Annotated in this window: 102 protein-coding genes and 2 tRNA genes (2 of these 104 running past the window's edge); 53 read left to right on the top strand and 51 right to left on the bottom strand. The window is 34.2% G+C overall.

Annotation, left to right across the window (positions count from 1 at the left end; translation table 11 throughout):
• Nucleotides 1–155, top strand: partial view of a hypothetical protein gene (locus ACNQF8_RS07320; protein WP_417951765.1) — the 3' portion only. Its footprint begins 79 nt before the window's first position; 155 of the gene's 234 nt are visible here — the last part of the coding sequence; the start codon falls outside the window, past its left edge; it ends in the stop codon at nt 153–155.
• Between the two features lie 87 nt (nt 156–242).
• Here the strand turns inward: ACNQF8_RS07320 and ACNQF8_RS07325 are convergent, their stop codons facing one another.
• The gene (locus ACNQF8_RS07325) at nt 243–695 is read right to left on the bottom strand and encodes a DUF4442 domain-containing protein (RefSeq protein WP_417951766.1); all 453 of its coding nucleotides are present in this window, start codon (nt 693–695) and stop codon (nt 243–245) included.
• A gap of 153 nt (nt 696–848) precedes the next feature.
• On the opposite strand from ACNQF8_RS07325, the gene ACNQF8_RS07330 reads away from it, so the two are divergent.
• The 5 genes from ACNQF8_RS07330 to ACNQF8_RS07350 all read left to right on the top strand — a co-directional run bounded on the left by ACNQF8_RS07330 (nt 849) and on the right by ACNQF8_RS07350 (nt 5209).
• Nucleotides 849–1304, top strand: a complete 456-nt coding sequence (locus ACNQF8_RS07330; protein WP_417951767.1) for a DUF4870 domain-containing protein — start codon at nt 849–851, stop codon at nt 1302–1304.
• 145 nt (nt 1305–1449) lie between these two features.
• The gene (locus tag ACNQF8_RS07335) at nt 1450–1782 is read left to right on the top strand and encodes a PadR family transcriptional regulator (protein WP_099713267.1); all 333 of its coding nucleotides are present in this window, start codon (nt 1450–1452) and stop codon (nt 1780–1782) included.
• 2 nt (nt 1783–1784) lie between these two features.
• On the top strand, nt 1785–3545 hold the full coding sequence (locus ACNQF8_RS07340) for a PspC domain-containing protein (RefSeq protein WP_417951768.1): 1761 nt from the start codon (nt 1785–1787) through the stop codon (nt 3543–3545).
• Between the two features lie 4 nt (nt 3546–3549).
• Complete coding sequence (locus ACNQF8_RS07345) at nt 3550–4290, top strand: head GIN domain-containing protein (protein WP_417953154.1); 741 nt, start codon at nt 3550–3552, stop codon at nt 4288–4290.
• An 85-nt stretch (nt 4291–4375) separates the two neighbouring features.
• Complete coding sequence (locus ACNQF8_RS07350; protein ID WP_417951770.1) at nt 4376–5209, top strand: GIN domain-containing protein; 834 nt, start codon at nt 4376–4378, stop codon at nt 5207–5209.
• A gap of 128 nt (nt 5210–5337) precedes the next feature.
• Here the strand turns inward: ACNQF8_RS07350 and trxB are convergent, their stop codons facing one another.
• Together trxB and ACNQF8_RS07360 are read right to left on the bottom strand one after the other, a co-directional pair.
• On the bottom strand, nt 5338–6285 hold the full coding sequence (gene trxB, locus ACNQF8_RS07355) for a thioredoxin-disulfide reductase (protein WP_417951771.1): 948 nt from the start codon (nt 6283–6285) through the stop codon (nt 5338–5340).
• Between the two features lie 130 nt (nt 6286–6415).
• Nucleotides 6416–6490 (bottom strand) — tRNA-Pro (locus tag ACNQF8_RS07360).
• Nucleotides 6491–6911: 421 nt separating this feature from the next.
• Here ACNQF8_RS07360 and ACNQF8_RS07365 point away from each other — a divergent pair.
• The 6 genes from ACNQF8_RS07365 (at nt 6912) to ACNQF8_RS07390 (ending at nt 12276) form a co-directional block, all read left to right on the top strand.
• A complete protein-coding gene (locus ACNQF8_RS07365) occupies nt 6912–7679 on the top strand; it encodes a ParA family protein (protein ID WP_035667779.1) in 768 nt (255 codons plus the stop codon).
• A 4-nt stretch (nt 7680–7683) separates the two neighbouring features.
• Nucleotides 7684–8583: a ParB/RepB/Spo0J family partition protein gene (locus ACNQF8_RS07370; RefSeq protein WP_282717726.1), complete on the top strand. Its 900-nt coding sequence runs from the start codon at nt 7684–7686 to the stop codon at nt 8581–8583.
• Nucleotides 8583–9143: a DUF5683 domain-containing protein gene (locus tag ACNQF8_RS07375; protein ID WP_417951772.1), complete on the top strand. Its 561-nt coding sequence runs from the start codon at nt 8583–8585 to the stop codon at nt 9141–9143. Before ACNQF8_RS07370 ends, ACNQF8_RS07375 begins: the two co-directional genes overlap by 1 nt.
• Before the next feature lie 59 nt (nt 9144–9202).
• A complete protein-coding gene (dapB, locus tag ACNQF8_RS07380; protein ID WP_315208917.1) occupies nt 9203–9904 on the top strand; it encodes a 4-hydroxy-tetrahydrodipicolinate reductase in 702 nt (233 codons plus the stop codon).
• Between the two features lie 68 nt (nt 9905–9972).
• The gene (lepB, locus tag ACNQF8_RS07385; protein WP_417951773.1) at nt 9973–11559 is read left to right on the top strand and encodes a signal peptidase I; all 1587 of its coding nucleotides are present in this window, start codon (nt 9973–9975) and stop codon (nt 11557–11559) included.
• 90 nt (nt 11560–11649) lie between these two features.
• A complete protein-coding gene (locus ACNQF8_RS07390) occupies nt 11650–12276 on the top strand; it encodes a WbqC family protein (RefSeq protein WP_417951774.1) in 627 nt (208 codons plus the stop codon).
• Nucleotides 12277–12292: 16 nt separating this feature from the next.
• Here the strand turns inward: ACNQF8_RS07390 and ACNQF8_RS07395 are convergent, their stop codons facing one another.
• From ACNQF8_RS07395 to ACNQF8_RS07420, 6 genes are all read right to left on the bottom strand, one after another.
• Nucleotides 12293–13339 (bottom strand): endonuclease/exonuclease/phosphatase family protein, encoded by a 1047-nt coding sequence (locus ACNQF8_RS07395; RefSeq protein WP_417951775.1) that lies wholly within the window; start codon nt 13337–13339, stop codon nt 12293–12295.
• 46 nt (nt 13340–13385) lie between these two features.
• Nucleotides 13386–14255 carry a rhomboid family intramembrane serine protease gene (locus tag ACNQF8_RS07400; RefSeq protein ID WP_417951776.1) on the bottom strand — a complete coding sequence of 290 codons (870 nt, stop codon included), beginning with the start codon at nt 14253–14255 and terminating at the stop codon, nt 13386–13388.
• A 61-nt stretch (nt 14256–14316) separates the two neighbouring features.
• On the bottom strand, nt 14317–15063 hold the full coding sequence (locus tag ACNQF8_RS07405; protein ID WP_417951777.1) for a rhomboid family intramembrane serine protease: 747 nt from the start codon (nt 15061–15063) through the stop codon (nt 14317–14319).
• Complete coding sequence (gene mutL, locus ACNQF8_RS07410; protein WP_417953155.1) at nt 15060–16901, bottom strand: DNA mismatch repair endonuclease MutL; 1842 nt, start codon at nt 16899–16901, stop codon at nt 15060–15062. The genes ACNQF8_RS07405 and mutL overlap by 4 nt, the downstream gene beginning before the upstream one ends.
• Before the next feature lie 163 nt (nt 16902–17064).
• On the bottom strand, nt 17065–17640 hold the full coding sequence (ribH, locus tag ACNQF8_RS07415) for a 6,7-dimethyl-8-ribityllumazine synthase (protein WP_315208938.1): 576 nt from the start codon (nt 17638–17640) through the stop codon (nt 17065–17067).
• A gap of 107 nt (nt 17641–17747) precedes the next feature.
• The gene (locus tag ACNQF8_RS07420; RefSeq protein WP_417951781.1) at nt 17748–18521 is read right to left on the bottom strand and encodes a tetratricopeptide repeat protein; all 774 of its coding nucleotides are present in this window, start codon (nt 18519–18521) and stop codon (nt 17748–17750) included.
• 144 nt (nt 18522–18665) lie between these two features.
• On the opposite strand from ACNQF8_RS07420, the gene recF reads away from it, so the two are divergent.
• From recF to ACNQF8_RS07465, 9 genes are all read left to right on the top strand, one after another.
• Nucleotides 18666–19745, top strand: a complete 1080-nt coding sequence (gene recF / locus ACNQF8_RS07425; RefSeq protein WP_417951783.1) for a DNA replication/repair protein RecF — start codon at nt 18666–18668, stop codon at nt 19743–19745.
• A gap of 78 nt (nt 19746–19823) precedes the next feature.
• Nucleotides 19824–20522: a thioredoxin domain-containing protein gene (locus ACNQF8_RS07430; RefSeq protein WP_417951784.1), complete on the top strand. Its 699-nt coding sequence runs from the start codon at nt 19824–19826 to the stop codon at nt 20520–20522.
• A gap of 7 nt (nt 20523–20529) precedes the next feature.
• The gene (locus ACNQF8_RS07435) at nt 20530–21201 is read left to right on the top strand and encodes a DUF2461 domain-containing protein (protein ID WP_417951785.1); all 672 of its coding nucleotides are present in this window, start codon (nt 20530–20532) and stop codon (nt 21199–21201) included.
• 15 nt (nt 21202–21216) lie between these two features.
• Entirely contained in the window at nt 21217–22284 is a 1068-nt protein-coding gene (locus ACNQF8_RS07440; protein ID WP_417951786.1) for a glycosyltransferase, read from the top strand.
• Between the two features lie 2 nt (nt 22285–22286).
• Nucleotides 22287–24134 (top strand): asparagine synthase (glutamine-hydrolyzing), encoded by a 1848-nt coding sequence (asnB, locus tag ACNQF8_RS07445; protein ID WP_417951787.1) that lies wholly within the window; start codon nt 22287–22289, stop codon nt 24132–24134.
• 48 nt (nt 24135–24182) lie between these two features.
• Nucleotides 24183–25196, top strand: coding sequence for a UDP-N-acetylmuramate dehydrogenase (gene murB, locus ACNQF8_RS07450; RefSeq protein WP_417951788.1), 1014 nt, complete (start codon nt 24183–24185; stop codon nt 25194–25196).
• A 91-nt stretch (nt 25197–25287) separates the two neighbouring features.
• Nucleotides 25288–25902, top strand: a complete 615-nt coding sequence (locus ACNQF8_RS07455) for an FMN-binding negative transcriptional regulator (RefSeq protein WP_417951789.1) — start codon at nt 25288–25290, stop codon at nt 25900–25902.
• Nucleotides 25903–25988: 86 nt separating this feature from the next.
• Nucleotides 25989–27095: a glycosyltransferase gene (locus tag ACNQF8_RS07460; RefSeq protein WP_417951790.1), complete on the top strand. Its 1107-nt coding sequence runs from the start codon at nt 25989–25991 to the stop codon at nt 27093–27095.
• Complete coding sequence (locus ACNQF8_RS07465; RefSeq protein WP_099713290.1) at nt 27086–27637, top strand: RNA polymerase sigma factor; 552 nt, start codon at nt 27086–27088, stop codon at nt 27635–27637. The genes ACNQF8_RS07460 and ACNQF8_RS07465 overlap by 10 nt, the downstream gene beginning before the upstream one ends.
• Before the next feature lie 109 nt (nt 27638–27746).
• Here ACNQF8_RS07465 and ACNQF8_RS07470 read toward each other — a convergent pair whose 3' ends face one another.
• On the bottom strand, nt 27747–28499 hold the full coding sequence (locus tag ACNQF8_RS07470; RefSeq protein WP_417951791.1) for a glycerophosphodiester phosphodiesterase: 753 nt from the start codon (nt 28497–28499) through the stop codon (nt 27747–27749).
• Nucleotides 28500–28764: 265 nt separating this feature from the next.
• On the opposite strand from ACNQF8_RS07470, the gene ACNQF8_RS07475 reads away from it, so the two are divergent.
• The 5 genes from ACNQF8_RS07475 (at nt 28765) to ACNQF8_RS07495 (ending at nt 37434) form a co-directional block, all read left to right on the top strand.
• Nucleotides 28765–31941, top strand: coding sequence for a TonB-dependent receptor (locus tag ACNQF8_RS07475; protein WP_417951792.1), 3177 nt, complete (start codon nt 28765–28767; stop codon nt 31939–31941).
• A gap of 253 nt (nt 31942–32194) precedes the next feature.
• Nucleotides 32195–33016 (top strand): energy transducer TonB, encoded by an 822-nt coding sequence (locus tag ACNQF8_RS07480; RefSeq protein WP_417953156.1) that lies wholly within the window; start codon nt 32195–32197, stop codon nt 33014–33016.
• Nucleotides 33017–33301: 285 nt separating this feature from the next.
• Nucleotides 33302–34171, top strand: coding sequence for a lipoyl synthase (lipA, locus tag ACNQF8_RS07485; RefSeq protein WP_417951794.1), 870 nt, complete (start codon nt 33302–33304; stop codon nt 34169–34171).
• Nucleotides 34172–34238: 67 nt separating this feature from the next.
• On the top strand, nt 34239–35234 hold the full coding sequence (gene gap / locus ACNQF8_RS07490; protein ID WP_417951795.1) for a type I glyceraldehyde-3-phosphate dehydrogenase: 996 nt from the start codon (nt 34239–34241) through the stop codon (nt 35232–35234).
• Between the two features lie 28 nt (nt 35235–35262).
• On the top strand, nt 35263–37434 hold the full coding sequence (locus ACNQF8_RS07495) for a tetratricopeptide repeat-containing hybrid sensor histidine kinase/response regulator (RefSeq protein ID WP_417953157.1): 2172 nt from the start codon (nt 35263–35265) through the stop codon (nt 37432–37434).
• 2 nt (nt 37435–37436) lie between these two features.
• Here the strand turns inward: ACNQF8_RS07495 and ACNQF8_RS07500 are convergent, their stop codons facing one another.
• Nucleotides 37437–38249, bottom strand: coding sequence for a purine-nucleoside phosphorylase (locus tag ACNQF8_RS07500; RefSeq protein ID WP_417951797.1), 813 nt, complete (start codon nt 38247–38249; stop codon nt 37437–37439).
• Entirely contained in the window at nt 38221–39270 is a 1050-nt protein-coding gene (lpxK, locus tag ACNQF8_RS07505; protein ID WP_417953158.1) for a tetraacyldisaccharide 4'-kinase, read from the bottom strand. The genes ACNQF8_RS07500 and lpxK overlap by 29 nt, the downstream gene beginning before the upstream one ends.
• A 112-nt stretch (nt 39271–39382) precedes the next feature.
• Here lpxK and ACNQF8_RS07510 point away from each other — a divergent pair, with 112 nt between their 5' ends.
• The 4 genes from ACNQF8_RS07510 (at nt 39383) to rluF (ending at nt 43059) form a co-directional block, all read left to right on the top strand.
• A complete protein-coding gene (locus tag ACNQF8_RS07510; RefSeq protein ID WP_417953159.1) occupies nt 39383–40477 on the top strand; it encodes a Nif3-like dinuclear metal center hexameric protein in 1095 nt (364 codons plus the stop codon).
• A gap of 3 nt (nt 40478–40480) precedes the next feature.
• Nucleotides 40481–41260, top strand: coding sequence for a zinc ribbon domain-containing protein (locus tag ACNQF8_RS07515; RefSeq protein ID WP_315208982.1), 780 nt, complete (start codon nt 40481–40483; stop codon nt 41258–41260).
• 38 nt (nt 41261–41298) lie between these two features.
• On the top strand, nt 41299–42150 hold the full coding sequence (locus ACNQF8_RS07520; RefSeq protein WP_417951800.1) for an alpha/beta hydrolase: 852 nt from the start codon (nt 41299–41301) through the stop codon (nt 42148–42150).
• Nucleotides 42151–42246: 96 nt separating this feature from the next.
• A complete protein-coding gene (gene rluF / locus ACNQF8_RS07525) occupies nt 42247–43059 on the top strand; it encodes a 23S rRNA pseudouridine(2604) synthase RluF (protein ID WP_417951801.1) in 813 nt (270 codons plus the stop codon).
• Nucleotides 43060–43100: 41 nt separating this feature from the next.
• On the opposite strand, the gene ACNQF8_RS07530 is transcribed toward rluF, so the two are convergent.
• The 8 genes from ACNQF8_RS07530 to argS form a co-directional block, all read right to left on the bottom strand.
• Nucleotides 43101–44513 carry a DUF4153 domain-containing protein gene (locus ACNQF8_RS07530; protein WP_417953160.1) on the bottom strand — a complete coding sequence of 471 codons (1413 nt, stop codon included), beginning with the start codon at nt 44511–44513 and terminating at the stop codon, nt 43101–43103.
• 29 nt (nt 44514–44542) lie between these two features.
• Nucleotides 44543–44836: a winged helix-turn-helix domain-containing protein gene (locus ACNQF8_RS07535; RefSeq protein WP_417951803.1), complete on the bottom strand. Its 294-nt coding sequence runs from the start codon at nt 44834–44836 to the stop codon at nt 44543–44545.
• Between the two features lie 2 nt (nt 44837–44838).
• Nucleotides 44839–45453: a hypothetical protein gene (locus ACNQF8_RS07540; protein ID WP_417951804.1), complete on the bottom strand. Its 615-nt coding sequence runs from the start codon at nt 45451–45453 to the stop codon at nt 44839–44841.
• A gap of 146 nt (nt 45454–45599) precedes the next feature.
• On the bottom strand, nt 45600–45731 hold the full coding sequence (locus tag ACNQF8_RS07545; RefSeq protein ID WP_255409043.1) for a hypothetical protein: 132 nt from the start codon (nt 45729–45731) through the stop codon (nt 45600–45602).
• A gap of 84 nt (nt 45732–45815) precedes the next feature.
• Nucleotides 45816–46742 carry a magnesium transporter CorA family protein gene (locus ACNQF8_RS07550; protein ID WP_417951805.1) on the bottom strand — a complete coding sequence of 309 codons (927 nt, stop codon included), beginning with the start codon at nt 46740–46742 and terminating at the stop codon, nt 45816–45818.
• A gap of 224 nt (nt 46743–46966) precedes the next feature.
• Nucleotides 46967–47848, bottom strand: a complete 882-nt coding sequence (locus ACNQF8_RS07555) for a bifunctional 5,10-methylenetetrahydrofolate dehydrogenase/5,10-methenyltetrahydrofolate cyclohydrolase (RefSeq protein WP_417951806.1) — start codon at nt 47846–47848, stop codon at nt 46967–46969.
• A gap of 77 nt (nt 47849–47925) precedes the next feature.
• The gene (ffh, locus tag ACNQF8_RS07560) at nt 47926–49275 is read right to left on the bottom strand and encodes a signal recognition particle protein (RefSeq protein ID WP_113635207.1); all 1350 of its coding nucleotides are present in this window, start codon (nt 49273–49275) and stop codon (nt 47926–47928) included.
• 139 nt (nt 49276–49414) lie between these two features.
• Entirely contained in the window at nt 49415–51193 is a 1779-nt protein-coding gene (argS, locus tag ACNQF8_RS07565) for an arginine--tRNA ligase (RefSeq protein ID WP_417952080.1), read from the bottom strand.
• Nucleotides 51194–51485: 292 nt separating this feature from the next.
• Between argS and ACNQF8_RS07570 the strand changes: the two genes are divergently transcribed.
• Nucleotides 51486–53897, top strand: coding sequence for a TonB-dependent receptor (locus ACNQF8_RS07570; RefSeq protein ID WP_417953161.1), 2412 nt, complete (start codon nt 51486–51488; stop codon nt 53895–53897).
• Between the two features lie 108 nt (nt 53898–54005).
• Here ACNQF8_RS07570 and ACNQF8_RS07575 read toward each other — a convergent pair whose 3' ends face one another.
• The 13 genes from ACNQF8_RS07575 to ACNQF8_RS07635 all read right to left on the bottom strand — a co-directional run bounded on the left by ACNQF8_RS07575 (nt 54006) and on the right by ACNQF8_RS07635 (nt 76463).
• Nucleotides 54006–54677, bottom strand: a complete 672-nt coding sequence (locus ACNQF8_RS07575) for a copper homeostasis protein CutC (RefSeq protein ID WP_417951808.1) — start codon at nt 54675–54677, stop codon at nt 54006–54008.
• Nucleotides 54678–55673 (bottom strand): isoaspartyl peptidase/L-asparaginase family protein, encoded by a 996-nt coding sequence (locus tag ACNQF8_RS07580; RefSeq protein ID WP_417951809.1) that lies wholly within the window; start codon nt 55671–55673, stop codon nt 54678–54680. It abuts the gene before it with no gap.
• Nucleotides 55674–55727: 54 nt separating this feature from the next.
• The gene (locus ACNQF8_RS07585) at nt 55728–56630 is read right to left on the bottom strand and encodes an ROK family protein (RefSeq protein ID WP_417953162.1); all 903 of its coding nucleotides are present in this window, start codon (nt 56628–56630) and stop codon (nt 55728–55730) included.
• 81 nt (nt 56631–56711) lie between these two features.
• Nucleotides 56712–59006 carry a glycoside hydrolase family 20 protein gene (locus ACNQF8_RS07590; RefSeq protein ID WP_417951811.1) on the bottom strand — a complete coding sequence of 765 codons (2295 nt, stop codon included), beginning with the start codon at nt 59004–59006 and terminating at the stop codon, nt 56712–56714.
• A gap of 52 nt (nt 59007–59058) precedes the next feature.
• Entirely contained in the window at nt 59059–60147 is a 1089-nt protein-coding gene (locus tag ACNQF8_RS07595; RefSeq protein ID WP_417951812.1) for a glycoside hydrolase family 18 protein, read from the bottom strand.
• Between the two features lie 49 nt (nt 60148–60196).
• Nucleotides 60197–61657 (bottom strand): glycoside hydrolase family 125 protein, encoded by a 1461-nt coding sequence (locus ACNQF8_RS07600; protein WP_417953163.1) that lies wholly within the window; start codon nt 61655–61657, stop codon nt 60197–60199.
• 4 nt (nt 61658–61661) lie between these two features.
• Nucleotides 61662–63944 carry a GH92 family glycosyl hydrolase gene (locus ACNQF8_RS07605; protein ID WP_417953164.1) on the bottom strand — a complete coding sequence of 761 codons (2283 nt, stop codon included), beginning with the start codon at nt 63942–63944 and terminating at the stop codon, nt 61662–61664.
• A gap of 132 nt (nt 63945–64076) precedes the next feature.
• Nucleotides 64077–66353, bottom strand: a complete 2277-nt coding sequence (locus ACNQF8_RS07610; protein WP_417953165.1) for a GH92 family glycosyl hydrolase — start codon at nt 66351–66353, stop codon at nt 64077–64079.
• A gap of 83 nt (nt 66354–66436) precedes the next feature.
• A complete protein-coding gene (locus tag ACNQF8_RS07615) occupies nt 66437–68374 on the bottom strand; it encodes a beta-mannosidase (RefSeq protein WP_417983482.1) in 1938 nt (645 codons plus the stop codon).
• A 485-nt stretch (nt 68375–68859) separates the two neighbouring features.
• Complete coding sequence (locus tag ACNQF8_RS07620; protein WP_417953167.1) at nt 68860–70770, bottom strand: SusD/RagB family nutrient-binding outer membrane lipoprotein; 1911 nt, start codon at nt 70768–70770, stop codon at nt 68860–68862.
• Between the two features lie 20 nt (nt 70771–70790).
• Entirely contained in the window at nt 70791–73907 is a 3117-nt protein-coding gene (locus ACNQF8_RS07625; RefSeq protein ID WP_417953168.1) for a SusC/RagA family TonB-linked outer membrane protein, read from the bottom strand.
• Nucleotides 73908–74102: 195 nt separating this feature from the next.
• A complete protein-coding gene (locus ACNQF8_RS07630; protein WP_417953169.1) occupies nt 74103–75113 on the bottom strand; it encodes a LacI family DNA-binding transcriptional regulator in 1011 nt (336 codons plus the stop codon).
• Nucleotides 75114–75455: 342 nt separating this feature from the next.
• Complete coding sequence (locus ACNQF8_RS07635) at nt 75456–76463, bottom strand: 3-oxoacyl-ACP synthase III family protein (RefSeq protein WP_417951820.1); 1008 nt, start codon at nt 76461–76463, stop codon at nt 75456–75458.
• A gap of 292 nt (nt 76464–76755) precedes the next feature.
• Between ACNQF8_RS07635 and ACNQF8_RS07640 the strand changes: the two genes are divergently transcribed.
• Complete coding sequence (locus ACNQF8_RS07640) at nt 76756–79167, top strand: alpha/beta hydrolase family protein (RefSeq protein ID WP_417953170.1); 2412 nt, start codon at nt 76756–76758, stop codon at nt 79165–79167.
• Nucleotides 79168–79222: 55 nt separating this feature from the next.
• Here ACNQF8_RS07640 and ACNQF8_RS07645 read toward each other — a convergent pair whose 3' ends face one another.
• The 3 genes from ACNQF8_RS07645 to ACNQF8_RS07655 form a co-directional block, all read right to left on the bottom strand.
• Nucleotides 79223–80170: an ABC transporter ATP-binding protein gene (locus tag ACNQF8_RS07645; RefSeq protein WP_417953171.1), complete on the bottom strand. Its 948-nt coding sequence runs from the start codon at nt 80168–80170 to the stop codon at nt 79223–79225.
• 103 nt (nt 80171–80273) lie between these two features.
• Nucleotides 80274–80969, bottom strand: coding sequence for a YiaD family glycine zipper/OmpA-like lipoprotein (locus tag ACNQF8_RS07650; protein ID WP_417953172.1), 696 nt, complete (start codon nt 80967–80969; stop codon nt 80274–80276).
• 18 nt (nt 80970–80987) lie between these two features.
• Entirely contained in the window at nt 80988–81464 is a 477-nt protein-coding gene (locus tag ACNQF8_RS07655) for a lipocalin family protein (RefSeq protein WP_417953173.1), read from the bottom strand.
• A 179-nt stretch (nt 81465–81643) separates the two neighbouring features.
• On the opposite strand from ACNQF8_RS07655, the gene htpG reads away from it, so the two are divergent.
• From htpG to ACNQF8_RS07670, 3 genes are all read left to right on the top strand, one after another.
• Complete coding sequence (htpG, locus tag ACNQF8_RS07660; RefSeq protein WP_395380983.1) at nt 81644–83545, top strand: molecular chaperone HtpG; 1902 nt, start codon at nt 81644–81646, stop codon at nt 83543–83545.
• Between the two features lie 440 nt (nt 83546–83985).
• Entirely contained in the window at nt 83986–84390 is a 405-nt protein-coding gene (locus tag ACNQF8_RS07665) for a hypothetical protein (RefSeq protein ID WP_417953174.1), read from the top strand.
• Between the two features lie 233 nt (nt 84391–84623).
• Nucleotides 84624–85256 (top strand): DUF2971 domain-containing protein, encoded by a 633-nt coding sequence (locus ACNQF8_RS07670; RefSeq protein ID WP_417983484.1) that lies wholly within the window; start codon nt 84624–84626, stop codon nt 85254–85256.
• A gap of 250 nt (nt 85257–85506) precedes the next feature.
• Here the strand turns inward: ACNQF8_RS07670 and ACNQF8_RS07675 are convergent, their stop codons facing one another.
• The 6 genes from ACNQF8_RS07675 to ACNQF8_RS07700 form a co-directional block, all read right to left on the bottom strand.
• On the bottom strand, nt 85507–86472 hold the full coding sequence (locus ACNQF8_RS07675) for a sodium-dependent bicarbonate transport family permease (protein WP_417953176.1): 966 nt from the start codon (nt 86470–86472) through the stop codon (nt 85507–85509).
• A gap of 31 nt (nt 86473–86503) precedes the next feature.
• Nucleotides 86504–87856: a dihydroorotase gene (locus ACNQF8_RS07680; RefSeq protein WP_417953177.1), complete on the bottom strand. Its 1353-nt coding sequence runs from the start codon at nt 87854–87856 to the stop codon at nt 86504–86506.
• A 3-nt stretch (nt 87857–87859) separates the two neighbouring features.
• The gene (locus tag ACNQF8_RS07685) at nt 87860–88819 is read right to left on the bottom strand and encodes an L-threonylcarbamoyladenylate synthase (protein WP_417953178.1); all 960 of its coding nucleotides are present in this window, start codon (nt 88817–88819) and stop codon (nt 87860–87862) included.
• Nucleotides 88820–88822: 3 nt separating this feature from the next.
• The gene (locus ACNQF8_RS07690; RefSeq protein ID WP_417951838.1) at nt 88823–89608 is read right to left on the bottom strand and encodes a DUF6671 family protein; all 786 of its coding nucleotides are present in this window, start codon (nt 89606–89608) and stop codon (nt 88823–88825) included.
• Between the two features lie 54 nt (nt 89609–89662).
• Nucleotides 89663–89953 (bottom strand): hypothetical protein, encoded by a 291-nt coding sequence (locus tag ACNQF8_RS07695; RefSeq protein ID WP_417951839.1) that lies wholly within the window; start codon nt 89951–89953, stop codon nt 89663–89665.
• Nucleotides 89954–90133: 180 nt separating this feature from the next.
• Nucleotides 90134–90352, bottom strand: coding sequence for an isocitrate/isopropylmalate family dehydrogenase (locus ACNQF8_RS07700; protein WP_417951840.1), 219 nt, complete (start codon nt 90350–90352; stop codon nt 90134–90136).
• Between the two features lie 88 nt (nt 90353–90440).
• Between ACNQF8_RS07700 and ACNQF8_RS07705 the strand changes: the two genes are divergently transcribed.
• A complete protein-coding gene (locus tag ACNQF8_RS07705; RefSeq protein ID WP_417953179.1) occupies nt 90441–91382 on the top strand; it encodes a LysR family transcriptional regulator in 942 nt (313 codons plus the stop codon).
• A 155-nt stretch (nt 91383–91537) separates the two neighbouring features.
• Here ACNQF8_RS07705 and ACNQF8_RS07710 read toward each other — a convergent pair whose 3' ends face one another.
• Nucleotides 91538–93031 carry a DUF2254 family protein gene (locus tag ACNQF8_RS07710; RefSeq protein ID WP_417951842.1) on the bottom strand — a complete coding sequence of 498 codons (1494 nt, stop codon included), beginning with the start codon at nt 93029–93031 and terminating at the stop codon, nt 91538–91540.
• A gap of 602 nt (nt 93032–93633) precedes the next feature.
• On the opposite strand from ACNQF8_RS07710, the gene ACNQF8_RS07715 reads away from it, so the two are divergent.
• Both ACNQF8_RS07715 and ACNQF8_RS07720 read left to right on the top strand, forming a co-directional pair.
• Complete coding sequence (locus ACNQF8_RS07715) at nt 93634–94926, top strand: M20/M25/M40 family metallo-hydrolase (RefSeq protein ID WP_417953180.1); 1293 nt, start codon at nt 93634–93636, stop codon at nt 94924–94926.
• 186 nt (nt 94927–95112) lie between these two features.
• Nucleotides 95113–95505 carry a DUF2721 domain-containing protein gene (locus ACNQF8_RS07720; RefSeq protein ID WP_315209099.1) on the top strand — a complete coding sequence of 131 codons (393 nt, stop codon included), beginning with the start codon at nt 95113–95115 and terminating at the stop codon, nt 95503–95505.
• Nucleotides 95506–95573: 68 nt separating this feature from the next.
• On the opposite strand, the gene ACNQF8_RS07725 is transcribed toward ACNQF8_RS07720, so the two are convergent.
• The gene (locus ACNQF8_RS07725) at nt 95574–97691 is read right to left on the bottom strand and encodes a TonB-dependent receptor domain-containing protein (protein WP_417953181.1); all 2118 of its coding nucleotides are present in this window, start codon (nt 97689–97691) and stop codon (nt 95574–95576) included.
• Nucleotides 97692–97838: 147 nt separating this feature from the next.
• Between ACNQF8_RS07725 and ACNQF8_RS07730 the strand changes: the two genes are divergently transcribed.
• The 10 genes from ACNQF8_RS07730 (at nt 97839) to ACNQF8_RS07775 (ending at nt 106998) form a co-directional block, all read left to right on the top strand.
• Nucleotides 97839–99227 carry a DUF1800 domain-containing protein gene (locus ACNQF8_RS07730; RefSeq protein ID WP_417953182.1) on the top strand — a complete coding sequence of 463 codons (1389 nt, stop codon included), beginning with the start codon at nt 97839–97841 and terminating at the stop codon, nt 99225–99227.
• 10 nt (nt 99228–99237) lie between these two features.
• A complete protein-coding gene (locus ACNQF8_RS07735) occupies nt 99238–100407 on the top strand; it encodes a DUF1501 domain-containing protein (protein WP_417951848.1) in 1170 nt (389 codons plus the stop codon).
• 56 nt (nt 100408–100463) lie between these two features.
• Complete coding sequence (locus tag ACNQF8_RS07740; RefSeq protein WP_315209110.1) at nt 100464–101360, top strand: EamA family transporter; 897 nt, start codon at nt 100464–100466, stop codon at nt 101358–101360.
• Nucleotides 101361–101427: 67 nt separating this feature from the next.
• Nucleotides 101428–101781, top strand: a complete 354-nt coding sequence (locus ACNQF8_RS07745; RefSeq protein WP_417951849.1) for a DoxX family protein — start codon at nt 101428–101430, stop codon at nt 101779–101781.
• 4 nt (nt 101782–101785) lie between these two features.
• A complete protein-coding gene (locus tag ACNQF8_RS07750) occupies nt 101786–102394 on the top strand; it encodes an alpha-ketoglutarate-dependent dioxygenase AlkB family protein (RefSeq protein ID WP_417951850.1) in 609 nt (202 codons plus the stop codon).
• 44 nt (nt 102395–102438) lie between these two features.
• Nucleotides 102439–103266 (top strand): sterol desaturase family protein, encoded by an 828-nt coding sequence (locus ACNQF8_RS07755; RefSeq protein WP_315209120.1) that lies wholly within the window; start codon nt 102439–102441, stop codon nt 103264–103266.
• Nucleotides 103267–103384: 118 nt separating this feature from the next.
• On the top strand, nt 103385–103663 hold the full coding sequence (locus tag ACNQF8_RS07760) for a DUF2805 domain-containing protein (protein WP_035670363.1): 279 nt from the start codon (nt 103385–103387) through the stop codon (nt 103661–103663).
• 66 nt (nt 103664–103729) lie between these two features.
• On the top strand, nt 103730–104071 hold the full coding sequence (locus tag ACNQF8_RS07765) for a hypothetical protein (protein ID WP_417953183.1): 342 nt from the start codon (nt 103730–103732) through the stop codon (nt 104069–104071).
• Between the two features lie 120 nt (nt 104072–104191).
• Complete coding sequence (locus ACNQF8_RS07770; RefSeq protein WP_417953184.1) at nt 104192–106060, top strand: M61 family metallopeptidase; 1869 nt, start codon at nt 104192–104194, stop codon at nt 106058–106060.
• 227 nt (nt 106061–106287) lie between these two features.
• Complete coding sequence (locus ACNQF8_RS07775; RefSeq protein WP_417951854.1) at nt 106288–106998, top strand: DUF4369 domain-containing protein; 711 nt, start codon at nt 106288–106290, stop codon at nt 106996–106998.
• A gap of 213 nt (nt 106999–107211) precedes the next feature.
• Here ACNQF8_RS07775 and ACNQF8_RS07780 read toward each other — a convergent pair whose 3' ends face one another.
• From ACNQF8_RS07780 to idi, 7 genes are all read right to left on the bottom strand, one after another.
• On the bottom strand, nt 107212–107676 hold the full coding sequence (locus ACNQF8_RS07780; RefSeq protein WP_417951855.1) for a hypothetical protein: 465 nt from the start codon (nt 107674–107676) through the stop codon (nt 107212–107214).
• A 129-nt stretch (nt 107677–107805) separates the two neighbouring features.
• A tRNA-Thr gene (locus ACNQF8_RS07785) sits at nt 107806–107879 on the bottom strand.
• Between the two features lie 78 nt (nt 107880–107957).
• Complete coding sequence (locus tag ACNQF8_RS07790; protein WP_315209135.1) at nt 107958–108224, bottom strand: hypothetical protein; 267 nt, start codon at nt 108222–108224, stop codon at nt 107958–107960.
• A gap of 68 nt (nt 108225–108292) precedes the next feature.
• Nucleotides 108293–109255: a type I phosphomannose isomerase catalytic subunit gene (locus ACNQF8_RS07795; protein ID WP_417953185.1), complete on the bottom strand. Its 963-nt coding sequence runs from the start codon at nt 109253–109255 to the stop codon at nt 108293–108295.
• A 152-nt stretch (nt 109256–109407) separates the two neighbouring features.
• A complete protein-coding gene (locus tag ACNQF8_RS07800; RefSeq protein WP_417953186.1) occupies nt 109408–109863 on the bottom strand; it encodes a peroxiredoxin in 456 nt (151 codons plus the stop codon).
• The gene (locus ACNQF8_RS07805; protein ID WP_315209145.1) at nt 109863–110273 is read right to left on the bottom strand and encodes a 6-pyruvoyl trahydropterin synthase family protein; all 411 of its coding nucleotides are present in this window, start codon (nt 110271–110273) and stop codon (nt 109863–109865) included. The genes ACNQF8_RS07800 and ACNQF8_RS07805 overlap by 1 nt, the downstream gene beginning before the upstream one ends.
• A gap of 12 nt (nt 110274–110285) precedes the next feature.
• Nucleotides 110286–110834: an isopentenyl-diphosphate Delta-isomerase gene (idi, locus tag ACNQF8_RS07810; protein WP_165152690.1), complete on the bottom strand. Its 549-nt coding sequence runs from the start codon at nt 110832–110834 to the stop codon at nt 110286–110288.
• 168 nt (nt 110835–111002) lie between these two features.
• Between idi and ACNQF8_RS07815 the strand changes: the two genes are divergently transcribed.
• The 5 genes from ACNQF8_RS07815 to ACNQF8_RS07835 all read left to right on the top strand — a co-directional run.
• Nucleotides 111003–111464, top strand: a complete 462-nt coding sequence (locus ACNQF8_RS07815) for a GNAT family N-acetyltransferase (RefSeq protein ID WP_417951861.1) — start codon at nt 111003–111005, stop codon at nt 111462–111464.
• Nucleotides 111465–111613: 149 nt separating this feature from the next.
• A complete protein-coding gene (gene msrB / locus ACNQF8_RS07820; RefSeq protein ID WP_417951863.1) occupies nt 111614–112174 on the top strand; it encodes a peptide-methionine (R)-S-oxide reductase MsrB in 561 nt (186 codons plus the stop codon).
• A 17-nt stretch (nt 112175–112191) separates the two neighbouring features.
• Complete coding sequence (msrA, locus tag ACNQF8_RS07825; RefSeq protein WP_417951864.1) at nt 112192–112818, top strand: peptide-methionine (S)-S-oxide reductase MsrA; 627 nt, start codon at nt 112192–112194, stop codon at nt 112816–112818.
• 208 nt (nt 112819–113026) lie between these two features.
• Nucleotides 113027–114337, top strand: coding sequence for an amidohydrolase (locus ACNQF8_RS07830; protein ID WP_417953277.1), 1311 nt, complete (start codon nt 113027–113029; stop codon nt 114335–114337).
• Nucleotides 114338–114810: 473 nt separating this feature from the next.
• Nucleotides 114811–115343 carry the 5' portion of a CHAD domain-containing protein gene (locus ACNQF8_RS07835; RefSeq protein ID WP_417953187.1) on the top strand. It continues 253 nt past the right edge of the window, so 533 of the gene's 786 nt are visible here — the first part of the coding sequence; it begins with the start codon at nt 114811–114813; its stop codon lies beyond the right edge, outside the window.

Below are 115343 nucleotides of genomic sequence, written 5' to 3' on the forward strand. Positions count from 1 at the left end.
AAGAAAAAGTTAAAAAAGAATCCTGTTGCGCTAAAAAAGATTCCAAATCAAAAGCGATGAGTGCGGATGAAATAGAAAAATGTCAAGCAAAATGCAAAGCTGAAGGAAAAAAGTGTGATGCATCATCAGCAAAAGCAAGCGGAAAAAAGTGTTAATCTAAAAAATATAAATTTCTATTTCCTATAAAAAACGCCTCTAGATTTAGAGGCGTTTTTCTATTTTTATAAATAACTAAGTGTTTTTTATTTGACTTTTACACTCCATTCAAAGTCCATTTCAGAAACTTGAACTCCTTTTTCATCTGTTCCAATAGACTTCATCCAAAAGGTTTGTCCTTCTCCAGTAGCAATTGTTTTTTCAATTGCTTGTTCAATTAAATGACCATCGGCACAGGCAAAAGTGATTCTACCCGTTGCTTTTTTTGTGAAATTACCTTTATTGTTAGCAACAAGCATCGATATTTTCCTGCCACTTCTCTGAATTTGAAACATCACCAAAGCTCCTGTAGAAAGCTCCGCAGCCATCGCTTGCACTGCAAAATACATGGAATTAAACGGATTTTGATTAATCCAACTGTGTTTTACTGATACCACACATTTGTTTTCATCAATCTCTTTTACACGCACACCACAGATAAATGCCGACGGTAATTTAAATAAGAGAAAATTATTAAGTTTTGACGCTGTAAGTTTCATATATAGCTAGGTTTTTTGCTAAAATACAAAAAAATACTATGCGTACATATTAAATTAATTTGTTAATTTTATGTTAATATTTGGTACTATGCGAAACAAGATACTGTCTTTTAGATATATATTTGCATAAGAAATTACTATATACTTTTAATCATGGAAACAACAACCGAAAAAAACACCGCAACATTTACTCATTTGAGTGCATTGACTCAATATTTTATTCCTTTTGGAAATTATATTTTTCCAATAATACTTTGGACTTCAAAAAAAGAAAATTCTGAATTTGTGGATCATCACGGAAAACAAGTACTTAATTTTCAGTTAAGTTTATTATTGTATTCTTTAGTGCTTATCCTAATTGCAGTCCCAACATTTTTAATTACACTGTTTAGAAATATTCCTTTTGAAGCTGTAGTTAATGATCACGATTTTGTTTTTAGAAATTTTAATTTCGAAGGAAACATTGGAATGTTAACAGTAGGATTAGTTGCTGTTTTAATTTTTGGCCTTTTGAAAGTGGCTGAATTCTTTTTAATCATTTATGCTTCAATCAAAACATCAAATGGAGAAAAATACAAATATCCAATAACGATTCCGTTTATTAAATAGAAAAAATAAAATGGATTAAAAGAGAATAGATGTAATAAATAAAACGAAATAGCGAGGAGCGATTGCTTCGTTTCTCGCAAACACAAATCAATCATCAATCAAAAAATGAACCGTTTAATCAACACAAAATCAAAACAAAGAAATTATGAACATTGAAAACACAAAAGCCCAGATGCGTAAAGGTGTTCTCGAGTTTTGCATCTTATCAGTATTAAAAGAAAAAGATGCATACACATCGGAAATATTGGACACATTAAAAAACGCAAAATTATTAGTTGTAGAGGGAACTATTTACCCGCTGCTAACCCGATTGAAAAATGATGGATTGCTCAACTATCGTTGGGAAGAATCCACATCAGGACCACCAAGAAAATATTACGGTCTAACTGAAATAGGACAAACATTTTTAAAAGAACTTAGTGGCACTTGGACTGAATTATCCGATGCCGTAAACCTTATAACCAACCAAAAACAATAGTCATGAACAAAACTGTAAATATAAATCTAGGCGGAATGTTCTTTCATATAGATGAAGATGCATACCAAAAATTAACTCGATATTTTGATGCCATAAAACGTTCTTTATCTAATTCATCTGGACATGATGAAATCATAAAAGATATCGAAATGCGTGTTTCAGAATTATTGAATGAGAAACAAATAAGCGACAAACATGTTGTGGGTTTAAAGGATGTAGATGAGGTTATCGCAGTAATGGGACAACCGGAAGATTACATTATTGAAGATGAGTTGAAAGGTTCGCAAACCTTTAGTGACAGTTCAAACAGAAGAACAAAAAAATTATACCGCGATAAAGAAAAAGGTATGATTGGTGGTGTTGCAGCTGGATTAGGCCATTATTTTGGAATTGATGCCGTATGGATCAGAATAGTTCTAATACTATTAGTTTTTGCTGGATTTGGAACTGGAATTTTAGCGTATATCATTCTTTGGATTGTAACTCCTGAAGCCATTACCACATCAGAAAAACTTGAAATGACCGGGGAACCGGTAAATATTTCGAATATCGAAAAAAAAGTACGTGAAGAGTTTGAAAGCGTTTCCGGGAAAATAAAAAATGTAGATTACGACAAATATGGCAATCAAATTAAAACGGGTGCCGGGAAAATAGGAAGCTCTTTTGGAGATTTTATCATGACTATTTTCAAGATTTTTGCAAAGTTTTTAGGTGTTATTTTAATTATCACTGGAATTGCAACATTAGTTTCTTTACTTATTGCTGTTTTCACTTTAGGTTCCTCAGATTTTATTGATGTGCCATGGCAAAGTTTCATTGAAGCAGGAAATTTCACGGATTACCCAATATGGTCTTTTGGATTATTAATGTTCTTTGCTGTTGGAATTCCGTTCTTTTTCTTGACCCTTTTAGGTTTCAAATTATTATCTCCAACCATGAAATCAATTGGAAATATTGCTAAATACACATTATTGGCACTTTGGATAATTGCAATAGCAATACTAATTTCGATAGGAATAAAACAAGCATCAGAAGTGGCTTATGAAGGAAAAACTGTTCAGAAAGAAACGATTAATGTATTGCCAAATGATACTTTGTTTGTAAAATTCAGATACAATGAGTATTACACAAAAGACATTGACGACAGAGAAAGCTTCAAGTTTGTTCAGGATTCAGCTAACACGCAATTGATTTATTCCAATAATGTTAGTTTAGAAATTTTACGCACAGACGAAAAATTACCTTTCATTCAAATTGAAAAAATAGCTAGAGGCAAATCATTTCAAGATGCAAAACGAAGAGCTGAAAAAATAAAATACGCTATCAAAATTGAAGGAAATCAGCTGATTCTAGATAATTATTTATTGACCGAAGTAGCAAATAAATTCCGTGATCAGGAAGTAGAAATATTTTTATACCTACCAGAAGGGATTCTGTTGAAACCAGATACTTCAGTACAAAATTACGACAGATCTGACGATTCATTTTTCAACTTACACTACAGTTCAGACAATTACATTTACAAAGTAGAAAATTCTCAAATAAAATGTTTAAATTGTCCTGCTGATGAAAATGAATATAATGATGTTGATGAAAATGAAAATGGTGATAATGTAGAAGTAAACATTACTGGAAAAGTAACCGAAAATGATAGTATAACAACTACTACTGTAAAAGTAAACGGAGAAACGGTAACAGTGAATGAAGCTGGAACCAAAAAAGGCTTATCAATAAGCAAAAACGGTGTAATCATTAAAAATTAAAGCTATGTTAAAAATCATCACAATAATTACAAAATTTATTCTGGTTGCGTTAACTGCCTTACTATTTGCATCGTGTAACCATTCCATAAATTTGAAATCAATTGAAGGAAGCGGGAATGTCACCACCGAAAGAAGAAATGTGGAAGGTGATTTCAAAAGCATAGAAGTTAGCAATGCTATCGATCTTGTCATTGAACAATCAGACTTAACTGAAATAGTAGTTGAAGCTGATGATAATTTGCAAAAACACATCTTTACCAAAGTTGAAAATGGCACACTCGTTATTTCTTGTGATAAAAATTCTTTTATCAATACGAAATCTAAAAAAGTAACTGTAAAAATGCCAGTTATTGAACAATTAGAAGCTAATAGCAGCGCTTCAATAACTAGTAGAAACACTATAAAAGGAGAAAATATCACATTGAATACTTCTAGTGCTGGAACTATCGACCTGAATATAGAAGCAGATGATATTACTTGTGATTCCAGTAGCGGAAGCAGCATCACCATTAATGGAATGGGATTAAAAATGAAAGCAAATGCATCAAGTGGAAGCGGAATTGACGCCAAAAACTTATTAGCTAATGAAGTTAATGCCGAAGCTTCCAGTGGAGCCACCATCAACATTCATCCTATTGTGAGTCTGGATGCCGAAGCTTCTAGCGGAGGAAGTATAAGCTATAATAAAGTTCCAAAATCAATTCGAAAAGAAACCAATTCTGGAGGAAGTATTCATCAAGAATAACAAATCATTTTACTAAAAATCAAAAAATCATCCATCACAAGTGGATGATTTTTTTATATTTGTGTAGACTCTAATTCAATTGACTATGAAAAAATACGCTGCTATACTCCTACTCCTTTTATCAACTACATTGACCTTAGCACAGAAAAAGGAAAAAGTAAAAGGCTCAAAAACAGTAACTGTAGAACAAAGGGAAGTGGGTAATTTCGAATCGCTCACTGTTGAAGACAATCTCGAAGTATACTTGGAAAGAGGTGAAAAAACAGAACTAAAAATTGAAGCCGATGACAACTTACACGATATTATTTCGCTGGATTTAAGAGACAATATGCTTCGTATTTACACTACAAAACAAGCCACTAATTATAAAAAACTGATTGTTAGAGTAACATATACCAATGATTTAAATCTGGTTACGTCTAAAAATGAAACAACTGTAAATGCAATTCAGGAAATTTTATTGAATGATTTTACACTAAAAGCACACGATGCATCCAAACTGTTTTTGAATGTAAATGCTAAAAACTTCGTATTACAATCTGATGATAAATCAAAAACAGAACTCAATTTAAAATCAGAAAATACTACCATCGAATTAAGTAAAAACGCATCTCTAAAAGCCTTAGTTACCACAACTGATTTGAAAGTGGATATGTACCAAAAAGCAGATGCTAGTATCGAAGGAGATGCCACTAATGCCATCATTCGGTTGGATAATAACTCGAGTTTAACAGGAAATAAATTAACCATAAAAAACATTGATGTAACTACAGAAAGTTATTCCAATTGTAGTGTAAATGCGGTAACAACCGTTATCATAGACGCTGCTAACAAATCCGAAATCCAACTTGTGGGCGCTCCAAAAATAGAAATCAGAAAATTTATCGATGAAGCAAAATTGATAAAAAAGTTGAAATAATCCTCTCCCCGCCCTCTCCAAAGGAGAGGGAGAAAGAACAGAATTGATCGACATATTTCCTAAACAACAAAAAGTCCCACTTGCTAAGGCAAATGGGACTTTTTCATTTTGAAACTTCCAGATTCTGATTATTCTTTAGAAGCCAAATATCTTTCGGCATCAAGAGCAGCCATACAACCTGTTCCGGCTGCAGTTATCGCTTGACGATATACATGATCTGCTGCATCACCCGCTACGAAAACGCCTTCAACATTAGTTTTTGAGGTTCCAGGAGTATTAATAATATATCCAGTTTCGTCTAATGAGATATAATCTTTGAAAATATCAGTATTTGGTTTGTGACCAATAGCTACGAAGAAACCAGTTGCAGGAATATCAAAAACTTCATTTGTAGTTTTATTTAAAGCCTTTACCCCAGTAACTACTTGTTCATCTCCTAATACCTCAACAGTATCGTGATTCATTAATATGGTAATGTTCTCGGTTTTGCGAACGCGTTCTTCCATGATTTTAGAAGCTCTGAATTTTTCGCTACGCACCAACATGGTTACTTTTTTACAAAGTTTTGACAAATAGTGTGCTTCTTCACAAGCTGAATCTCCTGCCCCTACAATTACTACTTCTTGGTTTCTATAGAAAAAACCGTCACAAACAGCACATGCAGAAACTCCACCGCCCATTTTTAAATAGTGTTGTTCTGATGGCATACCTAAATATTTAGCTGATGCTCCAGTAGAAATAATTACTGTTTCGCAATGTAATTCTATAGTATCATTGATCCAAACTTTATGAATATCGCCCGAGAAATCAACTCTTGTAGCCCAACCATCACGCACATCAGTTCCAAAACGTTGTGCTTGTGCTTGTAATCCTACCATCATTTCCGGACCCGTAATTCCTTCAGGATTACCAGGCCAATTTTCTACTTCATTAGTAGTTGTTAGCTGTCCACCTGGCTGCATTCCTTGGTATAAAACAGGATTCATGTTTGCTCTGGCGGCATATATTGCTGCAGTATAACCTGCTGGACCAGAACCTATAATAAGACATTTAATTTTTTCGATTGTATCTGACATATTGATGTTTCTTTTGAATTTAACAGTGCAAAAATAGGATATTATTGCTGGAATACTGAACTAGAAGTATCAGTTTTAGTTATTCTGGAATAAAAAAATCCCTTCTGTGAGAACAGAAAGGATCAATTTGTCGGGGTGGCAGGATTCGAACCTGCGGCCTCCTGCTCCCAAAGCAGGCGCGATAACCGAGCTACGCTACACCCCGAAAGCGGGTGCAAATATAGTACTATTTTTGGCTTATGCAAAACTATTTCAGAAATAAGGATTAAATTTATTTGGCGCGAAAAATCAGTATGGAAATCTAAAATAAATTTGTTTTTTCAAAGTATAATCCAACAACAAGTTCCCTAGCCCAGATGGAAGTGAAAAGCTTCTCCGAGGTGCTCCCGATTTTTTCTTGACAGAAAAGAGCGACCAAAGGAAGCTCCTTTTATGGCTTTAGAAAAAACTGGGAGCAACTCAAGAACTTGTAACGCACAGCTGGAATAGCTCCTAAAAAATGAAATCCATTTTAAGAATAGGAATTGTCAAATAGCGACTAATCAAGCTTTAACAAATGTTAACAAAATAGATTTTTAGAAACCATAAATAATTGTATTTTTACGGTTCAAAATTTAGAAAAATAAATGGGCAAAATCATCGCGATTGCTAATCAAAAAGGTGGAGTTGGAAAGACTACAACGTCTGTAAATCTAGCTGCTTCACTGGGTGTTTTAGAAAAAAAAGTATTACTTATTGATGCTGATCCACAGGCAAATGCGTCTTCAGGATTAGGAATTGATGTTGAATCTGTAGAGATAGGTACGTATCAAATTCTGGAACATAGTCATACGCCAAAAGAGGCCATCATAAAATGTTCTGCTCCAAATGTGGACGTAATTCCATCACATATTGACCTTGTTGCAATTGAAATCGAATTAGTCGATAAAGAAAACAGGGAATATATGCTTAAAAAAGCATTGGAAAGTATCAAAGACGAGTACGATTATATCATTATCGATTGTGCACCATCTCTTGGATTACTTACGTTGAATGCTTTAACTGCTGCTGATTCTGTGATTATTCCTATTCAATGTGAGTATTTTGCACTGGAAGGTTTAGGGAAATTATTGAATACGATAAAAAGCATCCAAAAAATTCACAATCCAGATTTAGATATCGAAGGGTTATTATTAACCATGTTTGATTCGAGATTGCGTTTATCAAACCAAGTAGTTGAAGAGGTTCAAAAACATTTCAACGATATGGTTTTTGACACTATTATTCAAAGAAATGTAAAACTGAGCGAAGCGCCAAGCTTTGGAGAAAGTATAATAAACTACGATGCAACAAGCAAAGGAGCTACTAATTACTTGCATCTTGCTCAAGAAGTTATAAAGAAAAACAGTAAATAGTTTTATGGCAAAAGCAATAAAAAAACAAGCCTTAGGAAGAGGATTATCTGCACTATTGAAAGATCCGGAAAACGATATAAAATCCGTTGACGATAAAAATGCCGATAAAGTTGTAGGAAATATCATTGAGCTTGAAATTGAAGCAATTGAAATAAATCCGTTTCAGCCAAGAAGTAATTTCAATGAGGAATCGTTGAGAGAATTAGCGACTTCTATCAAAGAATTAGGCGTTATTCAGCCTATTACCGTACGTAAATTAGACTTCAATAAATACCAATTGATTTCGGGTGAGCGTCGTCTTCGTGCGTCGACACTTGTGGGATTGAAAACAGTTCCTGCTTACATTCGTATTGCAAATGACAACGAGTCATTGGTTATGGCATTGGTGGAAAACATCCAACGCCATGATTTAGATCCAATTGAGATTGCACTTTCGTACCAACGTTTGATTGATGAAATTCAATTGACTCAGGAACAAATGAGTGATCGTGTAGGAAAAAAACGTTCTACTATCGCTAATTATTTACGCCTTTTAAAACTAGACCCGATTATCCAAACCGGAATTCGTGATGGTTTCATCAGTATGGGTCATGGTCGTGCAATAATCAATATTGAAGACCAAGATATTCAAACTGATATTTATCAAAAAATCGTCAGTCAAAATCTATCCGTTCGCGATACCGAAGCTTTAGTAAAAAACTATCAGGAAAGTTTAAAGCCTAAACCTGCCGGTAAACCAAAAGCAGCTTCATTTGAAATTGCAGATTCCCATAAAAGTACTTTTACAAATTATTTTGGAACCAAAGTTGATGTGAAAGTAGCTGGAAACGGTAAAGGAAAAATCACTATTCCATTTCATTCTGAAGAAGACTTCAACAGAATTATTAAATTAATAAACGAGTAGTGCATAAAATCATTTTCATAGGTCTATTCCTTTTTATTGCAGGAAACACTATTGTTTTTGCCCAAACGGAAACAGAAGCAGTACTTGTCGCAAAAGATACTTTGAAATCAAATGACATTGATCCATTGACTCCTGCTAAAGCAGCTTTCTTTTCGGCAATTTTGCCGGGTTTAGGTCAGGCTTACAATAAAAAATACTGGAAAATACCGCTCGTTTACGGAGCATTAGGAACCAGTGTTTACTTTTATATTGACAACAACAGGAAATACCATCAATACAGAGATGCTTACAAAAGCAGACTGGAAGGATACACTACCGATGATTTGGCTTTCTTAGATAATAATCGATTGATTGCCGGGCAAAAATTTTATCAAAGAAATCGAGATTTATCAGCTTTGGTAACTTTAGCGTTTTATGCATTAAATATCATAGATGCTAATGTCGATGCTGCTTTAATACAATTCAATGTGGATGAAAACTTATCAGTAAGACCTGTTATTTATCCAAATGATGTAACATTCAAGACTAATTTAGGACTAACATTTAATTATAATTTTTAGATTGAAAACAGAATACTCCATTCATCTTTAAAATTTTAATTTATAAATATAAAAAACAAATGAAAATTGCGCTTTTAGGATACGGAAAAATGGGTCAGGTAATTGAAAGAATTGCACTGGAAAGAGGACATGAAATCGTTTTGAAAAAAGATGAAAACAATACTTTTGATGGTCTTTCAACTGCTGATGTAGCTATTGATTTCAGTGTTCCAACAGCTGCAGTCCCTAATATCTCCAGTTGTTTCCATGCTAATGTCCCTGTAATTTCAGGAACAACAGGCTGGTTAGAACATTATGATGAAATGGTGGCACTTTGTACAGCTAAGAACGGTGGTTTTATCTCCAGTTCTAACTTTAGTTTAGGTGTGAATATTTTCTTTGAACTCAACGAATATTTGGCAAAAATCATGTCAAAATTTGACAGTTATAAAGTAGAAATGGAAGAAATTCATCATACTCAAAAACTAGATGCACCAAGTGGCACAGCGATATCATTAGCCAAAGGAGTAATTGAAAATAGTTCGTACACCAACTGGACATTAGAAAAGCCTGAAGCCGACCAAATTCATATTGAAGCAAAAAGAATAGGAACTGTTCCGGGAACACACACCGTAACATACAATTCTGTTGTTGATGCTATCGAAATAAAACATACCGCACACAATCGTGAAGGTTTTGCTTTGGGTGCTGTGATTGCAGCAGAATGGATTATAGGAAAGCAAGGTGTTTTTACCATGAAAGATGTTTTAGACTTAAAATAAAATTATACTCGGTTTTAGGAAAATCGCTAACGAAACAACCTTAAACTTCAAACTTTAAACAAAAAACTATGTCAGTATATCAATGGTTTATATTTTTTCTTCTTGTACAAATAGTTCACTTTTTAGGAACATGGAAATTATATGAAAGCGCAGGAAGGAAAAGTTGGGAAGCAGCTATTCCAGTATACAATGCTATTGTTTTGATGAAAATAATAGGCCGCCCTACTTGGTGGACCATTTTACTTTTTATCCCAATTATTAATTTGATTATGTTTCCTGTAATCTGGGTAGAAACATTGAGAAGTTTTGGAAAACGATCTGGATTAGATACTTTTTTAGGAATTGTAACTCTTGGATTTTACATCTATTATGTTAATTATACTCAAAAATTAAATTACATAGCTGACAGAAGCTTAAGCCCCGAAAACAAAGCAGCTGATACCGTTAGCTCTTTACTTTTTGCTGTTATCGTAGCAACTTTAGTTCACACCTATTTAATTCAACCGTACACGATTCCTACCTCTTCCTTAGAAAAATCCTTATTGGTAGGTGACTTTTTATTTGTGAGTAAAATGAATTATGGTGCAAGAATCCCAATGACAACCGTAGCATTGCCAATGGTTCACGATTCTATCCCTTTACTTCAAAAAAAATCATACTTAACTTGGCCACAATTACCTTATTTAAGATTACCGGGAATTCAAAACATAAACAGAACGGATATCGTTGTATTTAACTGGCCGGTTGATACTGTATATAGGTTTTTTGACACTTCAAAAAGACGTGCTTTCAAACCTGTAGACAAGAAATCGAATTACGTAAAAAGATGTGTTGGAATCCCTGGAGACAACTTATCTATAATAGACGGTATGATTTATATTGATGGTAAACTATTGGAATTACCTGAAAGAGCAAAACCACAATTCTCCTACAAAGTATCATTAGACGGAAAAACGCCAATCGATTTTGAGCATTTACTTAAAGAGATGGACGTAACGGACCCTGTACTTGTTACAGATGAAACGCGAAGAGACACATTATTCTTTAGTGCTTTGACAGCTGCTGGAGCTGAAAGATTGAAAAATGTACCTGGTATTACTAGTGTTACAAGACAAATATCAAGAGATGTTGATCAAGCTAGTAATGGAAAAGGTGTTTTTCCGCATATCAATAAGTGGAACAGTGACAACTACGGCCCTATCTATGTACCAGAAAAAGGAAAAACTGTCGCTTTAACAACTGAATCATTGCCATTTTATAAAACCATAATTACTGATTATGAAACAAATGAAAATGGAGATAAAAACGACCTTAAAGTAACAGGAAACGAAATAAGACTAAACGGAAAAGTAGTTAAAGATTACACTTTCCAACAAAATTATTACTGGATGATGGGTGACAACCGTCATAACTCTGAAGACAGCCGTTATTGGGGATTTGTTCCTGAAAATCATATTGTAGGGAAACCTATTTTTATCTGGTTAAGTTGGGATACAAATGGTAAAGGGTTGAATAAAATACGTTGGGACAGAGTTTTTACAACTGTTAGCGGTGAAGGCCAACCTCAATCTTATTTAAAATATTTCCTATTCGCTTTAGCAGCATTTTTCATTGGAGAGTATTTTTGGAAAAAAAGAAAAGAGACAAAAAATTAGTCAAAAGTTTCAAAGTCAAAAGTCATAAAGTTTTTATTTAATCTAGCTTTATGACTTTTGACTTTATAACTTTAAAAATTTTAGACAAATATGAACATTCTCATCCATCCTACCTATTTCCCATCGATAAGCCATTTTTCAGCCATGGTACAATCGGAAAACATTACTTTTGAAATAGAAGATAATTTCCAGAAACAAACCAACCGCAACCGCACCTATATTTATAGTCCAAACGGAATTCAGTTATTAAACATTCCTGTAAAACATTCGAAAGAAAGTCATCAAAAAACAAAAAATATCAAAATTGAAACTAATTTTGATTGGCAAAAACAACATTTCAAATCATTAGAAGCAGGATACCGAAGTTCACCTTTTTTTGAGTTTTTCGAAGATGACATCAGACCAATTTTCGAAAAAAAATATACTTTTTTATTGGATTTAAATTTTGATGTTTTTGATATCCTATCAAAATGTTTCCGTATAAAACAGGATTACACGACAACAACCGAATACTTTCATGAAGTTGACACAACTATAATTACTGATTTCAGAGCTTTGGTAAACGGGAAAAAAGATCTTTCGGTATTCGAAAGTTACACTCAGGTTTTTGATGACAAATATGGTTTTATCAACAATCTTAGTGTTATAGATTTGCTGTTTAATGAAGGGAAATATGCAATGGATTATTTAAAAAAACAAGATCTGATTCTAAAATAAAATTCCAAATTAAATTTTATTCCAAAGACAATCTAGCCATAATAGGAAAATGATCTGAGTTAATAAATTTCGGAAAATTTTCAAACTTCTTTACTTTCATTTTTTCGTCAGCAAAAATATAATCAATTCTGGCTGGATAGTACCTGAATTTATAGGTCTCTCCAAAACCATTCCCTGCTTCTTCAAAGCTATCTTTCAACTTTCCTTTAATGCTTCGGTACACATAAGAAAACGCGCTATTGTTCATGTCTCCGCAAATGATAATTGGATACATACATTTCATTTTATGTTCCTTAAAAATCTCCGCTTGCTGTTGTTGTTGCTTGAACGCTTTACTGATTCTAATAAATAACATTTGTGATTTCTGCTGATTAATCGCATCGATATTTTCATCAATTTCATTGACATCAGGAGAAATTTTGATGGATTGAATGTGCATATTATACACTCTTATAATGTCTTTTCCTTTTTTTAAATCCGCAAAAACAACGTTATTACTTGAATTTGGAAAAATAATATTTCCTTGGTCAATAATCGGAAATTTAGAAAAAATCGCCTGTCCCGTTTTAATTTGGTTTCCATCAGTAAAAATATATCGGTGTGGATACACTTTCAAATCAATATCAGCTGAGGAAGAGTATTCCTGAATACACAATATATCAGGGTTTTTATCATTAATAAACATGAGAATATCCGAAGGAACATCGTCTCTGTCAATCCATTTAAAAACATTAAACAGACGAACATTATAACTCATTACGGTAAAATCTTTTTCTTCTATAGGAAACTCTGGTGAAGAAAATTTATAAAACTTATTTATAAAAGTAATTCCTATCAATAAAACCAAACCCGAAACTATCAATTGCTTTTTGAATTGCAAAGCCCAATACACAAAAAACAAGCCATTTAAGATAAAAAAAAGCGGCATGAATAGTGTCAAAACGGATAAAAGAGGAAAAGATTTCGGTGCTAAAAAAGGTAGAACATAGGCAATAAAAGTGACAATAGTGAGAACTATATTCAAAAGAAACATTCCTTTATTAAACCATGAAAGATTTTTCATTTTCTATATTTTTTAGTAAGACAATATCTAAAATCTTATTTGATACTTATTTCCCAACTTTGAACAAGAATTCTTTTTCTTCTTTTGTCAAACTATCATAACCTGACTGACTGATTTTATCTAAAATTTCATCTATCTGTTGCTGAGATTTATCTTTTGTAACTATTTTTGAAACGCTTTTTACCAAAGGCTTACTGTAATTTTTATGTACTTTCTTGAATGGTGTTGACGTATTTTTTTTGAACAAATTTGCAAAAAAATCTATAACACGAGTAACAACAGTACTTAAATCGGTTCCATTTTGAAGCAATTTAATAAAAATAAAACCAAAAAAAGCTCCAGAAAGATGAGAAATATGCCCACCCATATTTTCTGAACGTAGTTGCATTAAATCAACAATAATAATTACGGTAGTTATATGCCACAACTTGACATTTCCAATAATCAATAAACGGAGATCCATCAAAGGATGATAAGTAGTAGTTGCTACTAAAATAGCCATAATAGCGGCAGAAGCACCTACAATTGGAGCGTTAATATTTAAAACGTAAAATACCAAAATATAACAAATTCCTGCAAAAATGGCGCTCAATATGTACAAGCCCAGCAATTGCTTAGAAGTAAAATACGTCATAAATAATCTGCCCGAGAAGTTCATAACAATCATATTAAAAATAATATGCATGATTCCACTGTGAAAAAAAGCATACGAAAGTAACGACCAGGGTTTCCAAAGCAAATCTGCCGGATTAGATGACAAACTCACATAATGGATGTAATCAATATTGACACCCAACAAGGATAAAAGAGCAAAAAACAACCATGGTAGAACAAACAAAGCTACATTCCAAAAGATTAGCTGAGTCACTATTCCTCCCATCTTGTATTGTAATTTCAGGTCGTCAATAATATTCATAATTTAATTGGGATTTAAGAGCTGATATTTAGGCCGTACTACTTTAAAAGGGGTTAGATTTTTAATTCCAACGATTTTTATTGAACTGATTTTTCTTCCAATACCACATAATAATAAAACCAAATAAAGCACCTCCAACGTGTGCAAAATGGGCAATTCCACCGCCACCAAAAATTGATTTTCCAGAAATACCTAAATACAAATCAACCAATACTAAACCTGGCACAAAATATTTTGCCTTTATTGGCACAGGAATAAACATCAAAGCCAATTCAGCATTAGGAAACATGAAAGCAAATGCTACTATCGTTCCATAAATAGCTCCAGATGCGCCCACTGCTGTACCAACATAGGCACTTGTGAAATTTTGAAAATCAGAAACGGATATAAATTGTTGCCATCTTGTATCTATTTTACCCTCATTTAAAAGTTGCAAAATTTCTTGTTTAGGAAATCCGTTAGCTATAAGCGTATTCAAACTATCTTGAAAATAGTAATAATTAACTCCAGTATGCAATAAAGCAGCACCTAGTCCACAGGAAATATAGAAAAATAGGAACTTCTTACTTCCCCACATTTGCTCTAAAGCAGACCCAAAAGAATACAACGCAAACATATTGAAAAAAATATGCATAAAACCTCCATGCATGAACATGTGCGTCAGCGGTTGCCACAATTGAAAACTTGGGTTTTCCGGAAAATACAAAGCCAATATTTTATAGGCAGCATCACCTATTACCAGAGTACCTACAAAAAACAATACATTTATAATTATTAATTGTTTTACTGTCTCAGTTACGTTTCTCATAATGCAAATTTTTTATCTAAATCTTCCACACGCATCGTGATGAAAGTGGGTTTGTGAAATGGGGAAACATTTGGGTCTTTACAGGCAAAAAGTCCGTTGACCAAATTTTCCTGTTCTTTTTCTGTAAGATGCGTTCCTGTTTTTACCGCTAAACTTTTTGCCATAGATTTGGCAATCGTATCGTTCTGACTGAAACTGCTTTCAGGAATTCCGTCCTGCAAATCACTTAATAATTGTTCTAAAACCAGTGAAACTTCACTCTCCGTTACATTTACCGGTATTCCCGAAATAACAATATGATCTGTATTATTTTCTTCGAAGACAAATCCAGTGTTCATTAATGATAATTGTAATTCACCGATGAGATCCATTTCGCTCGACGAAAAAAACAAGTTCAAAGGAAACAACAACTGCTGGCTTGAAGCTTGATTAACGGTCATATTCACTAAAAACTGCTCATACAAAACACGTTGATGCGCGCGTTGCTGATCGACAATTACCATCCCTGATTTGATGGAGGAAACAATATATTTTTTATGTATTTGATACGTTTTATGTACAGAATGCTCAACTTCTTCGTCATTAAATAAAGAGGAAGTCACTTCTTCATTTTCGAAAGTCATCTGTCCTATTTCATCCGTATCTTGTTTTAAACCTACATATAGACTTTCCCAATTAGCCGTTGGTTCCGGTTTTCTGTAACTGGAAAATTGCTTGCTGGGTTTTTCTTCGGAAAACGGATTGAAGTTTCCATCAACTTGAATTGTAGGCGTTTCCCCCGTTAAATCTTTGTAATGATACGGCGTGTCTAAATTAGAATCACGGTCAAAATCCAAAACTGGAGCCACATTAAACTGACCCAAACTATGCTTTATGGAAGCTCTTAAAATAGCATATAATGCATGTTCGTCATCAAACTTAATTTCCGTTTTAGTGGGATGAATATTGATATCAATAGTATTAGGAGGCACCGATAAATATAAAAAATAACTGGGCTGTGCCCCATCTTTCAAAATTCCGTCATAGGCAGCCATAACCGCATGATGCAAATAACCACTTTTTATAAAACGATCATTCACAAAGAAAAACTGTTCTCCACGATTTTTTTTGGCAAATTCTGGTTTACTTACAAATCCCTGAATCGCAACAATCTCTGTTTCTTCTTGAACCGGCACTAATTTTTCATTGGTTTTACCCGAAAAAATATTGACAATTCTTTGGCGTAAAGTAGATGGAGGCAAATTGAACATTTCACTGCCATTGTGATAAAACGTAAAATGTATTTTTGGGTGAGCCAAAGCCACACGTTGAAATTCATCAATAATATGGCGGTATTCCACCGTATCCGATTTCAGGAAATTGCGTCGCGCCGGAATATTAAAAAATAAATTTTTGACTGCAAATGAAGTTCCTTTTGGTAAAACAGCAACATCTTGCGATACAAACTTACTGCCTTCAATGATAATGTGTGTTCCAAGTTCTTCTTGATCTTGCTTGGTTTTCATTTCTACATGGGCAATTGCCGCAATAGATGCTAGTGCTTCCCCACGAAACCCTTTGGTATGCAAAGAAAACAAATCTTCTGCCTGACGAATTTTGGAAGTGGCGTGACGTTCAAAACACAAACGCGCATCGGTAACAGTCATTCCTAAACCAGTATCAATCACTTGAACTAATGCCTTCCCAGCATCTTTAAGAATTAATTTGATATCTGTTGCTCTGGCATCTACCGCATTTTCCAGCAACTCTTTGACAACTGAAGCTGGTCTTTGAACGACTTCTCCAGCAGCAATTTGATTGGCAACATGATCAGGAAGTAATTGAATTATACTCGACATTAAAAAAATGTTGTTTAAAGTTTAAGGTTTAAATTTTTAAAACCAAGATGTACAAATTTAATGAATTTCTGTTGGGAATGGTAGCTTATTTAATCATAAAAAAAACAAAAAACCTATACTATTTATGAGACAGTATAGGTTTAATAATTAGTGTTTTTATTATTTATTCCTTCAACTCTAAAGGCGAACCTTCTTCTAGTTGAATAGCTCCAGCAGACAATAAATGCTGATTATCTATTTGGTGTGATAACGAAGCCTGCTGACGAATATACGCCATTTTGATAGCTGCGATAGCTGCTTCAGTACCTTTGTTACCGTGAATTCCTCCACTTCTATCAATGGATTGTTGCAGGGTATTATCAGTCAAAACACAAAAAATTACAGGAATATCCGTTTGAACATTCAGGTCTTTTATGCCTTGCGTTACTCCTTCACACACAAAATCAAAATGTTTGGTTTGCCCTTGAATTACACATCCAATAGCAATCACAGCATCAACATTTTGTGTTTGCAGCATTTTCTTTGAACCATATATAAGTTCAAAGCTTCCAGGAACATTCCAGCGAATAATATGCTGGGCTGGAACTTGATTTTCCAAAAGGGCTTCAATAGCACCTCTATAAAGTCCTTCAGTTATGGAATCATTCCATTCTGAAACAACAATCCCAAAGCGAAAATCTTTCGCGTTTGGGATTGAATTTTTATCGTAATCGGATAAGTTTTTATTTACGGTAGCCATTTTATTTTAAAATTTTGATTTTAGATTTTTGATTTCAGATATTAAAGGTAGCTTTTTGAAATCAAAAATCTACAATCTTAAACCACCAATCTTACTATCATTTTTTATTATTGTGCTAATCCTATCAAAACGTCAACTGAAGCAGCCTCTGGAGTTCCTTCAAAATTGTCTTTAATATCTGTAAAATATTTCAAAGCATCTGCTTTATTTCCTAATGCCAAAGCTGTTTTTCCTGCTTTTAACAAGAAACGTGGCGTAGTGAAATCATTTTTATTTGATTCAGCAGCTTTCACGTAATTTTCTAAAGCTTCTTTCGGTTGATTTTTTTGAGAATAAGCATCTCCAATTGCTCCTTTTGCCAAAGCTCCTAAAACAATATCATCTGATTTAAATTTACTTAAATAATCAATCGCTTCCGTATATTTTCCTGTATTCAAATAAGCAATTCCAGCATAATAATTAGCTAAATTTCCTGCATCAGTTCCTGAATATTCATCAGCAATTTTTAAGAATCCAAATTTACCTTCTGAACCATTCAAAGATAGTTTATATAATGAGTCACTTGCTACTCCATCAGTTGCTTTTTGGAAATTTTGTTGTGCTACAAACATTTCATTCGCTGCTTCCTCTTGTTGTGGTGCGGCAACGAATCTTTGGTATCCTAAATAACCAATAGTAAAAATAGCAGCAGCGGCAACTAAACCAATAATAACTTTTTGATTTTTAGCTACCCAATCCTCAGTTTTCGAAGCTGTTTCGTCTAATGTTGAAAAAACACCAGCTGTTGTGCTGTCTTTTTCATCAATTTGTACTGCTTCAACCGCGTCATTTACTTCTTTTTCTTTTGGTGCTTTATATCCTCTTTTATTGTAAGTAGCCATTTATTTTTAATTTAGTGAGTCGCAAAAATAAAATTTTTATTCAAATCTAAAAGCCATTTTTATCGATATTTTTCAATAATTTGCACCCACTTTGAAAAACCCGTTTAAAAACATCAAAGTTCTCAATACCAGCAAGCCTTACAGATGTATTTAAAAAAGATTTCATTATTCAATTATAAGAATTTTTCGGAAGCAAATTTCGATTTTGACAGCAAAATAAATTGTTTTGTAGGTAAGAATGGTATTGGAAAGACAAATGTGCTGGATGCAATCTACCATTTATCGTACGGAAAAAGCTATTTCAATCCCTTAGCGGTTCAGAATATTAAACACGGAGAAGAATTCTTTGTGATTGATGCTGAATTTGAAAAAAACGAAAGAAATGAACAAATTCTTTGCAGCCTTAAAAAAGGGCAAAAAAAGATATTGAAACGCAACGGAAAAGCCTACGAAAAATTCTCAGATCACATTGGTTTTATTCCTTTAGTTATCATTTCTCCTGCTGATAGGGATTTGATTGTGGAAGGCAGCGAAACCAGAAGAAAATTCATGGACAGCGTGATTTCCCAACTGGATTCCCATTATTTACAACAACTCATTCAATATCAGAAAGTAATGAGCCAACGCAATGCTTTGTTGAAATATTTTGCATTGAATCATGTTTTTGATACTGATACGCTCTCTATATATAATGAGCAACTCAACGGTTTTGGAGATTATATTTTCGAAAAAAGAAAAGAATTCATTGACCAGTTCATTCCTATTTTTAACACACACCATCAAGCCATAACTGGCTCGCAGGAAACTGTCCGTCTGCTTTATGAAAGTCATTTATTCGAAAAAGATTTATTGACTTTATTACAAGAAAATATCAATAAAGACCGTGCTTTACATTACACAAGTGTAGGAATTCACAAAGACGATTTAGCATTTGAAATTGACCAACATCCAATTAAAAAATTTGGTTCTCAAGGCCAGCAAAAATCGTTTCTGATTGCTTTAAAATTAGCTCAATTTGAATTTCTAAAAAAGCAAAGCGGTGTAAAACCCATTTTACTTTTTGATGACATCTTTGATAAATTGGACGAAAGTCGCGTAGCCAAAATCATCGAAATGGTCAACAGCGATACTTTTGGTCAACTTTTTATTTCAGACACACATCCGGAACGTACTGAAGCCATTGTAAAATCTACACATCAGACGTATAAAATTTTCAACTTATAACTTTTATTTAGTGATTTATAGGGTTCCAAAATTGAAAAATTACCTATTTTAGCGTATTCAATTTTAAACTCGATTACAATGAAATTTCATTTGATATTCCTGGCAATCATAGGATTTGTTGTTTTATCCTGCAACGGGCAAAATTCCAAAGAAATCAAAACTATTGATTCAAAAACCTTTTCTGAAAAGATGGCAGCGACTCCGAATCCACAAATTCTGGATGTAAGAACTCCTGAAGAATTTACTTCTGATCATATTGATAATGCTAAAAATATAAATTGGCTTGGAACTACTTTTGTTTCCGATGTAGAAAAATTAGACAAATCTCAACCCGTTTTTGTGTATTGCAAAAGTGGCGGAAGAAGTCAGAAAGCAGCTGAAAAACTAAATGAATTAGGTTTTAAAACTATTTATCAATTAGACGGAGGAATATTAAAATGGGATGCTGCAGGATACTCTAAACCAAGTGATAAAATCATAGGACTATCCGCTGCGGAATACAACAAACTATTAAATTCAGATAAAAAAGTATTGATTAATTTTTACGCTGAATGGTGCGCGCCCTGTAAAAAAATGGCTCCTTATGTTTTGCAAATGCAAAAAGATTTAGCAGATAAAGTAGTTATTATTCGATTGGATGCCGATAAAAATAAAACCTTAATTTCTGAAATGAAAATCCGCGAACTTCCTACACTTTTACTGTATGAAAATGCAACCGTAAAATGGAAACATTCTGGTTTTATAAGTGAAAATGATTTAAAAAAACAACTACAATAGCTTCAAGATGCTTTCAAAAAACACACTCCAATTTCTAGATGATTTAAAAGCCAACAACAATAGGGACTGGTTTTTGGAAAATAAAAAACGCTACGAAGCAGTCAAAAAAGAATACCAGCAATTAGTTGGTGATTTTCTTGACACCATGAAACCGCTTGATCCATCGCTAGAAATGCTTGAAGTGAAAAATTGTACTTTTAGAATCAATCGTGATATTCGGTTTTCTAAAGACAAAACTCCTTACAAATCGCATTTAGGCGTTTGGCTTTCTTCGGGAGCAAAAGGCATGAATCGATCTGGTTATTACATTCATTTAGAAAAAGGAGCCAGTTTTATTGCCGGTGGGTTGTATTGTCCCGAAGCGGTAGATTTGAAAAAAATGCGTAAGGAAATTGCTTATTTTCATGATGATTTAGAAGCTATTCTTAACGAAAAAGAGTTCAAAAGAGAGTTTAAAGATTTTGATCGAAATGAAAAAGATACGCTGAAAAATCCACCACGAGGGTACGAAAAAGAACATCCAGCTATTCAATTTTTGAAATTGAAAAGTTTCGAATGTTCTCAAAGAATTGATTTTTCAGAAGTAACAAAAAAAGATTTTGTTGCTACAATGAGTAAAAAACTGATTGCGCTTAAACCACTGAACGATTTTATAAATCGAGCTTTAACTTCTGAGTAATTATAATTTACACTGATGAAAAAAAAGAAAATACTTTTTCTGGGAGAATCCTACAGAGCCGATGCCATAACTTGGATGAATGGTTTAAAGGAATTTGGTGATTTTGAAATTATTACTTGGGAATTAAAAACGCCCAACAATTGCATTCATAACCGAATTTTAAGGGTTTTCGAATTTGAATTAGCCATTTTTAAAATCAGGAAAATAATAAAAGCACAAAGACCGGATATGGTAATTGCAGAAAGAACTACAAGTTATGGTTTTCTTGCTGCATTATCCGGTGTAAAACCTGTTGCAATTGCACAACAAGGCAAAACCGATTTATGGCCTAAAAAATCGATTACATTACCGTTAAAAAAACTCATTCAGAATTACGCTTTCAAAAAAGCAGATTTAATTCATGCTTGGGGACCCGTGATGACTATTTCAATGATAGAAGCCAATGTGGATATGAATAAGGTTTTGGTTTTACCAAAAGGAATTGATTTGAGCAAATTTGGAAATCAAAACAACGCCAATCCAGAAAAAATTTGTGCTATCGTCACTCGCTCTCTATTGCCGGAATACCGTCATGATATTATCTTAAAATCATTTGCCATTTTAAACCAAAAAGGAATAGACTTCGTACTTACCATTATAGGAGACGGAACACAACTTTCTAAATTAAAAGATTTAGCAGAAGATTTAGGCATTGAAAACAAAGTCAACTTTACGGGAAGAATCCCAAATACTGAATTACCAAAACTATTACAGCAATCTAATATTTACATTAGTATGCCAATAACCGAAGGTGTTTCGGCCTCATTATTTGAAGCTATGGCTACTAATTGCTACCCAATTGTAACCGATATTGAAGGAAATAAGAGTTGGATTAAACACCGCGAAAACGGACAATTAGTTACAGTTGATGATTACAAAATGCTGGCAGAAGAATTAATCTGGGCATTTGAAAACAATAAACACCGAAACGGAGCCGTTTTAAAAAATAGAATATTTTTAGAAAAAAATGCAGATTACAACATAAATATGAAAATCATTGCCAATAAATACCACGAATTAATTAACACAAATAGCCCCAATTAACTATGTGTGGAATTAATGGAATCTTGCATTTACAATCACAAAAAAAAATTGACGAACGCGTTCTTGTAAAAATGCGCGATTCGCTGGAACATCGAGGTCCTGATGACAAAGGATTGTTTATAGAAAACAATATTGGTTTTGGACACAGAAGACTTTCAATTCTGGATGTTTCTCTCGCCGGACACCAGCCTTTCCTGTCAGAAGACGGAAGATATGTGCTGGTTTATAATGGCGAAATCTACAATTTCAAAGAGTTTTATCCAGAATTAAAAAGCAATGGATTTGATATCAGAACTACTTCGGATACCGAGGTCTTGATGAAATTATTTCAATTGCATGGTTTAAAAATGCTCAACCGCCTCAACGGTATGTTTGCATTTGCTATTTGGGATAAATTAGAAAAAAAGTTAACTCTTGTTCGGGACAGAATGGGTGTTAAGCCTTTATATTATTCTTTTTATAACGAAACTTTATATTTTGCTTCTGAACAAAAAGCACTTTTCACGGCTGGAGTTCCACTCAAAATGGCACAGGATGGACTGGAGGAGTATATTTTTAACCGATTTGTTGCCGGAGAAAACACGCTATATCAAAACGTAAAAAAAGTATTGCCCGGACATATTATGACCATTTATGAAAGTGGAAAAACTACTGTCGAAAAATGGTGGAATTTAAAAAAGGAAATTCAAAACCAACCTGAAATAAAAAATCCAGTAGAATGGTTTCAAGAAACGTTTGATGATTCTGTAAAAATGCGAATGGTGAGCGACGTTCCTGTAGGTGTTATGCTAAGTGGCGGACTGGATTCCTCGTCTATTTTAGCTTCATTACACCATCAAAAATACAAAGACATACAAACCTTTAATATTGGTTTTAAAGAGAAAGAACACAACGAAGCACATTTGGCTAAAATGATGGCAAAGAAATTCGATTATGGATTTCAAACCATGCAATTAGAGGATAAGAATCTTTATGACCAATTAATAAATGCTACTTATTTTCAGGATGAGCCAATCATGCATTTAAGCGAACCGCACCTTTTAGCGGTTTCACAAATGGCAAAACCTTCCGTAAAAGTGTTGCTTTCCGGCGAAGGTGCAGATGAGTTGATGGGTGGCTATGTACGCTACAAGGCCTTACAATACCCATCCTTATTGAATTCTATAGCCACTATAGGAAATCTGGATGTTTTTACAAAACAGCCACGATACGAGAAATTAACCCGTTATGCCCAAATCATAAAAAAATCCGATTTAGTCCTGTATAATGGTTCCAATATTTATCCCAATGATATTGCGGAAACTTTCGGAATTAATACGCCTCCAAAAAACGAATACAGAAAGCAAATTTATAAAGAAGCGAAGTCATTGTATCCTGGTAATTTACGCCGACAAGCACTTTATTTTGACCAACACACCTACTTATGCTCGCTTTTGGACAGGAATGACCGTTGTACCATGGGCGCATCCATTGAATGTAGAGAACCATTTCTTGACCCGAGATTAATTGTTGGATTAGGATCATTAGAAGACAAATGGCTTTTTACAGGAAAAAAATGGAAATTCATTCTAAAAAAAGCAATGGAAGAACGTTTGCCAAATGAAATTCTAAAATTCAAAAAAGTTGGTTTGAGTGCGCCTTGGGGCGATTACATCACAAAAAGTCCTGCTTTCAAAGACGAATTAGATTCTTTCTCGAAAAGTGATTTATTTCAAATACCTTATTTTGAACACATAAACATTAAAAAATTAGTTCAGAATTTACAAAAAGGTGACGTTACGATGACTCCGTATATTATGCCATTGTTTATGATGCATATCTGGATGAAAACGTATGCAACTAAATTTTAATCCTTACTTTTGGTGCGGGATAAAACAATTCAAAAAGCACTTTCTTTTATGGAAATAGTACATAATTTCTCTTTAAAAAAACACAATACTTTTGGCATTGAAGCCAAAGCAAAACAGTTTGTTGCCGTACATTCTGTACAAGATTTGAAAACTATTTTACAAGAAAATAAAACGGAGCAAAAATTTATTTTAGGTGGCGGAAGCAATATGCTTTTGACAAAAGACATTGATGCGCTTGTCATTCATATCGATTTGAAAGGCAAGAAAATTATTGAAGAAAATGATGATTTTGTTTGGGTCGAAAGTCAAGCTGGTGAAAGTTGGCATGAATTTGTACTTTGGACCATCGACCAAAATTTTGGCGGTTTAGAAAACATGTCACTCATTCCAGGAAACGTTGGAACTACACCAGTCCAAAATATCGGAGCTTACGGAACCGAAATAAAGGACACTTTTGTTTCCTGTGAAGCAATGACTATAGAAAGTCAGGAAATGAAAACGTTCACAAAGGATGAATGCGATTTTGGATACCGAGAAAGCGTTTTTAAAAACGAAGCAAAAAACCAATATATTATTACATCGGTTGTTTTTAAATTAACAAAAACAAATCATAAAATCAATACTTCTTACGGAGATATTTCATCTGAATTAGCTAAATATAACATCACAAATCCTACTTTAAAGGACGTCAGTAATGCCGTAATTACCATTCGACAAAGCAAATTACCAGACCCGAAAGAATTAGGAAACAGTGGTAGTTTTTTTAAGAATCCAATTTTATTAAAATCAGATTTCGAAAAAATACATCAGCAATTTCCTGAAATGAAATATTTTGATATTTCAGAAACCGAAGTAAAAGTACCTGCTGGATGGTTAATCGAACAAGCTGGATTTAAAGGAAAACGTTTTGGTGATGCAGGAATCCATAAAAATCAAGCTTTAGTTTTAGTGAATTATGGCAATGCGACAGGTCAGGAAATTTTGAATGTTTCAAAAGATATCCAGGAAACTATATTTAAAACGTTTGGCATTCACATCGAAGCCGAAGTGAATGTGATTTAATAAAAAAATTGTTAGACACCTTATATTATTAGATAACTTATCAATTCGTCTTATCTTAAATTCTAATATCAAAAAACCTAAGTTACAAACTATGTACACTCCAGAAATCTACAAAAACGAGAATCAACAAGAAATCAAAAAGTTTCTGCAAGAGAACAGCTTTGGTATTCTAATTAATCAAAGTAATGGAAAATTGTGTGCCACACATATTCCTTTGGAACTAGAAACTAATAAAGAAGGCAACGATATTTTATGCGGACATATTTCTAAAGAAAACCCACAATGGAATGGTTTCATAGACAATGACCAAATTTTAGCAGTATTTCCAGGGCCTCATAGTTATATTTCTTCCTCTTGGTACGATCATGAAAATGTTCCAACATGGAACTACATTGCCGTTCATGTGTACGGAAAAATTAAAATAATTGAAGGAGAAGCCGTCATCGAATCCTTAAAAAGGCTAGTTGATAAGTACGAACAAAATTCAGAAAATCCAGTCCGTGTAGAAGATTTATCGAAAAAAACTATGATGCAAACTCGTGGTATTGTAGCGTTTGAAATTGAAATAACTGAAATCCAAGCCACGAGAAAATTGTCTCAAAACAGAGACGAAAAAAATCACCAAAACATCATTACTGAGTTAGAAAAAGCCAATACAAATCAGTCCATCGCTATTGCGAATGAGATGAAGAAATGCCCAATATAAATTCTTTCGAAATTCACAGATTGTATTTAACAATTCACAATTCTATTCATACCTTTGCGCTCGATTTAAAAACTCATTAAACTCAGATGCTTATACTAATTCTTTACTTTTTTATTTTTATTGTCGTTCTTCAAATTTCGTATTATTTAGGTGTTTTTGGAAAATTTGCTTTTGCTAAAGCGCAGAAAATAACACCAAAAAGAATCCCGATTTCGGTGATTGTTTGTGCCAAAAACGAAGAAGAAAATGTAGCTAATTTTATTCCTCTTCTTGCTGAACAAAACTATCCTGATTTTGAAATAGTTCTGATTGACGATGCATCAAGTGACGCTACTTTGGATATTTTTGAAGGTTTTGAAAAGGAATATCCTAATGTTCGTTTGGTAAAAGTAGAGAACAACGAAGCCTTTTGGGGAAACAAAAAATACGCATTGACTTTAGGAATAAAAGCTGCCAAAAAAGAATATTTATTATTCACCGATGCTGATTGCTACCCAACTTCAAAAGAATGGATAACGGCTATGAGTTCTCAATTTACAATGCAAAAAACTATTGTTTTGGGTTATGGTAAATATGAAAAAATCCCTAATTCATTTCTGAATAAAATAATTCGTTTTGAAACTTTATTGACCGCAATTCAATATTTTTCATGGGCCAAAATTGGACATCCATATATGGGAGTAGGAAGAAATTTAGCCTATAAAAAGGAGGAATTTTTCAATGTAAATGGATTCATCGAGCACATGCAGGTACGTTCTGGTGATGATGATTTATTTATAAACCAAGCTGCAAAAGCTAAAAATACAACTATCGCCTACACACCGGAAAGTTTTACACTTTCTAAACCAAAGACTACATACAAAGACTGGTTGATCCAAAAAAGAAGGCATATTGCCACGGCAAATTATTATAAACCTCTAGATAAATTACAATTAGGAGCATTCTATTGTTCGCAATTACTATTTATTTTATTACCCATTATATTATTAGCCTTCCAGTTTCAATGGATATTAGTTTTAAGTTTGATCGCATTACGTTATCTTGTGGCATGGATTGTGGTAGGATTTTCAGCAGGTAAGCTTAAAGAAAATGATATAAAGTTCTGGTTCCCTATCGTTGAGATAGTACTTATCTTAACACAAATCAATATCTTTATAACTAATATATTCTCAAAACCGGTACATTGGAAATAAACAAACAAATAGAAAAAGCAAAACAAGGCGATCAGGTTGCCTTTACTTTTCTATTGGATTATTATTGGAATGAAGTGTATGGCTTTATGCTGAAACGCACCGAAAACGAAACTAATGCCGAAGATATTACCATCGAAACGTTCTCGAAAGCATTCGATAAAATAGCCACTTACAACTCGGAATTTCAATTTAACACTTGGCTTATTGCTATTGCAAAAAACGTACACATCGATTTATTACGAAAAAAGAAATCGAGTCTTTTTGTCGAAATTACTGATGAACAAGATCAGCAAGCCTACAATATTGCTGACACTACTCCATCTGCAGAAGATGAATTGATTACGGAACAAAACCTTTCTCGATTGTTACAATTCATCAAAGAATTGAAACCGCATTATCAAGAAGTGATTCAGTTGCGCTATTTTCAAGAAATGAGTTATCAGGAAATTGCCAATAAAATTGATGAACCTTTGAGCAATGTTAAGATTAAATTGCTTCGCGCCAAAAAACTTCTGGCAGAAATCATTCAGAATAAAAGGTAGTTTTATTTTACAAAACAGCATCGATTGTTAATTCCTTAAAAACAAAAAGTGATCTAAATTAATTTTAGACCACTTCGTTTAATCAAAAGTAATTATAGATTTCTAAAAATTATCTTATAATTCTTTCCGGATAATCAGTGATAATTCCGTTCACTTTAAGTCCTCGTAGATTCTTAATATCGACAGGTTCATTCACAGTCCAAGGATAGATTTTAAAATCATTAGCTTTCATTACCGCTACATTTTCAGCTGTTAAGGTTTTATAATACGGATTTATTGCCTGAGCTTTAAGCTCTTTTCCCGTTTTAATAATAGTCTCAATAGGATCTTTATAGGTAAGCAACCCAATAGCTATTTCAGTACTTAAAGACCTCATTTTTTGCAATTCTCCTATTCGAAAACTGGATATAAAAAAATCTTTATTTCTCCACCCTTTTTTCTTGTATTCTTCTATAATTCTATACGTATCCGTTGCAGTGTTTGTCCCTTTCAATTCAATATTAAGCACTACTTTTTTATCAATAGTCTCAATAACTTCTTGCAAAGTTGGGATTTGATGTTTCCCTGCAACCAGAACTTTTCTCAATTCTTCGAAAGTATATTCTTCGATTTTTCCTTTTGCGTTTGTAATGCGATCCAAATCATCATCATGAAAAACAACCAATTCACCCGTTTTAATTTTGAAAACATCTATTTCTAACATATCGGCTTTTAATTCGATTCCTTTTTCTATTGATGCTAGAGTGTTTTCTGTCGCATGACCCATTGCACCTCTGTGCCCACAAACCACAAATTTATTTGAAGTACAATTTGAAAATAACATGGCTATTGATGAAGCCATTAATAGTGTAGTGAATTTCATAATTTTCATTTAAGTTTTGTCGTAAAAATAGATGAACCGCCAGAATCAAACATTAAGAAAGGATTAAATTAAGACTATTTTACCTAAAGAAATTTGATCCTTCTTGGTCTTATTTGGTTAACAATATCTTAAAAAAAGCAGCTTTAACACTCGGTTTTTAAGGTTTCATTAACACAAAAGTATTCTACAGTTATTGTTTAAATAACTGCCTTTTTTCAATTAGTCAATTCCTTTGTCGGCACTAAAAAACAAAAAAATAGTATTCATGAAACAACTCCAATTATTTTTATTAACGATGGTGCTGACCGTTTTTGTTGGCACTACAAATTTTGCCCAAACGACTCAGGCCTCAATTTCAGGTATCGTTTTAGGCAATAATTCAGAACCTATTAAAGATGCAACAGTCCTAATTCGAAATGAATCAACTGGATTTAAAACCAATTCATTGTCTAATTTCAAAGGAGTTTTCACTTTCAAAGAACTACCGTTAGGCGGGCCTTACACAATAAGTATTAAAGCTTTAGGTTTTGGAGAACAGCAGCGTTCCGGTTACACATTAAATCAAGGTGATTTAATAAACATTGAAATCCTAATGCAAAACGACATTCAAAATCTGGAAGTAGTTGAAGTTGTAGGACGAGGTTTAAAAAATAAAACAGGGAATTTAGGAGCTGCAACGGCAGTAACCGCAAAACTAATCAATGCCTTGCCAGTCAACGGAAGAAATTTCACCAGTTTAATGGATTTATCACCTTTGAGTAGAGGCGGGAACATTTCAGGACAATTAGCTTCCTCGACAAATTACACACTGGATGGAATGAATGCCAAAAACCCAACTTCGGCAGGATCTACAACCAGTCGAAGCGGTGCTCCTTATTCCATATCGATTGAAGCCGTAAGAGAATTCAAAGTGGTGACGAATCAATATGACGTAGGTTATGGTCGAAGTGGTGGCGGAACGGTAAGTGCTGTGACTAAATCAGGAACAAATGATTTTACAGGAAGTATGTTTGCTTATAACCGTGCAGATTGGCTGTCTAGCTCTTATGACATTAGAGGAAACAGACGTCAAAATGATTTTTCTACGTCACAATATGGTTTCACTTTTGGCGGACCAATCATTAAAGATAAATTACATTTTTTTGTGGCTTGGGACCACCAACAAGATTCGCGTCCATTAATTATAGCTGATGTTCAATCTGCCGAAGACGAATTGCGTTTTAATGTTACAAGAGCCACATTAGATAATTTTGTGACTATTGCCCGTAATAAATATGGCGTTTCAAACTCCCCACAATACGGAACATTTGATAAAAAACGTAATTCTGATGCAGCTTTCGCTCGTATTGACTGGCAAATTAACAGTAACAATTTATTGACGGTACGTAATAATTTCACCTATGACAATAATAAACTAGGATTACAAGATAATACGACCATCAATTTATATGAATCGTTTGGTGACGATTTAAATATTGACAACAGTATTTTGGCTTCTTTACGAACAAAAGTAAATGCAAGAGTAACGAATGAGTTGAAAGTACAGCATTTATATACTTTTCAAGACAGTAATCCGGGCGATCAATTGCCTTCTTACAATATCCCACGTGCTATTGTAGAAAATGTGGCTTCAACTATTAATGGAGCAGTAAGAACTACGAATATTCAAATTGGAGGTCATCGATTTGCCCAAGAAAAATTTACCAATAATGTTTTTCAAATTGTAGATAATTTATACTTCAATACGGATAAAGTTAAATATACTTTTGGATTTGATTTAATGCAAACTAATTCAGAATCTTTATATGGAAGCGAAGTAAACGGTCGTTTTCATTTTAACAGTGTTGCTAATTTTAACAACTTAACGCCTTATCGTTATTACAGAGAAGTGCCTTTAGTAGCTGATCCTACCGTGATTTCTAATATATTAAATGCTGGAATTTATGGTCAGTTGCAAACTAAAATTGGTGTGGGATTGGACCTGACTTTAGGTTTGCGATTTGATTATGCTAAATATCCAACAGCCACCTTCAATCAATTAGTTTTTGATGAATTAGGCATTCGTACGGATAATAAACTTCAGTCAGCTATCCTTCAACCAAGAGTACAATTGTCTTGGGATGTAAATGAAAATCACAAAGATTACATTCGTTTAGGAGCTGGAATTTTTGCATCCGATTTGAATAATTATGCGGTCATCAATAACTTATATTTTGATGGAAATCACACTGCCACAGTGGATGTAAGATCTCCAAATGTTCCTATGCCAAATTTCATTGATTATCGAAATAACTATGCTAGTATTCCAACTTTGGATGCGTTCCAATTACCTACTATTAATTTCACAGGAACAGATGCTAAAGTTCCGGTTGTCTATAAAGCCAATGTATCCTACTCTCATTTCTTCACTGATAGATTGAAAGCAGGGATTGCGGGTTATGCTACTTTAGGACGTAACAACTATGTTTATGTAGACCGCAACATGGTTGCGAATCCATTTTTTACTTTGGCAAATGAAGGCAATCGTGGCGTTTACGTTCCAGCAAGTTCAATGCCTGCAAATGGTGCTGGAGACTGGATGCAAGGGCGTATCAGCAATAAATTAGGACGTGTTTTAGAATTAAACAGCGAAGGTAAAGTCAATCAATTTGCAATGGTGGTAGATGCTACGTATCGTTATTTTAAAGATGGAGAAATATCTGCCAGTTATACCTTGAATGATACCAAAGACAATACTTCATTTAACGGAAACGTAGCCAATACAGCAACTTTAGTTTTACCGGTAGAAGATGATCCAAGAGACTTGAGCAAAATGAGTTATTCCGATAATCATTTCCGTCATAAAGTGGTGTTTTATGGAACATTGCCTACTTTTTATGGATTCAGTGTTGGTGTTCGTTATTCTGGTATTGGAGGTACACGCTACAGTTTATTGTCAGGAGGAAATACAAATGCCGATTTTGTCACTTCATCCAATGATTTAGCGTATATATTTGACATTAATAATCCTGCAGTTCCCCAAAATATAAAAACAGGATTACAAACCATACTTAATAATCCGGCTGCCAGCCAAAGTTTGAAAGACTATATCACTAAATATTCTGGTAAAATTGCCGAGAGAAACGGCGGAATAAATGACTTTTATGGTCTTGTTGATGTCCGAATCAGCAAAAAGATTGCGCTAGACAAAAAACAATTCTTGGAATTTACAGCAGATGTATTTAATGTTGCCAATTTATTAAACAAAGAATGGGGTGTAAATAAATCGTTGGGAAGTCAGTCTTTATATGCTTTAGGAACACCCGCATCAGGAACAACAGCTGCAGTTCCAGGATTTGACAGCACCAGACAACAATTTAATTACAGAGTAAACAATGCAGGACTTCCTTCGCTTTCAGGAAATCCATTTCAAATACAAATTGGATTTAAATATGCTTTTTAAATCCTACTAGAAAATAATTTAATACAAGAACAAAGCGCATTCAAATTAATGAATGCGCTTTTTTTACGAATACCTAGCCAAAAAATCAATAAAAACAATAATTAATCAACATAAAAGTTAAATAAATAAACATAAAACCAATTAAATAAAATATTTATTAAATTTATATACTAAAATTCTTAATTCTTACGTTCTGTAAAATAAACCTTCTTGCTTATGATTTAATTGTACTTAACCACTAAATCCATAAATTATGTCAAAACTAAGCATTTACGAGACCGGTTGGATCAACCTTGTTTTCCAAGACCGAAACAAAGAATATGGAGCATATCAATTGCGTCAGGAAAGTACTAAAACATCATTAACAGCACTTTTTATGGGTGTATTGTTTTTATCTAGTGTCTTAAGTATCCCAGTAATCATTACCTATTTGAACCCCAATAAAGGCATCACGATAGGTATTCCAGAACTGACAAATACCGTGGTCCAACTTACTGACATAATTCCGAATCAGCTTGAAGAAAAAAAGACGCTTCCTCAGATAAAAACTAAAAGTGTAGAAGTACCCGTTAAAAGTGCCCAACTTGTTAATCCTGTAATTGTGCAGGCTTCACAAGCAAATCAAGACATTGCAAAAACCACCGATAATACTTCTATAACAAATACAACTTCAGAGGGAACTGGAACTGTAGGTATAAATCCAACTTCTTCTTCAGGAACAGGAACTGAAATCGTAACGCCTGTTGATTTGGGAAACACTATTGTAAACAGCGTTGCTTTGGATAAACTACCTGAATTCCCCGGTGGAATCAATAAATTTTACACCTATGTGGGTAATAATTTTGAAAAACAAGAAATAGATGGTAGCGGTTCTATTAGGGTATATGTTTCTTTTGTAATTGAAAGAGACGGCAGTATGACTGATATTCAAGTCAAAAGAGATCCTGGTTATGGTTTGGGGAAAGAAGCTGTTCGCGTATTCAAATCCTTGAAAACAAAATGGTCGCCGGGAATGATTGCCGGAAAACCAGTGCGAACTGCGTATAACCTTCCCATTACGGTACAAATGAATTAAATATAAAAGAAAAGCTTCAAATAATTTTGAAGCTTTTCTTTTATATATCTTTTTATTTTTTTTTCATTTTATACTAAAACAAAAAAAAGTCCTAATCTAGCCCTGATTGCAGTGATATCCCATGCATTTTTTTTGCATGGATATAATGGAAAGCAGGACGACTATTCACTAAAAACAAGAAAATATTGTGCTCCTAAAGCATCCATTTCTCTTTATTCAAATAAACAAATAAAGGAATCCACAAATAAACTACATTCCTTATCTTTGTGCTCTGAAAATTGATATATGGAAACTGTTTTAGAAAATACTTTACCTGTAGGAAAACCGAAATGGCTAAAGGTAAAACTCCCAATAGGCCAAAAATACACTGAGCTTCGCGGCTTGGTTGATAAATATAGTTTAAACACGATTTGTACGTCTGGAAGCTGCCCAAATATGGGTGAATGCTGGGGCGAAGGAACGGCAACATTCATGATTTTAGGAAATGTATGTACTCGTTCTTGTGGTTTCTGTGGTGTAAAAACCGGAAGACCGGAAACTGTTGACTGGGATGAGCCTGAAAAAGTGGCGCGTTCTATCAAAATCATGAACATCAAACATGCCGTAATTACAAGCGTTGACAGAGATGACTTGAAGGATGGTGGTTCAATTATTTGGATTGAAACCGTAAAGGCTATTCGCAGGATGAACCCAAATACAACACTGGAAACTCTGATTCCAGATTTTCAAGGTATCGAAAGAAACATTGACAGAATCGTAGAAGCAAATCCTGAAGTGGTTTCTCATAATGTAGAAACGGTACGTAGATTAACTCGTGAAGTAAGAATTCAGGCAAAATATGACCGAAGTCTTGAAGTATTGTGTTATTTAAAAGAAAAAGGAATTAACAGAACTAAGTCGGGAATTATGCTTGGTCTTGGAGAACAAGAAGAAGAAGTTTACCAAACGATGCGAGATTTGCGTGAAGCCAATGTTGATATTGTTACCATCGGCCAATACTTACAGCCGAGCAAAAAACACTTGCCAGTAAAGGAATTTATAACGCCGGAACAATTTGCTAAATACGAGCAATTTGGTTTGGAATTAGGTTTCCGTCATATTGAAAGTGGACCATTGGTTCGTTCCTCGTATAAAGCACAAAAACATATTTTATAAATAGTTTATTCGTTTATTTGTTTAATCGGTTAACCAAATAAACGAATAAACGAATAAACAAATCCATTTGAAAACAAGAATTGCCATAAATGGTTTTGGAAGAATCGGCAGGAATTTATTCCGATTACTTTTGAACCATCCCTCAATAGAAGTTGTTGCCATAAATGACATTGCCGATAAAAAAACAATGGCGCATTTAGTGAAGTATGACAGTATCCACGGTGTTTTACCATTTGCGGTCAGCGATGACGAAAAAGGAATTCTCGTAGATGGAAATCATTTCTTATTTTTTCACGAAAAAAGTATTTCAAACCTGGATTGGAAAAGTTTAGACATTGATTACGTAGTCGAATCGACGGGTAAGTATAAGACTTTTGAAGAATTGAATTCCCATATTATCGCTGGTGCCAAAAAAGTGATTCTTTCTGCACCTTCGGAAGTTGACATTATAAAAACGGTAGTGCTCGGCGTAAATGATTTTATTCTTGACGGAACTGAAACCATAATTTCGAATGCCAGTTGCACAACGAATAATGCTGCACCAATGATTAAAGTGATCAATGAACTTTGCGGTATAGAACAAGCGTATATCACTACTATCCATTCCTACACGACTGACCAAAGCTTACACGATCAACCGCATAAAGATTTACGTCGTGCTCGCGGGGCAAGTCAGTCTATCGTACCTACAACAACCGGAGCGGCAAAAGCATTGACAAAAATATTTCCTGAGTTTGAAGGTAAAATTGGCGGTTGTGGTATACGAGTGCCCGTTCCTGATGGATCTTTGACTGATATTACTTTCAATGTAAAACGCGCGGTGACTATAGATGAGATTAACGCAGCTTTCAAAATTGCCGCACAAACCAATTTAAAAGGGATTTTGGATTATACCGAAGACCCTATTGTTTCTGTTGATGTGATTGGCAATAAAAATTCATGTATATTTGATGCTCAACTAACTTCTGTTATTGATAAAATGGTAAAAGTAGTAGGATGGTATGATAATGAAATAGGCTATTCGTCCAGAATTATTGATTTAATTCTTCTAACAAAAAAATAAAATAACCCCAGGAAAAATTCAGCTGTAAATGAAGTATTTTTTTGCTTTTATTGTTTTTTTTTACTCCTCAATGTACTCTCAGCTCTATGAGGAAGTAGACAGCATAGCATATTACAGCAGTTTGAGTAATTCCAATATTCAGACTAATAATTATAAAGAGGCATTATTGCATTCCCAAAAGGCAATTGATTACGCTAAAAAAAATAAAAACATTAAAGACCAAGCACAACAAACTTTTAATCTTGGAAAAATTTATTTTGACTTAAAAAAATACGATGATGCAATAGAAACATTACTAAAAAGCGCTTCATTATTTTCAAATTTCGAGCCAAGTTCAGAGCATTCTGCAACGTACTACCATATTGGCTTATGCTACATGCAAAAACAAGATTATGATAGAGCTTCCATATACTTTGAGAGAACAAGATCTATTAATGATAAATTAAGAATTCCTGACGTTGCCGAGTTATTAAACCTTCAAAAAGGTCTAATTTACAAATCAAAGAATAAATTAGATTTAGCATTATCTGCTTTTAAAATAATAATTGCAAAATCTGACAATGCCGCTTTGACAAATACTAAAGCTGAAGCAACTTATCAAATAGGAAAAATTGAAGCCAGCAGAAATAGGAATAACTTGGCTTTAAATTATCTGAATAAAGCATTAGAACTAAACAGTAAATCTGAAAATCTAGAACAGAAATCAAATATTTTACTGGCCTTAAGTGATGTTTATGAAAAAACGTTAGATAAAAATAATGCGTATTTTTATCTAAAACAACATCTTAATTTAAAAGAGAGCATCACAATTTTGAACAATGAAAGGCTTGGCATAGATGATTACAAAAAGTTCAAAGAGTCTGAAAAATTAAAAGAAATTGCACAAGCTAATTATGAAAATAAGGAGCAAGAAAAGGCTAATAAATTTTCTAAACTAATCAGTATTTTCGCCATTGCATTAATTTCAATTTTATCTTTATTAAGTCTATCCTTGTACAAAAATAATATCATTAGAAATCAGTCTAATTTATTATTGCAAGAAAAAAACAAAGAATTAGAGATTGCAAAAGATAAAGCAGAAAAAGCATCAAAAGCGAGATCCGAATTTTTATCCACTGTGAGCCATGAGCTCCGAACTCCCTTGAACGCCATCAATGGTATTACTCACTTATTATTGGAAGAGAACCCAAAAAAAAATCAATTGGACTACTTGTCTTCCTTAAAATTTTCAGGAGATTATTTGACAAAATTCATTAATGAAATTTTAGAGATTAATAAAATTGATTCTCAAAAATCAGAAATTGAATACACCAGTTTTAATCTAAAAAAATTATTAGAGGATATCAAACATTCTTTGAAAGAATTGGCTGTGGTGAATAACAATAATTTCAATCTTGAAGTTGATGCCGCAATTCCCGACTATTTGATTGGCGATCCCACAAAATTATCACAGATAATACTGAATTTAATCAACAACGCACTGAAATTCACAAAAAACGGAAACGTTACCGTTATAACCAATCTTAGCACATTAGAAGATAAAAAAGCCACTTTGTATTTTGAGATAACAGATACCGGAATAGGAATACCTGAAGATAAATTAGCAAGCGTTTTTGATAGTTTTTCGCAAGGTTCCATAGAAGTAAATCGCAAATATGGTGGTACCGGTTTAGGATTGACTATCGTAAAAAAATTAATTAAAATTCTTGGCGGACACATCAAACTTAAAAGTGTGGTAGGTGAAGGCTCTTCATTTTCATTTCAATTAGAATTCCAAATAAGTCCACAGCAGGAATCTCAAATGGAGAAAAAGCCAATGATAAAATACGATCCTACTAAATTAATAAACAAGAAAATACTATTGGTTGAGGACAATAAAATCAACCAAATGATTACCAAGAAAATGCTAGATAATAAAGGAATTATCTGCGAAATAATTGATAACGGTGAGGATGCAATTGATTTATTGAAAACTAATACATTCGACTTAGTTCTTATGGATGTACACTTACCCGGCATAAACGGAACAATTGCAACAGAAACAATACGAACATTTGACAGTACTACTCCTATCATTGCGCTTACCGCAATATCACTGCATGAAAATCGTGAGATGCTATTATCATTTGGCATGAACGATGTAATCACTAAACCGTTCATACCAGAAGAATTTTACACTACCATAGCTGAATATATTTAGATTTAATAATTCAGAATCAATTCCTTTATAAGGCTTCTCACTTTTGGTTCCGCCTCTTTAGCTGCTTCCAAAACTTCGTCATGAGAGATTGTTCCAATACTTTCTTCGTTACCCATATCGGTAATTACTGAAATACCAAATGTTTCCAAACCCATATGACGTGCCACAATCACTTCTGGAACGGTTGACATTCCTACACAATCTGCACCCAGAATTTTTACCATTTTGTATTCGGCCAAGGTTTCAAAAGTTGGACCTTGTAAACCCAGATAAATTCCTTCATGTACCTCAATATTTAATTCTTGAGCCAGTTCAGTGGCTTTCGTAATCATTTTTCTCGAATACGGTTCACTCATATTTACAAAACGAGGTCCAAAACGTTCGTCATTTTTTCCACGCAAAGGATGTTCTGGTGTCATATTGATATGATCCGTAATCATAACAATAGAACCTACTTTATAACTTGGATTAACACCACCAGAAGCATTTGAAACCACCAGTTTCTCGACGCCCAAAAATTTCATAACTCGCACCGGAAAAGTAACTTCTGTCATTGAATAGCCTTCGTAGAAATGAAATCTTCCCTGCATGGCAACGACTTTCTTATCTCCTATTGTTCCAAAAACTAATGCACCTTTATGACCTTGCACTGTAGACACTGGAAAATTTGGAATTTCATTGTACGGCAGCGTAAATTCTACTTTAATTTCATCCGTAAAACTCCCTAATCCTGAACCTAAAATCACACCGTATTCTGGAGCAAAATCAACTCTTTCCTTAATATAACTAACTGTTTCTTGTACTTGTTCCCACATAATCTAAAATTGTTTTATTAAAATTATCACTCCGTTCCGACGCCTCGGAATCGGGACCCGAAACAAAAGAACTTTGTATTGGCAAATAGAAAAGTTGTTCACTTGGTAAACTTCCCTTTAAACGTACGTAATCTTTTTCGGTAGTGATAATAATTTTGTTTTGAGCTAAATTTTTAATTTCTAAAATGTCTTTATCGGTAAAATTATGATGGTCTGGAAAAGACAAACAAACATCATTGGTATCTTGTAAATAGGCAAAAAACGGTTCCGGTTTCGCAATTCCAGCTACCAGTAATTTAGCAGTCGATTGAATTTCATTTACATTTATTTTTCGGTCCTCTCCATAAATAAATTCTTCGTAAGCTATAAAAGTAAAGTACAATTCCTGATTTACACCAACTTTTAACCTCTTTTTAATCATATTCTGTTCTTCAGGCGCGAGATTAAAAGGGCATTTGGTTACAATAATCACATTTGCTCTGTCTGCTCCGCTACGGCTTTCGCGTAAATTTCCAGTTGGCAACATCCAATCATCCGAATACAAATCACAATAAGAAGTCAATAAAATATAAAAACCCGCTTTTACTTTTCGATGTTGAAAAGCGTCATCAAGCAAAATCACTTCTGGTTTATCAGATTGAGAAAGTAGTTGTTCTATCCCATTTTTTCTATTGGCATCAACTGCAACTTGGATTGATGGAAATTTTTTATAAAACTGAAAAGGCTCGTCTCCAAGAAGGGCAGCATTTGAATTGGCATCAGCCAAAATAAAACCTTCAGATTGTCTTTTATATCCACGGCTTAACGTGGCAATTTTATATTTATCCGAAAGTAATCGAATCAGATATTCAATTTGGGGAGTTTTTCCGGTTCCGCCAACGCTAAGATTTCCGACAGCAATAACAGGCAAATCAAAAGAGTACGATTTTAAAATCCCTTTATCGAAAAGAAAATTCCGAATACTCGTTATCAGACCATATAAAATGGCAAACGGGAATAGCAATTTTCGCAGTAAATTCATTTTACGAAAGTAGAATAAATTATCTTTGATTTAAAATTTTGTTTCTTTTGTTTAATGTTTAAAGTTCATCAACCTTAAACTTTAAACCTCAGACTTTAAACTAAAAAAAAACATGATAATCAAAGAAATAATTTCCGTACTCGAAGAAATGGCACCACTTGCCTATGCTGAAGATTTTGACAATGTCGGATTATTGGTTGGAAACCAAGACGAAGAAGCCACTGGAATTTTGGTTTGTCATGATGCTTTAGAAAATATAATAGACGAAGCGATTGCAAAAAATTGTAATCTGGTGGTTTGTTTTCATCCGATATTATTTTCTGGTTTGAAAAAAATTACCGGTAAAAACTATGTGGAACGTGCAGTTATTAAAGCCATAAAAAATGACATTGCAATTTACGCCGTTCACACCGCTTTAGACAATCATCAAGCAGGCGTGAATAAAATATTCAGTGATGCATTAGGATTGATAAATACTAAAATCCTTATTCCGAAGCAAAATTTCATACGAAAATTAGTGACTTTTACCATTCCTGAAAACGCGGAAGAGGTTCGAAATACACTATTTGATGCTGGCGCGGGCACCATTGGCAACTATGAAAATTGCAGTTTTAATTCTAAAGGAATTGGAACTTATATGGGAAATGAGCACAGCAATCCACAGGTTGGAGAGCGATTTGAGTTTGTGCACGGAGATGAAATCAAAATCGAAGTCACTTTCGAAAAACATTTGGAAAACAGAATCCTGAAAGCATTATTCAAAAGCCACGCATACGAAGAAGTGGCGTATGAAATTTATGAGTTGCAAAACCAACATCAAAATATTGGTTTGGGTATGATTGGCGAATTGAAAAATCCTATGAATGAAAAAGAATTTCTGCTTTTTGCCAAAGAAAAAATGCAATGTGGCGGAATTCGCCATTCAACCTTTATTGGAAAAGAAATAAAAAAAGTAGCCGTTCTTGGCGGAGCCGGAAGTTTTGCTATAAAAAATGCGATTCAGGCTGGAGCTGATGCTTATTTGACTGCAGATTTAAAATATCATCAGTTTTATGAAGCCGAAAACAAGTTGCTTTTGGCCGATATTGGACATTTTGAGAGCGAACGCTATACAAAAAATTATATTGTTGAGTATCTTCGGAAAAAAATCCTTAATTTTGCAGTTATTTTATCAGAAGAAAATTCAAATCCAGTTAAGTACTTATAGAATATGGCGAATACGAAAGAATTAAGTGTTGAGGACAAGTTAAGAGCAATTTACGATTTACAACTTATTGACTCTAGAATTGACGAAATCAGAAACGTAAGAGGAGAACTTCCTTTAGAAGTAGAAGATTTAGAAGATGAAGTGGCTGGTTTAAGCACACGTTCAGAAAAATTGAAAGGAGAACTTGAAGTTATCGAGGATCTAATCAAATCAAAAAAGAATGCAATTGATGAGCACAAAGAAGCTATCAAAAAATATACTAAGCAACAAGAAACTGTTCGTAATAACAGAGAGTTTAACTCGTTGACTAAAGAGGTTGAATTTCAAGAATTAGAAATTCAATTGTCTGAAAAACAAATTAAAGAAATGAAAGCTTCTATCGAGCACAAGAAAGAAGTAATTTCAAGCTCTAAAGAAAGATTAGAAGCAAAATCGAATCACTTAAAGCATAAAAAATCTGAGTTAGATGCTATCATGGCTGAAACCGCTAAAGAAGAAGCATTCCTATCTGAGAAATCAGCGGAGTACCAAGCTTTAATTGAAGAAAGATTATTGAAAGCTTACACAAGAATTAGAAGTAGCGTTCGTAATGGTTTAGCTGTAGTTTCTATCGAAAGAGGAGCATCTGCAGGATCATTTTTTACGATTCCACCACAGACACAAGTAGAAATTGCTTCTAGAAAAAAAATAATTACTGATGAACATTCAGGAAGAATATTAGTCGACAGTGTATTAGCTGACGAAGAAAAAGAGAAAATGGAACAGTTGTTTTCTAAATTCTAATTACATTTAAGTCCCGATACACATCGGGACTTTTTTTTATGAAAAAAATAGTATTTTTTATATTCACTAAATCTATTGGTTTATACATTAACCTTTTGAGTTTTGTATTTCCAAAAAAAGCATCGCAACTGGCGTATGGTTTTTTTAGTGAACCCCGGGAAGGAAAATTATCTAAAAACAAACTTCCGGAAATCCTACAAAAAGCGCAGTCCGAAAAATTCCAACTTCAAGAAGATTCCTTTCATACGTATACTTGGAAAGGAAATGACACTGTAATATTATTAGTTCACGGCTGGGAAAGCAATGCCTCACGCTGGGAAAATTTACTTCCGTATCTTAAAAAATCAGGAAGCACCATTATTGCAATTGACGGTCCAGCTCATGGATTGTCTAGCGGAAAAGAGTTCAACATTCCCCAATATGCTGAATTTATTCATGTTGCTGTACAAAAATTCAAACCTCAATACCTGATAGGTCATTCCATTGGTGGAAAAACGTGTTTGTATTACCAATCTGTTTATCAAAATGACTCGCTAAAAAAAATGGTAATTCTGGGTTCTCCAAGTGATTTCAATATTATATTAAACAATTATATTACATTATTGAGCTTGAATTCTAAGATTTCAAAATCTTTAGAAGATCATTATTTAAACCATTTCAAACTCAGTCTGGAACATTTTTCAGGAAAATTATTCGCTTCAAAACTGAATATCAAAGGACTAATCGCACATGATGTTGACGACACGGTAGTTTTATTCGAAGAAGGAAAGAAAATTGCTGGTGCATGGGAAAATGCTGTTTTCATTGAAACCAAAGGCTTAGGACACAGTATGCATGACGATGAATTGTATAAAAAAGTATCCAATTTTTTATTTCAAGCAGACAACTAAAATCAAATTGAAGTGAAATCTTTTACAGATTTCTAAATTTTCAAATAAACTATTTACCACATAAACGATTAAACAATTTAGTACTACTTTTGCAGTATGGAAGAAAATCTAAAACGCCTCAATAAATTCATAGGAGAAACCGGGTACTGTTCCCGTCGCGAAGCCGATAAAATCATTGAAGAAGGTCGTGTAACCATCAATGGAGTTGTTCCGGAGTTGGGAACAAAAGTTTCACCGAATGACGAAGTGCGTATTGACGGTAAACTAATCCGTGAGAAAAATGAGAAACCTGTTTATCTTGCTTTCTATAAACCTGTAGGAATCGAATGTACCACAAACCTTGATGTTCGTAATAATATTGTGGATTACATTAATTATCCGAAACGTATTTTTCCTATCGGACGATTGGACAAAGCCAGTGAAGGATTGATTTTTATGACCAATGACGGTGATATCGTCAATAAAATATTAAGAGCCCGAAACAATCACGAAAAAGAATATACCGTAACCGTAAACAAACCTATAACCGATCGTTTTATCGAAAGAATGGGCAATGGAGTACCAATTTTAGACACTGTGACTCGAAAATGTAAGGTAGAACAAATTAGCAAATTCACTTTCAAAATTATCTTGACACAAGGTTTAAACCGTCAGATCCGTAGAATGACCGAATATTTAGGCTATGATGTAACGGCGCTTAAACGCATCCGAATTATCAATATTTCACTTGATGTCCCTGTAGGTCGTTACCGTGATTTGACTGATGCAGAAATTAAAGAATTAAATGAATTGATTGAACCTTCGAGCAAAACAGAAGAAGCCAGTTTACCCAAAACCGAAGCGCCAAAAAGAAGAACCGAATTCATAAAGAAAGACGATCCCCGATTTAAAGGACGAGGCGATTATTAAAAATATTAAAATCCCATTCATTTCTGAATGGGATTTTGCTTTTATTTACTCGGTAAAAATTCATAATACAAAGCTTTTGATAAAAAGGTCCTTGATTGCATTCGACTGATGTCCTTCTCTCTTGAAATTTCAATGTACTGTCCATCTAATTTATTTTGTGAAAAATAGTCTCTACGCACTTCATCATTAAAGTTTAGTCTGGATAAAAATGTAGGTTCTACTCCTTTGTTAACTGAAATGTTATAATTTGTAATTAGGTTTCCCCAATTCACAAAACCGCACAAAAGAATCGTTCCATAGAAATACCAAATCATTTGATTGAAAAGAAAAGCATTCGTTTTTTGCTTGGTAATTTTTATAAAAGAAATAACCAATCCAATAATTGATAAAATCAAGAAAGCAAAAACACCTAACCTTTTATAAGTCAATCCGAAAAAAGAAACATATTCTGAGTTTTTAATAATTGTACTAAGGATTAAAACTCCATTTAGCAGAATCCAAATCTTTGCTAATTTTTTAAGGTTTTTAGATTTTTCATCAAAATTAAACCCTCCTTTAAAATAGAATAAAATAACTCCAACAGCCATTATAATTGATAAAATAACGGCGGTTACTCTTTCGTGTGTATCAGAACTTAAGTTAGATTTTTTGACAACCTCAAAAAACTGTTCGTAATTATAAGTTACAATGAAAACCAAAAGAAGCACATTCAAAAGAAACAATGTAATCTCGCCACTTCTTCTTTCAAAATCAATATCTAAGAACGAAAATGAATTTTGATTTTGTGTTTTGGCTTCCTCCTTAAAATCATTGTCCAGTAAATTATTCTTTTCATAACAAACCTCAGGAATCCAATAATTCCAGAAAGTGAACGAAATAAAAAATCCTAAAGCGGTCAGTACAAATGCTTGCCACGCATCAATATCTAAATAATAACCGGTAAACAAAGAGGAAAAATGATCGCTTCCAAAAGAATATACAATTAAAAATAACCCAAGAAATAGCGCTGGTATAACAAAATAAGCAATCAGTTTTTTAGCAAAACCGCTATTGACTTTTCGCTTAGGAAGGTATTGGCTGAACATCAATATGCGACCTAACGAAGCGATTCCGTTCATTAATACTAAAGGAAGAGCTTGTAACAATTTAAGTTTTGGTACCTGGGTTTTAAATTGTAAAAATATAATTGATAAAGCCATGGCAAAAAACGACGAAAAATCTCCGTACCACGCAAACGCAAAGCAAGATAGAACCGATGCAACTACTAAAATCAAATGTAGCCTACTTGTAAACTTCTCTTGGAAGAAATAACATATTAAGGCGGTTTGCACCATCCCGAAAATGGCCCAATTGAGACCCAAATCTTCGTTGTAAAAAAGCAGAGTAAAAACCAAACTGCTGACTAAAATAAAATGTAGTTTTTTCATAATTAAAAATTTAAAAGTACTTTGCATTTCAAAGTTTAGAGTTAAAAAAAAAGGAATTATTTAGATTTAATTAGTTTTTCAAGACTGTTCAAATGCGAAACAAAAGCAGCTCGACCAATATTGGTTACGCGATACGAAGTTTTTGGTTTTTTACCTACAAACTCTTTTTTTACTTCTATGTATCCAGATTTTTCTAATGCGGAAGAATGACTGGCTAAGTTACCATCAGTAATATTCAATAAAGATTTCATTTCGGTAAAATCAATCCAGTCGTTTACCATCAGAACAGACATAATGCCTAATCTAACCCGACTTTCGAAATCTTTATTTAATTTGTCGATGATTCCCATTTCTATTTGTATTTTTTGAACACAATTATTCCGTAAAGAATATGCAAAATTCCAAATCCAATTGCCCAAAAAACAAGTCCGAACCCAAGATAAAAAAGGGAAATACATCCTAAGATAATCTCACATGCACCCAAATATCTAATGTCCGAAAAAGTATATTTCCCAGCATTAATAAGTGCTAAACCATAAAACAATAAAGTAACAGGAGCAATCAAAGCAAATAACTGGTGGTGCAAAAGTGCTATGCAAAATACGCCTCCAACCAGTAAAGGAATTGCTAGATTCAGTAACATTTTTTTAGTAGTATTCGTCCAAACCGGTAAATCAAACTTTTTACTTTTTCTCAAAGTAAAAAATATACCCGATCCTAAAGCTAAAATCAAGATTCCGCAAGCAACGAAAACTAATTCGATTATTAAATCATAGCTATACATCTTTTGGTTACCATCAAAATATTCAATACCATTATTTTTAAATAATTGATATGCATAAATTGATCCCGCTAATGCGAATAAGCCCGCAAATACTCCTGAAAGACCACTTAACGAAATAAATCTGGAAGAGCGCTCCATCATGGAACGAATATGCGATAAATCTTCTTGAAGTTTTTGACTCATAAATAAAGTACTTTGAGTTACAAAGTTATTTATTATTCTTATATATCAAAACAGAAAGGGAATTATTTTTAATAAATATTTATTAAAAATAATTCCCTTTCTGTTTAAAAGAAAAGATTGGTGTAAAAGATTCGTTTGCTCAGAATCTATTTTGAGCCTGCTTCCCAACCTCTTTGAATCTCACCAATAGTAGAATCCCAGTCGTAAATTGTCAGTATGATAAAAAGCGTAGCAAATCCTAAGAAAAACATTAGTACGTCTCTGTTTGAAATTTTCATTTTTCTAATATTTAATTATTTGCTTAAATATATAAATTAATTGAATCAAAAATCAAAAAAAGTAAGATTAATATTAATTTAAAATTAAAACCATCTTTTTCTTTTAAACAAAAACACACCAAAAGCAGATAACAAAACTGATACGGAAATAACAATCCATATTCCATAGCGATTATCTTCTAAATCATTAGGAACGTTCATTCCATACAAACTGGCAATCAATGTTGGAATCATCAGAATAATCGAAATCGAAGTCATCTGCTTCATAATCGTATTCATATTATTAGAAATCACAGAAGCATACGCATCCATAGTTCCCGTTAAGATGTCGCTATAAATATTAGTAGTTTCCTGCGCCTGACGCAATTCAATCTCAACATCTTCCAGCAAATCCAAGTCAAAATGCTCTTTTTGGGATTTTATATTCTTGATACGGTGCAACAAAATATCGTTCCCTTTCAAGGAAGTCATAAAGAATACTAAACATTTTTCTATTTGTAATAACGCCTGCAATTCTTCATTTTTAATTGACTTTTCTAGATTATCCTCGGCTAATTTTATTTTTTGGTTGACTTGTTTTAAGTATTTCAAAAACCAAACACTGGACGACAATAATAACTTCAACACTAAATCGAAGTTGTCTTTAATGTTGATATTCTTGCGCTTGGTATAAGTTACAAAATCCGTAAGCATTTCGGTTTTATGAAAACTGATGGTGATGCAAACTTCTCCTTTAAAAACAACTCCGACAGGAATCGTATGAAAAGGCAACTTCACATCATTACTCTTCACAGGAATTCGCATGATAATCAAAGTCCAACCATTTTCAATTTCTATCCTTGGTCTTTCGTCAATATCTTCAATGTCGTTATAAAATGCTTCGGGAATTTGTAAGTCTTCGAGTAAATATTTTTTTTCTGCTTCGGTAGGACATTCAATATTTATCCAGCAGTTTGGAGTCCAATCAGCAGTGGCAATTAATCCGTTATTGTTTTTGTAAAAAGCTCTCATTTCAAAATTCTATAGGTTTATGTATAGCCTCTTGAAAAAGTCAAGTGCTATATTAGTTCAACATTTCCGAATAATAATCGTCCATTTTAAAGGTCTTTTTTAAGTGGTGCAAAAGTATTCTTTAAATTCCGTTTTAGCATCAATTATCAGAGTTTTATGCGTTTATTAAGATAAAAAAAGCCTTAAACATACATTTAAGGCTTTAAATCAAAACTATTTTCTCTCTATTTATTTCTTTTCATTTCCCTTGCCAAAAGCGTATTTTTCAACAACATCGCAATTGTCATAGGTCCTACTCCACCTGGAACAGGAGTAATAAACGATGATTTTTTACTCACCTGCTCAAAATCAACATCACCGGTGATTACATATCCTTTTGGGTGTGAGGCATCTTCTACTCTGGTAATACCAACGTCAATTACTACCACTCCCTCTTTTACCATATCGGCTTTCAAATAATTTGGAACACCAAGAGCGGTGATAATAATATCAGCATTTTTAGTGTATTCTTCAATATTTTTGGTTCTACTATGAGTAAGTGTTACCGTTGAATCACCCGGATATCCTTTGCGACTCATCAAAATACTCATAGGACGACCCACAATATGACTTCGTCCAATAACTACGGTATGTTTGCCAGCAGTTTCTACTTTGTAACGCTCTAACAATTCCATTATTCCATAAGGAGTTGCGGGCAAAAAGGTTTCCATTTCCAAAGCCATTTTTCCGAAATTAGCAGGATGAAAACCATCCACATCTTTATCAGGATCAATAGCCATAAGAATTTTCTGCTCGTCAATGTGTTTGGGCAACGGCAATTGAACGATATAACCATCTAAATCACTATCTTCATTAAGTTCTTTGATTTTTGAAAGCAACTCTGTTTCAGTAATCGTTTCTGGCAATGCCACTAAAGTAGATTCAAAACCAATTTGCTGACAAGACCGCACTTTACTGCCAACATAAGTTAAGCTGGCTCCATTAGTACCAACAATAACGGCTGCTAAATGAGGAACTCTGTCCCCATTGTTTTTCATTTTTTGTACTTCTACAGCGATTTCACTTTTAATATCTTCCGCTGTTTTTTTTCCGTCTAGTAGTTGCATTGTTATTTAGTTTAATGTATTAAAGCAGAAAGTCTTAAAGTCATTACAACCTTAAGACTTTCGACTTTTGACTCATTTTATTTCATTCCTGGCATTCCGCCTTTCATACCACCCATCATTTTCATTAGGTTTTTTCCTCCTGGACCCTGCATCATTTTCATCATCTTACTCATTTGGTCAAACTGCTTCATCAATTGGTTGACTTGCTCGATTTTGGTTCCCGAACCTTTAGCAATTCTAGCCTTTCTTTTTACATCAATCAAAGCCGGTTTGCTTCTTTCAATTGGAGTCATCGAGTGAATAATAGCTTCAATATGTTTAAAAGCATCATCTTCAATCTCAACATCTTTCATGGCTTTTGAAGCACCTGGTATCATTCCAACCAAATCTTTCATATTACCCATTTTCTTTACTTGTTGAATTTGAGAAAGGAAATCATCAAAACCGAATTCGTTTTTGGCAATTTTCTTTTGGATTTTTCGCGCTTCTTCTTCGTCAAATTGCTCTTGAGCTCTTTCTACCAAAGACACAACATCTCCCATCCCCAAAATTCTTTCGGCCATACGAATTGGATAGAACACATCAATGGCGTCCATCTTTTCTCCTGTACCTACAAATTTAATTGGTTTATTAACAACCGATTTTATCGAAATTGCAGCTCCACCACGAGTATCTCCATCTAATTTCGTTAAGATAACCCCATCAAAATTTAATCTTTCGTTGAAGGCTTTTGCTGTGTTTACAGCATCTTGACCGGTCATTGCATCCACAACAAATAAGGTTTCTTGCGGCTGAATGGCTTTATGAACGCGTTCTATTTCATTCATCATTTCCTCATCGACAGCTAAACGACCTGCTGTATCGACAATCACTACATTGAATCCATTTGCTTTCGCATGTTTGATTGCATTTTGAGCAATTTCTACAGGATTTTTATTTTCTGGCTCTGAATATACCTCAACTCCAATTGAATCTCCAACTACATATAATTGTTGAATCGCCGCTGGACGGTAAATATCACAGGCTACCAAAAGTGGTTTCTTGTTCTTTTTTGTGAGAAGATAATTCGCTAGTTTTCCAGAAAAAGTTGTTTTCCCTGATCCTTGCAAACCAGCCATCAAAATAACTGTTGGATTTCCCGAAAGATTGATTCCAGCAACATCGCCACCCATTAATTCAGTCAGTTCATCTTTGACTAACTTTACCAATAATTGTCCCGGCTGAAGCGTTGTCAATACATCCTGTCCGATTGCTTTTTCTTTTACTTTAGTAGTAAAATCTTTAGCAATTTTAAAATTGACATCGGCGTCAAGCAAGGCACGACGTACTTCTTTCAAAGTTTCGGCTACGTTTACTTCAGTAATTTTTCCGTGTCCTTTTAATATATGAAAGGCTTTGTCTAGTTTATCGCTTAAATTATCGAACATAGTATTTATTTATTTTGAAATGCAAAGATAAACTAATTAGATAATTAGACAATTAGATAATTAGAATATTGACATCTCATTTTCAGGTTTATTTTAACAAAAAAACGACCTCATTTTCGAAGTCGTTTTTTATCTTATTTTACATTCTTTCTGGAACACTTATCCCAAGTAGACTAAAAGAAGCAGCAATAGTATCTGCTACTTTTTTAGACAATTGCACTCTGAAAATCTTCTTCTCTAAATCCTCTTCGCCAAGAATAGGAACCGCTTGATAGAATGAATTATATTCACGAACTAAATCATAAGTGAAATTTGCAAGCAAAGCTGGACTGTGATGATGTGCTGCATTTTGAATAACTTCAGGAAACAACTCTAATTGCTTTACGAGTTCTTTCTCTTTTTCATGAAGTTGAGTCATTTTTGACTTATTCGAAAAATCAAAATTAGCTTTTCGAATTATAGATTGAATTCTGGCATACGTATATTGAATAAACGGCCCTGTATTTCCAGCAAAATCTACCGATTCTTCCGGATTAAAGAGGATTCGCTTTTTAGGATCTACTTTAAGAATATAGTATTTCAACGCTCCTAAACCAATCGTGTTATATAATTTTGCTTTCTCATCAGCAGAATAGGTATCCAATTTACCTAAATCTTCAGCAATCTTTTGTGCTGTATCTGCCATTTCTTGCATCAAATCATCCGCATCTACAACCGTTCCTTCACGGCTTTTCATTTTTCCGGAAGGTAAATCTACCATTCCATAAGACAAATGAAATAGATTTTTAGACCAGTCAAAACCTAATTTTTTTAAGATAAGGAACAACACTTTAAAGTGATAATCCTGTTCATTTCCTACCGTATAAACCATTCCGCCTACATCTGGATAATCTTTCACACGCTGGATTGCAGTTCCAATATCTTGCGTCATGTAAACCGCAGTACCATCTGAACGCAAAACAATTTTACGGTCCAAACCTTCATCTGTTAAATCAATCCAAACCGAACCGTCAGGATCTTTTTCGAAAACGCCTCTGTCCAAACCTATCTGAACGACATCTTTCCCTAATAAATAGGTGTTACTTTCGTAATAAAAGCAATCGAAATTAACTCCTAAATTTTTATAGGTTGTAGCAAAACCATCATAAACCCATTGATTCATGGTTTTCCAAAGCGTGATTACGGCATCATCTCCAGCTTCCCATTTTAGCAACATTTCCTGTGCTTCAAGAATAATTGGCGCTTGTTTTTTTGCTTCTTCTTCTGTTTTACCGGCGCTCATTAATTGCGCTATTTCTTCTTTGTATGCTTTATCAAAAGCAACGTAATAATTTCCAACTAATTTATCTCCTTTTAAACCTGTTGATTCTGGCGTTTGTCCATTTCCGAATTTTTGCCAAGCCAACATCGATTTACAAATATGGATTCCTCTATCATTAATGATTTGAGTTTTATACACTTTCTTACCCGAAGCTTTGATAATTTCTGCCACTGCATATCCCAAAAGGTTATTACGTACGTGACCTAAATGCAGAGGTTTGTTTGTATTTGGCGAAGAATATTCCACCATAACCGCTTTGTCTTCTGGATTTGGAGTAACGAAACCAAATTTAACATCGTCTTTTATTTTTCCGAAGAAGTCCAAATAATAGTCATCTGAAATAACAATATTCAAAAATCCGGAAACTACATTAAACCGACTTACCTCAGCCAAATTTTCAACTAAATAGTTCCCTATTTTATTTCCCAATTCTACTGGATTACTTTTAACAACTTTCAACAAGGGAAAAATAACCATTGTAATATCTCCTTCAAATTCCTTCCGTGTAGTTTGAAATTCAACTTTATCAATCGTAACGTCGAATAAAACTTTTACAGCTTTTTCAATAGAGGGCGTAAGAATTTGTGGTAATGTCATTTCGTGTATTGGTTTTAAGGGTGCAAAGATAGTCATATTGCAGTAATTTGAAAATTGGAAAACAAGATAATTTGCACCTAAAAATGAGGCTTTTAATAGAGTTTGAGTTAGATATTCATATTTTTTTCAAAAATCGATGTAACAAAATCCATCTTTAGAGGTCTATTAAGTAAATTTTACAATTTCGTATTTGTTAAAAAATGTTAAATATTATTAAAAAAGGTATTATGTTTAACATAGTATTATATAAAAGAATACATTTGCATCATCAATCATTTAAATCAAATCAATCATGAAACTTAAATTAATTTTAATCTGCTTTATTGGAACGTTGTTTTCGATGCAGGCACAAACTTCGGTCAAACCATTAATTCTGGAAAACTCCGGAATTATCTCTGGAAAAATCACTGACAAAAAGACAAATGAACCTTTAGCGTATGTAAATATTGTGGTAAAGGAAAACAATAAAGTCATTACTGGTGACATCACATCTGACAAGGGAACTTTTCAAATAAAAAATTTAGCCTTAAAAGATTACATTGTTGAAATTCAATTTATAGGTTATAAAACCATTACGAAAGCAATTTCATTGACAAACGAAGAAAAAAGCGCAAATCTGAACACGATTACTATCGAAGAAGATGCCATTCAATTAAAAGGCGTAAATATAATTGCTGAACGCTCCACTATTGAACAAAAAATTGACAGAAAAGTAATCAATGTAGGTAAAGATTTGACTACCGCAGGCGCAACCGCATCCGAAATCATGAATAATATTCCTTCTGTAAATATAGATCAGGACGGAAAATTATCTTTGCGCGGAAACGAAAACGTACGCGTTCTGGTAGATGGACGCCCAAGTAATATTGAAGCTTCTCAGTTGTTAAAACAAATCCCATCAACTTCCATTAAAAAAATTGAATTAATCACCAATCCAAGTGCCAAATACAATCCAGAAGGAATGTCTGGAATCATAAACATTGTTTTACATAAAAATGCTAATGACGGATTTAATGCCAGCGTTAATACAGGTTTGACTTTTGCACAAACACCAAAGATTAGCAATTCCCTAAACATGAACTACAGAACCGGCAAAGTGAACTTTTTCTCCACTTACGGGAATAATTTTGGCAAAAGATTCAATGAAGGGCAAATTTCAAGACTTGACGACAACTCCAATCAAATGTTTGATATTGTAAATGACAACAAATCTCATTTGTTCAAAATTGGAATGGATTATTACATCAATGACAAAAACACTATTTCTGCCTACACGAATCAAAACATATTTGTTGGAGATGGTATCGTGGATGTGAACATTTTAAATCCTGATGCTTCACAAAATTTACTTCTAAATTCTAAATACTTTTCAGATAATACGGACGGTACTTACAATGTAGCTTTCAAACATCTAACAAAAAAAGAGGGTGAAACGCTGGATTTAGAAATAAACCACAGCATCTATTCTGAAAATCAGGATGCTAGTTTCTTAACTACTTTTAATAACCCAAATATTCCCAGCAGTTCTTATACAGATAATCTTGGTGAGAAAAGAAATAATTCCACCATCAATTTAGACTATGTAAATCCGCTAAATGACAAGACTAATCTAGAATTGGGTGCTGAAAGCAGAATTGTACGAACCGAAAACAATTACATCACTAACAACAGTTCTTTATCAAATTCTGACTACACCTATGATTTAGATATTTATTCTGCTTATGCTACTTTTGGACAGAAATTCAAAAAAATAGGATACCAATTGGGTGCCCGTTTTGAAAGTTACAAGGTAAACGCAATGTTAAACGGCGCTACTGCTTACAAGGACGATTACTTCACGGTCTACCCTTCGGCTTCGATGACTTATTCTCCTACCGACAAAAATCAGTTTCAAATCAGTTTGAGCCGCCGTGTAGACAGACCTGGTTTAGACCAAACCAAACCTATTAGAGAATTCAGCACGCCTAGAGTAACCTCAATTGGAAATCCTGAATTAGACCCACAATTTACCAATTCTATTGAATTAAATTATACTAAAACAATTGCTAAAGGAACATTTACCACAGGTCTTTTTGTACGAAGCATTCATAACGAAATTAATAGAATTCTGTACCCAGATCCAGAAAATCAGGATCAACAAATTATGAGTTTTGATAACTTCGACAATAATACAGCCTATGGTTTTGAAGTCTCTTTAAATTACAAAATCAATAGTTGGTGGGATATACAGCCAGCAATAGATTTTTCTAGTATTAACCAAAAAGGATTGGTTTCTGTACTAAACACAAGCAGCAATTCATTTGATTTGGTTTCCAAAGAAGTTACAGCATCAGCTTTCAACGCTCGATTTAACAGTAATTTCAAAGCAACAAAAAGTCTTCGTTTCCTTCTATTCGGATTCTACCGATCTGGTGTTGACGGGGTACAATTCAACGGTAAAGAAATGTATAAAATTGATGCCGGCGGACGTTATTCATTCCTAAAAGACAAAGCCACCTTAAGCGTTCGTTTCAATGATATTTTTAATACCATGAAAGCCGGTTTTGATGGGCAAAATCCATATCCGCAAGTAGGTCAATTTTCTTGGGAAAGCCAATCCGTTTATCTTGGTTTCAACTACATCTTTGGCGCAGGAAAAAACAAAAGCTTGCAACGTAAACAAAGAGATAACAACACCAAACAAGATGGCGGAGGACTGTTTTAAACAAAAAATAAAATGCCTCAATAAAAATTAGTTTTAATAGTTAGTTACCAAAAGAAAAACCCGGAGTATGCCACTCCGGGTTTTTCGATTTAAATAATTTTATATCTCTTACAAATTTGCTTTTATAGACTGGATTTCCTGTTGATTTGCTATTTCGCCTGAATCAGTTATAGCGGAGGAATGATAGAAAACAGCTTTCGTTTTTTCTTTTAATACTCCAATATTTGATGAACGCAAGCCGCCGCCCGGCATGATTACAATTCGATTATTTGCTTTTTCAACTAATGTTGCCAATACATCAATACCGTCTACTACATTTGTTTCTTCCCCTGAAGTCAAAATGGTTTTAAAACCACATTCGATTAAAGATTCAAGCGTTTGAAACTTGTTTTTTATTCCATCAAAAGCACGATGAAACGTACACGGAAGTGGATTTGCCAAAGCTACTAACTCTGTATTTTGTTGTTCATTGATAGTTCCGTCTTCCTTCAAAATTCCAAAAACAAAACCATCTACTTCCAGTTTTTTGAATGCTGAAATTTCTGATTTCATTTGTTCAAATTCAAAATCAGAATAAACAAAATTTCCACTACGAGGCCGAATCATAACATTCAAATCAATAGTGACTCTGTCCCGAACAATTTTGGTGAGTTCGAAATCTGGCGTAGTTCCGCCCTCTTTCATATTGGCACACAATTCTACTCTATCAGCACCATTATCTTGAGCTATAATAGCCGATTCAAGATTAAAACAGGCTATCTCTAGTTGAGCTTTTTTCATTTATTTTAAAAAATAATCGGCATCAATTAATCGGTTTCCAGTTGCATCATTGACTGCGTAATTAAAACCTCCTTGAATGCAATAAGATCCATATTCCCCTTTTTTATTCAAGGCGATAAAACCAACTTGAATGTCTTTCAGGTCTTTATTTCTATTCTTTGTTAATTTTACTATTCTGGCAACCGCTTCTTCACAGGCTTTTTGTGGTGATTTCCCTTGGCGCATCAATTCGACAACCAAATGACAACCCGAAATCCGAATTACTTCTTCTCCATGTCCTGTGGCTGTTGCGGCACCAATTTCATTATCAACATACAAACCAGCCCCAATAATAGGTGAATCGCCTAAACGCCCATGCATCTTAAAAGCCATTCCGCTGGTCGTACATGCCCCGGAAAGATTTCCTTCAGCATCCAAAGCTATCATCCCGATTGTATCGTGATTTTCTATATTGGCAATCGGTTTGTATTGGCTCGTTTTCAACCAATCTTTCCATTCTTTTTCGGATTCTTCAACCAGTAAATTTTCCTTCTTAAAACCTTGTGATAAGGCAAACTGCAATGCGCCATCACCTACTAACATTACGTGCGGCGTTTTTTCCATCACAGCACGAGCCACAGCAATGGGATGTTTTATAAATTCTAAGCATCCTACGGAACCAATATTGGCGTTTTCATCCATAATACACGCATCAAGTGTAACACGACCATCTCGATCCGGCCTTCCACCATAACCCACGCTTCTTTCCGTTGGATCGCCTTCAGGAATTTTTACTCCCGCCTCAACAGCATCTAAGGCTCGACCGTTGTTTTTTAAAATTTCCCAAGCGGCAGCATTCGCTTCAATTCCAAATCTCCACGTAGAGAGCACAATGGGTTTCATTCCTTTTTTAGATGAAAAATTATTTTCTTCCTCTGGTTTCCCTCTGAATGAATGTAACGCCACAGCTGCAGAAGCAAAAGCTGCTGTTTTCAAAAAATTTCTACGGTTATTCATATTTTTGATTTTATATTAATCCAACTTTGGTTTAAAAATAATTATATTTAAATACTATATTTCACACAGTAAACTTGTAGCACCCAGTAAAGCCGCAATTTCATTATCCGTGGATACTAAGATAGTGACTTCACTCCCGGAATCCTTTATTTTTTGTTGAAAAGCCGGCAAGAAATAGTCACTTGCATTTGCAATTTTACCACCTATTATGAAACTGTCAGACCCAAAACTTTTTAACCACGGAATTACAATCTCCGCTAAATCCTCTCCCATTTCCTCAAATACTTTTATAGCCATAACATCTCCAGTATTAGCAAGACTAAAAAGTTCAAGACCATTACTGATTTCTATACCATTAGCAGCTTTATAACGAGATATAAGCCCTCGAGCTGAAACATAATCCTCAGCGATTCCAGTTTTAAATGGAATATTATACAACTCCCCATCTGCAGGTACTTGAGTTCCTGAATCTATTGCTTTGCCATTGTCTATAAAAGAAGCTCCAAAACCAGTCCCTAGTGTAACTGCCATAAGTTTTTTTGAACTATTTTCTACATTTTTAAAAAATTCTCCTTTACCAAAACAATTCGCATCATTATCGAATACAATCGGTAAATCGTTAGACAAGTTCAGTCTTTCTCGAATTAATTCACGAATGTTTAAACTATAAAAATGTTCGTATTTTGCTTGGTCTTTTATCCAGCAAATACCACTTTCATAATCAAATGGACCCGGCATACATATTGCTAATCCTTTCAACTTTTCTATCCCGGAATTCTTCCATGAACTGCTGATAGCTTTCTCCCAAATATCCAAAATCTCATCGGCAGGCAAGTTAGAATCAAAAGACTCTTTATGCACGGAAAAATCAAGCACTTTCATCTCGTTAATAGCTATAACTGCCGTAGTAATGTGAGTTCCTCCAACATCTAAACCTAATGCATATTCTTTATCCATTTATTTTTTTCTTGTATTTACTATTTGCTTAAAAAGTGACACCCTAATTTTTAAAAAGCTGCACCTTATATGATCGGTATTTTACTCTACTATAATTTCATCTGCAAATAACCATCCTGGTTTTCCAGCTCCGCTATGACCTGGAGGACAAAGATTATTTTTGGCGGTTACTTTAATATATCTTACTTTTTCTTGTGTAAATGTTGCAGTAAAATTATGTACTACCGATTTCTGATTGATATCAACAGGATTGTTTACTGTTCTAATTTCCTTAAAAACTTTTCCACCTGTTGAAACCTCAAATTTCACAGATTGCGGTAAAAAAATCCAGTCACTATAATTTTGTAAACAACCCAATGAAATATTTTCAATAGTCTTAGCTTGCCCTAAATCTATTGTTGCAATCATATCTTTCCCACTGAATCCATGCCAGTATTTACCTACTGCATTAGTGCCTCGAACACCATCCGTTAAAGAGTTTGGACCATCAGCCAAATAATATTGGCTTACTGGATTAGTGTATTGTGCAGAACTTCCAATAGCTTTATGCATCACAAAGTTTTGTTTTGCAGCCTGCAATCCTTTTATTTGTCCATCAACAACAGTGGATGCTTTTAGCACGAGTGATGATTTAATACCTATAGGCTTTTCGTATTTTTCGCTTTGCAAAGTAGGTTCTGTACCATCCGTTGTATAACGAATCTGTCCATTCAATGCTTCAGTAAAAAGACTTACTAGCAATTGTCCGTTTTCAGAAAAAGGTTTAACATTTACCGTAAAATTACCTGGAGAATAATGCAACCCTTTTTGGGCATATCCTTTAAAATGATACTGCAATCTTTCATTAAAGTTATCCCAGTTTTTATTTTCATTTGGAGACCATATTACTTCTGCCAATGCAGCCATACGTGGCAAAACCATGTATTCTAAATGTTCGGGAGTAGTAATATATTCTGTCCATACATTAGCCTGAGCACCTAAAACATACTTTGCGTCATCAGCATTTAATTCTTTAGGAATAGGATCATAATCATAAACCCTTTTTACGGTATTGAACCCTCCAATAGCCAAAAGCTCACCTTCAGGGCCTGCCTGATAATGATCGAAATAAAAAGGAGTGCCCGGTGTCATCACCACATTGTGCTTCATCTTAGCCGCTTCGATTCCTCCAGCTTCACCGCGCCAACTCATTACCGCAGCTTCGGGAGCAAGACCACCTTCTAATATTTCGTCCCAGCCAATTATCTTTCTTTTCTTGCTGATGACAAATTTCTCAATTCGCTTGATAAAATAACTCTGTAATTCATGCTCATCTTTTAAACCCTCACTTTTCATCATTGCCTGACAACGGACACATTTCTTCCAAGGCCCTTTGTCAACCTCATCACCACCAATATGGATATAACTCGAAGGGAAAAGTGGCATCACTTCCGAAAGTACATCTTCTAAGAAAGAGAAAACTTCGTCATTTCCGGCACAGTAATTTGATGACATATTCGTATAGTTTCCCCCTGTCATTGGAAGTTGCGGCTGCTGGGTGCAACTCAATTGCGGATAAGATGCAATAGCTGAAGCCACGTGACCCGGCATTTCAATCTCAGGCACAATGGTTATATTTCTATCTGCAGCATATTTTACAATTTCTTTGATTTGTTCTTGTGTATAAAAACCTCCGTAAGTTGGCTTTTCGCCCTCTTTAGCTTGTGGTCTTTCTCGCCAATTTAGATTTGTGTTATCTACTCTCCAAGCCCCTATTTCTGTAAGTTTTGGGTATTTTTTTATTTCAATTCTCCATCCTTGATCGTCCACAAGGTGCCAGTGAAAAACATTAATTTTGTAGGATGCCATCAAGTCAATGTATTCTTTTATTATATCGGGACCAAAGAAATGACGACTTACGTCCAAATGCATTCCTCTCCATTTAAAACGAGGATAATCATTTACCTTCATAACCGGCACTTCCAAAGCTGCATTAGTACGAATAGCTGGTAAAGTTTGCAATATTGATTGTATACCGTAAAAAACACCTTTTGGACTACTCGCTTTAATTACAATAGCAGTTAAAGATACAGTTAGCTGATATCCTTCTTCTTGGATGCTTTTTTCAATTACAAACTCCACTTTTTTGGCTGCAGCCTTATTTGATTTTAAAGAAAATCCTGAAATATTTTTAATATAGGATGCAAAAAAATCAGCAGTTGCTTTTAAGTCTTTTTTCGATTTATCGTACTGGATAGCCGTATTTCCATCAATTGTAAAATTACCATTCCCCATTTTAAGATCAACGGGTTTTGGAATAATAGAAGGCTGTTGTTGCGCATTCATTAACATTGAAGCTAATAAAAAAAGTAGTAAGACTGTTTTTTTTAATACCATAACGATTCTTATTTTTAAGAGTGAATCCTTTTTTTGAAAGATTCAAATTGAATTATTTAGCTGTTTTTATTTGATCTATCGCATCTAGCATCCCATTGCGCGGACTGTCTAAAACCAGTTCCCAAAACATAATACCACCTAGTTTCTTTTGAATTGCATAGCTCGTTTTTGCTTTAACAGAAGCAATATCATCACCAGTAGCAAATAATTTTGATTTTTCATTGTACCAGTAAGGTGCTTTTGCTTTTTTATCCCAAAAATATTTCCAACCATCAACTAGTGTAAATGATGTGGTGTATTCTTTAAAATTCACACCACCCGTTGGTTCACCAGATTGGTATAAACCGTTATTAATATTGGATACTTCTTGCCAAATGCGGGTATAAAAGGCTGCTCCAATCACAAGCTTTCTGGCAGGTATTCCTAATTTTAATAAATAGCTTACCGCTTTATCAGTAGATTCTTCATCCTTTTTAGTGCTATACAATGGCGTATGATGTCCCGTTACTTTTGAATAACCATTTACCAAATCGTAACTCATAATATTTACACGATCCACCAATGGCATTATTTTTTTCCACTCAACAGATTCGTCTAAATATTTCTGGAATCCTCCTGCCGCAAAACTCAATTCATTCTTATTGCCTAAAGTCTGGCGAAGAACTTTTATAAGTTCTGTAAAATTCTTTTTGTCAGCTTGTTGATACAAATGCCCTGGAACTCCTTCTATAGTGGGATATTCCCAGTCTAAATCTATTCCGTCACATTTAAAATAAGTATTTACTTCTTCTACCGATTTTGCAAAAACTGCTCTTCCCTTTGCTGTAGAAAAAACATCAGAACACGGAGCACAACCACCCCAACCTCCTAATGATAACATGATTTTTAGTTGCGGATTTTTACTTTTTAATGATACCAGATGTTTAATCGTAAGGGAATCTTTAGCCGTGTCAACATTTAATTTACCATCCTTCAAATGACAAAAACTATAGATGATATGCGTCAGTTTATTGACCTCAAATTCATTAATTAATTTATCATCACCCGTGTAATACGCAATTACAGCTAGGTTTTTATTGCTTTGAGCCAATATACTGTTAGTAATAAAAAGTAACAAAAAAAGAAATTTTATATGTTTCATTTTTACATTATTGATTTTCAATTGGTAATTACAATGGCGATTGATATTCCTAAATATTTTTATCCATTAAGATTTGAGGATATTTAATACTGGTATGAACAATCAATTCTCCAAAAAGTGTATTTGCCCAAGCAAACCATTTACGGGTAAATTTTGTTGCATCATCTTTATGAAAGGACTCGTGCATAAAACCAGTATCAGCATGTGTTTGTATCAAATTGCTAATGCATTTTCTTATTTCCTTTTCATCTACACTGGTAATCGCTCTTAGAATTATGCTCATCGGCCAGATGGTATCAGCGCCAGTGTGCGGACCGCCAACACCTTCGCCTGCTTTTCCTTTATAGAAAAATGGATTGTTTTCTGAAAGGACTACTTTTCGAGTATTAAGATACAAACTACTATCCGGCTGAATCGCTCCTAAATACGGTAATGACAATAAGGAAGGCACATTGGCGTCATCCATCATGTGAAAACTTCCGTATCCATTTACTTCAAAAGCAATGATTTTTCCAAATTTTGGATGTTGAATAATTCCGTTTTCTTTCAATCCTTTTTGTACCTGCTGTTGTAATTCTTTGGCTTTGGCAACCAAATCAGTATCCATAATTTCCGGCAAAGAGAAAATTTCCATTAAATAGCCGAGTACTTCAATGGCAAACATATTACTTGGAATCAAATACCCAAACAAGGTACTGTCATCACTTGGTCTAAAAGTAGAAACAATCAGCCCGCAAGGTTTTACCGGATAACCGTAACCACTCAATGGAACACCATCCGTAGCCCAAGCGGTAGTACGCTGAAAAGTGTAAGGACCTTTTCCATCCATACGTTGCTGTTCTTTAAAGGTTTGTAATACCAAAAGCATGGCTTTTTTCCATTGGCTGTCAAACAAACTTATATCGCCAGTTTCTTTCCAGTATCCATGTGCCAATCGGATGGGATAACACAAACTGTCGATCTCCCATTTGCGTTCATGAATTCCCGGTTGCATTTTGGTAATATCATTTTTCCATTCGCTCACTTGATTGAAATCTTTATAAAAAGCATTGGCATACGGATCGAGAATAATGCATTTCGTCTGACGGTTGATTACTCCTTTTACCAGTACGCCGAGTTTTGCATCTTCTTTTACAAACGGAATATAAGGCCAAATTTGGGCTGTACTATCTCTTAGCCACATCGCATCAATATCTCCGGTAATCACATACGTATCTGGCTTTCCGTCGATGATTTCAAAATCGACTGTCGTGTCCAATGTATTCGGGAAACAGTTTTCGAACAACCAAGCCAGTTCCGGATTTGCAATTTGTTTTTTAATGCGTACTATAGCCGCTTCAATCGCTTCGCAGGTAAATTTTCGTTCGGCTAATGGTGGGCGTTTGCTAACAAAACCTTTCATTGGAAAATTAAAAATATTGGTCTCAGAAGCAAAAACTTCCGATTGAATTGCCAATAATCCTGCGGATAAAATACCTGTGTTTTTTATAAATTTTCTACGTGATTGCATTGTATTATTTTGAAGTTGAATAAGAATATGGATAGCTACTTGCGGCAGTTCCTCTTTGATTATTAGGAGTATTGTTCATATCAAAATCCAATACCGTTCCTTTGAGCAAATCAAAATGATTGATATAATTCTTAGAATAACTTTCATTATTCCATTTTAATTCCTGAACATATTTATTTCCTTCTGAATTATTTGGTGAATTTATAATTACTTCTTTTCCATTTTCTAATTGCAACGTTACTTTCTTAAATAAAGGCGTTCCAAGAACATACTCTTCTGTAGCCGGGCAAACAGGATAAAAACCCATCGCTGAAAAAACATACCACGCCGAAGTTTGTCCGTTATCTTCATCCCCACAATATCCGTCTGCTGTAGGTTTGTACAATCGGTTCATTACTTCTCTGGACCAGTATTGTGTTTTCCAAGGCTGACCAGCGTAATTATACAAATAAATCATGTGTTGAATAGGCTGGTTGCCGTGTGCATATTGTCCCATATTCATGATTTGCATTTCCCGAATTTCATGAATAACGGAGCCATAGTAACTTTCGTCAAAAACTGGAGGCATGGTAAAAACAGCATCCAACTTAGTAGTGAATGCTTTTTCGCCTCCCATTAAATTAACCAAGCCTTGCACATCATGAAAAACACTCCAGCTGTAATGCCAACTGTTGCCTTCGGTAAAAGCATCTCCCCATTTGAAAGGATTGAAATCCGCAGGAAAACTTCCATCTTTATTTCTTCCGCTCATCAATTTGAATGTAGGATTAAAAACATTTTTATAATTCATCATTCGTTTTTCTAACAAATTGATTTCTTTTTTGGGACGGTTTAGGGCTTTCGCCAATTTCCAAATGGCAAAATCATCATATGCATATTCTAATGTTCGTGCGGCATTCTCATTGATTTTTACATCGTAAGGAACATAGCCTAATGTATTGTAATACACAGCGCCTTTTCTTCCTACTGCATCCAATGGCCCTTCATTATTGGCGCCATGCAACAAGGCTTCATACAAAGTATTAATATCATAATCGCGTAACCCTTTCATATAAGCATCTGAAACTACGGATGCCGAATTATTCCCAACCATCACATTTCTAAATCCTGGACTGGACCATTCCGGCAAGAATCCACCTTCTTTATAATCGTTAATCAAACCTTCCTGCATTTCTTTATTTATGGAAGGATATACTAAATTAAGCAATGGATACAATGCTCGGAAAGTGTCCCAAAAACCGGTACCAGCATACATATAACCTGGTAAAACTTTGCCATTATACGGGCTGTAATGCATAGTTTTTCCTTTCGAATCTATTTCATAGTGTTTTTGAGGAAAACATGCGGTACGGTACAAACAAGAATAAAAAGTTTTGAATTGTTCGTCACTGCCACCTTCCACCTGTACTTTACCTAAAACTTTATTCCATTCTTCTTTTGATTCCGCAACTGTTTTTTCAAAAGAAGCATTTCCTAATTCATTTTGCAAATTCAGCTCGGCTTGCTCGATACTTATAAACGAAGAAGCGACTCTGACATTGATTTTCTCTCCTTTTTTAGTTTTAAAACTCACTACAGCACCTGCATGATTGGCTAAACTTTCCAATTTATCTTTTTCCAAAATAGTATCTTTCCAAGTATAATTCGATACAAATGACTTGTCAAATATCAAAACAAAATAATTCTTGAAATTGGCTGGAACGCCACCGCTATTTCGAGTCGTGTATCCTATAATTTTATTTTCAGATGGAATTATCTTAACATAAGATCCTTTATCAAAAGCATCTATCACGATCGAAGACTGCTCATTTTCAGGAAATGAAAATTGAAAATGTGCCGCTCTTTCGGTAGTGGTTAATTCGGTAGTCACATCATAATCGGCAAGATAAACGCTGTAATAATATGGCTTCACTGTTTCAGATTTATGACTGAACCAACTGGCTCTTTCGTCTTCTTTAAACACTAATTTTCCTGTAACGGGCATGATAGAAAACTGTCCGTAATCATTCATCCACGGTGAAGGCTGATGTGTTTGTTTGAATCCTCGAATTTTTTCAGCGGTATACGTATAAATCCATCCGTCTCCCATTTTACCGGTTTGCGGTGTCCAAAAATTCATTCCCCAAGGTCTTGCAATCGCCGGATACGTATTCCCATTAGAAAGACTATGCACTGACTGTGTACCCATCAAAGGATTTACATATTCTACTGGATCTAAAACTTTGGTTTGTGCATTTGCAACAACACAGAATAACGATAAACCAAAAATCAAACTCTTTATCTTCATAATTTTAATATAAATAATTCTTAAAAATATTCACCCTAATATCATTCTGTTAAATAAAATTGCGGGCGAAAATTATACCTACAAGGTTTTAAAAAACCTTGCAGGAGCACAGAACACTGCCAGCCGAACACTCTACTGCGGTCTATCCTCTTTTTTTACACCCCAAGTTCCCGAAGGTTTGCTTCCCATATATAATTTCAATTCGCCTCCTTTTACAATCATATCATGAGTGATATAAGATTTTGTATACGGCTTGCCATTGTATTCCGCTTTCTGAATGTAAATATTAGTGCTGCTGTTATCTATAGCATTTAATGTAAATGAAATACCGTTCTTATTTTTTACGGTTGCATTATTCACCAAAGGACTTCCCAAAATATAAATCCCATTCGCGGGATTAACCGAATAAAATCCCATCGCGGAGAAAACATACCAAGCCGAGATTTGTCCCAAATCTTCGTTACCGCATAACCCATCCGGTTTTGTGGAATAGAATTTATCATCAATTTCCCGAATCAGTTTTGCTGTTTTCCAAGGCTGTCCAGCGTATGCATATAAATAAGGAATATGATGATTGGGTTCGTTTCCTTGCGCATATTGTCCGATCAAACCGCTAATATCCGGAGAAGCTTCTTCGCCTTCCACTTTGTCAGTTATTAGGAATAGTGAATCTAACTTCGCTAAAAATTTATCTTCACTTCCAAATAAATCAATTAAACCATAAGGATCTTGAGGAACCAACCACGTGTATTGCCACGCATTTCCTTCTACATAATCGTCTTTGCGATGTGCTGACGAAAGCGGGTTAAACGGTGTTCTCCAATTCCCATTGGATAATTTTCCTCTCATAAAGGTTGTTTCTTTATCAAAATAAAGTTTATACAAATTGGCTCTTTTTGAAAAATATGTATAATCTTCAGCCTTGTTCAAGGCTTTTGCCATCTGAGCCACGCACCAATCGTCTATAGCATATTCCAAAGCATTTCCAACGGTTTCTAACATCGTATCGGCCGGAATGTATTGCAGTTTTTGAACGTAATCCATTCCGTCACGGGTTTGCATCGCCGTTTTCTTGATGGCTTCGTACGCTAGAGTCGTATCATAATCGCGGTAGCCTTTTAGATACGCATCTACAATAACTGCAATGGAATGATTTCCGTTCATTGTGTTAGTTTCGTTACCCATCAAATGCCAAACCGGTAATCTTCCTTGTTGCTGATAGATTGCCAAAAATGATTTGACAATATCATTAATTTTGTCTGGTTGTGTAATAGTGTTCAAAGGATGTAAAGCACGATAGGTATCCCAAAGTGAAAAAGTGGTATAATTTGTGAAATTTGCTTTTTCATATACTTTCTTATCTGTTCCTCTATAATCGCCATTGGCATCATTAAAAATAGAAGGTGCAAAAACCGTATGATACAACGAAGTGTAAAAAACTTTCATCGTTTTTTCATCGGCCTTAATCTGAATTTTATTTAATTCGGTATTCCATTTTGAATTGGCTTGTTTCACCGTTTTTGCAAAATCCCAAGTTGGAATCTCCGCTTTTATATTTGCGTAAGCATTCTCATAACTCACCGGCGAAAGACCCACTTTGACTAAAACCTGTTTATTTTTTAAAATTGCAAAATCAATAACAGCTTTCATTCGGGCACCTTCTCCTTGATTTCCTAACACCGCTGAAACATTGTCATATAACGAAATATTCGAAATAGGTTCCGAAAATTCCATTGCAAAATATACCCTTTGATCATCAGCCCAACCTTTCGAATGGCGATAACCAACTATCGTCTTAGCTCCAGTTTTTTTAATGAATGTTTTCATTGGTTTATCCCAACCCACACCATCGGCCAAATCAAGTAAAATATGGGAATCATCAACAGAATTAAAAGTGTATTTATGGAATCCAACTCTTTCAGTAGCGGTTAATTCTGCTTTTATTTTGTATTTATCAAGTAAAACACTGTAATATCCTGGCTTAGTAATTTCATTTTTATGCGAAAAATAAGAACCATAACCAGTAACCATATCTTCCTTTGTTCCTTTGGTAAGCGGCACTTTTCCTGATACCGGCAACAAAAGAATATCATTCAAATCTCCAATTCCTGTACCACTCAAATGGGTATGTGTAAACCCTAATATTGTATTACTCGCATAATTATAACCACTGCACCAATCCCAGCCTTCAAAAACATTTACCGGTCCTAACTGAACGGCTCCAAAAGGAACATTGGCACCCACAAAAACATGTCCATGTCCGGCTGAACCAATAAGAGGATCTACATATTGAGTGTAATTTAAACTGTTTTGCTTTTTGGTTTTCACCTGTGAAGTAACCGGTAAAGTGTATAATACACTAAGAGCGAAAATTCCCGAGAAAACTATTTTGCTATATCTTGTAAACATTGATTCTGTTATATTTTAAAGTAAGTTAAAATTAGCCAAAGTTCAACTGATCAACAGTGGCTTACATCATATTTTGTTTGGTTTTATTTGTATCTATTTATTACATCGTACAATGACATAACCTTGATAATTGGCTTTGTCATTTTCCCTTCGAACGAAATTTTCATTTCTTCTCCGGCAGATAAATCCATGTAATTAGTGCTTAATTTCCCTTGGTATCCCTCAATTTCCAAATAGACATATTTAGCTGGTTTCAGGGCTTTAATGATTATTTCATTTCCTTTAATGGTCCAACTTATTTTAGGATTTTCCAATTTCAAATCGATAGGACGTGTCAGGTCAATCTCAGGAGTTTTATCATCCCGATACGCTTCCCGCATGGCATACCAAGCCGCTTTGGGTTGTCGGTTATAATAGTCCGTAACACTCCAACTCGCCACTGGCCAACAATCATTCAATTGCCAAACTAAAGTTCCCATATTATAAGGCGCTTTGGAACGATGAATCCCAATAATATTCTTTAACGAATAATACTGCAAACACTGCGTGAGATAAGTATAATCCTCGACTTTCATATTTTTCACTTTGGTGGAATCAATAAAATAACGATTCAAATAGGAGTTTAGTTTCGTAAAACCATTTCCTGCTTTTTGATGTGCTTTTAATACATCCGAAAATAAATGACGGTCTTCAGGCAACGTAAATTTTTCTATTGAAGAATAATTCGGCATCGCTTGCATTCCGTATTCACTAACAAAACGTCCTGTTTTATTTTTAACCACTTCAATATCTTCTAATCCCCACCAAGTTCCCCAATAATGGCTATCGCCTTCTGTAATACTTTGTTTCCTGCCCCAACCAAATAATGGCGAGCTGCTGATATATGGTCTTTTATCATCCACTTCTTTTACCCATTTTGGAATACTGTCCTGAAACAAACGAACGTAATCTTTCCACAAACGAGTCGAGTCCTGCTTTGACATATTCATCGATTTTTGCCATCCCCAGTTTTTAAATGCTTCGTCAGATTCGTTATTCCCGCACCACAAAACAATGCTCGGATGATGACGCAAACGTTTCACTTGGTATTGCACTTCTTCTTTTACATTATCGAAAAACGCTTTATCACCGGGAACCATCGTTCCTGCAAACATGAAATCCTGCCAAACATTGATTCCATATTTATCACATAAATCATAGAAATAATCGTCTTCATAAATTCCGCCACCCCAAACACGAAGCATATTCATATTGGCATCTTTAGCAGACAAAACTATCTTTTCGTAATCTTTTTTGGTAACTCTCGAAAGAAAAGCATCCGATGGAATATAATTTGCCCCTTTCATATACACTGGCTTGTCGTCGATTTTAAAATAAAATGATTTTCCAAGACTGTCCGGTTGTTGCACCAATTCAATCTTACGATTTAAAACATAAGGCTTCTCTGGTGTTTTTTCGTCAAAAGTCTCCAATCGTACTTCTTTCCAAATGCCACAAGTCGTAAATTTAGGACCCCAATCCCAACCAAAATGATACTGTGCTTTACGAACATACAAACGAGGATTATCCGGAATTACAAAAGGTAAATCTTTCTTGGCAAGTAAATCCACTACATTTTGCGCCGATAGAAATACAACCACTAATTTATTCGTACCGGGATTCAAATATTTTTTCACATCAACACGCCATTGACGGAACATGTTATTCGCTTTTAATATTTGTTTTCCATTCAAATAAACCGTTGCATAGGTATCCAATCCATCAAAAACGAGTGCTGCATTTTTTTTCTTTAATGCTTCTGGAGTCACTTGAAAAGAAGTTTTATACTCCCAGTTTTTCTTTTCAATCCATTGCAATTTTTTCTCATTGTCACGAAAAAACGGATCTGGAATGAGTTTGTTATTCAACAAATCAGTATACACTTCTCCTGGTACTGTTGCGGCATTCCATTTTACCGTTTTCTCCTGACGAAATTGCCAGCCGTTTTTGAGAACTATTAAACTATTTTGAGCATTCGCCACAAAAAACAGGTTTATAAAACAGAGGATGCCAAACCAACAAAAGGCTTTTTTACATTTCATTGTAAAGGAGTATTAAAATCATTATTTGTGTATAATTTCTATTCTAATGGACAAAAGTGTTTTATCCTTTGGCAACACCTTATTGCATTATAATTTATTGGTTTACTATTTTAAAAGTATAAAAATCTAATCAATTTATCATTGTTACAACTGCGTAAAGCAGCTTTATTTCTATTGCAAAAGATGCGTAAACAATGTTATTCTATTCTACAGATTATTGAAAATAAATCCATTTTTTTCAGCAAACAGCAAAGAATAAAACTTTGTGTATTGCGAAAAAAGAGGTGATAAAAACAACTCAACCCTGTTAAATAACATCTATTTTTTATACCTTTTTTATTAGAAATGTCAAGATGATAAATAATAAAACAAGTCGGGAGGTAAAACCTACCCGACCTGCTTTATCCTTTTTTAAATCTAAACTATTAGTGCTTAGCCCACCAAAGCGGGGTAAATATATCATCAGCACCACCTAAGAATCCTACCGCTTGTTCATACCCTTTTACATTTGAATTTTTCAAACCTGAAGTATATTTCAATCGTTGTGGAAAGAAACTAACCTGATTGGTCATGAAGTTAGAAGAATTTAAAGTTGGTAAATTAACTAAAGGTAATTCTACAGCCGGGTTTTCAAAGAAAGGCAAGCCTAATCTTCTATGATCATTCCATCCTTCTAATGGTAACCAAGGAGTTTGTGCAATAAATTTTTGTGTTATAATTTTTGTCAACAAATCATTTTTTACCGCACCATTTTTATACAAATTATTTTTAGGATATAAAATGGTAGCTACACCGGCTGCATTTGTATAACCATCAACATAATTCATTGCGTGGCTCGTAGGCGGTTCTGTTGTATGAGACCAATTTACAGAAGTTCCCGCTCTGTTATAATCATTAGAATTAAGGTAAGCGCTCAGATGAGATGAAACTCCCCAATAGTCAAAATTCGCTTTGATACCAGCTTCATAAGCATCCTTGCCACTCATTGGGACAGCCCAACCTTTAACAGCAGCTTCAGCCAATAAAAAGTAAGTTTCCCATGAAGCAAAAAAGATACGTTTGCTTGTACTTCCTCTGAATGCTTGAGACAAACGTGGCATAGTACCATTAAATGATCTTACTCCATTTCTACTTCCTAATGCTCCCCAATTACCTACAGCAAAGGCATTCCATGTATTTTTTGCCTCAATTGTTTTAACTACTGCACCACTGGCATCAAACAAATTTGCCGATGTAGTCTCTGCACTATTATCCCAAGAGGGGTAGCCAGAAAAATTAGAATTTGTAAAATCTCCCGGAATATTAAATGCTTTATAGGCACGAGGATCGATTGCATTTGGCAAACCATCTAACCAATAACCTGCTGCAGGCTCATTTGTTTTCATTGTAAAATGATTTTCAAATTTTAATCCTATATAATCCGCTGGTTTAACACTGGCATGAAAAGAAGGTGCTAACAAATCTGTTGATTTTACACCACCTAATCCAATATAAAGATTGTTTAATGTCACTGATATAATCTGTGCATTCCATTCACGGCTCATTACACCAGTCAAATCATCCCATCCCGGTTTTTCTTGCACTTGAAAATTATCAGAAGCATCTGTTAACAAACTACTGCTTGCCGCAGCTTCAAATTCAGATTTTGCCTTAGCGGGATCTACTTCAGATAAACGCATTGCCAAACGAAGACGCATAGAATTAGCATACTTTTTCCACTTTACATAATCATAACCGTAAGCTGGATCTTCATTCTTTAATTTTGGGTTACTGATATTCGAAACCGAAACGTCTAATTTCTCAGAGGCATCTTTAAGTTCAGCCAATAAGAAATAGTAAACCGTTTTTAAGTCCTTAAATTCCGGATTTTTACCCTGAAATGCATCAATCGCAATAGGACCAAAATTATCAGCAAGTTCACTCATCAAATATGCTCTCCATATACGAGCCACTTGTTTTAGATTACCGGAATATGGTTTTACAGTGCCTTTAGCTTCTTTTTCTTCGGCAACCTGAATAGCTGTGTTTATGGAGTTTAACCAGCCAGCAGAACTATTATAATAAGCTGTTGACCAGCCATCATCATAACTCCCGCCAGATATTCCAGTACTTAACATTTGATGCCCAGCTGTTTTCCAATAAAGCACAAAAGACCTCTCAGCAACATCTGGATTCATTTGCGCTCCAATTATAGAGCTATTTATAAAGTATTCCACTTGAACCTGATCTGCATTAGCAGCTGTAGGATCTGTATTAATCTCATCGAAATTATCACAAGAAGTTAGCATCGTCACAATTGCTAAAGCTAAACTTGATTTTTTCACTATATTTTTCATGTTATAAATTTTATAATTGATTAAAAGCTCAATGCAAGATTTACCAAAAAGGTACGAGTCGTTGGTGCAGCACCATTTTCAAAACCAGTCGCATTAGAACCAGTCGCAAAAACAGATTCTGGATCAAGTCCATTCATATGACTTTTAATCATCCAAACATTATTGCAAGAAAGTCCTAGACTAACTTTTTGTAGCGCAGTTTTTGTTAGGAACTTAGCAGGGAAATCATAATTCAACTGTACATTTCTTAGACGAACATTGCTTGCATCATATATATTAGCCTCTGTTATACCTAAGTTTCCTGAGCCTGCTACTCTACCCCAATACGTTTCAGGAGTAACTCCTATTGTATTTTTCACATAAGTTGTACCATTTGCAATAACTCCGTTTACTACGATATCTTCTCTTAATCCATTTACTACTGTTACAGATGAAGTTCCGCTTGCCTGCATATCCGATAATGTTCCTGAGAATATTTCACCGCCGATTCTGGCATCAATTAAAAATGACAAAGACACTCCTTTATAAGCAAAGGTGTTAGTAAAACCAATCATTGCTTTTGCTTGCTGATTCCCTAAACTTACTGGTCCACCTGGAGCCTCTTGAGGCAATCCGGAAGCATCTAATAGTAACTGTCCAAATTCAGGACTCGCTTCATCCGTAACTCTTAAAAATTTACTTCCGTAGATTTCTCCATAAGCTTTTCCTACTTCTGCAACCACAGAAACATTATCAAATCCTCTTAACGTATAAACTGTTACATCGTCAAAAAGTGACACAATCTTACTTTTATTTGTAGAAAAATTAGCCGAAACATTCCATAATAATGAGCTTGGATTAGTCAATATTTTTCCATCAACGACTAACTCAACACCTTTGTTTTGAATATTACCCGCATTGATTTTCTTGTATTTATAACCACTTAACGGATCCATAGGAAGATCTATCAGCTGATTGGTTGCATTGGATTTGTAAACCGACACATCAAGACCAAATCTACTTTTGAAAAAACGCAATTCGGCTCCAAATTCAGTTGATTTAATCAACTCACTTTTCACATTCGGATCTAACAAAATGTCATTTCTTGAAGCAGTTGTATTACTATTAGGATCCTTACCTATTTTATAAACATTCACTAACCTGTATGGATCAAGATCATTACCCACTGACGCATAACTCGCTCTTAATTTACCATAACTAAACCAGTCTGGAAGGCTTTTATTCATCGCTGCAAACATATCCGTAAACACGTACGAAAGACTTACTGACGGGTAAAAGAATGAACGGTTTGCTTTACTTAATGCAGAAGACCAGTCGTTTCTAAAAGTTGCGTCTAAATATAAATAGCCATCATAATTAAGTTGTGCCGATCCAAATACTGAATTAATTGACTTCTCACTAAAGCCTTCACTTACAGATGGATTACCTATCGCATTATTTATCGAAAATAAATTAGGCACTTCTAATTGGCTTGCGTTAGCTCCTATTGACGATGATTTACGTGACATCAAGTTACCTCCAAGTGTAGCCATACCGCCAAATTTTCCAAAAAGATCATCCTTTTTAGCAATCAATAAAGCTTGGTAATTCGTTTCGGTAAAAGTGCTTTTCCCAACACTATAACTGCCTGTAGGAGCTAAAGGACTACCAGCATACGTTTTTGTATTTGAGCTATTAGAATACGTATCGGCTCCTGCTTTGATTTCAGCATTCAACCAACTTGCAATATCATATTTTAACGAAGCGTTCATCATAAAACGATCTCTTACATCTTCATTAAGATTATATTTTCTACCCCAATAAGGATTAATTCCGCTTCCACTTCCTAACCAAATCATATTCCCATCCGCATTAGTAGCTTCTTTGAATTGTGTAATATCAAGTGATCTTGGAAAATTATTCAACAAGAAAAATGGATTAGAACCATTAGGTCCTCCAATGGATCTGTTGTTTGCTTTTGCATTGGTATATTGAACTTTAGTATCTACAGTCCAACGCTCTCCCTCACCAAATTTAGAAACCGCTCTTGCCAGTAAGTTAGTTCTGCCCAATCTAGCACCAGGAATCATACTCTGATCCTCCATACGATTGAAAGAGGTATAGATAGATGTTTTTTGAATCGATTGTTGAAATGAAACACTATTATTTTTAGTTATTCCGCTGCCGCTAAAATAGTTACCAACATTGTCATGGGAAGCCAAAGTCTCACTTTTATCATCCCAATTTATAACAGTTTGTCCTTCAATTTTAGGTCCCCAACTCGAACCAGAAAGCCTATCGAATGAACCTCCGGCACCTTGCCCAAAGTCGTTTTGTTGTTTAGGTCTTGTAAAAATAGTTTCAAACCCTACAGAGGAAGTAAACGTAATCCCTAATCCTTTTTGCTTTCTACCTGTTTTGGTTGTAATCAAAATAACTCCATTACCAGCTCTTGATCCATAAAGGGCAGCTGCTGATGGTCCTTTTAATACGGAAAGGCTTTCAATATCTTCCGAATTTAAATCCGAAATACCATTTCCCATATCAAGACTCGGAACCCAATAATCATTATTAGTAGCACCTGTAAAGTTGTCCATAGGAACTCCATCAACAACAATCAAAGGTTGGTTATCACCAGTCAAGGAATTAAAACCTCTTAAAACTAATTTTGAAGATCCTCCAGGACCAGCACTCGAGCGTACAACCTGTAAACCCGCTACTTTACCTACTAATGCATTTGCTAAATTGGGCTCTCTGGCTTCCACAAGACTTTGTCCTTTTATTTCCTGAACAGCGTAACCCAACGATTTTTTTTGTTTCTTAATTCCAAGAGCCGTAACAACTACTTCTCCTAACTCTTGTGTGTTTTCGGCCAACACAACAGTAATATTATTTTCACTTTCAGCAACATCTACTGATTTTGAAGTAAATCCGATAGATGATACAGTCAATGTTACTTTACCGGAAGGAACCATGACTGCAAAGTTTCCGTCGGAATCTGTTATTGTACTGATAGTTTTACCTTTTACCTTTACGGTTGCAGAAACAATACCCTTGTTTCCTGCATCTGCGACTACGCCTGTTATGGATCGGTTTTGTGCTATAGCGCCAAAGCAGCTGAGCATCACCAATCCTAACACTGCTAAAATTTGTTTCATAAGCAATTGTTTTAGTTTTTTTTTGGTTTTGGTTTAAAATATTTATAAAAAAATAAGAACTCAATTTCAATGTATGATCTAAAACGTCACACAGTTTTTTAATTAAAACATTTTTACTAAATCGATTTAGCAAATTAATCAAAAAAACAGATTATCCATTTTAAAAAAAATTAAAATGATTAATCCTATTAAATATTATACCGATTCTCTAATAATTAGTTTCCCTTTTTCAAGTACTTTTTCTATCGAAAAGTCATTTCCATTTGTCATTTGATCCATGAGTAATTGAACTGCTTTTACGGCAATACCATCAATAGGTTGCTCAATAACAGAAATAGAGGGGGAATGCAATTTAAAACTATAATGGTCGTCATAACTAATGATGGAAATATCCTCAGGAATCCTTAAACCCATTCTTTTAAAAGCTTGCAACCCAGCTAAACCCATATAATTAGCTAAAAAAAGTATTGCATCTATATCTGATTTTTTTTTAAAAAAGGCAATGATCGCATCAATTTTACTTTCTTCGTTACTGTGATAATCCAAATGTAGAGTAAGTGTCTCATCATATATACCTGCCTCTTTCATTGCATCAGAGTATCCTTCCTCTCGCAATTTCATCTGAATCATTTCTGAAGTATTGTTTACCACAGCAATATTTTTGCATCCCTTTTTTATAAAAAATTCTGTTGCTACATAAGCACCATTATAATTATCCATAACAACATGACTCACATTTTGATTCGGAAAATACCTGTCAATTAGTACCACTGGCATTTTTAAATTCAAAAGATGATCAATACTTTTTTCTAATTTTTCTGTTGGAGTTATAATAAAACCATCCACATTTGCCTGAAGCAAACTTTGAATTAATTCAGCTGATCTTTCATTATCATCGCCTGTGCTACAATAAAAAACTCTATATCCTAACTTCTTAGCTTCATCTTCTATTACTCTGGCTAAATCAGAAAAGAACTGATTCGAAATATCTTCAACAATAAGCCCGATAGATCTTGTTTTTCCTGTTCGAAGACTGCTGGCAATCATATTAGGTTTGTAATGTAACTTCTCAGCTACATTTTGCACTTTTACAATAACAGCTTTACTGATTCCCATTTTCTCTCCTTTTCCATTAAGGACAAAAGATACCGTAGAGATTGATACTCCGGACTCTATGGCAATGTCTTTAATGGTGATTTTTTTCATCAAGAAACTAACTTTAAGAAAAATTAATATTTACGTAACAAATATATATAAAATTAGTTACAAAATCGTTTTAGTAATTATTTTTTTAAAAGAATCGTTTTTTTTATACTAACAAACAGCTAAAAACATAGCGTTATAGGATATACACGAAGAAATCCTTATAATAAAAATATACGAAATTTGACTAAAACAGCATCAACTATACCTAAAAGACCTGAAAACACTTTAATTTAAAACAAATAATTCTAAGTAGTTAGGCCACAAAAAATAAACCCCGAAGTAATTCAACTTCGGGGTTTTCATATAAAGCATTAGATAAATCTGGTATCTAAATAAGAATAATTACCATTTAATAATTGCACTTCCCCAAGTAAAACCACTTCCAAATGCTGCCAAAACAACAGTATCACCTGATTTTATTTTTCCTTTTTCCCAAGCTTCAGTTAAAGCAATTGGAATTGAAGCTGCGGTAGTATTACCGTATTTCTGAATGTTATTAAAGACCTGATCATCTGTCAAGTTAAATTTCTTTTGGATAAACTGGGAAATTCTCAAATTAGCCTGATGTGGAATCAACATATCAATATCCGAAACCTGTAAATTATTCGCTTGTAATCCTTCATTAATTACTTCGCTAAAACGAACTACAGCATTTTTAAATACGAATTGTCCGTTCATATAAGGGAAATAACTTTCATCATTCGGATCATTATCTGCTAAAATATCCGTTACCCAACGGCCTCCCATTCCTGGAGCTTTTACAATTAGTTCTTCGGCATGTTGCCCTTCAGAATGTAAGTGCGTGGATAAAATCCCTTTTGTCAAATCTTCTTCTCTGCTCAAAACAGCTGCTCCTGCCCCATCTCCAAAAATTACCGAAACGCCACGTCCACGTGTCGTCATGTCTAATCCTGTAGAATGAACCTCAGACCCAATGACTAATATATTTTTATACATTCCAGTTTTTATATACTGATCTGCTACTGACAAAGCATAAATAAATCCGGAACATTGATTTCTTACATCTAATGCACCAACGGTTCGCAATCCCAAATCACGTTGCACTAAAACTCCTGGTCCAGGGAAATAAAAATCAGGACTCAAAGTGGCAAAAACTACAAAGTCGATATCTTCCTTAGCAACACCAGAACGCTCTATCGCAATTTCAGCCGCTTTTACACCCATAGAAGTCGTTGTATCCTCTCCTTTTATAATGTGTCGTCGCTCTTGAATTCCTGTTCTTTCCTGAATCCACTCGTCATTGGTATCTATAATTTTGGACAAATCGTCATTGGTCACTACGTTTTCGGGAACATAATAACCCAATCCTGCTATTTTTGAATGATACATACTATTGTTATTTTATTAAAATAAAGTTGCAAATTTAAAACATACTTAAAAATATAAGCTCACAAATTACCACTTTTTTGTCAATTTACAAGTTTTATGGCTTTTGTCATCCTTTACAGCTATCATCAGTCATAAAATTATGACAGAACACAAATGAAAACAAAATCAAAAGAATGCAAACTGAAACCAATGCAAAAGTTAAAAAGAGTTTTTTGCTTCCAAATGTAACAACATTGAATTATTTTAGACCAATTATTGACAATACCAACGCTAATTTAAAATCATTCAAATTATGAAGTTAAAAATTCCATTTTTTTTATTTCTGGGACTGAGCTTAACCACTTTTGCACAAGAAAACTTAACCTATCAAAAACCATCACAATCCATTTTGGAATTGGCGGATTATGAAAGAGCGCCTTCGGTATCGATGGATACTAAAAAAGAATACATGCTGTTGACGTATAGAAATACCTATAAATCACTGGACGACTTAAACCAAGACGAACTGCGTTTGGGCGGTTTGCGAATTAATCCAATTACAAATATTTCGAGTACAGTTACGTATGTAAACAATCTGAAATTACGTAAAATAAAAGACTTAAACGAAGTACAGGTTACAGGTTTGCCAACAAATCCTCGCATCAGTACTATCGCTTGGTCACCAAATGATAAAAAAATCTCATTTTCCCACACTACCGCTTCAGGTGTTGAACTTTGGGTTATTGATGTTGCTTCGGCGAAAGCCACCAAATTAATCGAAGCCATTGTAAATGCTAATATTGGAAGTCCGTTCAGCTGGATGAATGACAACGAAACTATTTTGGTGAAAATGTTACCAAAAAACAGAGCAGCACTTTTGGATGCCAAAAAAGATTTGCCAACCGGTCCTATAATTTCGAATGCTGATGGTGCGAAATCCCAAAACAGAACCTATCCGGATATGTTGAAAAACAAGAATGATGAAATCAATTTTGAGAACATCATGACTTCTGAATTGTACAAAGTGAACTTGAACGGAACCGCAACTTTATTCAAAAAGGCCGATATGTACGCCGGAGAAAGCTTTTCGCCAGATGGAAATTATTTGATGATAACTACGATTCAAAAACCATTTTCATATATCGTTCCGTTAAGTCGTTTTCCATCAAAATCTGTAGTTTATGACAAAGCCGGAAACGAAGTAAAAGTGGTAAATGAAGTGCCACTTACTGAAATTATCCCTAAAGGTTTTATGGCTGTTCGAAAAGGAAAAAGAAACATGAGCTGGAGAACAGATAAACCGGCAACATTAGCGTATGCTGAAGCTTTAGACGGCGGAGACCCTGCAAACAAGGTGGAATTCAGAGATGAAGTTTTTCTTTGGAACGCACCATTTGATGCAGCAGCTACTTCATTGGTAAAAACACCGCAACGCTACAGCCGAATGATTTGGGGTAACGACAACGTTGCGATTGTTTCAGATGAATGGTACGATACGCGTAATACCAAAACGTATATAATCAATCCTTCGAATCCAAGTCAGGCTCCAAAAGTAATTTTCGATAGAAATTCGCAGGATGTGTATGCTGATCCCGGAAATTTTGAAACTAGAAAAAACGAATACAACAGGTATGTTTTGGCTATCGAAAATGACAATGCTTATTTACTTGGCGATGGTTTTACTAAAAACGGTCAATTTCCATTTATCAGCGAATTTAATTTGAAAACAGCACAAGCAAAACGTTTGTACACCTCAGCTTACACAGATAAAAAAGAGGATATATTAGAGATTGAAGATTTCAAAAAAGGAACTGTTTTAGTACAAATCCAATCTAAAAATGAATACCCGAATTATTACCTTAGAAACATCAAACAAAAAAATAAACTAACGCCAATTACCGCATTCAAAAATCCTTTTGAAAGTATCAAAAACGTGAGTAAGGAAGTGATTAAATACAAACGTAAAGATGGTGTCGAATTATCCGGAACGTTATATTTACCTGTTGGTTATGACAAGGTTAAAAAAGAGAAAATGCCATTGTTAATTTGGGCCTATCCAGCTGAATATAAAGACAAAAATTCAGCGGGACAAAGCACACAAAACCCGAACGAATTCACATTTCCTAGTTATGGCTCGTTCGTATATTGGGTAACCAAAGGCTATGTCGTTCTTGATGACGCTGCATTTCCTATCATTGGTGAAGGAACAACGGAACCAAATGATAATTTCATAACGCAATTAGTTGACAATGCAGAAGCAGCGATTAATGCGGTAGATGCTCTCGGATACATCAACAGAAAAAAAGTAGCCGTTGGTGGTCACTCGTATGGGGCTTTTATGACCGCTAATTTGTTGACACATTCTAACCTTTTTGCTTGTGGAATCGCTCGAAGTGGTGCATACAATAGAACGTTGACTCCTTTTGGTTTCCAAATGGAACAACGTAATTACTGGGAAACTCCTGAAGTATACAACACAATGTCGCCGTTCATGAACGCTGACAAAATGAAAACGCCAATGCTTTTAGTACACGGTGAAGCCGATAACAATCCGGGAACGTTTACTTTGCAAACCGAACGCTATTTTCAAGCTTTGAAAGGTTTAGGCGCTCCGGCAAGAATGGTAATTCTTCCAAAAGAAGCTCACGGTTATGTGGCAAAAGAGAATATTTTGCATTTGCTTTGGGAACAAGATCAGTTCTTAGAAAAATATTTGAAGAATTAATTCAAACCGCATAAAAAACAAAACCCCGAAATCGTAATTTCGGGGTTTTCTATTTTTAAGATAACATCAAGAATACTTCCTGATTAAGTTCTAATTCAGAATCGTGTTCAAAGAAAATCGCTCTTCTTTCGAAAGCTGCTTTAACTAAATAATGACTTCCTTTGAAATAACATTGCTTGACAACTGCTTTCATCAAGGCGTTGTCCACCACTTTTAATTGATGTGGATACAATAAAAGATTCGCATCTTCATCGTCTTCAAGGTCTATTAACTGCGATAATTTCAATTCATTTACTTCCCCAAAAAGCGAAGCAATGTATTTATTAGCTGGGTTTTCATACAAGGATTTGGAATCCCCTTTTGCCACTACTTTTCCGTTTTGAACTACAATTGTTTCATCAGAAAAAGACAACGCATCGGTGCTGTCATGCGTGGCGATAATACAGGTAACTCCCTTGTCTTTTAAGTATCGAAATAAATTGCGGCGCAACGAATTCTTTCTGAAAGAATCAATTTGGCTAAAAGGTTCGTCCAGCAAAATAATTTCGGGTTCTAGAGCCAAGACTCTTGCCAAAGCTACTCGCTGTTGCTGTCCACCACTTAGAAACTTTGCTTTTACTTTTGCGAAAGCAGTCATTTCGACCATATCCAATAACTCTTGAACGCGGGCTTTCTTCTGCTCAGGATACATATTCGACAAAAACTTACCTACATTTTCTTCGACAGTTATGTACGGCATCAAATCGAAATCTTGTGCTAAATATTTAATGTAATCTTCTCCTGGGACAAGATTGTATTTGGGGCCCAAAATAGGGTTTTCATTATAGGTTATCGCTCCGCTATCCAAGTCATATAAGCCGTAAATGAGTTTTAGCAATGTACTTTTACCACAACCGCTTTCGCCAATAATAGCGGTATTTTGACCTTTGGAAATTGTGAAACTAACATTTTCAATAACGGGTTTGTCAATGTAAGTAAAGGAAATATCTTTTATCTCGAGCATCATCTGTATTTAAGAGTGCAAATTTACAATGTTTAATTCAAATTAAGACACAAAAAAAGGCTGCTTCTTGATGAAACAGCCTTAGTTTATATAGTATTTTTGCTTATTTTTTCACTTCAGCTTCGGCGTCTTTAATCATTTTTTCATTTGCAGTAATAGCAAATTCAACACGACGGTTTTGACTTCTACCTTCAACAGTTTCATTTGAAGCAATTGGATCAGCAATACCTAAACCAGTAACTTGAAATCTACTTGAAGAAACACCTTTGCTATTCAAATAATTTCTAACTGAGGCTGCTCTTTCTCCAGAAAGTTTTAAGTTATAATCAGCTGGACCAGTACTGTCAGTATATCCGTAAATCGTAATGTTAGTATCTGGATATTCTGCAAAAACAGGAACCAATTTATCTAAGTTAGCTTTTGCAGCAGCGGTCAAAGAAGATTTGTTAGTATCAAAACGCACAGCATTTTCATTCAAAACTAATTTAATTCCTTCTCCTACACGAACTACCTCAGCTCCTGGAAGTGCAGCATCAATTTCTCTTGCTTGTTTATCCATTTTGTTACCAATAACTCCACCGGCAACTCCACCAATAACACCACCTAACACAGCTCCCATTGCACCTTTACCACCTTTACCTAGATTGTTTCCTAAAACACCTCCAAGTACAGCTCCGGCTACAGCACCTATACCAGCACCCTTTTGAGTATTATTTGTGTTTTTTACCGCCTCGCAGCTCGTAAACATTGAACCTATAATCATTATTGTTGCCATTGCAACTATCGAAATCTTTTTCATATTTGTATTTTTTACTTATTAATTAACTTTTTGAAACTGATACACAACATCAGTCATTTTTCCTGCTACATCAATTTTATCAATCAATTGAAAAGAAGATTCAGTTTGATTGGCTACATATAAAATATAACCTTCTTTCACTTTTCTAGCCTTCTCTCCAGCATTTAGAACTTTAAGAACAAACTGTCCATCATTATTAACAAACCATGTAATTGGGGAGCTGAATGCCATACAATTTGCTTTTGTCAAAGCCATGGTTCCTTTATTATTATTAGAAACAAATTTCCAATTACTTCCTACGAAACATTCCGAATCCGCAAGTTGAAAACTATTCACTTTTACATATTGCGAACCTGGATACGTTACAGAACTTATTGTCCAGTTTCCTTTCATTGCAACTTGAGCTTTTCTATCTGTATTCGTACTTGTCACTGATGTTGACTTACATGCGAACATCAAAACAGCTAACGTGCATACTAAAATTACTTTTCTCATTTTTCTAAATTTAATGAATTAATACTTACACAAAGATACAATGCATCAAAAGAAAATTGTTTCAAAATTAAATTATTTTATATCATAATTAACGCTTGCGACAATTTGTCACTTCAATTGTAATTGGTATTCTATTTGAAAGACTCTTATCCATTAAAATAAACTTAAAAATTCATAATATGACAACAGGTAAAATTAATGTTTCGGTAGAGAACATCTTTCCCTTAATCAAGAAATTCTTATACAGCGATCACGAAATTTTCTTGCGTGAATTGATTTCGAACGGAACAGATGCAACACTTAAATTAAAGCATTTAACCAGCATTGGCGAAGCCAAAGTAGAATACGGAAACCCAATTATCGAAGTAAAAATCGACAAGGAAGGTAAAAAACTACACATCATTGACCAAGGTCTGGGAATGACAGCTGATGAAGTGGAAAAATACATCAACCAAGTGGCGTTTTCTGGAGCTGAGGAATTTTTGGACAAATACAAAGATTCTGCTAAAGATTCCGGAATTATTGGACATTTTGGTCTTGGTTTTTATTCTGCTTTTATGGTTGCCGAAAAAGTGGAAATTATCACTAAATCGTTCAAAGATGAACCTGCTGCTCACTGGACTTGCGACGGAAGCCCGGAATTTACTTTAGAACCAGCTGACAAAACTTCTCGTGGAACAGAAATCATTTTGCATATCGCCGAAGATTCTTTGGAATTCTTGGAAGAATACAAAATCAAAGAACTGTTGAATAAATACAATAAGTTCATGCCTATTCCAATTAAATTTGGAACCAAAACAGAGAAAATAGAGCAAAAAAAGGGTGAAGAAGTTGCTGAAGAAGATAAAGACAAAACTTTTACGGAAGTTGAAGTAGACAACATCATCAACAACCCAAATCCGGCTTGGACCAAACAACCAACGGAATTATCAGCAGAGGATTACAAGAATTTCTACCATGAATTGTACCCAATGCAGTTTGAAGAACCGTTATTCCACATTCATTTAAATGTAGATTATCCGTTCAACTTAACTGGTATTTTGTATTTCCCAAAATTAGGTTCTGATTTACAAATTCAGAAAGATAAAATCCAATTGTACCAAAATCAAGTGTACGTAACGGATAATGTAGAAGGAATTGTTCCTGAGTTTTTAATGATGCTGAAAGGTGTTGTAGATTCACCGGATATTCCATTGAACGTTTCTCGTTCTGGATTGCAAGCTGATGCTGCGGTGAAGAAAATCTCGAATTACATCACGCGTAAAGTTGCCGATAAATTAAAATCGTTGTTCACTGAAAACCGTGAGGATTTTGAACAAAAATGGAACGACATCAAAATCGTTTTAGAGTACGGAATGCTTTCTGAAGATAAATTCTACGAAAAAGCAGGTGCGTTTGTTTTGTATCCAACAGTTGACGGTAAATATTTTACCTTAGAAGAATTAAAAGAAAACCTTGCTGCTAATCAAACGGACAAAGACGGAAAATTAGTGGTTTTATACGCTGGAAACAAAGAGGCGCAACACTCTTATATCGAAATTGCGAAAGACAAAGGATATGAAGTTTTATTACTAGATTCTCCAATCATCTCGCATTTAATTCAAAAAATTGAAGGCGATAACAGCAACATGACTTTCGTACGTGTCGATTCAGATCATATTGATAATTTAATCAAGAAAGAGGAAACTACTATTTCTAAATTATCTGAGGAAGAACAAACTAACTTGAAAACCGTTTTAGAAGCTATTGTTCCTAAACAAACCTATTCAGTTCAACTGGAAGCTTTAGACAGTAATGCTTCGCCATTTATCATCACGCAACCTGAATTTATGCGTAGAATGAAAGAAATGAGCCAGTCAGGCGGTGGTGGAATGTTCGGAATGGGAAATATGCCGGAAATGTACAATTTGGTAGTCAACACTAACTCTGAATTGGCCACTAGCATCCTAAACAACAAAGACAAAGACGCTCAAGAAAGTTTGGTAAAACAAGCACTTGACTTAGCTAAGTTATCACAAAACCTATTAAAAGGAGAAGCATTAACGGCTTTCGTAAAAAGAAGTTTTGAGATGATTAAATAAGATCATTAGACTTTTAGATTGTTAGATTATTAGAGTAAACCTGCAGGCGACCCCGAAGTATCGGGACTTGCAGGTTTTTTTTTTGGAGCAGAACGATTGTTTTTCAAAATCACTTTCGTCCCGCTATGCGCTACAATCTTTGCTTTTGGCTTGCGCCACAGCAAAGGATTTCTCCCGAAGCTTCGGGACTATCGGGGCTATTTAGGATGTTTTCGATTTCAAAACAATATTCATCAAAATCCCTCAAACCAGTTCACTTATCAAATAATCCTTTTAACTATTTGTAAAGAATTATTTATATATTTGAATTAAATGAAGTATAGCTGTTATCATACCTATCTACCCAAAAGGGAGTGGCTTTGTATGATTCTATGATACATATATACAAGTTGGCATATATGTTTAAAAAAAATGAGGTGAAAACTATAAACTAAATGAATATGAAAAATTTTAAATTCTTCTTTGTTATTTCTATATTGATTTTCTTTTCTTGCTCAAAAGAAGATGCACCTACTTTTAATGAACAAATTAAAGGTGTTTGGAATTTAACAAATATTACTCAACAAAAAGATAGCCAAATTAAAGTTTTACAAAATGGAAATTCTAAGTTTGAGTTTAAATTAAATAGTGTTAATATTATTGGAGACACCTATTTAAACAAAACTGGGGAATATTCATACATAGTTAGCAATGAAAATTATTTTAAACCTGATTTAATAGAACCTAAAAACAACGTATTAATAATCGGTAACTATAAATATATTGTTGAAATAGAATATGAAGGTAAAAATATGATTTTAACGAATTATTCAGACGGCAGAATTATATACCACCTATCAAAATAAAAAACACATCTGCTAACAGCTACTACAAAGGATTTGGGCAATTGGCTTAATGGAAAGTTGGTCTTGTATTTGGGAGATTTGGCAAATACGAAAATAGGGCTTAATTTAGTACCAAACCCCATGTATTACCAGAACGTTAGCAGGCATTAAACAATCAATATCATCAAATGTACGAGGATTATCCAGAAACATACAAAACGCTAAATTCCTACAATAAGCCTATTTGGCGTTATATGGATTTTTGGAAATTTTTAAATTTATTAGAAACTAGTTGCCTCTATTTTCCGAATGCTAAAAATTTAGGAGACAAGCATGAGGGAAAATTTCCTAAAGAAGTTTTTGAAATGATGCTTGAAAAAGATTCTGCATTTTATACTTTCCTAAAAAACGAACTTGAAACTAAATTAAGAAAAGAAACACTAATCTCATCTTGGACATATCACGAAAATGAATCTTTTGCAATGTGGAAAATGTATGCAAAAGATAAAATGGGAGTTGCAATAAAAACCGATTTAGAATCACTTAAAAAAGCATTCAGTAAAACTGACAGAACTGTTCATATTGGAGACGTAACATATTTTAATAAAGAAAACTTCAGTTATAATTTTACAAATTTGAATTATGCGTTCTTAAATAAACATGAATATTATAGCTTCGAAAAAGAGATTAGATGCATAACAAACTGTTTACCTAGTGAAGAAGATGGATGTAAATTAATTGAAGTTGATTTGAATGAATTAATAAAAGAAATCTATATTTCTCCAAACGCTAGACCCGAGTTTATTAAACTATTAGAAATACTTAAGAATCAATACAATATTGATTTCAAAATTAAATTATCTGAGGTTAATGATTCTTGGTTATAAGTAACGCCTGCTAACACACGCTACTAGCAATTTAGATTTTACGCTTAATTTAAAGTTGGTTTTGTATTTGGAAGATTTGGCTAATCCCGCTCGTGTAAATTCTCAAGAGTAAATAACTATAAATTAAACCTGCAAGCTTGAACTTGCAGGTTTTTTTATTTCTAAAACTTAACATTTGTATTAATTCATGCTATAACCAATAGTTTCTGAAACAATTAATAAGTACTACTAAATTCCACAAAGCAACTATTTAAAGGTGACACAATACAATTGAGAAATAAATGGGCATCCCAAAAGTAATGTTAAAAGGAAACGTCACTGCCAAAGCCATAGGTAGAAAAATTCCTGGATTCGCCTTTGGTACTGCTATTTTCATTGCTGCCGGAACTGCAATGTAAGAAGCGCTTGCCGCCAGTACTGCAAAAATAAAACGGTTCCCAACATCATCTGTAATAAATTGACTTAAAAAAGCGACGATACAACCATTAATCAGCGGAAAAACAACTGCAAAGAAAATGCTGAACCACCCACTCTTGAAAAAATCATTCAGTTTTCGGCCACTTACAATTCCCATATCCAATAAAAATAAGGCTAAAAACCCTTTGAAAATATCGGTCGTAAAAGGCTTAATTCCCAATGCTTGTTGTTCACTGGCTAAAAATCCAATAACCAAACTCCCCAAAATCAAAAGTACACTTCCATTAGTGAACGAATGTTTAATAATCGTACTCATCTTGGTTTTTTGAACACCTTCTTTACTAAACAAACGAATTAAGATTACACCTATAATAATCGCCGGAGCTTCCATCAGCGCCATTACTGCAACCATGTGACCACTAAAACTGTAGTTTTGAATTTCTAAAAAGGAAACAGCCGTTACAAAAGTCACCGCACTTACGGATCCATAGGCAGCGGCAATAGCGCCCGAATTCTCAATACTAAACTTCCTCTTCAAAATAAAAAAAGTATACAGTGGAATTAATCCTGCAATCAACACCCCAAAGAGTATCGACCAAATTATGTCTATGGTAAAATGACTGTGAGCCAATTCCTGTCCGCCTTTAAAACCAATTGAAAAAAGAAGGTATAGCGATATAAATTTAGAGGTATTCTCAGGAATTTCTAAGTCACTTTTTACATAGACGGCTACAATTCCCAAAACAAAAAACAATAAGGCTGGATTGGTTAAATTCTCGAACAATAAACTGAAATTCATATTTGATTATATTTAATTTTATTTTTTTTAATTATCTAATTTTTTCAAACCGCAATCTCTTGCCTTTTATATCGGTCTTAAAACTTCCTTTCTCGTACACTAAATTTCCATTTACAAAAGTAGCATTGATGCTGCTTTTAAAAAATTGCCCTAAAAAAGGAGACCACTTGCATTTATACAAAAGAGAATTAGTCGTTATTTCCTGCTCATTATTTAAATCGACTAATACCAAATCTGCAAAATAGCCCTCCCGAATATAGCCCCGTTCCTTGATTCGATATATTTCCGCTACATTATGGCTCATTTTCTCCACTACTTTCTCCAAAGGAATCTCACCCCGATGAAATAATTCTAACATTGCTAAAAGGGCGTGTTGTACCAAAGGTCCGCCGGAATGTGCCTGAAAATAATTACCTGCTTTTTCCGCAATAGTATGTGGAGCATGATCCGTAGCAATTATATCAATAGAATTATTTAGTAGTGATTGCATTAAACCTTTTCTATCGTGCTCTGTTTTTATAGAAGGATTCCATTTAATCTTGGAACCCAATCTTTCATAATCGGCATCTGAAAACCAAAGATGATGCACACAAGCTTCAGCTGTGATTCGTTTCTCTCGAACTTGGATTTTATTATCGAATAATTTGGCTTCCGCCAAAGTTGAGATATGAAATAAATGTAAGCGAGTATTGTGTTTTTCAGCAATTTTCAATACGCGTTCAGTAGCACTTAAGCAAGCTTGCGTATCCCGGATTAGCGAATGATAAAAAAAAGGAATAGCATCCCCATATTGAAGTTGAAACTTCTGCGTATTCGCTTTTATAATTGCGTCATCTTCGCTATGCAAGGCGACAAGCGTATCCGTTCTTGAAAAAAGCTGTTCTAAAAAGTCTGGATAATTAGCTAAAATACCGTCATCATTGTTAAAATAAAGACCATCATCCGTGATCCCACATACATTTTCAGTATCTGTTTTTAAAGCTTCCTCCAGATTATTTTTAGAAATTCCCATAAAAAAAGAATAATTAGCTACTGATTTCTCAGCTGCCATCCGGTACTTTTCTTCTAGTAATTCCTGAGTAAGCGTATTTGGAATCGTGTTTGGCATATCCATAAAGGAGGTGATACCACCAGCCACAGCTGCTACAGATTCCGTGAGAAGAGAACCTTTATGGGTTAATCCAGGATCTCTAAAATGAACTTGGTCATCAATCACGCCAGGCAATAGGTAAAGTCCGGTTGCGTCAATCTCCGTGTATTTTTTTTGGGGGTCTAACACCCCAGGAGGTGCTATTCTTTCAATCTTTTCTTGAGATATGAGTACATCTAATTCAAGTATCTGCCCCTCGTTTACAACTTTAGCATTTCTTATTATGACATCCATATTTTATTTTTGAGTGGCTCTTTTTAATCGGTCATTTATTGTTTTGCCCAAGCCAAAATCCGGAAATCGTTCCGCTAAAATACAGTCGAGATTGCAATGATCCAATCGATGCAAAGCAGCATATAGTTCTGAAGCTGCTTCTGCTAAATTTCCTGTTGGAGATAAAACTTCTTGTTGTACAATTTTGGGATCATTTACCTCGTTTTGGAATACGATAACTCCAATTTTTTGATCTGGAAAAGTTAACAGCTTCTTCTTCACATCAGCTGTCAAAAAAGTCTTGGTTAAAGGGGCATAATGCCTAGAAAACATACCGGGTGCCGCTGGAGCGATATCATCAATGGTAATCATTTTTACCGGCCCTACAACTCCTTCAATATCCTCTACAGCTAAAGAACCCATGCGATATAAGATAGGTTCCCCATTTTCAAATCCTATAATAGTTGACTCTATTCCTCTTTGACAAGCTCCCCCATCCAAAACCATTGGCAATACCTCTTCAAAATAGTCCGCGACATGTGTTGCCGTAGTGGGACTAATAGAGCCAAAAGGATTGGCACTTGGTGCCGCTAAAGGATAGGCTAACTGATTCAGCAAGGCTAAGATAACTGGGTGATTTGGGACTCTCACCGCCACTGTATCTTTACCACCGGTGACTAAATCCGGAATAGCAATTTGCTTTTTTAAAACCAAAGTTAAAGGTCCCGGCCAGAAAGCTTTCGCTAACAAGGCGGCTTTTTCAGGAATGTCTCTTGCTATTTCAGAAAGGACGGCTGCAGATTTTATATGAACAATCAAAGGATTAAAAAATGGTCTTTGTTTCATCGTAAAAATACTCTCGATGGCTTTTGGACTATAGATATTTCCTGCTAATCCATAAACCGTTTCGGTAGGAATACCTATGATTTGATCTTGATCCAAAAAAGTTACAGCTTCTTGAATCGAATTACTAATTGTACTCATATATTAAGGGTTACAGGAGTCACAAAATCCTGGTTCTTCGGTTGTTTTGTGATGGGGATACATTTTTTCTGAACTAAAAGAACACTTTTTGCAGCTATAAATAAAACTCAATGTAGAACGAGTGGGCGCTGAACACCACGAACAAGGCAAGCCCTGTTTTGCATCTGTCACACAAAAACCAGGCGTTTTACAGCTTGGGCATTCGCTTTTTATCGCGTCTAATAATTTTTGTGCAGCAATTTTGATGACACCCATTCGAGTGGGATTATACATCGCACGCATATCCGTTTCTGCATAGACACTTCCATGAACACGCATTAAAAGCTGAAACGAATCCTCCAAATGACTTTTTGTGGTAATTCCTTTAATTATTGCGCTGAGGTCATCTGGCTTGGTTCTCAATAGTATGGCATGAGACGGGAATTGTACTTTATTTGCAAAATCCAAGAGCATTTCTGTATTGAGGATGTTTTCTCCATAAAAATTAGTATCCAGACTCAGTTCGCGGACCACTATTTCCAAATCATTTTTTTTATCGATAAAAATTAAAAATTCGTCATCTGCTTGTGCAAAAAAAATAGAAGGATGCGAACCAAAAGAACCTTCACTAGCAATGCCCAGATCACAATCAAATTGTTCCATAGCTGTCAGACACTTTGCCCTTACGGTTTCCAATGCTGTATCTTTTCGATCTATTTCTCCGGAAAAAGTTCCAAAAATATCTGAGTCATAGTTCTCAGGTACAAAGCACTGTACTCCTAGTCCTTCCTCCAGAATCGGAGCGATCACTTGTTCTTTTTGATGCTTCGTTGCAATCAATAATCTTCTGCCTTCAAACATTGCTTAATCCTTATTTTTTGGCTTAAGAACCAGTTGAATAACACCTTCAATTTGCAAATCCATATCATTTACTGCCGCTTCCTTTATAAGCTCCTTGATGTAGGCTGATGCATCTAAAAGTGTCTCTTGCCTTATTTTTGAATGTGGGTTCTCTTTATTGAACCGAATCTGATTGCTGAATATTTCTAAATTATGATAGTTAATCTTACTGTTTATCAAAGAAAACAGTACTTTTCCCGCTTCTGATGGTGAAAACTGCCCTTCAACCAGCTTAAATTGATATTCTTTTTTCATAGCTATTTTATATTAAGATTTTGTTTTTTTGTAATGTGTAGGTCGTAAAAAATATTCCTGAACCAAGAAACATTATGAAAAAAAAGTTGTTAGGTTCTAGGAATGTCAATAGTATTCCAACGATTAGCCAAATCACCGCAACGAGTAAACTAATTTTTTTATTTTTATTTTTCATAGGGACTAATTTTTGGTATTTCTTAATGGAGCGTGTTCGGAATAATCCCTCTTATTGAATTGTTTTCTGAATCGATTCCAGGAATGTTCTTTTTCACCAACTTTTTCACCAACTTCGATTTCATCAAATTCCAGCTGCGTACCCGCTGCTTTAATAATTTTCAGAGTAGCATCCATAATTTCAGGACCTATTCCGTCTCCTTTTGCGATTGTTATGCATTGCATCTGTTTATGGTTTATTTTTTGGCAAAGGTATATGTGGCTATCCATAAATTTTTATTTATATTTGTAATGATATACATAAAAAATATTTATGAACTATACACTCCATCAATTACAGGTATTCTTAAAAATAGCACAAAACGAGAGCATTACTAAGGCTGCGGCAGAACTTCATCTTACGCAACCCGCAGTATCCATTCAATTAAGAAATCTTCAAGATCAATTTGATGTTCCATTAACGGAAGTAATCGGAAGAAAGCTTTATGTGACCGATTTTGGAAAAGAAATTGCCATGGCAGCTGAAAAAATTCTTAATGAAGTACATGCCATCAATTATAAAACAATGGCATTCAAGGGGCAACTTACCGGAAGATTGAAAATTTCCGTCGTATCTACAGGCAAGTATGTTATACCCTATTTTTTATCTGATTTTCTAAAAATGAATCAAGGTGTAGAATTAAGTTTGGATGTAACGAATAAAATTAAAGTTCTGAAAAATTTAGAAAGAAATGAAGTAGATTTCTCTTTGGTGTCAGTATTACCTGATTCTCTGCAAATCGAAAAAGTTGAATTAATGCCTAATTCACTGTACCTTATTGCTAATAGTGATCAAAAAATAGTATCAGGAATCCAAGATAAAAGTATTATCGAAACCCTATCAATAATCTATCGGGAAGAAGGATCAGGGACAAGATTCGTAATGGAAAAATTCATCGAAAACAATCAATTGACGGTTCCAAAAAAAATGGTACTCACTAGTAACGAAGCTATAAAACAAGCTGTATTGGCTGGACTTGGATGTTCTATTATGCCTTTAATTGGAATCAAAAATGAACTTAACAATCGTGATTTACAAATAGTCCCTGTAAAAGGTTTGCCAATTCAATCCAACTGGAATTTAATATGGTTAAAAGGCAAGAAATTTTCTCCGGTCGCTGCTGCCTATTTAAAATTCATACAAGAAGAAAAAACAAGAATTATCGAGCAAAAATTTAATTGGATAAATGTAATAAAGGATGTTAATCACGCTTAGAACAAAATGATTTTGCAAATGAAAACTTTGGCATTTTTTTAGTTTTTAAATTTGCATTTCTGTATCAAAATCGATTTTGCATACCGAGAAATTGTTAAGACCATAAAACATGTAGCAATCTCGATACTCGATGAAGCTCTCTTTATTCAAACTTTTTACGTTAATTTATTTCCATTTTTATTAATCGTATCGGCAAGGGTTTTATAGGCTTTTAGATATTCAATCGCTTCAATTTCAGCAGTTGTAATTTCTAAATTATCCGAATAATGATTCATTTCGTAATGATTTAAAACTCCTTTTAGCTCCAGCGCTTTAATTTGCAATTTTGCTTTTTGTCTAAATCGAAACAATTCTCTCTCTACAATTACTAATTTTTCTTTTGATATTTTTAGCTTCCCTTTTTTGTATTGTGACAAATTATAAATTTCTAATAAATCCATTTCCTCAACTTGCTGTATTAGGATTTTCAAATTAAAAGGATTTTCAACTAATGGTAAAATAATCCGGATTGATCTAATAATCCTTTTCACAACAGTAGGATCTTCTTTACCCCACTGAAAAATCTGATCGTAACAAAAGTCAATAAATTCTTCAAAATTAAATTCATTTACCTGTATTTTTTTAGAACCCAAAGTCCTGGAATCTGTAGAAGGAAATTCTCGTATTGCTAATTCTTTTGCAATTTCGCCTATTTGGTCAATACAATTCAAACAAGTCGTTGGATCATTTACCGCAGGAGAAATGGCTTTTATCGCAATATCTACCAGTTTTCTGACACCAAAATTTACATCTTGCGTATGACTTCTGAATAACTTAACTTTAAAAGTAGTACTTACAATTGCCCCTATTTCTTTCTTTAAACGAAGTATCTGATTCATTTGGAGTTCCTCACTAAAAACTAATACCATAAGCGTAGTGGTATCTTTCATAATAAATTCCCCTACAATTGGTTTTTGATAGGCATTTTCAAAAAAAACGCCCACATCAGAACTATTTATATATTCTGTTATTTTTTCGAGTTTTTTATAATTAACGCTATCCAAATAACCGGTTTCAAAAGGACTTACAATTTTTACTTGAAATTTATCAGGTTCAATTTTGGAACGTTTGTAAAGGAGAATTTTGCCCACATTCCAATTTTCCTGATACAACACATTGATTTCTTCAACCATTTCAGTTTTGATTCCATTTGTGATACTGGAAACATTCATGTTTATACTTAAATAGCTGATCATATTAGGATAAGACCATACCAGACAATAAAAAGCAAGCAGAGAGCCTGTGGTAAGTGTTAAAAGAAAAGAAGTTTGATAAAAAACAGATGCCAATTGAGGTAATACACACAACGAAATAGTCCCCACAAACAATCCGATAAATTGTTGCATTTTAATATTATTTGATAAAAAATGTCTCAAAATTCGGGGTGAAAACTGAGAGGATGCCAGCTGCATCACAACAAAAATAACTGAGAAAGTAGTTAATGAAATTCCAATCAGAATAGAGATTAGAATAGTAGAAACCGGAATTAACCGATTGTAAATTTCTAATTCATTGATTTTAAATCGCATTCCAAAATCAACATAATAATCAATCGTCAGTAAAACAGAACCAATAATAAAAGCATAAATACCGCTGGTAAATGTGCCCATATGTTTTATCTGATGTTCCAATATATTTTTAAGCGTGTATTTCAGTTTTTGCCTCATGGTATATCTATAAAAAGTAAAACTACTAAAAATCAAATTACAAACGCTGATAATCTTTAGATACAAAGACAACATTACTTTAAAAATGAACATTTCAAAATTATGGCTCAAAGTAGCTCTTTTTACTGGAATCTTATTTGCTTTTTATTGGAATAAACTAGCAAAATAGAATTCTATTTTTAAACTATATTTATGCTGAAAATGTACTTCCCGATTTCGGATTTATAATCCGTGCCCACAAAGTTGAACAAACAATACAAGTAAAAAAGTTATATTTTTTAAAACTATGAAAATTAATTTAAATAAAGATTTGTAGCTTTTCTGTTTGGTTAAAGCATCGAGTGTTTTAGTTACCAATTAGAGTCACACAGCATAAACAAGAGCAATAGTGAACTAAAGAAGTATTTCTGCGCTACTGAGGTTTTCTTATTTAGAAAATGACATAGTAATTTTGATTAGATTTGTTTTGATATAACATCTTTGTGGCTGCGAATTGCAAATTCTCGCGACCAGAAGGATCATTAGAATTTTAAAAATGTAACATAATGATGAAAATATTCCTATCACTTTGTTTTTTAATTGCTTTCATCAATGGCAAAGCACAAAATTTATCTAATACAGAAAAAAAGATAGTTGCCTATATCAATGAGCATTTGCCAGAAACTAAAGATTTACTTATTAAAACAGTCAATATTAATAGTGGAACATTAAATATTGAAGGTGTAAAAAAAGTAGGCGCCATTTACAGTGCCGAGCTTGAAAAAGCTGGACTTAAAAGCGAATGGATAAACTTACCAGATAGTTTGAAACGAGCTGGTCATTTAGTAGCCACCAAAAAAGGAACTAAGGGAAAACGTATCTTTATTATTGGGCATTTAGATACGGTTTTTGAACCAGATATGCCTGCCAATAATTGGACAATGTTAAATGATTCAACAGCTACAGGACAAGGTGCTATTGATATGAAAGGGGGTGATGTAGTAGTTATTGCAGCATTGCAAGCCTTAAAAAATTTAGGCTTATTAGACAACGCATCAATAATAGTTTATTTTACAGGAGATGAAGAAAGAGCTGGTCTACCCATTAGCGTAAGCCGTAAAGATTTTATAAATCGAGCTCAGCAATGTGATTTAGCATTAGGTTTTGAAACAGCCATGGGTCTTAACACGGTTACAACAGCTCGTCGTGGGGCTAGCAGCTGGACATTAAATGTAACTGCTAAAACTGGCCACTCTCAAGGTGTTTTCAGTAGTAATTCTGGCTATGGTGCTATTTATGAATCTGCAAGAATTTTAAATGATTTTCGTTTGCAATTAAGTCAAGAAAAGTATTTGACTTTTAATCCAGGATTGATAGTTGGCGGCTCAGAAATGAATTATGATGCTGATAAAGCCAAAGGTGATGCAATAGGTAAAACAAATATCATTTCACCTATAGTCACCGTTGTTGGTGATTTACGTTTCTTGACCGAAGAACAAAAAGAAACTGCCAGAGAAAAAATGAAAGCTATTGTAGCCAATAATTTAAATGGCACAAAGGCTACAATTAGTTTTAGCGATGGCATACCTGGAATGGCTCCAAAAGAAGGTAATAATCGCTTACTTGCTACTATTAATACTATTTCACAAGACATGGGAATTGGTAAAACAGTTGCCGGCGACCCAGGTTCTAGAGGTGCTGGCGATATTTCGTATATAGCAAAATATGTAGATTGCATAGATGGTTTAGGTTCTTCTGGTAAAGGTGCCCATGCTGCTGGTGAAACTATTAACCTAAAAGAATTTCCGTATTTAATTCAACGAGCTGCGATTTTAATTTACAGATTAACGCAAAATTAAAATGTATTTACAGCTTTCTCTAGGAGTAGAAGTTTACAATTGTATGGAATTGAATTCCATTTAAGAATAAACAAACCAACTTTAGGAAACGCTCAATGTAAAGCGATTAACAACTTTTTCACACAAGAAAGTAGTTATCCCAATTTGTTTATCGAAATTTGCATCTTCAATTCAAACGATCAAAAAATGACTTTACAAATAGAAACTCCTGCTCTACTTTTTGGTGCAACTTCATTAATATTACTAGCCTACACAAATAGGTTCTTGACTATTGCAACTATTGTACGAGGATTAAAGAAAACATATAAAGAGAAAGAAAACAACTTAATTTTACTGGAAATAAAAAATCTAAACTTGCGCTTAACCCTTATTCGAAATATGCAATTAGCGGGCGTATTGAGTTTATTTCTATCTGTTTTTGCGATGCTCCTTTTGTTTTTAGAGCTACAGACCGCTGGTGTTTATCTTTTTGGGCTGAGTTTATTAGGATTATTAATTTCGTTGGGATTATCATTTTGGGAAATCAGTATTTCAGTGAATGCCTTACGTTTGCATTTAAGTGACTTGATGCATAAATAAGAACCTAATTTTACAAAAAAAGAGCTGTAAAATAATCTTACAGCTCTTTTTATTATTATTTTAAAATGTTATTGCGTTATAATTCCTTCTTCTTCTTTCTTCTCTTTGTTTAATAAATTCGGGGTTTCTTTGGCCAACTTATTTTTGGTTGGAATTTTATAATTTAAGCTAAAGCCAAATTTCCTAGTGTCTTGTTTGCTGCTAATTAACAAAGGTGTTTCAAAAGCGTTGAAAGCGTTCCTATTGGTATTCAAAACGTCATCGGCAAAAACAGAAAGTGTCAATTGGTCTTTCAAAAACTTTTTAGAAAAGGTTAAATCCAATGAATTTCTTAGCGGTTCTACAGCGATAAAATAAAAATAGTTTCCTTTTGGCACGACGTAATTATAGTTGGCTACAAACTTTATCTTTTTTGGAAGTACTATTTGCGACATGAAGTTAAACATCCAAAAACCATTGGTATCAACATTTGGAATTTGGTGGTATTGATAGCCTGTATACACGTATAAAAAGTTCATAGTGTCTGGATTCACATTCATTTTCATAGTTTCAGCGAGACCTTTGGTAAACAACATATACGGAATTGGCATGCCCACACTAAAATTATGAATCTTCACTTCGGGAATATTTTCATTTGTATTGATTACTACATCATTATTAAGCGTCACTCTGTTGATCACTTGGTTCTTTGCTGAACTGATGTTGTAACTAATAAAAGCATAATCAAAGGCGCTTAACTTTACTTCGTAATTATCAAAAATCGTAGGCTGTAGGTTCGGATTACCGGAATAATCTACATTTGGGTTTTGATAATTGGTATTGTTTGGATTTAAAGCAGAAGTGCTTGGTAAGGTGATTTTTTTATTATAATTCACATTAAAATTAACAGATGTACTAAAATTGTACTGTGCACTTGCATTTGGAAAAAAGCGAAACTGCTTGAATGAACTCAAAGCAGCCACATCCGTTTTACCTGTTATGTTGTAATCTTCGGCACGACCACCCACAATAAAATTTATTTTGTCAAACTTAGTCTGGAATTCTAAATACGATGCGGTAGTTCTACGTTTGTATTCCAAGTTAGTAGTTCCCATACTCTTTGCATCAAAAAGCAACTCTTCGTATAATGCGCCAAAACTAATTTTCCCTTCATCCGAAAACTTCATGGGTTGTGAATAATCAAACTTTGCGTTGTATAAATTTTGATTTGATGAATTATCTAACGTTGAAGCTGAACTTCCCACTGGATTCAATTGAAAATCATTGGTGTTGTTGTTATAATTAAATTTAAATTCCAACTTTTTAGCAGCATCTTTAAATTTTTTCTGATAGGTCACGACAGCATCTTGGCGTAAGCCCGTATTTTGAGAAGCATCATTGGTACTAAATCCTGGTCCACTTCCTAATGTATTGCTATCATTATTGTTGTGCGTTACATCATAATTAAGCAGCAAACGATCTTTACCTATATCAAATGTCAGCGCCGATTTGATAAAATTATTTCTTCCTGTACGATCGGCATCCGTTTTAGAAAGTAAGGAATTCATGCCATTTTCCTGTTTTTGAAGAGAAGTCCACACCGCGCTTTCTCTATAATTTTGGCCAAGATTTAACTGCCATCCAAAATATTTATTCTTGGCACTCAACAAAAGACTGTTGTTCATTCTCAATCGCACATCATCATAACTCGTAAAACTTGTACTGTTGGTATAGGTTGAACTCAGGTAGTTTTTTGCATTTTTATTGGTAATAATATTTAAAATTGCACCACCAGAAGTGGCAGGAAACTCTGCTCCTGGTTGTGTAATAATTTCAATTTTTTCAATTGCATTGGCTGGCATCCCTTCTAGAAAAGCGTTCAACTCATTCGTAGAAATATTTAATGGTCGGCCGTCCATAAAAACATCCAATTGTTTTCCTTGGTACATCATTCCAGCAATATCTGAAGCGATTAAACCAGGTAATTTTTTGATCCCTTCCAGTACAGAACCAGTATTTAAATTGGGCTGATCGGCAAAGTTAAATATCGTACGATCTGCTTTTTGCTCTATCGCTTTTTTAGTTTTTATAATAGTAACCTCGTTTAATTCGGTTGTTTTTTCAGGAGCTTTTTCGGGAGTTGTTTGAGCCGAAAGGGTATAAAAACTGGTAAGACTCAACAAGGCAATCAATTGTATTTTTTTCATGATTTTTATATAGATATCCCATAAGTCCCCGTTTTAACTGATATGTTACAACAAGATTGAAAAAATATCAACATCAAAACACCAATAAAGCTGTAGATTAAACCCTATAACTAGTTTTAAGTCTAACTCGTATAGCACTTTACGATTATGAACAATCACACCCTTTGGTCTTTACGACTCGGATATTCAGCGCAACAAGCGGCGACCATCAAAAAATTAGGTTTGAAAAACTTCTTAGAGCTATCCTTTGCCACTCCATTTGATGCAAACCTTCCTGATTTTTTAGAAAATAGTCCAAAAACTATCCGTGAATATAAAGAACTCCGAAATAAGCTAAAAAACGCTAGTCCAGAGCAAGTAAAGGAAATTCGCAAACAAGAAGGACAATCGACCCTTGCCATGAAAGCGTGGTGGATTGAAAAAATGTATACCAATGAATTCTCACTTCGCGAGAAAATGACCTGCTTTTGGCACAACCATTTTGTCGCCATTTCCCAAAAAGTAAAAGTGAATTACTGGATTTTTCAGCACAACCAAATTTTACGCGAACATGCTTTTGGTAATTTTAAAACCTTGACTAAAGCAATTATTCAAAGCAATGCAATGGTGCGTTATTTAGACAATGTGGACAATCGAAAAGGAAAACTGAACGAAAATTTAAGTCGGGAACTACTCGAACTTTTTACACTAGGAATAGGAAATTACTCGGAGGAAGATATAAAAAATGGCGCTAAAGGTTTGGCTGGACTCGGTATTGGTGAAGACAACGCGGTTTATCGTAAATTTTTTGAAGAGCAAGAAAACTTTGTTTACTTGGGCAAGAAAGGAAATTTCAAACTGAACGAAATGGTGGATATTATTTTTGAACAACCCAATATTCCCTATTTGATTACTCGGAAAATTTTGCAATGGTTTATTTACGATCGTCCAAAAGAGGATTTGGTGCGCTATTATGGGGACTATTTCCAGAAAATGAACTTTGAAATCAAGCCGCTTTTAGAAAAAATTTTTACCGAAGAGTTTGCTAAAAACACTGCTGGTTCTAAAATTAAAAACCCTTTGGAATACTGCTTGCAAATCATGAACGAACTACAGATTGTCAATCCGAACACCAAACTAATTGCCTTTTTCGTCAAACAACAAGGGATGGATTTATTTGATCAGCCTAACGTGAAAGGTTGGGAAGGTGGCAATTCTTGGCTGACATCACAGATCTTTCTGCAACGAAACAATGCAGCCGATTTACTTTGCAATGGTAAAAATTTGAACCGTGGTGCTAAAAATGAAGACACTATGATGCGACAAAATCCCAAAAAGCTACTCTCTGTACAATTAAATTGGAACAAGACTGGCACTAACAAGGAAATCATTAGCGAACTCAAAGACCGATTGCTGTTTCAAACAGACGATTACAGTCAAGCCGATTTTGAAAAAATATTGAAATATGATTTTGATCCTAAAACAGCAGGTTCCGAAAATGCTGTGATGCGCTTGTTCAATTATATGATCAAAACACCTGAATTCCAACTCATTTAAAACTACAATTATGAACAGAAGACATTTTTTGAACCTGACTGGAACCTTTACAGGAGGTTCACTTCTATTGCCCGATTTTCTGTATTCCTTCGGTTCGCAAAACAATCTAGTAATCGGGGAACAATGTGTTGTTTTTGTACAATTAAATGGTGGAAATGACGGATTAAATACATTCATTCCGTTTGAAGATGCACTATATTATGACTTGCGTCCAAAAATTGCACTCACCAAAGATGAAGTACTAAATGCAGCTAAAGGAATGGCGTTTCATCCTGCTTTGAAGGGATTTGCGCGTATGCAACAAAACGGAGATCTATCGGTTATTCAAAATGTGGGCTATCCTAATCCTGCACGTTCCCATTTTCGAAGTCAAGAAATTTGGCAAACTGCTCCCACTAATCAAGAGTATTTAAATAACGGTTGGTTGGGACGCTACTTGGATTTGCAATGCAAAGAACACCAACCTACAGCGGGTATAAATATTGACAGTATAGATAATTTAGCACTCAAAGGCGAAAATCCTAACTCGATTACTGTTAAAGATCCCAACCGATTTGTCACTAAAAATAAACTGGAAAATGACAGCCAATTATCGAATAACCCACAGTTAGATTTTGTTCGAAAAATAGCCAATTCTGTTGTAGAAGGCTCTGATGACATTCAAAAAGCCATAACAAAATCAGCATCCTCGGATGTAGTGTATCCAAAAACAGGATTATCAAAAAATCTCGAATGGATTGCTAAACTGATCAAAGGCAACCTGAATTCAAAAATATATTATACTTCGTTAGTAGGTTTTGACACGCACGACAACCAACTCGCCATTCATAAAAACAAGCTCACAGAACTGAACGATGCCGTTTTTAATTTTTATGAAGATTTAAAAAAAGCACAGCTGTTGCAAAATGTAACCATTGTAGTGTTTTCAGAGTTTGGTCGTCGCGTTAGAGATAACGGAAAAGGAACCGATCACGGAACAGCCGCTCCAATGTTCATAATTGGTGGAAACAACCAAGGAAAAATAATAGGTCGAAACCCCAATCTTGCTGATTTAGATCAAGGTGATTTAAAACATGATATTGATTTTAGAAGTGTATATGCTTCGATATTGAGAAATAAATTGGACTTTGATCCTACTCAAATTGGCATACAAAACCCTATTTTGAAAGGACTTTTTTAAGTTTGCCATGAATCACTTTAAAAACCTATCTTTGCCCGCTTTTTAAAATTGAAAAAATGACAAAGAATAGTGTATTAAAAGGAGTTTTCTTAGTAGGTCTTGGAGCAACCAGTTATGGTATGCTAGCGACTTTTGTAAAAATAGCCTACGGCGAGGGGTTTACTACACCCGAAGTTACCATTGCGCAATTCGTATACGGAATCACGGGAATGCTGCTGATTAATATGTTTCAAAAAGCTAAAAAGGGAAATGCCGTTGTAAAAGCATCTAAGAAAAACATTTCTCAATTAATGCTGGCGGGAACTTCACTGGGAATGACAAGTATCTTTTATTATTTGGCCGTTAAATACATTCCCGTTTCGATTGCTATCGTTTTATTGATGCAAACCGTTTGGATGGGCGTTTTATTCGAAATGATTTTAGAAAAGAAAAGACCTTCCACTCAAAAAATAATATCGGTAATCATCGTATTATTTGGAACGGCGCTTGCCACAAATTTGATTCAAAGCAAAGTCGAATTAGACTGGCGCGGCATCGTTTTAGGACTTTTGGCTGCAACTTCATTTACCACAACCATGTTTACCGCAAATCGAGTAGCCACCCATATTTCTTCGGCGCAACGCAGTTTATTCATGCTCCTTGGTGGTGCAGTAATCGTAACCGGATTTGCAATTGCTACACAAACGACTCCTTTCAATTTTGAGATTTTCATGAAATGGGGAATTATATTGGCTCTTTTTGGAACTATAATTCCACCTTTATTATTCAACGCCGGTTTCCCACTTACCGGAATTGGCCTTGGAAGTATTGTTTCGGCACTGGAACTTCCCGTATCAGTACTGATGGCGTATTTTCTTTTGAATGAAAAAGTAATTCTGCTTCAATGGGTTGGGATTATATTAATCATCTTGGCAATTGTGATTATGAACGTGAATTTTAAGAAAAAAGCTTAATTTCTATTCAAAACATTTGTGCTAATTTCATTTAAATTTTTATAAATTCGTAATAAATAACTTTATTATGAATTTACCTTGGCATTTATATGTGATGGCTTTTGTTTACTTTATTGCAGGATTAAACCATTTCAGAAACCCGAGATTGTACCTGAAAATCATTCCGCCTTATTTCCCGAATCCAAAATTACTAAATCACATCAGCGGTTTAGCCGAAATAATTTTAGGAATATCATTGTGTATTCCTGTGCTTTCAAGCTATGCCGCTTGGGGAGTTATTGCTTTATTAATTGCTATTTTCCCAACGCATTTGTACATGTATTTCGATGAAAAAGCAAGAATGGGTTTGCCCAAATGGGTTTTGCTTTTGCGGATGCCTTTACAATTAGTTCTCATTTTCTGGGCTTACCAATATACATAATCCAGTGAAATCACTTTTCGAATCCACATCAGAACCTATATTCCTTGACTTGCCGGACGCTGAAATTATCTATTACCCTCAGTTTTATGATAAAGAGCAAGCCGATATTATTTTTGCCGAATTAGCAAAAGATATTCCTTGGCAACAAGATGAAATTAGAGTTTATGGTAAAATTCATCCACAACCTCGCTTGACGGCTTTGTTTGGAAACGAAGGAAAACCCTATTCCTATTCGAATATTACCATGCAACCGCATCCTTGGAATTCGCTTTTGCAAAAGCTAAAAACGGAAATCGAAAAGGTTTCGGAAACCATTTTCACAACCGTTTTACTCAATCAGTATCGCGACGGAAAAGACAGCAACGGTTGGCACGCCGATAACGAAAAAGAATTAGGAACAAATCCTGTGATTGCTTCGTTGAGTTTTGGCGCCGAACGTACGTTTCAATTGAAACATAATTTGGACAAAGACCTTAAAAAAAATATCATTTTACAACATGGAAGTTTGCTGCTGATGAAAGGAACAACACAGCATTTCTGGAAACATCAAATTCCAAAAACAGCAAAACCCATTAACCCAAGAATAAACCTTACTTTTCGCGTTATCAAATAGATATTTTATAAAAATGTATTAAATTTGAAATAAACAATCCAATTATGAATGATGTTATTGCTTATTTTTCCACCATTCCGTCATCACACCGAAGCTTAATTCTCGTGGGTGGAATCACTTTTTTTTGGTTAATAGAAAATGCTTTTCCACTTTTTAACTTTACCTACAAAAAATGGCATCATGCGGGTATTAATATCTTCATGACGTTTACCACTATTCTAGTCAACTTTTGTTTGGCGTTTATATTGTTGAAATCAGCCGATTGGACTATTGCCAACAATTTTGGGATTTTACAATGGCTCCCTGAAATGCCTTTATGGCTTTACGCTTTAGTCGGATTACTTTTATTAGATTTAATTGGTGCTTATCTGGTACATTTAGTAGAGCATAAAACCAAATTCTTGTGGCGTTTTCATTTGATTCACCATACGGATACTTGGATTGACACCACAACAGCAAACAGACATCATCCGGGAGAAAGTGTGATTCGGTTTACCTTTACGGCAATGGGCGTTTTAATTATTGGAAGTCCCATGTGGTTGGTTTTCCTGTACCAAACGTTATCCGTTGTGGCAACACAATTCAATCATGCTAACATTTCGCTTCCAAAAAAAGTAGACACTATTCTGAGTTATTTCATTGTGTCGCCAGACATGCATAAAGTACACCATCATTATGTTTTGCCTTATACGGATAGCAATTATGGAAATATATTTTCAATTTGGGACCGGCTTTTCGGAACCTTTATGACACTTCCAAAAGAAGAAATCATTTATGGAATCGACACGCATCCGAAGCCTGAAGAGCATAATGAATTAAAAAATTTATTAAAAATACCCTTTCAAAAACAACCTTTAAAGGAAAATAGTTAAAAAGTATAAAAAAAATGACGTTTTGAGAAAAAGTAATTATTTTTTTTCTTAATATTGGATGTAATTAAAAATGCAATTTATTAATCATTAACAACTTATTTGAATTAATTTTCACGTGATGAAAAAGAGTAACCGTAAAGAATTGAACTGGGAGCAAACAGAAAAACTTGTTACATTGGCTTTAGAAGAAAAAAATCCTTTTGAAATCATAAAAAAAGAATTTGGTTTAGCCGAAAAAGAGGTTCTTGAAATCATGAAAAAGAAAATGCCCGCAGAAAAATTTGAAATGTGGAAAAAGAAAGCAACTGCAAATAAACCAAAACCAAAACCAGTTAAAATTGATGATTTTGATGAAGATTTGGATGGGAAATATTATATAAAAAACAAATTAGACTAGAAATAAAACTCCTGATATTAGGGAGTTTTTTGTTTTTAAGCCAACTAACTTTTCACAAACTCAATAATGGTTTCAGTAACATCAAAAGACAATACTTTTATTTTTGAAATAAAAGGTTGGCACAAAATCTGGGCTCTAGAAAGTAAAATCACGATTCCGAAAGAAAAAATCCTTGAAGCCTATCAGAATAACGAAGAGTTTACTTTTTGGAAAGGCTTTAGAATGCCAGGTACTGAAATTCCTGGTTTTATAACTGCTGGAACATTTTATAAAAAAGGAAGGAATTTCTGGGATGTAATGAATAAAAAGAAAGCCATAATTGTAGCATTAGAAAATCATTATTACAAAAAACTCATCATTGAAGTTGAAAATCCAGAAGTAGTAATGAATCAATTAAACACTAAATAAAATCTATTTTATTCCAAAATCTGTTTTAAACAACAAAAAATTTAAAAATAGTTTCTAGTCCCTATAAATTGTAACAATTCTACAATTTGAAAGACTAACATTAAAATAAAACAACACAAAATGAAAAGAATATTTTTTACACTCGCATTTGCATCGGTTCTTTTGAGCTGTAAAACTGCCAGTACTTCAACTAATGACTCGAAATCTGTTACTGATATAGTAAAAGTTGCTATTAATTTGAATGAAGTAAAAGAGGACAAAGTACTTGTCACGATTACTGCACCGAAAATCAGCACGGATGAAGTAACATACAGCATTCCTAAAATTGTTCCCGGAACCTACTCTGTAGATGATTATGGAAAATACATCGAAGACTTTAAAGCATTTGACAGTAAAGGAAGTGTATTAGCAGTAACTAAAACAGATGATAACACTTGGAATATTAAAAATGCAAAAACGTTAGTAAAAATAACTTATTTGGTAAACGACACTTTTGACACTGAAAAAGGTGGTGGTTTTGGTCAAAATGATATTTTTTCTCCAGCAGGAACAAACATTGATGCAGGGAAAAACTTCATGCTGAACATGCACGGTTTTGCAGGTTATTTTCAAGACAAAAAAGACCTTCCATACACTGTAAGTATTTCGCATCCAGAAACACTTTGGGGAGCAACCTCAATGACTGATCAAGATGCAAGTACAACTAATGATGTATTTACAACTCCTCGTTATGCTGAATTAGTTGAAAATCCTATTATGTATGCTAAGCCGGACTATACTACTTTTACGGTTGACGGTATGGAAATACTGATTAGCGTTTATTCTCCTACTGGAAAAGTCACTGCAGAAAGCATAACTCCGGAGATGAAAACGATGATGACAGCTCAAAAAACATTTTTAGGAAAAATCAATGCTACAAAAAAGTACAGCGTTTTATTGTATTTATCAAGTATGACACCTACTGATGCCAAAGGATTTGGAGCATTAGAACACCCTACAGCAACTACCGTTGTTTTACCTGAAATGATGCCAAAAGAAGAGTTGGTTAAATCAATGAAGGATGTAGTTTCACATGAATTCTTTCATATTGTAACACCGCTTACGATTCATTCTAAAGAGATTCACTATTTTGATTACAATACACCTAAAATGTCAGAACATTTATGGATGTACGAAGGAGTGACGGAATATTTTGCAAATCTTTTTCAAATCAATCAAGGATTAATTACTGAAGAAGAATTTTATACGCGAATGGCCGAAAAAATTCAGCATGCAAATGCCATGAATGACACGATGCCTTTCACTACGATGAGTGCTAATGTCTTGACAGAACCATACAAAGCCCAATACTTGAACGTATATGAAAAAGGAGCACTTATTGGAATGTGTCTGGATATCATTATTAGAGAAAAAAGCAATGGTGAAAGAGGAATTCTTGATTTGATGCAAAAATTATCTAATGAATATGGCGCTTCAAAACCATTTAATGATACTGAGCTTTTTGCCAAAATAACTTCATTTACCTATCCTGAAGTGGGAACTTTTTTAAGCACATACGTATCTGGTCCCGCTCCAATTCCTTACGAAACTTATTTGGCTAAAGTTGGCGTTACTAAATCCATAGAAAAAGCACCAGGAAACGTCTTCTTAAAAGGACAATCGCCATACATCACTGTGAATCAACAAACTAAAGAAATCATTGTGATTCCAAACATGGAACTGAATGTTTTTTATACAAATTTAGGACTTAAAGGAGGAGATATTTTGGTATCTATTAATGAAAAACCATATTCATTGGATAACATTTACGATATGATTACGGAGAGTCAAAACTGGAAAGAAAACGATGCTATTACCGTAAAAATAAAACGTGACGGTAAGGAACAAATAATAAAAGGAACGGTAAAGTTTCCTTATGAAGATAAAGAAGGTCTTAAGGCTACAGATGCAACCAAAACTGCTTTGAAAGAAGCTTGGTTGAAATCATAATTTCAAAAATAATTCCAGAAATCCAAATTTAGAAATAGATTTGGATTTTTTTTTGTGAAATTTGAATGCGTTAGCAAAATCATTCCAACAATTTTCTTTATTTTGCGCCAAAATATAAACACTAATGAAATCGTCATGATTCAATCCTGATCCCGAAGTTTCGGGACGGGACAAATCATAAAAAAATGGCGATAGCATGTTCCAAAAAAAACAAATTTTAACTTCACATGAAAAAATCAATTATTGCATTCGTTACGCTTATCCTATTGGCCTCTTGTAACAATAATGAATCAAAAACTAATTTACATATTACAGGAAATATCAAAGGATTAAAAAAAGGAACTTTGTACATCCAAAGAGTTGTTGACACTACATTAGTAGCTATTGACACTATCAACATTGATGGAAGTTCCTCATTTGAAAGCAATCTGGATTTAAAGTCTCCTGAAATGCTTTATTTATTCTTAGACAGAGGTGTGAGCAATTCTTTAGACAATAATTTACCCTTCTTTGCTGAGCCAGGAAACATAACTATTGAAACAAGTTTAGATCGTTATTTATCTGATGCCAAAATTAAAGGGTCAAAAAATCAGGAAATATTTGAAGAATATAAAAAAATCAATACTCGTTTCACAAATGAAAATCTTTCTTTGATTGAGCAAAAATTTAATGCTATCAAAAGTCAAAACACACAAAAAATAGATAGTTTAAGTGCAAGACAAGATTCTAACATCAAAAGAAAGTACTTATTTGCTACTAATTTTGCACTAAACAACAGAAAATTTGAGGTGGCACCTTATATAGCATTATCCGAAATCTATGACATCAATATCAAATATCTAGATACAATTCAAAAATCAATGTCACCTAAAGTAGCACAATCGCTTTATGGCAAAAAACTAACGGAATACATTACCAGCATCAAGAACCAGAAATAAACAGTTCTAAAAGCTATATTTTGTTTCCTAATTAAAATAAAAAAAATCATCTTGCTTACACAAGATGATTTTTTTTGTTTTATTAAGAATACAGTAAACATTAAGTTTGACAGAACAAAACCTCAACATTTGAATCAAGCGTTGAAAGTTTTTTTGTCGTTAGACACATTCCAACCCTTTTTCCCATTCATCATTACTAGATATAAAAGCAGTTTAAGCGTTATTAAAAGCCATTCCACCAACAATCATCCCTACAAACATTAAAAGATACAGAGAGAAAATAACCAGAGTCATAATTCCAATAAATTTGTAATGTGATTTTAGGTATCTTAAAGAAGTCGAAAGTGTTTCGGAATCGTTGTTATTGAACGCTGCTTTGGCATTAGATGCAAATTTATTCAAGTAATACACCGGAAAGAAATAAAGCGCCGCAATAAGCAAATAAACGACAGCCATGACCATTCCGAAAGAAGAACCCATCATTCCCATTGCTGGATTCATTTTCCCCATAGTAGAGAATAACGTACCGGCAAATAAAGCGGCAAAAACAATAAAACCAATTCCTATGTAACCAAGAATTGATAAAAAATAAGCCCATTTTGCCGTTTCTTTCAAAAAGTCTTTCGCAGACTCATTTAGTTTCATTTCAAAATTTTCAATTACTGAATGCTCTTCCATAATTTATTTTTTTAGGTTAGATACCAAATTAACAAAAAAATTATGACATTCAATTAAAACGGAATTCAATTTGCATTTTTGCCTAAAACAAAAAACCATCCCGTTTAATACGGGATGGTTTTATTAAAGAGCCGGCGGAGGGACTCGAACCCACGACCTGCTGATTACAAATCAGCTGCTCTAGCCAACTGAGCTACGCTGGCGACTCATTACGGGTGCAAATATAAGTCTGAATTTCTATTTTCCAAAACAAATTCAAACTTTTTTCGCTTTTTTTTTGACTACAATTCGTTGATTTTAGCAATCAATTGATTTGCAGTTTGTTCCAATTCAACATTGATTTGTTTGAAGTGAGCTTTTTTATTTTCTACCTTTTTTGCATTCACTTTAGTGATTAAAGCGTCAAAAGCAGCAATAGCTTCATCAATTAAATTATTAGTTTCAGTTGTTGGTTTTCCTGTTGTAGAAATTTCGAACAAGTAAACTGCTTCAATAATATCTCCTAAAACGTAGTTGATGTCTTTTTTTAAATTCTTAACGTTTGCCATTTTTATTTTTTTAAAATTTGAATTTTAATTTGCGTCTGCAAAAGTACACATAATCTTTCTATTACCGACTATGAAATGTAAATTTCTAAAATTGAAGCTTTTCCACTGAGAATGAATGCATTCATTGCCGCAGGAATCAAAACCGTATCTCCTTTTTTATATTGTATTTTTGAATTGTTATATTCAAGTTCAAATGTTCCTTCTGTACACATATATACCGTAAAGGTTTTTCCAGATTTAGAAACCGAAATCTCTCCGTCTAACGGAATAAAATTAGTCGTAAAATAAGGACAGTCAACAATTTCGTTTGAACTATTTATTTTCTTAGTATACTCTTTCTTCGTTTCTACTTTATTATAATTAATGGCGTCCAAAGCTAAATCAACATGTAATTCTCTTGTATTACCACTAGCATCTACCCTGTCAAAATCATAGAGACGATAGGTAATATCCGAAGTTTGTTGAATCTCAGCAACCACTAATCCCGCACCAATAGCGTGAACTGTTCCTGTTTCTAAAAAGAAAACATCCCCAGATTTCACTTTTACATCGTCTAGAATAGAAAGTAAAGTTTTGTTTTCTAGATTTTCTAAATACTGACTGGCATTCGATTTTTCTTTGAAGCCCACAATAATTCTAGCATCATCATCTGCTTGCATGATGTACCACATTTCGGTTTTACCAAAAGAATTATGTCGTTTTTTAGCCAACTCATCATTTGGATGTACTTGTATGGACAAATCTTCACGAGCATCTAAATATTTGAAAAGCAACGGAAATTGTTTTCCAAATCTGGCATAAACAGCTGTTCCTAACATTTCCTCCGGAGAATCATTAATAATAGTAGTCAATGATTTCCCTTTCCATTCTCCGTTCGCAACAACACTTACATCGCCTTCTACTGTAGACAACTCCCAACTTTCTCCAGTAATTGTTGATGTAATTGGTTTATTAAGTAGTGTTTTTAGTTTTTCACCTCCCCAAATTCTTTCTTTCAAAATGGGTTCAAATTGTAATGGATAAAATTTCATTTATGTGAGTTTTTTCGAATTCGAAAGGTATAAAAAATCCATATTATTTCCGAGAAAATAGATTTCCATTTACAGAAACCAGTAAATAACCAAAAAACAAAGCATAAATTAAAATCCGTGAGAATCGTCTTCCAGTAGCTTTCTGCAATAAATTACATTAATTTTTTAATGGCTTCTAGCGCTTTGGGAATATGTTTTGTAGCCAGCATACTGTCAAAAATCATTTGGATTACTCCATTTTTATCGGTTACATAGGTCACTCTTCCAGGAATCAATCCGAACATTCCGGTGGGAACACCAAAAAGTTTTCTGATTTTTTTATCTGAATCCGACAAAAGAATAAAAGGTAGTTTAAACTGTCTAGCAAATTTTTGATGTGAGCCAACACTATCACTGCTAATTCCTATCACTTCCGCACCAAGATCCTTAAAATCCTCGTACTGATCTCTAAAACTACAGGCTTGAGCAGTACAACCAGGTGTATTATCTTTTGGATAAAAATAAATAACAAGCGGTTTATGTCCCACTATAGTCGCAATGTCAAAATCAGATCCATTAGTATCTTTAGCTGTAAAATTGGGAATTGTGTCCCCTACTTTTAGTTCCATTATTCTCCTCTATAAGTTACAAAATTTCGTGGCGTTTCGTAAAGAACAACTTCCAATTCAAATTCAGACTTGATTCTTTTTCTGATTTTATTCCAAATAACTACCACAATATTTTCGGCTGTTGGATTCAAATCTTGAAATTCAGGTACGTCAATATTTAGGTTTTTATGATCGAATTTATCCTCAACATCCTCCTTAATAATGTCACTCAAGAATTTCACATCCATTACATAACCCGTTTCCGGATCAATTTCGCCAGTAACACTTACTATCAGTTCATAGTTATGCCCGTGAAAATTTGGATTATTACACTTCCCAAAAATAGCATCGTTTTGTTCGAAAGTCCAATCTTTCCTGTATAATCTGTGAGCCGCATTAAAATGGGCTTTCCTTGAAATAGTAACTTTCATAAAATTTATGAATTATAGGTTATTTGGGGACAAAGGGCTTTTGTGTTCTTCCAGAAAATGATAAAATTCATCAAAAATAATTTTGAACCAAACGGTATATAATGCCGGCTGAAGGACCATATCCATTTTCACGTCTTCAATTTTCATCCATTTCCAATCCTCGACTTCCTCCGGATTGATAACTGGTTCCTCATTATAATATCCAATCATCACATGATCAAGTTCATGCTCTGTCAAACCATTATCAAAAGGTGCTTTGTAAATAAAATGGAAAAGTTCTTTGAGTTCTGTTTTAAAACCCATTTCTTCAAATAACCTTCGGCTTCCTGCTTGAACATTTGTCTCGCCCTCTCGCTGATGACTGCAACAAGTATTAGTCCAAAGCAAAGGAGAATGGTATTTTTGATGTGCCCGTTGTTGCAACATGATTTCGTTTTTGCTGTTTAAAACAAAAACTGAAAAAGCACGATGTAAAACCGCTTTTTCATGCGCTTCAAGCTTAGGCATCAATCCTATTTGCTCATCCTTCTCATTAACTAATATTACGTTTTCTTCTAACATATAAATCTATTACTTGTCAAAAATACAAAAAAGATAATTAGGGACGGGGGCTTTAACGTTCTGTTTCGTTTTGTTGAAGCTGAATTATTTCAAGACTGTTCAATATAAAACTGACACCTCACTTTCAAAGATTCTTTTGTATTTTTATGACAAATTATAACTAACAAAATGCAAACTATAACTATCCGAAAAGCACATCCAAACGATTTAGAAAAACTCCTTGAATTTGAACAGGGAATTATTACTGCCGAACGTCCTTTTGACCCTACTCTAAAAGCAGAAAAGATACATTATTATGATATTGAAAAAATGATTTCAGCACCACATATAGAAGTATTGGTTGCAGAGATTGATTCGGAACTCATAGGCTCTGGATATGCGCGAATAGAGGCCGCAAAGCCTTATCTGAATCATCTGAACTATTCCTATTTAGGATTTATGTACACAGTTGCTAATCACAGAGGAAAAGGAGTAAACGCTAAAATTATTGAAGCGCTCAAAAAGTGGTGCACCCTTCAGGACGTATTCGAAATTAGACTAGATGTATACAACGACAATACTTCGGCGATAAAGGCCTATGAAAAAGTAGGCTTCAAAAAACACCTTATCAACATGCGAATGGTTGTATAATAATAAGGTTTTGTTAATTCTAAATCCAGAACTGTGTTTTACCCGTAAATAACGATAGTTAAAACTTACTTAAATAACTATTAATTTGCAAAGTAGGCGACATTTTTTGGTTCAAAAGCGCTTTACATTTGTAGTATAAAAAGAAAATTATGAGAACAGCAAGCCGTTTTTTAAGCCTATTATTTTTACTTCCTTTATTCATGTTCACTGCTTGTGCGCAAACGACAAATAAAAAGGACAGTACAAAAAAATCTATCGCAATGGGAAACTCAATCAACAAACCAGGAAATCCGTATTATTCTAATACAGATACAAAAAAACTCAATGTTAGTGATGCCGAATGGAAAAAGGTTTTACCCGAAGACGTTTACGAAGTAACTCGTAATGCGGATACCGAGAGACCATTTACAGGAAAATATTGGGACACAGATGAAAAAGGAACCTATTATTGTGCCGCCTGTGGTAATAAACTATTTCGTTCTGGCGCCAAATTTTCAAGCAACTGTGGTTGGCCAAGCTTTTTTGAACAAGACAACAAAAACAGTGTCATTTACAAAACCGACAATTCTCTTGGAATGGAAAGAATTGAAGCGCTTTGCGGAAGATGTGACGGCCATTTAGGACATCTTTTTGATGATGGACCTGCTCCAACCGGAAAGAGATACTGTATGAATTCTATCGCCCTTGACTTTATTCCCGATACTAAATAAAAATAAATCTAACTACTATGAAAAATATATTTTTAATGGTGCTATTGACTTCGTTTGGAATGTTTGGACAAAACAGCTCAGTCGATAAAACCAAAAAACAATCCAATTTCGAAACGATTACATTGGCCGGTGGTTGTTACTGGTGTGTTGAAGCCGTTTATGAAAATCTGATTGGAGTAAAATCGGCAATATCAGGATACGCAGGCGGAAAAGTCGCCAATCCTACTTATGAGGATGTTTCTACTGGAAGATCTGGTTATGCCGAAGTGGTTCAGATTACCTACGATAAAAACGTAACAAATCTGGATGAGATTTTCAAAGTTTTCTTTACAGTCCATGATCCAACTACGCTAAACCGACAAGGTGCCGATGTAGGAACTCAATATCGTTCTGCTATTTTTTATAAAAATGAAGCACAAAAAAAAGCAGCACAAACAATTATCGCTGCAATGAAAAAAGCCGGAATTTATGACAGTCCAATAGTCACTACATTGGAGCCGTTGACTAAATTTTATAAAGCTGAAGACTACCACCAGAATTACTATGCAAACAATAAAAGTCAACCGTATTGCCAAATGGTTATCCAACCAAAAATGGAAAAATTTGAAAAGCTTTTTAAAAGCCGATTAAAGAAGAAAAAATAAATTATTAAACTAACGCCTTGTTACTACAAACAAGGCGTTTTTTTTTATATCCTCCTAAATTCAAGATGCTTTACACTACTCTTTAAAATTGCTGCAACGCAAAATATTTTTTGCTATATTTGTTTTAACTGACCCTATTACCATCAAAATAGCCTAAATTTCAATTGAAATAATTGCTGTTATGGAACCAAATTTCACACCACACCCAATGAAAAAAATTATTCTTTTTACAGGATTATTCACTTTCTCCCTTTTTGCTTCTGCGCAAAATGAAGTACTAAAATCTAAGATTGCTCAAAAGGCAGCTTCTTTAGAATCCAAAGTTATTACTTGGCGAAGAGACTTTCACCAAAATCCGGAATTAGGAAACAGAGAATTTAAAACTGCCGAAAAAATAGCAGCGCACCTGCGTTCTTTAGGAATTGAGGTACAAACTGGAGTAGGAAAAACTGGAGTTGTTGGTATTCTAAAAGGCGGAAAACCAGGCCCGGTTGTCGCCCTAAGAGCAGATATTGATGCATTACCTGTAAAAGAACGAGTAGACATTCCTTTTGCTTCCAAAGCACAAGGCGAATACAATGGCAACATAGTTCCTATCATGCACGCTTGTGGGCACGATACACATATTGCAATTTTAATGGGAACAGCCGAAATTTTAGCATCTATAAAAAACGAACTAAAAGGAACTGTTAAATTCATTTTTCAACCTGCAGAAGAAGGACCGCCTGAAGGTGAAGAAGGAGGAGCAGAATTGATGATAAAAGAAGGCGTTCTTACTAATCCCAAAGTAGATGTAATTTTCGGATTACATATTAATGCTCAGACAGAAGTTGGCAAAATAAAGTACCGTCCAAAAGGTACAATGGCAGCATCAGATTGGTTTAAAATAAAAATAATGGGTAAACAAACGCATGGTGCTTATCCGTGGCTTGGTATTGACCCAATTGTTACCGCTTCTCAGATTGTAATGGGATTGCAAACCATTGTTAGCCGAAATGTAAATATAACAGAATCTGCTGCAGTTGTAAGTGTTGGACAAATAAATACAGGAGTACGAAGCAATGTCATTCCAGAGGAACTTACAATGAATGGTACCATACGTTCTCTGGACAGTAAAGTACAGCAAATGGTTCATTCCAGAATAAAACAAATTGCAACGGCAATAGCAGAAAGTGCCGGAGCCACTGCCGATGTGACTATTACTAACAAAACTGCTATTACCTACAACGACCCTTCATTGACTGAAAAAATGATTCCAACATTAGAAGCTGTTGCTGGTAAAGAGAATGTACTACTGACTCCTGCTGTTACAGGTGCCGAAGATTTTTCATTTTATCAGGAAAAAATACACGGTCTATATTTCTTTTTGGGAGGTGCTCCTAAAGGCAAACCAATATCAGAAACTGCTCCACATCATACTCCAGATTTTTATATTGATGAAAGCGGTTTTGTGTTAGGAATGAAAGCAATGTCAGACCTAACTATAGATTACATGGAAATGAATGCTAAAAAAAAATAAGTAATTATATAAAAACTAATTCACTAACAAGGTATTGCAAATTGATAATCAATTCCACAATAGTAAAAACATAAAAAACGTCTCACTACAATGAGGCGTTTTTTTAGCTAAATACATAAAAATTCTAATGTACTAAATTGATTTACTGCGCTATAATTCATATATTTATATTGATTTTCAACAACTTAAATACTGCGCCATGTATAATGAGCATCATTTTGGTGGAATACATTTTTTCTAGTACGTTTTTTTGGATAATCATCCTCATTTGGATATTTGCAACTCTTTATAACTTTCTTGGTCAGCGAACAAAAAAGGAAACTTCATTGAATATTCTGAAAAAAAAAATCACTAAAGGAGAAATTACAAACCAAGAATTTGAAGAAAAAAAAGAAACTTCTTTATGCCTTGTTAAACGCATCTTTTGTTGTAAGTATCATTTTTTTTTATTCAAAAATAACATTTTATAAAAGATGAAAACACTTAGAACATATTTAGAAAAAAGAAAAAGTGCCATAAACCTTATTTTAGAAAAATCTCCAAAGTCATTTACTCCAGAAAACTTCCATGCACTTCGAGTAGAAATCAAGAGGATGAACGCTTTATTTGATTTGCTAAACTACTGTTCTAAAAAATTTAAGCGTAAAAAAAATTACACCTCTTTTAAACTTATTTTTAAACAAGCCGGAAAAATAAGAGAACTTCAAATAGAAGAATCCTTGCTTGCTGAACAGCCTAATTCTCATTTGCTGCAAGCATACAGAATTCATTTAAAAAAACTCAAAACCAAAGAACTGAGACGTTTCCTCGCAATTGTGAATAAAAGCTTCCTTAAAAAATTAAAAAAAAGGTATAACAAAATTATTCCTTTGGCTACTAAAGCTAGTGTAAAAAAGGTTAATCAGTATATAGATAAAAAGAGACGAGCAATTACAAAATTAATGTGCAGAACCAAGTTTAAAAAAATGCAAATGCACAGTTTTCGCAAACGGTTAAAAACATACTT

Source organism: Flavobacterium labens, assembly GCF_048286755.1.
Lineage (GTDB): Bacteria > Bacteroidota > Bacteroidia > Flavobacteriales > Flavobacteriaceae > Flavobacterium.

Bases quoted from the DNA above. Each gene is read 5' to 3' on its own strand.
- ACNQF8_RS07325 (WP_417951766.1), bottom strand. From the start codon at position 695: ATGAAACTTACAGCGTCAAAACTTAATAATTTTCTCTTATTTAAATTA.
- ACNQF8_RS07330 (WP_417951767.1), top strand. From the start codon at position 849: ATGGAAACAACAACCGAAAAAAACACCGCAACATTTACTCATTTGAGT.
- ACNQF8_RS07335 (WP_099713267.1), top strand. From the start codon at position 1,450: ATGAACATTGAAAACACAAAAGCCCAGATGCGTAAAGGTGTTCTCGAG.
- ACNQF8_RS07340 (WP_417951768.1), top strand. From the start codon at position 1,785: ATGAACAAAACTGTAAATATAAATCTAGGCGGAATGTTCTTTCATATA.
- ACNQF8_RS07345 (WP_417953154.1), top strand. From the start codon at position 3,550: ATGTTAAAAATCATCACAATAATTACAAAATTTATTCTGGTTGCGTTA.
- ACNQF8_RS07350 (WP_417951770.1), top strand. From the start codon at position 4,376: ATGAAAAAATACGCTGCTATACTCCTACTCCTTTTATCAACTACATTG.
- trxB (WP_417951771.1), bottom strand. From the start codon at position 6,285: ATGTCAGATACAATCGAAAAAATTAAATGTCTTATTATAGGTTCTGGT.
- ACNQF8_RS07365 (WP_035667779.1), top strand. From the start codon at position 6,912: ATGGGCAAAATCATCGCGATTGCTAATCAAAAAGGTGGAGTTGGAAAG.
- ACNQF8_RS07370 (WP_282717726.1), top strand. From the start codon at position 7,684: ATGGCAAAAGCAATAAAAAAACAAGCCTTAGGAAGAGGATTATCTGCA.
- dapB (WP_315208917.1), top strand. From the start codon at position 9,203: ATGAAAATTGCGCTTTTAGGATACGGAAAAATGGGTCAGGTAATTGAA.
- lepB (WP_417951773.1), top strand. From the start codon at position 9,973: ATGTCAGTATATCAATGGTTTATATTTTTTCTTCTTGTACAAATAGTT.
- ACNQF8_RS07390 (WP_417951774.1), top strand. From the start codon at position 11,650: ATGAACATTCTCATCCATCCTACCTATTTCCCATCGATAAGCCATTTT.
- ACNQF8_RS07395 (WP_417951775.1), bottom strand. From the start codon at position 13,339: ATGAAAAATCTTTCATGGTTTAATAAAGGAATGTTTCTTTTGAATATA.
- ACNQF8_RS07400 (WP_417951776.1), bottom strand. From the start codon at position 14,255: ATGAATATTATTGACGACCTGAAATTACAATACAAGATGGGAGGAATA.
- ACNQF8_RS07405 (WP_417951777.1), bottom strand. From the start codon at position 15,063: ATGAGAAACGTAACTGAGACAGTAAAACAATTAATAATTATAAATGTA.
- mutL (WP_417953155.1), bottom strand. From the start codon at position 16,901: ATGTCGAGTATAATTCAATTACTTCCTGATCATGTTGCCAATCAAATT.
- ribH (WP_315208938.1), bottom strand. From the start codon at position 17,640: ATGGCTACCGTAAATAAAAACTTATCCGATTACGATAAAAATTCAATC.
- ACNQF8_RS07420 (WP_417951781.1), bottom strand. From the start codon at position 18,521: ATGGCTACTTACAATAAAAGAGGATATAAAGCACCAAAAGAAAAAGAA.
- recF (WP_417951783.1), top strand. From the start codon at position 18,666: ATGTATTTAAAAAAGATTTCATTATTCAATTATAAGAATTTTTCGGAA.
- ACNQF8_RS07430 (WP_417951784.1), top strand. From the start codon at position 19,824: ATGAAATTTCATTTGATATTCCTGGCAATCATAGGATTTGTTGTTTTA.
- ACNQF8_RS07435 (WP_417951785.1), top strand. From the start codon at position 20,530: ATGCTTTCAAAAAACACACTCCAATTTCTAGATGATTTAAAAGCCAAC.
- ACNQF8_RS07440 (WP_417951786.1), top strand. From the start codon at position 21,217: ATGAAAAAAAAGAAAATACTTTTTCTGGGAGAATCCTACAGAGCCGAT.
- asnB (WP_417951787.1), top strand. From the start codon at position 22,287: ATGTGTGGAATTAATGGAATCTTGCATTTACAATCACAAAAAAAAATT.
- murB (WP_417951788.1), top strand. From the start codon at position 24,183: ATGGAAATAGTACATAATTTCTCTTTAAAAAAACACAATACTTTTGGC.
- ACNQF8_RS07455 (WP_417951789.1), top strand. From the start codon at position 25,288: ATGTACACTCCAGAAATCTACAAAAACGAGAATCAACAAGAAATCAAA.
- ACNQF8_RS07460 (WP_417951790.1), top strand. From the start codon at position 25,989: ATGCTTATACTAATTCTTTACTTTTTTATTTTTATTGTCGTTCTTCAA.
- ACNQF8_RS07470 (WP_417951791.1), bottom strand. From the start codon at position 28,499: ATGAAATTCACTACACTATTAATGGCTTCATCAATAGCCATGTTATTT.
- ACNQF8_RS07475 (WP_417951792.1), top strand. From the start codon at position 28,765: ATGAAACAACTCCAATTATTTTTATTAACGATGGTGCTGACCGTTTTT.
- ACNQF8_RS07480 (WP_417953156.1), top strand. From the start codon at position 32,195: ATGTCAAAACTAAGCATTTACGAGACCGGTTGGATCAACCTTGTTTTC.
- lipA (WP_417951794.1), top strand. From the start codon at position 33,302: ATGGAAACTGTTTTAGAAAATACTTTACCTGTAGGAAAACCGAAATGG.
- ACNQF8_RS07495 (WP_417953157.1), top strand. From the start codon at position 35,263: ATGAAGTATTTTTTTGCTTTTATTGTTTTTTTTTACTCCTCAATGTAC.
- ACNQF8_RS07500 (WP_417951797.1), bottom strand. From the start codon at position 38,249: ATGTGGGAACAAGTACAAGAAACAGTTAGTTATATTAAGGAAAGAGTT.
- lpxK (WP_417953158.1), bottom strand. From the start codon at position 39,270: ATGAATTTACTGCGAAAATTGCTATTCCCGTTTGCCATTTTATATGGT.
- ACNQF8_RS07510 (WP_417953159.1), top strand. From the start codon at position 39,383: ATGATAATCAAAGAAATAATTTCCGTACTCGAAGAAATGGCACCACTT.
- ACNQF8_RS07515 (WP_315208982.1), top strand. From the start codon at position 40,481: ATGGCGAATACGAAAGAATTAAGTGTTGAGGACAAGTTAAGAGCAATT.
- ACNQF8_RS07520 (WP_417951800.1), top strand. From the start codon at position 41,299: ATGAAAAAAATAGTATTTTTTATATTCACTAAATCTATTGGTTTATAC.
- rluF (WP_417951801.1), top strand. From the start codon at position 42,247: ATGGAAGAAAATCTAAAACGCCTCAATAAATTCATAGGAGAAACCGGG.
- ACNQF8_RS07530 (WP_417953160.1), bottom strand. From the start codon at position 44,513: ATGCAAAGTACTTTTAAATTTTTAATTATGAAAAAACTACATTTTATT.
- ACNQF8_RS07535 (WP_417951803.1), bottom strand. From the start codon at position 44,836: ATGGGAATCATCGACAAATTAAATAAAGATTTCGAAAGTCGGGTTAGA.
- ACNQF8_RS07540 (WP_417951804.1), bottom strand. From the start codon at position 45,453: ATGAGTCAAAAACTTCAAGAAGATTTATCGCATATTCGTTCCATGATG.
- ACNQF8_RS07545 (WP_255409043.1), bottom strand. From the start codon at position 45,731: ATGAAAATTTCAAACAGAGACGTACTAATGTTTTTCTTAGGATTTGCT.
- ACNQF8_RS07550 (WP_417951805.1), bottom strand. From the start codon at position 46,742: ATGAGAGCTTTTTACAAAAACAATAACGGATTAATTGCCACTGCTGAT.
- ACNQF8_RS07555 (WP_417951806.1), bottom strand. From the start codon at position 47,848: ATGCAACTACTAGACGGAAAAAAAACAGCGGAAGATATTAAAAGTGAA.
- ffh (WP_113635207.1), bottom strand. From the start codon at position 49,275: ATGTTCGATAATTTAAGCGATAAACTAGACAAAGCCTTTCATATATTA.
- argS (WP_417952080.1), bottom strand. From the start codon at position 51,193: ATGACATTACCACAAATTCTTACGCCCTCTATTGAAAAAGCTGTAAAA.
- ACNQF8_RS07570 (WP_417953161.1), top strand. From the start codon at position 51,486: ATGAAACTTAAATTAATTTTAATCTGCTTTATTGGAACGTTGTTTTCG.
- ACNQF8_RS07575 (WP_417951808.1), bottom strand. From the start codon at position 54,677: ATGAAAAAAGCTCAACTAGAGATAGCCTGTTTTAATCTTGAATCGGCT.
- ACNQF8_RS07580 (WP_417951809.1), bottom strand. From the start codon at position 55,673: ATGAATAACCGTAGAAATTTTTTGAAAACAGCAGCTTTTGCTTCTGCA.
- ACNQF8_RS07585 (WP_417953162.1), bottom strand. From the start codon at position 56,630: ATGGATAAAGAATATGCATTAGGTTTAGATGTTGGAGGAACTCACATT.
- ACNQF8_RS07590 (WP_417951811.1), bottom strand. From the start codon at position 59,006: ATGGTATTAAAAAAAACAGTCTTACTACTTTTTTTATTAGCTTCAATG.
- ACNQF8_RS07595 (WP_417951812.1), bottom strand. From the start codon at position 60,147: ATGAAACATATAAAATTTCTTTTTTTGTTACTTTTTATTACTAACAGT.
- ACNQF8_RS07600 (WP_417953163.1), bottom strand. From the start codon at position 61,657: ATGCAATCACGTAGAAAATTTATAAAAAACACAGGTATTTTATCCGCA.
- ACNQF8_RS07605 (WP_417953164.1), bottom strand. From the start codon at position 63,944: ATGAAGATAAAGAGTTTGATTTTTGGTTTATCGTTATTCTGTGTTGTT.
- ACNQF8_RS07610 (WP_417953165.1), bottom strand. From the start codon at position 66,353: ATGTTTACAAGATATAGCAAAATAGTTTTCTCGGGAATTTTCGCTCTT.
- ACNQF8_RS07620 (WP_417953167.1), bottom strand. From the start codon at position 70,770: ATGAAAAATATAGTGAAAAAATCAAGTTTAGCTTTAGCAATTGTGACG.
- ACNQF8_RS07625 (WP_417953168.1), bottom strand. From the start codon at position 73,907: ATGAAACAAATTTTAGCAGTGTTAGGATTGGTGATGCTCAGCTGCTTT.
- ACNQF8_RS07630 (WP_417953169.1), bottom strand. From the start codon at position 75,113: ATGAAAAAAATCACCATTAAAGACATTGCCATAGAGTCCGGAGTATCA.
- ACNQF8_RS07635 (WP_417951820.1), bottom strand. From the start codon at position 76,463: ATGTATCATTCAAAAATAGCAGGATTGGGTTATTATGTTCCCGAAAAC.
- ACNQF8_RS07640 (WP_417953170.1), top strand. From the start codon at position 76,756: ATGAAGTTAAAAATTCCATTTTTTTTATTTCTGGGACTGAGCTTAACC.
- ACNQF8_RS07645 (WP_417953171.1), bottom strand. From the start codon at position 80,170: ATGCTCGAGATAAAAGATATTTCCTTTACTTACATTGACAAACCCGTT.
- ACNQF8_RS07650 (WP_417953172.1), bottom strand. From the start codon at position 80,969: ATGAAAAAGATTTCGATAGTTGCAATGGCAACAATAATGATTATAGGT.
- ACNQF8_RS07655 (WP_417953173.1), bottom strand. From the start codon at position 81,464: ATGAGAAAAGTAATTTTAGTATGCACGTTAGCTGTTTTGATGTTCGCA.
- htpG (WP_395380983.1), top strand. From the start codon at position 81,644: ATGACAACAGGTAAAATTAATGTTTCGGTAGAGAACATCTTTCCCTTA.
- ACNQF8_RS07665 (WP_417953174.1), top strand. From the start codon at position 83,986: ATGAAAAATTTTAAATTCTTCTTTGTTATTTCTATATTGATTTTCTTT.
- ACNQF8_RS07670 (WP_417983484.1), top strand. From the start codon at position 84,624: ATGGATTTTTGGAAATTTTTAAATTTATTAGAAACTAGTTGCCTCTAT.
- ACNQF8_RS07675 (WP_417953176.1), bottom strand. From the start codon at position 86,472: ATGAATTTCAGTTTATTGTTCGAGAATTTAACCAATCCAGCCTTATTG.
- ACNQF8_RS07680 (WP_417953177.1), bottom strand. From the start codon at position 87,856: ATGGATGTCATAATAAGAAATGCTAAAGTTGTAAACGAGGGGCAGATA.
- ACNQF8_RS07685 (WP_417953178.1), bottom strand. From the start codon at position 88,819: ATGAGTACAATTAGTAATTCGATTCAAGAAGCTGTAACTTTTTTGGAT.
- ACNQF8_RS07695 (WP_417951839.1), bottom strand. From the start codon at position 89,953: ATGAAAAAAGAATATCAATTTAAGCTGGTTGAAGGGCAGTTTTCACCA.
- ACNQF8_RS07700 (WP_417951840.1), bottom strand. From the start codon at position 90,352: ATGCAATGCATAACAATCGCAAAAGGAGACGGAATAGGTCCTGAAATT.
- ACNQF8_RS07705 (WP_417953179.1), top strand. From the start codon at position 90,441: ATGAACTATACACTCCATCAATTACAGGTATTCTTAAAAATAGCACAA.
- ACNQF8_RS07710 (WP_417951842.1), bottom strand. From the start codon at position 93,031: ATGGGCACATTTACCAGCGGTATTTATGCTTTTATTATTGGTTCTGTT.
- ACNQF8_RS07715 (WP_417953180.1), top strand. From the start codon at position 93,634: ATGATGAAAATATTCCTATCACTTTGTTTTTTAATTGCTTTCATCAAT.
- ACNQF8_RS07720 (WP_315209099.1), top strand. From the start codon at position 95,113: ATGACTTTACAAATAGAAACTCCTGCTCTACTTTTTGGTGCAACTTCA.
- ACNQF8_RS07725 (WP_417953181.1), bottom strand. From the start codon at position 97,691: ATGAAAAAAATACAATTGATTGCCTTGTTGAGTCTTACCAGTTTTTAT.
- ACNQF8_RS07730 (WP_417953182.1), top strand. From the start codon at position 97,839: ATGAACAATCACACCCTTTGGTCTTTACGACTCGGATATTCAGCGCAA.
- ACNQF8_RS07735 (WP_417951848.1), top strand. From the start codon at position 99,238: ATGAACAGAAGACATTTTTTGAACCTGACTGGAACCTTTACAGGAGGT.
- ACNQF8_RS07740 (WP_315209110.1), top strand. From the start codon at position 100,464: ATGACAAAGAATAGTGTATTAAAAGGAGTTTTCTTAGTAGGTCTTGGA.
- ACNQF8_RS07745 (WP_417951849.1), top strand. From the start codon at position 101,428: ATGAATTTACCTTGGCATTTATATGTGATGGCTTTTGTTTACTTTATT.
- ACNQF8_RS07755 (WP_315209120.1), top strand. From the start codon at position 102,439: ATGAATGATGTTATTGCTTATTTTTCCACCATTCCGTCATCACACCGA.
- ACNQF8_RS07760 (WP_035670363.1), top strand. From the start codon at position 103,385: ATGAAAAAGAGTAACCGTAAAGAATTGAACTGGGAGCAAACAGAAAAA.
- ACNQF8_RS07765 (WP_417953183.1), top strand. From the start codon at position 103,730: ATGGTTTCAGTAACATCAAAAGACAATACTTTTATTTTTGAAATAAAA.
- ACNQF8_RS07770 (WP_417953184.1), top strand. From the start codon at position 104,192: ATGAAAAGAATATTTTTTACACTCGCATTTGCATCGGTTCTTTTGAGC.
- ACNQF8_RS07775 (WP_417951854.1), top strand. From the start codon at position 106,288: ATGAAAAAATCAATTATTGCATTCGTTACGCTTATCCTATTGGCCTCT.
- ACNQF8_RS07780 (WP_417951855.1), bottom strand. From the start codon at position 107,676: ATGGAAGAGCATTCAGTAATTGAAAATTTTGAAATGAAACTAAATGAG.
- ACNQF8_RS07790 (WP_315209135.1), bottom strand. From the start codon at position 108,224: ATGGCAAACGTTAAGAATTTAAAAAAAGACATCAACTACGTTTTAGGA.
- ACNQF8_RS07795 (WP_417953185.1), bottom strand. From the start codon at position 109,255: ATGAAATTTTATCCATTACAATTTGAACCCATTTTGAAAGAAAGAATT.
- ACNQF8_RS07800 (WP_417953186.1), bottom strand. From the start codon at position 109,863: ATGGAACTAAAAGTAGGGGACACAATTCCCAATTTTACAGCTAAAGAT.
- ACNQF8_RS07805 (WP_315209145.1), bottom strand. From the start codon at position 110,273: ATGAAAGTTACTATTTCAAGGAAAGCCCATTTTAATGCGGCTCACAGA.
- idi (WP_165152690.1), bottom strand. From the start codon at position 110,834: ATGTTAGAAGAAAACGTAATATTAGTTAATGAGAAGGATGAGCAAATA.
- ACNQF8_RS07815 (WP_417951861.1), top strand. From the start codon at position 111,003: ATGCAAACTATAACTATCCGAAAAGCACATCCAAACGATTTAGAAAAA.
- msrB (WP_417951863.1), top strand. From the start codon at position 111,614: ATGAGAACAGCAAGCCGTTTTTTAAGCCTATTATTTTTACTTCCTTTA.
- msrA (WP_417951864.1), top strand. From the start codon at position 112,192: ATGAAAAATATATTTTTAATGGTGCTATTGACTTCGTTTGGAATGTTT.
- ACNQF8_RS07830 (WP_417953277.1), top strand. From the start codon at position 113,027: ATGAAAAAAATTATTCTTTTTACAGGATTATTCACTTTCTCCCTTTTT.